Source organism: Streptomyces sp. KR80 (assembly GCF_052245555.1).
Classification (GTDB): domain Bacteria; phylum Actinomycetota; class Actinomycetes; order Streptomycetales; family Streptomycetaceae; genus Streptomyces.
The window spans coordinates 115344-230349 of record NZ_JBQQCD010000002.1; the positions used below are offsets into that span (position 1 = coordinate 115344).

Here is a 115006-nt window from a genome sequence, read left to right on the forward strand (position 1 = left end):
CGGCTGGATGTTCTCGGCGGCCGCGACACCGACCCAGGTGGCGGCGGCCAAGGCCGCGATCGAGGTGATGGAGGCCGCCCCGGCGCTCACCCGCGAGCTGCGGGTCAGGACGGCCCGGTACCGCGAGCAGCTGCGCGCCCTGGGCTTCGACACGCTCGCCAGTGAGACTCCGGTGGTGCCGATCATCTGCCGCAGCGCCGACCAGGCCAATGCGATGGCCCGCTTGTGTCAGCTCGACGGGCTGTTCGTACAGCCGATCGTCTATCCGGCGGTGCCGCGGACGCTGCCCCGGCTGCGGACCATCGTCAACCTCAGCCACTCCGACGCCGACCTGGACGTGGCGGTCGCGACGCTGGAGAAGGCCGGCCGCGCCTGCGGCCTCATTTCCTGAGCACGGACCGACGGGGAGCTCCATCGGCCGGACGCCACCGCACACCGACCGATCGCACAAAAACCAAGGGGGAACCAACATGACCGACATCGACACCGAGGCGTTCTTCGGGGCGGTACTGAAGACCATCGCCGCCACGCGCAACCACGGCACCGATCAGGGCGAGTACGCCTCCGGCGTGCTGGAGCCGGCCGCGCGGATACGCGCGTTCGAGGAGGAGGTCGGCGACCGGCGGCTCACCTCCACCGAGGCCGAGGAGGTGCTGGGCCTGCTGGAGGCGACCCTCCGTACCAAGCGCACCCCCGACGAGGAGCGGGAGTACTACCTCCAGTACATCGAGATGGTCTCCGGGATCACCCGCGCCTCGCTGGACGTGTCCGCCTAGTGAGCACCCCGAACCTCGCGTGGTACAGCCACGAGCTCTGCTTCTGGCACGACCCCGGTCCCGGATCGGGGTACGTGCCGGTGGGGCCGGGAGTCGAGCCGCTCCGCCAGTTCGCGGTGGACCCGGACCTCCGGCGGGCCGAGGGGCTGGTCAAGGCGTCGGGCGTGATGGACCGGTTCACCGGCGTCACGCCGGCGCCGGCCTCCGACGAGGACCTGCTGCTCGTGCACGTACCAGAGCACATCGAACGCATCGAGGCGACGTCGGCGATCGGCTCGGGAGACGTCGGCGTCTACGCACACGTCAACTACCACAGCGCGCAGGCCGCGAGGCTCGCCGTAGGGGCCTGCGTGCAAGCCACCACGAGCGTCCTGGAAGGGCGGTTCGACCGGGCCTACTGCCTGGTGCGGCCGCCCGGCCACCACGCGGAGCCCGACCGGGCGATGGCGCTGTGCCTGTACAACAACGTGGCCATCGCCGCCCGGGCGGCGCAACGCCATGGGGTGCACCGGGTGCTGATCCTGGACTGGGACGTGCACCACGGGAACGGCATCCAGCGGGCCTTCTACCAGGACCCCGACGTGCTGTACATCTCCATCCATCAGGAGGGGCTGTTCCCGGCTGCGTCCGGCCTGGTCATGGAGACCGGCGCGGGCACGGGGGCGGGTAGCACGCTCAACGTGCCGCTGCCCGCAGGCACGGGACACGAGGCCTATCTCGCCGTCATCAACCGCATCGTGGAACCCGCGGCACGTGCCTTCGGACCCGGTCTGATCCTGGTGGCGGCGGGCGTCGACGCGAGCGGCCACGATCCGATGGGCCGAATGATGTGCACCAGCCGCACGTTCCACGCCCTGACGTCGATGATGTGCCGCCTCGCGGACGAACTGACGGCGGGAAGGATCGTCTTCGCCCACGAAGGCGGTTACTCGGCGTGGTACCAACCGATGCTGGTGCTGGGCATAGCGAGCGCGATCGCCGGCCTTCCGGCCCCTCAGGACCCGTTCCTGCACTCGCTGGACCACCTTCCGGGCCAACGCCTGCAGCGCCACCAGAGCCGGGTGATCGAGCACCTGACGGCCCACCACCCGCTGCTGGCCCACCGGCCATCTGCTGTCGGCCCGAGGGCGGGAGCAGACGATGAGTAACTGGTTGATGAAGGTGGGGGCCGGTGCGCGCCGGGAACCCGGGGCCGGGCCGTGGAACGCGGCACGGCCACGCCCCCGCCCCCAGCGCCGCGTCGTGGCGCTCCCGCATGCCGGAGGGTGGCCTTCCGCCTTCCGGTCCTGGTGGCAGGTGCTGCCTGAGGACGTCGAGTTCCTCGTCGCTCAGTTGCCGGGACGCGGCGCGCGCATCAACGAGCCGCCGTTGACCCGCGTCGAGCCCATGGTCGAGTCCCTCGGGCGTGCCCTGGCGGATCTGGAGCCGCTGCCGTACGCGGTCATCGGGCACAGCTTCGGCAGCGTGCTGGGATACGAACTCACCAGAGCGATGGAACAGAAGGGCCTCGCGCCCACCCTGCTGGCCGTTTCGGCGCGCCAGCCCCCGTGTTTCCCCAGCGAGCCGCCGTTCGCCCACCTCAGGAGCGACGCGGAGCTACTGGAGCATCTGATGGACATCGGTGGCATGTCTCCCGGGCTGATGAACCGGGCCGACCTCGTCCAGCCGTCCCTGCGCGCGATCCGTGCCGACCTGGAAGCGATGGAACGGTACGAGCGGCCGCTGTCGGGCACCGGTGTCCCCATCCTGGCGCTCGGCGCGGTGGACGACCCGGTCGTCGTCGTCGAGCGGCTGCACCTGTGGTCACTGGAGACGTCGGGCGATTTCAGCCGACTGACGTTCACCGGTGGCCATTTCTACCTGTACGCACCCCCCAACGCGGCGGCCATCGCCAACCAGCTGATGGTCCGCCTCGATGGCGATGGCCCTTCGGCCGAGCGCAGCGCCACTCCCGTACCCCCTCGCCTGATGACCGTTTCGGGCGGCGATTCGACGCATCTCAGAAAGGAACCAGCTTGAGTACCATCACCGATTCCCCTTCCCAGGCCGGACCGCGCGAGTGGCTGGGCCTCGCCGTGCTGGCGCTGCCCACGCTGCTGCTGTCCATCGATGTGAGCGTGCTGCACCTGGCCGTACCGCACATCAGTGAGGGCCTGAACCCCTCCGCCTCCGAGATGCTGTGGATCATCGACATCTACGGCTTCCTGCTCGCGGGCTTCCTGGTGACCATGGGCACGATCGGCGACCGCATCGGCCGCCGGAAGCTGCTGCTGATCGGCTCCGCAGCCTTCGGCGTCGCCTCGGTGGCCGCCGCTTACGCCGACGACCCGGCCACGCTGATAGCGACGCGGGCGGCGCTGGGCATCGCCGGCGCCACGTTGATGCCCTCCACCCTCGCCCTGATCAGCAATATGTTCCGCGATCCGAGGCAGCGCGGGGTGGCGATCGCCATCTGGGTCACCATGTTCTCCGTAGGCATCGCGCTCGGCCCGGTGGTCGGCGGTGCCCTGCTGGAGTTCTTCTGGTGGGGTTCGGTCTTCCTGCTCGGCGTGCCCATCATGGCGCTGCTGCTGGTGGCCGGGCCGATGCTGCTGCCGGAGCACCGCGACGAGGAGGCCGGCCGACTCGACCTGACCAGTGTGGCGCTGTCCCTCGCCGCGATCCTGCCGGTGATCTACGGGTTGAAGGAGATCGCCAAGGACGGGGTGTCCCTGCTGCCCGTCGGGGCGCTCGCCGTGGGCCTGCTCGTCGGTGTGGTGTTCGTCCGCCGGCAGCGCACACTGGACAGCCCGCTGCTGGACTTCGGCCTCTTCGGCAACCCCACGTTCCGCACCGCGCTGGTGACGATGCTGCTCAGCATGGTGGTGGCGGGTGGCACGTACCTGTTCGTGACGCAGTACCTGCAGCTCGTCGGCGGGCTGTCCCCCATGAAGGCCGGCCTGTACCTGCTGCCTGCGGCCTTCGCACTGATCGTGACGTCCATCCTGTCCCCGATGGCGGCGAGCAAGATCCGTCCGGCGTACGTCGTCGCCGTCGGCCTGGGCGTGTCGGCGCTCGGCCACGTCATGCTGAGCCTGGCGGACAGCTCCTCGGGGATCGCGCAGGTGGTGACCGGCTTCGCGTTCGTGTTCGCCGGTGGTGGACCGCTCATCGCCCTGGGGACCGACATCGTGGTCGGATCGGCTCCGCCCGAGCAGGCCGGGTCCGCTTCGGCCATCTCGGAGACCAGCACCGAGCTCGGCATGGCGCTCGGGGTTGCCACGCTCGGTAGCGTCGGGACCGCCGTGTACCGCAGTGGGGTGGAGATCCCCGCAGGGGTTCCGGACGGCGCCGGCACGTCCGCCGGTGACACCCTCGCGGGGGCGCTCGAGACAGCGCAGGGCCTGTCTTCGGAGGTGGCGGCGGCACTCGTCGACTCCGCCCGGGCGGCGTTCACCGACGGCATGAACGTCATCGGCGGCATCGGGGCGCTCCTGGCGCTCGGCACCGCCGTCCTCGTGGCGGTGGTGATCAAGATTCCCGCCACGGGAGCCGGTGAGGACTCCGTCGACGGCGCCGTCCCGGCCGTCAATGCCGAGGGGCAGCCCGCCTCTTAGCCAAGGCAAGCCGTCCACCCATGCGGTCCCGCGCGTCGCGGTGCCACGTCGCCGAGGTGCGGCCCGCACACCGTGCGGGCCGCATGGGCCCTGCGTGACCGCGCCGCGGTGCCACTAGCTTTCGGGCCGGTGCGTGGAGGCGGTGGCGTACTCGGCCGTGGGGGCGATGGGCGTGATGATGTCGATCAGTACGCCGTCGGGGGCGGGCAGCCGACGGAACGCCTCTGATAGAAGCTGGTCACGGCAGAAGGCTTCATCACATCACCGTTCTGAGGCAGACGTACCGTCGACTCGAACGCAGGCGGCGTTCCCGTATCAACGAGGCACGCGTCTGTGCATCGCGTCTGACGGCCCGTCGGGGGCGCGCCCGGACGCGAAGCGGTGCCGCTTGGGGTCGACGCCGGAGCGGCTGCCTGACCGCAGGACCGTGGGTGGTCTGCACGGCGAGGCGGTCGTTGGCAGGTAGCGGCCAATATTGACATGCCGACGGTATGTCACTAGTTTCATCTCGCATACCGTCGGTACGTGAGCGGAGATGGCGCCCCATGCTGACCAGCTTCTGTCCGGTGATCTGCACTTCGCGCCTCGGGGAATCCCGCGACTTCTACACCAGGCTTTTCGGTTTCAAGGCCACCTACGAGACGGAGTGGTACGTCGGTCTGAGCCGGCCGGGGCTGCCGCCGCATGAGCTCGCTCTCCTCGACCACTCCCATCCCGCAGCGCCGGAGGCACACCGATCACCGGTGCGCGCGGTGCGGATCACGCTCGAAGTGGACGACGGGGAGGAGGAGTGGGAACGAATCGTCACGTGCGGGGCACCGAATGCGCAGCCCGCCCTCCGCGCCACGGACCCGGATGGGAAACACCTCGTCGTCACGGATCCCAACGGGGTCCGGATCGACGTCGTCACGCCGAAGCGACCAACCGGAGATCGCACGGACTGTTGGTCAAGGGGGGAAGGTGCGCCGTGCCCAGAAGAATCGATCCTGAGGTGGCGGTCGCGATAATGCGCGCCGCTGGTCTCGAACCACTGGAGCCCTATCCCGGGGCGAACGTGGCCTGGAACTGCCGCTGCGTGAAGAACGAGCACAAGGTCGCACCGACCTTCACCTCGGTGCGCATCGGTACGAGTTCGGGGTGCCGTCACTGCGGACGAGCCGCCTCCGGTGAGCGACGACGGGCTGCCGGCCGGGAGCGGGCCGAGGCGGACATGCGGGCCGCGGGCTTCGAGCCCCTGGAGCCCTACCCGGGCGCCGCGGTGCGGTGGCGCTGCCGCCACGTGGCCTGCGGACGCACGGTCCACCCGCGGCTGTTCAAGATCCGGGCCGGAGTGGGCGGCTGTCGCGCCTGCGCGGGGCGGGCCCCGGTGGATCCGGCGGTGGCCGAGGCGGAGATGCGCGCGATCGGCATGGAGCCGCTCGAACCCTTCCCGGGCCGCGTGCGCGACCCGTGGAAGTGCCGCTGCGCGAGGTGCGGTCACATCGGCACGCCGACCCTCAACAACATCCGCCGCGGGCAGGGCGGCTGCTACGCCTGCGCGCGGTGCGTCCGGTAGATCCGCACGGGGCCCACCGCAGGCCCCAGCCCCGAGGCCCGGCCTGCGTGACCTCGCCGCACGGCGCGCCCGTCCTCATGTGGTACGCAGCGCCTCCAGCATCCGCGCCAGCGCCTCCCTGGTGTCTGCCAGGTCGGTGGGGTTCGCCGACGACGCCAGCCACAGAACCGCCTCGTTCATCGCCCCCGACAGCAGGTGCATGAGCGGCGCGACCGGCTGCGCGGCGATCGTCCCCTCATCGATCAGGACGGTGAGGGCGTCCGCCAGGTGGCGGCCGGAGGTGGCTTCGTTCATCGCGCGCCATTCGCTCCAGCCGAGGACCGCGGGACCGTCGACGAGCATGATGCGCTGGATCGCCGGGTCGGTGGAGGCACTGAGGAACGCCTGGCAGCCGGCGGTGAGTTGGTCCCAGGCGTCCTCCCGCGCGTCCGCGGTCGCGGCGATGTGCTCGGCCACCTCCTGCTGCACCTGCTGCAGGACGGCACGGAACAACTCGGTCTTGCTGTCGAAGTGGTGGTACAGCGCGCCTTTGGTCACCCCGGCTGCGCGGACGATCTCCGACAGGCCCACAGCGCCGTATCCCAGTGTCGAGAACAGACGCCTGCTCTCGCGCAGCAAGGTCTGCCGCGTCTGCTCCCGCTGCTGCGCCCTGACTCCGTGCGTCATCGTTGCGGCCCCCGTCCTTGACATGCTGAAGGTACGCCAACACCGTACTTCGCCGCCCGGGGGATGGAGGATGGACCGGACCGCGCGGACTGACGTGGTCTACTCCATCAACCCGTGGATGGACCCGCGGAAGCCCGTCGACACTCCGCTGGCCATCGCCCAGTGGGAGCAGTTGCGCGAGGTCTACCTGAGCCTCGGCCACACCGTCGACACGATCGACCCGCTGCCCGGCCTGCCCGACATGGTCTTCGCCGCCAACGGCGCCACGGTCGTCGACGGACGCGCGCTCGTGGCGCGCTTCCGCAACACCGAGCGCGTCGACGAAGGCCCGGCCTACCACGACTGGTTGCGCGCTCACGGCTTCCCCGAGCTGCGCACCGCCGAGTTCGTCAACGAGGGCGAGGGGGACTACCTCATACTATCCGGGAGCCTTCTCCCCCGGCAGTCGCGCCGTTCTGCAGCGGCTGTTCCCGGACGCCCTCGTCGCCACCGACGCCGACGCCGCGGTCTTCGGACTCAACGCGACCTCCGACGGCTACAACGTCGTGCTGCCGCACAACGCGACGGACCTCGCGGCGAAGTTGAGCACCCGGGGCTTCAACCCGGTCGGCGTCGACCTGTCGGAACTGCTCAAGGCCGGCGGAAGCGTGAAGTGCTGCACGCTGGAGCTGCGTTCGGCCGGCTAGCCGCTCGGCGCCGATCGCATCGCACGTGGCGCCAGCGTGGCCTCGACCCGACACGAGGATGACCAGCGAGGTCATCCTCGTGTCGGCTGTCCATACGACCGCCTGGGCCCGCCGGGCTTGCTTCACCGGCCGCCGACAGGCGCATGCGACGGCACAGTGTGGGCGAGGCGTACTGACGCCGGTGGGCGCCGGGCATACCGGCGCGTGGTCTTCGTCTGCACCGAGAACGCCGGCCGCTCCCAACTGGCCGCAGCGCTCCTGCGGTGCAGCGCCGCACAGGCAAGACAGGTCCATAGCGCCGGCACGCACCCCAGCGACCGGATCGACCCCGTGGCCCGATCCGTCCGCAACGACCTCACGGAACGGATCGACAAGCTCGTACAGACCCGCTCAGGATCCTCGCGGCAGCAGTTGCGAGTCGCGACAAAACAGCCAGAGAGGCGACGAGAGATGGCGACCACCTTCGAGATTTAGTAAGGTAAGCCTTACCTAAGAGGGAGGGTGGATGTCTGCCGACAGCCGACGTACGGAACCGACCCCTGCCGAACGGGCCCGCTCGGTGCTCGCCGCAGCCGGATCGCTGACGGTCACCACGGAAGCGCACCGCACCGAACTGATCGGTCTGCACACCGTCGGCCACGCCGGGCAGTTGACGCTGGACGACCCGCCAGGCAGCCACCTGCGCGCCGAACTCGCCCACGCACCACGCGGTGACCTCGCCGCAGTCGTCGAGTTCACCGACATCGCGCCGACTGCCGTACGCGACCGGGTCCGCGCGCGCTTGACACTGGCTGGCTACCTCACCGCCATCGACGACGAGCCCGGAGCCCTGCGCTTCAATACCGCACGGGCCGCCCTCGCCGAAGCCGGCCAGGTAACCGCCATCGGCCTCGACGAGCTGGCCCTGGCCAGGCCCGACCCGCTGGCCACCTACGAAGCGGACCTCCTCACCCACCTCGACACCACCCGCACCGACACCGCCGCTCGGCTGAGCCGACTCGTCCCGGCGCGGCTCCTGCTCGGGGTCACCCGAGTCCGCCCGGTACGGCTCGACCGCTACGGCCTCGTTCTGCGCCTCGAACGCACCACCACGCACGACGACGCCCGTCTGGCGTTCCCCTCCCCAGTGAGCCACCCCGGGCAGGCGATGCGGCAGATGCGCTCGCTGCTCGCCCAAGCAGCCACCTGCCCCCGCCGTCGCCGACTCCCCAGCCGCCCATGACCGCGGACAGGCGCGCCACCCAAGGCGCCCGGGACGCCTCATGCACCGCGGACGGCGGCATCGTCGCCGCCATCATCCGCGCCGCCCCGACCGCCGCGGCCCTCTACACGCCTCCCCCACCGCCCCGCCCCACGAATGAAGGCCCGGTCAGCTCTCCGGCCACTCAATGACCTGCGCCGTCGCAGCGTTCGCCGAGCGCAGAGCCCGGCCGGACGATGGCCGAGGCCGATCACCCGGCCGGGCCGCGACGGACGCCTGGTTCGAGGCCGATTCCGAACGTCGGTGACGCCCCCGGGTGCCAACCTTCGGAGGCCAGGCTTCGGGGCGGCCTCGGCCAAGCCGTCGCTCCTGTCGAAGGGGTTGGGCGCTGCGGAGGCGACGGTTCCCTGGCGCAGCACGGAAGGTACGGGTGCGGGTTCGGCCGCCGGAACACCGATCCCGGGGGTCGGCACCCGGCCGCCTCCGGCTCCAGCACCGGCGGTCGGCCCACGGTCCGTCGTCGCGGTGGCGGGGCAGGAGTCGAGGAGGCCGCGGGTGTAGGGGGAGTCGACAGCGCTCACGCTGCCGGCCGGGGCATGGGACACCGGAGCGGCGCCTCTGCGGCGCGGACCCGCATCCGGGAGCTAGGCCCGTTGTGACCCCCTCCGGGCCTCGCCGGAACCACCGCTACACCCGCGGGCACGTGCCGTGGGAACTCGTCTCGGCGCCGCCCACCGGTTGCGGCGGGCCAGCAGCCGGTAGTGAACCTTCGCAACGAAACGTACATCTTATCGGGCACGAACAATCACTGGCGCCCGCGATTTTTCCGGTTCGCTCCATTCCCCTCTGGCAGCCACCCCCTCATAAGGAAAGGGTCCACACGATGAACCGCCGCGTCATACTTGCGCTTGGCGCCGCGTTCGCCCTCAGTGCGGCAGTCACCGTCGCCACGGTGAGCACCGCCGAGGCGGACGAGACGCTGACCGTGATGAGCCTCAACACCTGGCATGGCGGCTCCCAGGTCACGGACGGGGTCAACACGACCGTCCAGGAGATCGACGCCTCCGGCGCCGAGGTGGTCGCCCTGCAGGAGACCGACAAGGCCGTCACCCAACAGCTCGCAGAGAAGCTGGGATGGAAGTACTACACACAGAGCGGTTTGGACGTCGACATCATCAGCAGTCAGCCCATTGAGAAGGCCGACTCGATGTCGGACACCGCGGTGGCCGCGAAAATCAAGGGAGTCTGGGTGTACTCGATCCACCTGGGCCACACGAAGTACGGGCCATACAACGCCTGTTTCGACCATGACAGCAACGAGACGATCTACGCGGACGAGACCGAGCGCAAGGAGCAGACCGAGGCGATCGTCAAGTGGGCCGGTTCCTCACCGGCGATCATCGCCGGTGACCTCAACACCCCGTCCCACATGGACTGGACCGAGAAGACCAAGGCAAAGCACTGTGACTCGGTCGTGGAATGGCCCGCGACAAAGGCGTTCGCCAACGGGGGTTACCGGGACTCCTACCGTGAGGTCAACCCGGACGAGGCGGCTTCCCCCGGCGACACCTGGTCCCCGAAGTTCCCCACCAACAGCGACCACGGCGACAGGCCCGAGCCCCAGGACCGCATCGACTACATCCTGTACAAGGGCGGCTCGCTGGACGCCACCAGCTCGAAGGTCTACGGCGGTGACAAGCAGAACTGGCCGTCCGACCACCGGGCCGTCATCACCCAATTCAAACTCTGACGCAACCCGACGTCAGGGAGCGGGCCGGTCCACGGCGCTCCTCGCCGGGTGGACCGGCCCGCACCGTGGCCGGGGCGCCGCTCGCGCGCCTCGGGAATGGTGTGCTCGATTCCCTGGGTGTGGGGTGTGGCGGTCCCGCCGGGGGTGCCAGACTGAGCGTTCCCGCCACCGTGGGGCCCCGAACTGCACGCCCGGAGGCCCCACGTGTGCGTTTGCTTCCCCCTTTCACTCGGCTCGCCGTCGTCGCCCGTCAGGAGGTGGTGACCGTGATGTCGTCGACGACGAAGTCGGTTCGGAGGGTGGCGTCCTCGGTGCTGACCAGCTTGATCGTCACCGTCTTCCCTCGCCAGGCAGACAGGTTGTAGGAGCGGTAGGTGTAGCTGCCGACGGCGTTGAGGTTGGACAGGGTTCCCAGGGTGGAGGTGGTGGCGCCGTCGATGACCTGGACCTTGAGCGTGTCGTACGCCGACTGTTCGGTCTCGAAGGTGCCGATGCGGTTGTAGAACGCCATTGTCGCCGCGTTCACGTTGCTCGGGATGGTGACTTGCTCGGACAGGCTCTGCGTTGCTGCCTCCCCCATGCCGCCCAGCCAGGCGTACATGGAGCCGCTGCGGGCCGGGTACGTCGACCAGTTGCCGATGACCGACCCACTCGGCGACGCCGTCCAGTTCCAACCGGCCGTGCCGTTCTCGAAGCTGGAGTTCAGCAGGCTGGCCCGGTAGTCGATGGTGTGCCCGTACAGCAGGTTGCGGGCAGTGTTCGACGTGCTCAGGCTGACGGCGGGCCGGTCATCCTTGAAGTACTCGCCGAAGTTCGACTGCCCCTGCGTCCGCATCAGGTTGATCGTGCCCGACTGTCCATTGTCGGCCTGGTTCCACAGGTCGATCAGGGAGCCGGCCACCCGGCCTTCCACCGCGTCACCGTTGTGCCAGTTGGTGCTGGAGACCGGCTGGCTGGAGTTGAACCAGGTGGAGTTCATCAGGTTGATCTCGGAGCCGTTGGGCCAGACGAACTTGTTGTCGCCCTTGACGCTGCCGGCGAGAGCGTTGGCGAACCCCTCGGTCCAGGCGCATCCGGTGGAAGAAGCCGCATGGATCTGGTGACCGGCGCAGTTCACGTTGGGCCACCACCAGTTGTAGAGCATGTGCATCAGCGCATGTCCGGACTCGTGGATCACGAGGTGCTCGGAGTCGGGGTCGTTGTCCCGCAGCCTGATGTAGCTGGCGGCGGCGTTGGCCCCGGGGTTGTAGTACCCGCCGTCAGCGTTGCCGGGCCACCACTGGACCGTCATCTTGCTGCAGTTGGGTGCGCTCTCGAGGGAGGTCCAGCAGCTGGTGTTGGAGCTGCGCCACCACCAGGTCAGGTTGAGGGTGTCGAAGGCGTGCCAGGCGCGCATCTGAGCTGCCGCCGGCGCTGTCCAGCCGAAATTCTGGTTGGTGGAGACGTTGGACCTCGCGGACGTGGTGGTGGAGTACACCCACCCGTTGTTGCCGACCACCTGCCAGACCGAGCTCTCCGACCGGAACTCCACGTAGAGCGAGTACATCGAGGAGACCGGCGGGGTGAAGCAGAGGTTGAAGGCGCCGGTGTTGTTGGTCAGGCCGCTGGCGTAGACCTGCTGAGCGGCAGTCGAGGTGGTCTTCCCCCAGACCTTTACGGTGAGGTTGCGGCCGCCCAGCCACGTCCCCGCCTGATTGGTGAAGTGGAAGCCGCCGTTGACACAGATGGGCGTGATGCTGGCCGCGGAGGGGCTGCTGGCGGCGGTCCGGGTGGGCTTCGGGACCTTGGCGAACTTCTCACTCACCGAGGTCGACTTCGAGCGCCGGGCGCCCGAACGTCCCGGGAGTGAGGTGATGTCCACTCCCGATCGGGAGGAGCCGTGGCCCGCCGACGACGATTTCTTGCCGACGGTGAGCAGCACTGAATCGTGGGCTTCCCGCTCCGGCGAGGGCGCATCGGCGTCGGAGAGACCGGCCTCGATCTGGACGGGACCTGCCGCCGTGGCGCGGACGTGCAGGGTGAGACTCTGCTTGTGGGTGTTGAGGGCCATCACACCCTTGGCCTGCTGCCAGGGGCCGACCTGCCTGGGCGCACTGAGAGGGGAGCCCTCGGTGATGAGCTGGAGGGTGTCGGGCACCCGGACGGTCAGTTGGGCGTGGGGCACTGCGACCTGGGAACGGAGGCGGACCCGCAGGGCGGCCGTCTCACCCACGGCCGGGAGCTTGTCCAGCGTGAGATCGACCGCGACACAACTGGGCGGGGCCTCCGACCGGGGGCTGGCCGGGACGGTGAGCGTACATTTCGGGCGCTTGGTCTGGGGGAGGGCTGTCGCCGTCGATTCGAGCCCACCGGATATGAGGGCGGCCGCCGTGCCGATCGCGGCGGCCCATCGTCTGAGTCTGAGCTTAGGGATCATTCCGGTCCTCCGCTGCGAGGGGAGCTCCAGCTAGGGCTGGCCAGGAGTTCGACACAGCATGGAGGCAACGTAGTTGAGTGTGCAATATCACATGTCACGTAATTTTGCGTTGGTCGTCCAGCACATACCGTGAGGACGACCCTCGCTGGGTATCGGCGGGGAGGGGGTGAGTCGGGAACCCAGCCGCCAACAGGTCCGGGGCGATCTCACTGCGCGGTCGGTGGCCGCGTGCACGCTGCCACGACCTGGCAGTTGGCCCGCTGGCGGAGCGTCCCGCAGTACTGGCGGGCCACCCAACGAACTCCGCTAACTCACCCCGGAGCCGTTCCACCTCCCCAAGCCTCATGCCCGCCACCATGCCCCGACCACGCAAGATCGGCAGAGCCAACGACGCGCTAGTAGGCGCCCGTGAGTGGAGAAGAGGACAGCGTCGGGCGGGGCCGAGACCCGCGCCTGGTGCGCGATGCCCCGAGCGCGATCCGCCCACCTCTCGCCGTCGGGCGGTGTGCGAGGTGGGCGGAAGGCCCTGGCGGCGCACTAGGCGCAGTCCCATCCGGCCCGCCGGAATGGCCCGGCGGGCCGGTAGGAGGTTCTACTGGGTCCGGCGCAGCCGACGACGCAGGCCGAGCGCGCCGGCGATGACGGCCACGGCCCCGGCCGCCGCTCCCGTGATGGGCAGTGCCCCGCTGTCACGCTCCCCGTCGGCGAGCTGGTTCATCGGCGGGTGTCCGGCGGGTGCCTGGGGGGCGTCCTTGCCGTAGCCGCCGGCCTTGCCCGCGCGTGCGTAGGCCGAGCCGGGCAGCTTGTCGCCGTACGCTTGGTGCACCCGCTTGCGGTAGGCGTCGACGGAGGTGCCGCGCGCCCCGATCGCCCTGGTGGCATCGGCGTCGAGGGGAAGGATCCGCCCACCGCGCTGTACGTACCAGGCGTCGATCTGCGGCTCGCGGAAGACGGTGCCCCCGCGGAGCTTGCGTGCGCCCTGGGCGGCGTATCGGGTTTCGTCATCGCCGGTGGCGATGTTGACCACCCGCCACGTGTCCCCGGTGCGTGCGGCCCACACCGATGCCTTCTGTCCGTCGGAGGCGACGGCCTTGCCGGCGATGAACTCCAGCCGTGCGATGGGGACGCCCGGCTTCCCCGCCACGAAGGCCGGGTTCAGGTAGTAGACGGGCACGGTCTTGCCCACGATCCGCGGGTCGGCCGCGGCTCGTCTGATGGCTCCGTCGCGGGCGAAGAAGCGGGAGAGCGTGTCAAGGGTGGTGGGGGCGGCCACGGCCTCCTGGGCGGCGGTGATGCTTGCGTCGGCCGGGGCCTGCGGAGCGGCCGGGGGCTCGTCGGCGCGGGCCTGCGGGGCGAGGGCCAGCACGGCGGCGGCGAAGGCGCCGACGGCAAGGGCACGGGCGGTGTTCTTGCTGATCATCGCTGCCTCACGCCCCGATCTGGTAGAGCGAGTGGGTCCAGGAGAAATTGCTGTTGTCGACGTACCAGGCGTGGGACGCCCAGTTGTAGCGGTTACTGGACGGCCATGGGTCTCCCCAGTAGACCCAGCTGCTGGACGTGTCGTAGCCGTAGATGACGTGCATGTGGCCGCCGCCGGAGGACCACTGGATGCGGGTCTCGACCGGCCGGTCTGCGTCGACCTCCGCCTGCACGGTGGAGTACCGCAGCCAGCCGTTGACGTACGATCCCGGGCTTATGCCCGCCCAGTCGAGGGCGTTCTGGACATTGCCGAGAGTGGCCTGCCAGTTCGGGCAGTCAAAGCCCTGTTGACGATTGAAGGCGGCGTTGCAGATCTGGTTCTGGCTGTAGTTGTAGCCGTACCAGTCGGCGATGGTGTTCGCCGACGCCGCCCAGCACCAGTTGGTCTTCTGCTGCGCCTGCATCGTGATGTCGAGCTCGTAGGCCGCGGTGGCGGCTGCGGTCGAGGTCGCGGAGGGGGCCGCGGTCGCCGTCGCGGTGGGCACGGCGAGCAGGGCCGCGGCGATCAGGGCTGCGGTGGACAGTCGTCTTCTGCCCGGTTTTGGGACACGTTTCATGGTGTTCCTCATGCGTGGGGTGTGGAGGGTGGGAGAGCGCCGCCGGGGCGACGGCCTGGAGCATCGGGTGTTGTCGAGGGCAGGTCAACCCGGTTGAATACGGGACGACCCGGGGGGTGTGAACGGCACAACGTGGATGTGAACACTCCACCCCCCGCTCTGCAGGAGGGCTGCGGCTCAGCGCGCTCTCCCTCGAGCAACCGAATGTGAACGTTCACTTGACGGGGAGATGAGCAATGGAGCGGAGCATTGCGCAGCCGGCCCCGGAGGAGCTGGCGCGAGCGCTGCGGACCGGACCGTTCCATGTCGCGCTGCGGACGGCGCTGGCCGCGCGGGGGCTCGCCCTGCACCGGGTCCAGCACCGGCTGGCTCAGCGGGGCGTCAAGATCGGGGTGACGAGCCTCAGCTACTGGCAGCAGGGCGTGCGCCGGCCTCAGCGGGTGGAGTCGTTGCGCGCGGTGCGGGCGCTCGAAGAGGTCCTGGACCTGCCGACGGGTGTGCTGGTCCGGTTGCTGGAGCCCGCTGCACAGCCTGGCACCGAGCGACCGGCCGCTCGCTCGTACCGCTCGCTGCTCGAGATCTCCGAGGTCCTCGGGCGGCTGCTGGCCGACCTCGACGCGCCCGCCGATGGCGGCCTGCACTCCGTCGGCCACTTCGAGAGAGTGCGGATCGGGGGGCGACGCGAGCTGCTCGGCCGCGACTCCCAGCAGCTGGTGCGCGCGCACCGGGACGGCGTCGACCGCTACCTCGCCATTCACCTCGGAGAGGACGGCTGCGCGCCGGAGCGGGTGACCGTGCGGGCCACCGACAACTGCCGCGTGGGCCGAGTGCGCTGGCTCGACGGCGCGCCCGTCATGGTCGCTGAGCTGCTTTTCGACCTCCGCCTGCGGGCCGCGGACACGTATGTCTTCGGCTACGCCATCGAGGACGGCACCGGCGGACCGAGCGCCGAGTACGTGCGCTGCTTCCCCTTCGCGGGTGGGCAGTACGTGCTCCAAGTGCGGTTCGACGAGGCCGCACTTCCGGTGCGGTGCCACCGCTTCGCGCAGACGTCCGCGACCGCACTGCGTAGTGGACGGCAGGAACTGACCCTCAGCGGTCGGCACGGGGTGGCGCACCTCGCCGAGCAGAGCGTGCGGACCGGGATCCTCGGGATCGCCTGGGACTGGGACTAACGAGCCCCGCGACCGACCGGCCGGCACCCGGCCGGGGGAGCGGACGGCGTTCCCTCGGACGAGTTCTTCGATGGGCTGCGTGCGGGTGGGCGATGTCCGACCCAGTGCGACGGATCCGCCGCACCGTCAGCGACGGCTACCTGGCCACTTGCGCCGGCGTCCCGGTGTGCCCGCGATGCAGCGAACGGCACCCAGGGCCAGGGCAGTTGCCGCACTCAGCGTGAGTACTGATGCGAACCCGAGGAGCGGACCTTCATTTTGAGCCCGGTGCAACCTCGAGATGCAAAGGGCTTGCCAATGATATTTCACATTACTACGTTACGCATCACATGGCGTGCCCGGAGGCCGGGTCGGCCGTCGAGTATCGCCAGACGCAGGGCAGTTGGTGCCCTGCCGCACCGCTGCTCTACCCCCACAGGAATCACTTCCCCCCACACTGGAGTCATCGGTGTCCCATTTAGGAATCGTGTGCAGAGGGCTGCGTAGGCCGCTGCTGACCGTCGCGATAGCGGTGACGCTCTGCGCCGCCGCCCAGACCCGCTATGCAGCCCCGCTCTCTCCCGCGCCCGCAGCACCACATCGCGCCGTGCTTGCGCATCGCGCGGTGCCGGCGCAGAACCCCCACGACGAGGTCGACCGCCTCGCCGAGGCCCCCCGCAGGGTCACCCACTCGGCCTCCGGCCCCGGCGGTCTGTCGAACGGACGCGTTCCCGGTCCTCAGACACCCGAGCCGAGCGTCGAGGGCAGCCCGCCCCAAGCCACCATCAACGGCACCGCAGTGCCCTGCAACCTCGACAGCGTCACGGGCCTGCCCCCGGACCAGTTCGTCGCCTTCCTCGCCGACCCTGAGGTCACCGCCGACGACTGCCTGCGCGACATCCTGTGGAAATGGGATCAGCGGCTGGTCCCGATCATGTCGAAGGAACACGTCCAGGCCGTCTCCCGCCGCATCGCCGAGCTCGCCGCGGATCATGACGGCAAGAACGGCACCCACCTGCTGGAGATGTTCACCTATCTCCACGCCGTCGCCTACCAGGACTTCTCGCACGACGAGATCGACATCTCCGATCCGACCACTCTGAAGTCGATGCGTCAGGCCGTCGACGCCTTCGGGGCGGCCGCCCGCACCTTCGACGCCACCCGTGCCAACGGGGAGACCCTGCGAGAGGCACTCAACGCGGCCAGCACGTCAGGCCTGCGGCAGTACCAGCTTCCCCTCATCAAGCGGGTGTTGGCGACGATGGACGCCTCGCACCCCGACACCAACAAGGACGCCTCCTGGGGCGGAGCCGCGCTCGGTGCGCTCTCCGTCAACTACCTCGGCGTCTACCCGGGCAACGAGGACACGGCGTTCCGCGACGCCGTCGCCGCCGACGCCTCGTACCGCGCCGCCTTCAAGGCCTTCGCCGACTACACCCACCTCAAGGACACGGACAACGCCTGGGTGGTACGGGATGCGCTCGGCGAGTACGGGCGGTTCGGCCAGATCGACGCCGTGAAAAGCGAGATCGTGGACGCCCTCGGCGAGCTGCTCGAGACCACCGTCCGCAACTTCGGGGACGGCAGCCCGCCCTGGGGCAAAGTCGTCACCTGGCTGATCGAGTTCGACGCCTGCAAGCCGTACAAGGTGTGCAAGGAGGACATCGAGCGCCGCATCTTCCCGCACACCTACACGTACGACAAGGGCGGCATCAAGGTCCGCACCGCCCTCAAACGGGCCACCGTCGACCAGCTCTACTACGCGAGCAAACAGGTCAAGGCGCAGTTCCACCGGGTCCTCGGCACTGACAAGCCGCTGGCCGGCGACACCAACACCACGCTCCACACCGTGCTGTACGCGTCCCGCGCCGACTACGAGGTCTACCAGCCGATGCTCACGGGCCTGAGCACGGACAACGGCGGCATCTACATCGAGAAGGGCGCGACGTTCTACACCTACCAGCGCCGGGTCCCGGAAGACTCCACGCTCACGCTCGAGGAGCTGTTCCGCCACGAGTACACGCACTACCTCAACGGCCGCTGGGCGGTGCCCGGTCTCTTCGGCGAAGGACCGTGGTACGAGGGAGACCGGACCACTGCGATGGACGAGGGCACCGCCGAGTTCTTCGACGGCGGCACCCGCGACGACGGCATCAAGGTCCGCAAGTCACTGGTTCAGGGCATCATCAACGACACCCAGGGCGGCGGCCCGCGCATGACCGTGGACCAGCTGCTGCACGCCACCTACGACGGAGACGGCTTCCGCTTCTACAACTACGCGGGCACCTTCTTCGAGTTCCTGTGGACCGAACGTCCTTCGCTGATACGGGAGATGTACGGCCATCTGCGCGCCGACGACCCGGCCGACTTCGACGCCTGGCGGAGCCGGCTGAGCCAGGACGCCGGCCTGCAACGCGCGTACAACGCCTTCCTGGACGAGCAGATCGCGCACGTCGACGACCTGTTCGTGCCGGACACCAAGTACACGCCCATCGACCAACTGAAGGACTCGTCGGCCGACGAGGTCCGCTCGTCCTTCGCCAGCACCACCGGCCTGACCCCGGACTGCACCTCGCCCGGCGCTTCGGAGCGCCCGAGGTTCATCTGTACGGGCAAGATCACCGCGAAACTCACCAGCCCCGACAACGCCGACGTGGTCTTCAAGGACATGTCCGAGGCAGTCGATGGCTCCATCCTCGACCGAGCGGAGGAGGGCGACAACAACCTGGCTGACATGAACTGCTCCTTCGGCAAGGTCGAGATCTCCTCCGACGGGCGTACGGGCACGGCGGACTACAGCTGTGAGGGACCGCTGCGAGGCTGACGCAGGTGGGGCCGCGGGCTTCTCCGGCCAGGAGGGGCCCGCGGCCCCCACGCAGGGGGCATGGCCCAGTGTTCGCACTGGTCCAGTTCGTCGTCGTGAAAGGCTCGTTGGCAGTGACTCCACTGTGATGGAGCGCGTCGGCCCGCACGCCGGACCCGCAGCCGCCTCGGGGGGGCTTTGCCACGTTCTGGCGTATCGGGGGAGGTGAGTGCGGTCGCGGCCGCGAGGCCGGCTGGTGCGACATGGGGACAACCTCCTCTGACCGCAGCGGCACTTGCTCCGGCAGATTCCATGTGATGCATAGGCAGCAATGCCTATGCACTGCGCGCTCCTGTGCATCAGAATCGCCTGGGGTCAGGCGTCGGTCGCCGCATGCCCGGGGGTAGTCCTACCGGCCGGGCCGGAACGGCGCAGTGGAAGCGTCCGGCGCAGGGTTCGCCAGTTGCACAGCGGGCCGTCATGAACCGTTCGCCAGGCGTGACACCCGAGCACGTTGTCCTTTGGGCGCTCCCCACCGAACCCTTACTCGTCGGAGGTCAACTCACCCATGGCAGAACTCAACCGTCGCCGCTTCTTGCAGCTGGCCGGTGGCGCCGTCGCCCTCACCGCGTTGTCCGACAGCATCGCCCGGGCAGCCTCGATCCCCGCCCAGGGCACTACCCGTACCATCCAGGACGTCGAGCACATCGTCGTCCTGATGCAGGAGAACCGTTCCTTCGACCACTACTTCGGCGCGATGAAGGGCATACGGGGCTTCGGTGACCCCCGCCCCGTCACCCTGCCCAGCGGCAAGTCCGTCTGGAACCAGTGCGACGGCAAGAAGGTGACCCTGCCGTTCCGGCCGCCGAGCGACGAGCTCGGCATGGAGTTCCTCCAGGGCCTCAACCACGACTGGGCTGGCGGCCAACAGGCCTTTAACAAGGGCAAGTACGACCAGTGGGTGCCCGCCAAGAGCGCCACCACCATGGCGTACTTGACCCGCGAGGACATCCCCTTCCACTACGCGCTCGCCGACGCCTTCACCATCTGCGACGCGTACCACTGCTCCTTCATCGGCTCCACCGACCCGAACCGCTACTACATGTGGACGGGCTGCACCGGCAACGACGGCACGGGCGGGGGCCCGGTCCTCGACAATGCCGAGGCCGGTTACGGCTGGACCACCTACCCCGAGCGGCTCGAGGCTGCCGGCATCTCCTGGAAGATCTACCAGGACATCGGCGACGGCCTCGACGCCGCCGGCCGCTGGGGCTGGATCGACGACGCCTACCGCGGCAACTACGGCGACAACTCCCTGCTGTACTTCAACAAGTACCGCGGCGCCCAGCCCGGTGACCCGCTGTACGACAAGGCCCGCACGGGCACCGACGCCAAGAACGGCGACAGCTTCTTCGACATCCTCCGCGCAGACGTCCAGGCAGGGCGGCTCCCGCAGATTTCCTGGATCGCCGCCCCCGAGGCCTTCTCCGAGCACTCCAACTGGCCGTCCAACTACGGCGCCTGGTACATCGCGCAGGTCCTGGACGCCCTGACGTCGAACCCCGACGTGTGGGCCCGAACCGCCCTCTTCATCTCCTACGACGAGAACGACGGCTTCTTCGACCACGTCGTGCCGCCGTACGTGCCGTCCGGGCCCGACCAGGGCCTGTCCACGACCTCGACGGCGCTGGACTACTTCCCTGGCAAGAGAGGCTACGTTGCCGGGCCCTACGGCCTCGGTCCCCGCGTGCCCATGCTTGTCGTCTCCCCCTGGAGCACCGGCGGCTACACCTGCTCCGAGACGTTCGACCACACCTCGATCGTCCGCTTCATGGAGCGCCGCTTCGGGGTGCAGGAGCCGAACATTTCGCCCTGGCGGCGTGCCGTGTGCGGCGACCTGACGTCCGCCTTCGACTTCGCGCGTACGGAGACGACGCCGGCCGAGCTGCCGCCGACCGACGGCTACTTCCCGCCGGACCGCGAGCGCCACCCCGACTTCCTGGCTCCCGCCCCGGCCGTCGGCACGATGCCGCGGCAGGAGCCGGGCGCCAAGCCCACCCGCCCGCTCGCGTACGCGCCGTACGTGGATGGTTCCGCGGACATCAGCACCGGCAAGTACCGGCTCACCTTCAGCGGCGGCCCGGACGCCGGCGCCCAGTTCTACGTCACCGCGGCGAACCGCACCGACGCGCCCTGGACGTTCACGACCGAGGCGGGCAAGTCGATCGCGGACAGCTGGAACACGAAGTACTCGAAGGGCGTCACGGACCTGACCGTCCACGGCCCGAACGGCTTCCTGCGCCGCTTCCGCAACCCCGGCAAGACGGCTGGTCCCGAGGTCACCGCCCGCCACAACGCGGCCACCGGCAACCTCGACCTGACCTTCACCAACGCCGGTACCGCCGACGCAAGCCTCACCGTCACCAACGCCTACGGCGGCACCCCGCAGACCTTCACGGTCCGCAATGGCGCGACCGTCACGCACTCCGTCGACCTGCGCTCCTGCCGCCACTGGTACGACATGACGGTCACCTCCACCACCCCGGCCGACTTCCTCCGCCGCTTGGCAGGTCACGTCGAGTCCGGCGCCCCGGGCCTGTCCGACCCGGGCATCCTCACCTACTGACCCGGTTGGCCGACCGGCCCGGTCAGTCGGCGCCCTCCACGGGCAGCGTTCGCGACGTCCCGGCCCGGTCGGCTCACTATCGACCGAGTTTCGGACGGCGAAGCTCGGCTTCGGCTCCCGCGCACAGATCGCTGCCTGGGTCGCCGCGCGGAAGTCGGCCCCCGGCGGCGACAGCACATGATCAGGGGAGGACGCTGCCCTTCACCGAAGACCTCCCGAGGATGCCCCGGCCTTCAGGCGGCGCAGGCCGGTCCACCCGGCGAGGAGCGCCGTGGACCGGCCCGCCTTTGACGGCGCGTTCCGTTAGAGGTTGAACTCGGTGATGACGGCCCGGTGGTCGGACGGCCAGTTCTCCTTGTCACCGCCGTAGACCTTCGAGCTGGTGGCGTCCAGCGAGCCGCCCTTGTACAGGATGTAGTCGATGCGGTCCTGGGGCTCGGGCCTGTCGCCGTGGTCGCTGTTGGTGGGGAACTTCGGGGACCAGGTGTCGCCGGGGGAAGCCGCCTCGTCCGGGTTGACCTCACGGTAGGAGTCCCGGTAACCCCCGTTGGCGAACGCCTTTGTCGCGGGCCATTCCACGACCGAGTCACAGTGCTTTGCCTTGGTCTTCTCGGTCCAGTCCATGTGGGACGGGGTGTTGAGGTCACCGGCGATGATCGCCGGTGAGGAACCGGCCCACTTGACGATCGCCTCGGTCTGCTCCTTGCGCTCGGTCTCGTCCGCGTAGATCGTCTCGTTGCTGTCATGGTCGAAACAGGCGTTGTATGGCCCGTACTTCGTGTGGCCCAGGTGGATCGAGTACACCCAGACTCCCTTGATTTTCGCGGCCACCGCGGTGTCCGACATCGAGTCGGCCTTCTCAATGGGCTGACTGCTGATGATGTCGACGTCCAAACCGCTCTGTGTGTAGTACTTCCATCCCAGCTTCTCTGCGAGCTGTTGGGTGACGGCCTTGTCGGTCTCCTGCAGGGCGACCACCTCGGCGCCGGAGGCGTCGATCTCCTGGACGGTCGTGTTGACCCCGTCCGTGACCTGGGAGCCGCCATGCCAGGTGTTGAGGCTCATCACGGTCAGCGTCTCGTCCGCCTCGGCGGTGCTCGCCGTGGCGACGGTGACTGCCGCACTGAGGGCGAACGCGGCGCCAAGCGCCATTATGAGGCGTCGGTTCATCGTGTGGACTCCTTGGTCAGAGGGGCCGTCAACTTGATCTGAGGGCGTCAAGTGGCCAGATGGGTATGAAGTGGCCAATAACAGAGAATGAACAAAACTGAGGGCGGTGGAACAGCCAGGGCACAGGCCCCAGTAGATGACCCCGGCCTCGTCGATCGAGAAGCCGCGGTCGTCGGACGCGGTCAGGCAGGGCGCCTCGACGACCGCGCTGTCGCACGTGGAGCGCCTCATACACGGCTTCAAGAGAGACATGGTCTATGCGATCGCGCACGCCGGAGGCGATCGCCTCGATGTCGAGGGGTCACCGCGCAGCGCCGGATTGTCGCCGAGGTTCTCGACGGCGAGCACGGCCACCTCACCGCGAACGAGGTGCTCGCGACCGGCGTTCCGCGACTGGACCGCTAAGAGGACACAAGGAGGTTCTCGCGAATCGCGACTGCGGTTGCCTGGGTACGGTTCGGGCAGTTGAGCTTGGCCAGGATGTTGGCCACCAGTCGCTTGGCACCGTGCTCGGAGATCCTGAGCCGGTCAGCGATGAGTCGGTTGCTCAGGCCTTCGGCAAGCAGCGTCAGCGCTTCCTGCTCCCGGGGTGTGAGCTTGGGCATGCGGGGCAGGCCGCTGTCGCGCGGCCCGGCCGGGCGGTTGAGCAACGTGCGGGAGAACTGGGCGGGCATGGGGAAGCCGCCCTCCTCGATGTGCGCGAGGGCGAGACTGAGGCCGCGTGCGGACACCGCGTGCTTCAGGAGGACGCCGTCGGCCGGGACGCCCGAGATCGCATCGGGATCCGCGGCCGACATCTCGTCCATCAGCAGCAGTACTCGGGTACCCGTCGCGGCGGCCCGGTCGGCCGCCGCCCGGGCCCAGTCCGTCCGGGGGCAGGAGAGCAGCAGAAGGTCGGAGTCGACGAAGTCGACGTTCTCGGCGGCGCTCTGTTCATATGCGACGTCGTGGATTACCGCAATTTCCGGCAGTTGGCTCAGGATCGCCCGCATCCCTGCTCGGAGGACTTCGCTCCTGGTCAGCAAGGCGACCGTCATGGCGGGCTTGGACATGAAGCGGTAATCCCCCCTGGGCGTCGGGCGCTGCCGTTTCCCGGCAGTTGCCCGTCGACCGCGTACCTGCAGTGATTCGGATCCCGGCTACTTAAGTCGGCGGAACTCGTGACGCGATGGGAACGAGTCTGACCCGACCGGGGGAAATGGTGCAAGTTCCTTCTACTATATAAGACGTGAGGAAAAGTCAGCTATTGAGTCGGCCGTCCTCCTGTCGCGGCAGACCCAAGGGGTTGGAGTCCTGCAGCGCTTGGGGCAACAGCACATCGGGGACGGACTGGTAGCAGACAGGACGCAGAAAGCGAGCAATCGCACGCGCACCGACCGAGGTGTGTCCGGGAGCGGTGGTGGCAGGGTAGGGGCCACCGTGGTGGGTGGCCCAGCCCACCGTCACTCCCGTGGTGAAGCCGTTCCAGACGATCCGCCCGCAGGAGCGGCTGAGCTGCATCAGGAGCCGACGGGCGAGATCGGTCTCATCGTCCGCCGCGTGGACAGCAGCGGACAGCTGCCCGGTCAGGGAACCCGCGATGTCGAAGAGTTCGGAGGTGTTCTCGTACTCGGCGACCACGGCAAGCGGGCCGAAGCACTCGTCCAGCAGCTCGGAAGCCGTGGTGAGGAGCTCCTTGGCCGCGACGGTCAGCAGCACTGGGCGTACCGCGAGTTCATCTGTGGCGTCCGGGCCCTCGGCGAGTTTGCTCACCTGAGCGAGGGCGGACAGCCGATCCGATTCCTCAAGGAACATCCTGCGGATGCCGTCGTTGAGCAGCCAGCCGGGCGTCATCGCTCCGACCCCCTCGGCGAGGGCATCCCGGAGCGGGGCGCCGTCGGACCCGGCAGGAATCAGTAGCAGGCCCGGCTTCGTGCACACCTGCCCGTGCCCGAACGAGAAGGACTGCAGGAATCCCTGGGCGATGTGCTGGTGCTGGTCGCGTGCCGCACCCGGGGTCACGAAGACAGGGTTCGTGCTGCTCAGTTCGCCGTAGAACGGAATGGGCTCCGCGCGGCTTGCGGCCAGGTCATGCAGGTGGCGCCCGCCGGTGAGGGATCCGGTGAAGGCCACGGCCTTGATGCGTGGATCGCTGACCAGGAGGGCCCCGGCGTCGAACCCCCAGACGAGTCCGACCGAGCCCGCTGGTGCGCCGGCACGGGCGACGGCGCGCGTCACGGCTGTGAAGACCGCAAGGCAGGTGGCGGGATGGGACGGATGGGCCTTGATGACGACAGGGCACCCTGCGGCCAGAGCTGCCGCGGTGTCACCGCCGGCGACGCCGAACGCCAGCGGGAAGTTGCTGGACCCGAAGACCGCGACCGGGCCGAACGGGACCAGCATGCGACGCAGGTCCGGACCCGGCGAGTCCGCGGTGCCGGCTCCGTGGTCGATCACCGCGTCGACGTACGAGCCATCGCGCAGTACCTCCCCGAAGAACCGCAGCTGATCGCAGGTGCGGGCCAGCTCCCTGCGGAGCCGTTCGGTGCCCAGCGCGGTCTCGCGCTCGGCCGTCAGGACGATGCCGACGCCGTCCGCTTCGAGCTCCGATGCGATCAGCCGCAGGAGCTCTCTCCGGTGTTCCCGGTCCATCGCGGCCAGCGGCTCCGCCGCGTCGGCCGCGGCCTGGCACACGCGGGAGACGTCTTGGTCGTCCGATTCCTTGCCGACTAGCTCCACCGTCATGCCCGTGCGCGGATCCACGGAGTACACATCGCTCACGAGGACAGCCCCTTCCCATGTCGAATACCGGTTTCGTCATGCAGCTTCTCCTCGGGGTGCGTTGGTGGGGAGCCTCGCTCCGCCCGGTCTGATGGGGTAGCCGATCGGGCAGTAGCCGACCGATGTGCCTGGTCAGACTGGCCACTGAACCGCTCCGATCGCCCATTCACCGGGCCTTCCTGACGAGATGAGAATGCCGTCGCCCATAGGAACCCAACGTGAAGACGAGCGCTGGGTGGGTACGACCGGAGGACTCGATGGCGGATGGGACCCGGGCCACCAAGGGGTGCGGCAGCTGCCGACCGCTCGTCGAGGAACTGCTCAGCCTCGGAACCGACCTCTAGGGCGCCGGCCACAACGTGCGCGCGGGATCTCAGGTCGGCCGTCGTGCCAGGTGCGGATGGTGTTGCCGCCATCGCGCGTACACCGGGCTGGCGGCGCTGGTGGCCAGGTAGCCGTCGCGGACCCTGCGGAGGATCTCGTCGCCTCGTGCGGCGAGCGGACCATCGGGGTGCCAGGCCAGTACGTGGCGGTACCACAGCGGGTTCCCGGCCAGGGGGCGGACCACCACTCCGGGGACCTCGATGAAGGTGGCCTGGCAGAGGCTGACGGCCAGGCCCGCCCGGACGACTTCGATCAGTTGGCGGCCCTCGGCCTCATAAGGCGTGTGCGGGTGCTCGCCGGTCAGGGCGAAGATCGACGACCAGTACTCGCGGGTGCGGTCGCCTTCGGGGCGGGGTACCGCCCACTCCTCCTTCAGGAGCCGGGTGAGACTGACTTCCTCGTCTGCCGCCAGGGGGTGGGTCGCGGGGAGCAGGGCGAACACCGGCTCCATGACCAGCGGTTGCAGTATCACCCCGTCGCGGGGCTGGAGTTCGCGGCCGGGGTTGTCGCCGAGGATCGCCGCCTCGAGGCGGTCGGCGGCGAGGTCGTCGAGCAGCGGCAGGGGTGAGTACTGGCAGCGGGTGGTCACCTCGGCCTCCGGCAGCAGTTCCCGTACAGCCAGGATCAGATGCCCCAGCAAGGGCGCGCCCACCGAGCCGAGACGTATGCGGTTGGGTGCGGACTGGCTGCCGGCGGCGCGGGCGGTGTCAGCCAGCAGGCCGTCGATGCTGGGCAGGATGGCGCGCGACCGGGTGAGCACCAACTCGCCCAGAGCGGTCGGTGCGATACCGGCCCGCCTGCGCTCGAACAGCGCCCCGCCCAGCATCCTCTCGATGCGCCGCAACTGCGCGCTCACCCCTGGCTGGGTCATGCGCAGGGACGCGGCGGCACGGGTGAGGCTCCCGGACTCCGCGATCGCGCACACCACCCGCAGGTGCCGTACCTCGAGGTCCATGCCCGGATGTTATGGAACTCCGTGAGCTTCCCGGCAGAGTCGTGCAGGCATCAACCTCTATGTCAAATGTCACATGCCATTTGCCTGGAGGTTGTGAAGTCATGAGGCGAAAATTCATCTCCTCAAGGACGACGAAGCCCGCGATCGTGTCGGCCCTGCTTGCCGCCGTGCTCCTGCTGTTCCTCGGTACACCGCCCGCTCAGGCGGGTGACCCCGTCTCTTCGTGCAAGCTGTCCGGCACCACGGGCTGGACGGACGAAGGTCAGAACACCGACTACACCGTCTTCCAGCGGCCCACCGGAACGAAGAAGGTCGTCATGCTCTTCGTCGACTTCCCGGACGCGGCTGCCACCGAGACCACGTCAAGCGACGCCGCGCAGCTCACCCCGGTCGCGGACTGGCTTTGGAAGGCTTCGTACGGCAAGACATGGCTGTCCATCAGCCAGCACAACCACTGGCTGCGCATGCCGAAGAACTCCACCGAGTACGGATACGAGCGCGGTCTCACGCATGAGGAGCACGAGGCGTACATCAAGGACGCCGTGAACAAGGCGGACCCGCAGGTGGACTTCTCGCAGTACGACATGGTCTACGTCGTCGCGACCAAGAACGCGAAAGCCATCTCCTTCACCCCCACCTACGTCTACGAACCGGGCACGACCGGCATCCGCGCCGACAACACCACCGTCAAGTGGTCGGTCACCTTCGGCCAGGACATGTGGGACTTCGGCCCCAAGGTGGCGGCCCATGAGACGGGCCACACCTTCGGCCTGCCGGACCTGTACGCCTTCGACGCCGGCAGCGACATGCACCGCTTCGTCGGCGGCTGGGACGTGATGGGGTACGTCTCGGGCAAGGGGCCGCAGTTCTTCGCCTGGCACTCCTGGAAGCTGGGCTGGACCGCCGACGATCAGGTCCTCTGCCGGGCAACGGCGGGCAACGACACCGTGTATCTGAGCGCCGTCGAGTACGGCAGCTACAAGAAGATGGCCGTGGTCAAGACGAGCTCCACAACCGCGTACGTCGTCGAGTCCCGCAGGGCGGTCCACAACGACTCCGACGCCTGCTCGACAGGCGCGCTGGTCTACAAGGTGGACACATCCGTCAAGACCGGCGAGGGACCGATACGCGTGATGGACGCCAGGCCGGACGCCACCCCCGCGAGCGGCTGCCATGCGCTCGACGATGCGCCGTACTGGACCAACCAGTCGTTCACCGACAGCGCCGCAGGCGTGAAGATCGAGGTCACGGGCACCGACGGCTACGGGGAGACCGTCCGCGTCACCAAGTCGTGACGCACACGGTAGAACCCATGGTTGTGCCCTGGATCCCCCCTGTGGATCCAGGGCACAAACCGTTTCAGGCGGCCCCCGGGAAATGGCAGGCCACCTCCCGTGCCTCGCCCGGTGTCGCGATCCGCAACAGGGGCGCCTCGGTGCGGCAGATCTGCTGGGCCTTGGGGCAGCGGGGATGGAAGGTGCAGCCGGGCGGGGGCGCCGCCGGGCTCGGTGGGTCGCCGAGCAGGGTGATCCGCTCCCGGGTCCGCTCGGCTGCGGGGTCCGGCAGCGGTACGGCGGACAGCAGTGCCCGGGTGTAGGGGTGGGCGGGGGCCGCGTACACCCGTTCCTTGCGGCCGATTTCGACGATCCGGCCCAGGTACATCACGGCGACCCGGTCGCAGGCCCGCTTCACCACCGACAGGTCGTGGGCGATGAAGAGATAGGTGAGCGAGAGCTCCCGTTGCAGCCGCTGCATCAGATTGACGATCTGGGCCTGTACGGAGACGTCGAGGGCCGAGACCGGCTCGTCGGCGACGATCAGGCGGGGGCTGGTCGCCAGCGCACGGGCGATGCCGATGCGCTGTGCCTGGCCGCCGGAGAACTCGTGCGGATAGCGGTCGACGTGCTCGGGGATGAGCCCGACCAGCTCCATCAGCTCCGCGGCCCGCTTGCGGGCCTCCGCGACCGAAGCCCCCTGCACCAGGAGGGGGTCGGAGACGATCCGGGCCACGGTCTGGCGCGGGTTGAGGGAGGAGTGCGGATCCTGGAAGACCATCTGGAGGTCCCGGCGCAGGGGCCTGAGCTCACGCTGACCGAGGTGGCTGATGTCATGGCCGTCGTACGCGATGGACCCGGCGGTGGGCTCCAAGAGCCGTACGATCATGCGGCCGGTGGTGGACTTGCCACAGCCGGACTCCCCCACCAGGCCGAGGGTCTCCCCCGCGGCCACCTCGAAGCTGACGTCGTCGACGGCCCGCACCGGTGCCGCACGCCGCCGACGGCCCGGGAAGGTCATCGTCACGTTCCGTACGGAGAGCAGGGGCTCCGTGGTGGTGGTCATGGGGTGCCTCCGCGGGGCTGGATCTGGGTGGTGGCCGGTTGCAGGGGCAGATGGCAGGCCACCGCATGACCGTTCACGGCGGTGAGCCCGGGTCTGACCTCGGCGCAGCGCCTGCCTGCCTCCGCCCCGGCGGCCGCCGCCCGGCGGCAGCGCGGTGCGAAGGCGCACCCTGGTGTGGGGGTGAGGAGGGACGGGGGGCTGCCGGGGATGGCCCGCAGTGGTTCGTCGTCGGTGTCGTCCAGGCGGGGCAGGGAGTCGAGCAGTCCTCGGGTGTACGGATGGGCCGGTGCCGCGAACAGGTCGTCCACCGGGGCCTGTTCGGCCGCTCGGCCGCCGTACATCACCAGCACCTCATGGGCGACGCGGGCGACCACCCCGAGGTCGTGAGTGATCATGATGACGGCGAGTCCGCGCTCCTGCTGGAGACGTGCGATCAGCTCCAGGATCTGGGCCTGGACGGTGACATCGAGAGCGGTGGTCGGTTCGTCGGCGATGAGCAGTTCGGGCTCGCAGGCGAGGGCCATGGCGATCATCACGCGCTGCCGCATGCCTCCGGAGAACTGGTGCGGGTACTCCCCCGCCCGGCGCGCCGGTTCCGGGATGCCGACCTCGCCGAGCATGTCGACCGCCCGTTTGCGCGCCGCGGAGCGGCCGGATCCGAAGTGGACGCGGTGGTGTTCGGCGATCTGCTCGCCGACCGTGTAGTACGGGTGGAGGCTGGAGAGCGGATCCTGGAAGATCATCGCCATCCGGCGGCCACGCAGCCTGCTCAGCTCACTCTCAGCGAGCCCGGTCAGCTCCTGGCCGTCGAGGGTGAGGGAGCCGGTGACCTCCGCGCCCGTGTGGAGGCCCATGACGGCGAGGGAGGTGACGGACTTGCCCGAGCCGGACTCGCCGACGATGCCGAGGGTCCGGCCACGGTGCACGTCGAAGGAGAGGGAGTCGACGGCGCGTACCGGACCATCCTTCGTCGGGAACGTGACCGTCAAGTCCCTGACGGACAGGAGGGGTTCGGGACCGGTCATCAGAACCTCACTCGCGGGTCGACGACGGCGTACAGCAGGTCGACGGCCAGGTTGGCGACGACGATGAAGGTGGCGGCGAGGAGGGTGACGCCGAGGATGACCGGCTGGTCACCGGTGGAGAGCGCGCCGTAGAACAGTCGCCCGATGCCCGGCAGTCCGAAGATGGACTCGGTGATGACGGCGCCCGCGAGCAGCCCGCCCAGGTCCATGCCGAAGATGGTGAGGATCGGTGTCATACCGGACCGCAGCCCGTGCTTGACGACGACGGTGCGGCGCGGCAGGCCTTTGGCGCGGGCGGTGCGGATGAACGGCTCGACCATCGTCTCGATCATCGAACTGCGGCTCTGGCGGGCGTACATGGCCGCGTACAGGATGGCGAGCGCGAACCAGGGCAGCAGCAGGTTCGACGCCCAGTGGGCGGGGTCGTCGCCGAACGGTACGTACTGCGGATACGGGAGGAGACCGGCGACCCGGATCAGCCCGTAGATCAGCATCATCGAGGTGAAGTACACCGGCAGTGAGGCCGCTGCGACCGCGCCGACCATCACGACACGGTCGGTGAGGGTGTCCTTGCGCAGGGCGGCGGTGACTCCGGTGGTCAGGCCGAGCAGCAGCCAGAGCACGGCCGCGCCCAGCGCGAGCGACGCGGAGACCGGGAGGCGGTCCATCAGCAGGTCCCAGACGGCCTCGCTGTTCTCGTACGAGTAGCCGAAGCACGGGAAGTCGCAGTGCAGGCCGTACTGGCCGCTGCCCATGGTGCGGCCGGTGAAGATGCCGGTGACGAAGTCGGCGAACTGCCGCCACAGCGGTTGGTCGAGCCCCATGTGGGCCCGGATCGCCGCCAGGCGTTCGGCGCTGCACGACTTGCCGCAGGCCGCGGCCGCCGGGTCGGACGGCAGAACGTAGAAGATGGTGAAGGTGACGGCGGCGATGGCGATCAGGACGCCGATGACGCCGAGCAGCCTCCGGCCGATGTAGAGGGTCATGTGCGGCTTCCTCTCGGGTCGAGGATGTCGCGTAGCGCGTCGCCGAGCAGCGTGAACGCGAGCACCGTGAGGAAGAGGCAGGTGCTGGGGATGACGAAGTACATGGGGTCCGTGTCGTAGAAGGCGACGCTCTCGGCGATCATCTGGCCCCAGGACGGGGTGGGGGGACGAACGCCGACGCCGAGATAGCTCAACGCCGCCTCGGTGGCGATCATCCCGGGGATGATCAGGGTGGTGTAGGCGATGACCGGCCCGGAGACGCCGGGAAGGATGTCGCGGGTGAGGATCCGCCAGGCACCGGAACCGCTGACGCGGGCGGCGTCGACGTACTCGCGGTGCTTGAGCGAGAGGGCCTGACCCCGGACGACGCGGGCGATGCCGGGCCAGCCGAAGAGGCCGATGACGGCGGTCATCAGCAGGATCCGGTTGACGTCCTTCGCCACCGACATCATCGCGATCATGAAGATGAGGGAGGGGAAGGACATGGTGAGGTCCATCAGCCGGGAGAGCACGGCGTCGGTGCGGCCGCCGAAGTAGCCGGCCGCGATACCGGCCGCCGTGCCGACGATCACGACGATCGCGGTGGCGGCGAAGGCGATGAGCAGCGAGACCTGTGCGCCGTGCACGACGCGGGCGAACAGGTCGCGGCCGGTGACCGGTTCGACGCCGAGCCAGTGGTCGGCTGAGATGCCGCCGAGCGGACCGATCGGCTGGCCGCCGAGGTACGGATCGACGGCGGACTTGTCGAACTGCTCGGGTGACCAGCCGCCGAGCGCGCTCAGCAGCGGGGCACCCACCGCCATGAGCGCGAACAGCGCGACCACGACGAGGGAGATCTTCACCGAGGTGCGGCGGCGCAGCTCCCTGCGGGCGAGCTGCCAAGGGCTGCTGCCCGCAGGGGCCGCGGCGGCCACCGCTGCCGAAGGGATGAGGGAGGTCATGGCGAGTGGGCCTCAGCTCTGGCTCTTGGCGGGGTCCTTGAGCCCGACGGTGGCGTAGTCGAGTTGCCCGCCGAAGGAGGTCTGGCCGTACGCGCCGGCGATGTTGGTGCCGAGCACCAGCGGCCAGCGGCGCATCAGCACCGGGACGGCCGGGGCCTGCTGGAGGATCTCGCCGTCGAGCTGCTGCCAGGCCTTATCCGCCTCCTTGATGTCGGTCATCGCGGCGATCTCGTCCATCCGGTGCATGGTCGCCTTGTCGCGGAAGAGGGAGTGGTTGCCGGAGTTGCCCTTCTCCTTGATGTACCGGCCGTCGAAGACGAACGGCAGGAAGGTGGAGCCGGAGGGGTAGTCCGGGCACCAGCCGGTGTAGACCATGTCGGTGCGGTTCTTGGTGTCGCCGATGGTGGCGTAGAACGCGGACGGGTCGACGGTCTCGATGGTGACCTTGATGCCGACGCGGCTCAGGGACTGCTGGATCGCCTCGGCCCGTCCCTTGTCCCCGACCGATACGGTGATCTTGGTGGCGAAGCCGTCCGCCTTGCCCGCCTCCTTCAGCAGGCGCTTGGCCTTCTCGGCGTCACCCGTGGCGGGGATCTTCAGGGTGTCGGGCTGCTTGCCGTCGAAGAGGCTGGCCGGCATGTAGGCGGTGGACAGGTCGTTGAAGGCGGGGCCGCCGGAGGCCGTGAGGACGGCGTCCCGGTCGAGGGCGTACTGCACGGCCTGGCGGACCTTGACGTTGGTGAACGGTGCCCGGCCGGTGTGCATCTGGACCATGTCGGTGCAGTTGGTGGACTCGGCGAGCAGCCGCTTCTTCACCTCGGGGCGGGGCAGCACCTTGGCCGCGCTCTCGGGTCGCAGCGCGTACCAGGAGACGGCGGAGGCGTCCGCGCCCTGGCTGGCGATCATCCGGTCGTCGATCTGGTTGGGCTTCAGGCCCATCACCACGACCAGCTTGTCGGGGTAGGCCTCGCGCACCTCATCGGTTTCCGGGGACCAGTGGGTGTTGCGGACCAGGACGAGCTTCTTGCCTCGGGCGTACGACTCGATCTTGTAGGGGCCGGAGGAGAAGGGCCGGTTGTCGTACCGCGGGCCCTTGTCCTTGGCCTTCGGCACGGGCGCGAAGGTCGGCATGACGGTGGCGTTGGGGAACTCGGCGAACGGCTTGCGGAGGTGGAAGACGATCGTGCGGTCGTCCGGGGTCTTGATCGAGTCGAGGTGCTCGCCGTTCGCGGGGCCCTTGTAGCCCTTGGCGCCGGCCAGGTAGCGGGCAGCGTAGTCGGCGCCGCCGGGGAGGTCGGGTGAGAAGGAGCGCTCGACGTTGTACTTGATGTCCTTAGCGGTGACCGGTGTGCCGTCCTCGTACGTGATCCCCTTCTTGAGCTTGAAGGTCCAGGTCCTGGCGCCGTTGGAGGGGGTGCCGAGGTCGGTGGCGAGGTCGGGGACGAGCTCGCCGCCCGCGGTGCCGGGGGACGCCTTGTAGGTCACGAGGGTGCGGTAGATCAGCCGGGTCCCGAACAGCATGTCGCTCACGACCCAGTTCCGGGCCGGGTCGAGGTGGGTGAAGTCCTGTTGGGACAGCACCGTCAGGGTGCCGCCCTTCTTCGGGACGCCGCCGACCACATGTCCCTCGACGGCAGCGGCCGGGTTCTTGCCCGCGCCCGGCTGCTTTCCACCGGAACATCCAGCCGCTCCGAGTGCGAGGGTCGCGGCGAGCGCGACGGCGGTACAGGTGCGCTTGTTCATGGGTCACTCCGTGCTCAGTGGAACAGCCGAGCGGCTGAGATGTGAGATCCGTAACATAGTAATGTGACATTGCACTCTACAAGACATCGGAGCTCGGCGTTACGTACCCGTATCCATGGAGGAGCGCCGCATCGCGGCAGCCGGAGCCCACGCCTGCGTACTGCACTGGATACGCAACGATCGCCGCTGGACGCCGGTGAGTTGCTGCTGCTGGACGCGGGCGCGCCTCTACGGCGGGCTGTTGTCGGCGGCCTTGCCGCGCACGCCGGATGCCGTCGAGGCACGGATGGGTGCACTGCTCGACAGCTGATCAGCTGCTGGGCGGGGTGGCGCCTTGCTATGAGGAGTGCAATGTGAAATATTACTGCCGTGCCCACGAGAAGCTCTGCGGAACTCATCGTCGTCGGTGCGGGGGTGGTCGGTGCCGCGTGCGCCTACTACGCCGCCCGCGCCGGTCTCTCCGTCACCGTGATCGACCGTGGTCCCGTCGCAGGCGGGACCACGGGGGCCGGAGAGGGGAACCTGCTGGTCTCCGACAAGGAGCCGGGCCCCGAACTCGACCTGGCCCTGCTCTCCACGCAGTTGTGGCGGGAGCTGGCCGCACTGCTCCCTCCCCGGATCGAGTACGAGGCGAAGGGCGGCCTGGTCGTCGCCTCGGACGCGGCGAGGATGCGCGCCCTGCGGAACTTCGCCGCAGCGCAGCAGCAGGCGGGCGTCAAGGCGGAGGAGATTCCCGCGGACCGGCTGCGGGACTTCGAACCTCACCTCGCCCCCGAGCTGGCGGGCGGCTTTCGCTACCCCCAGGACGCCCAGGTCCAACCCGCACTCGCCGCCGCCCATCTGTTGCGCGCCTCCGGCGCCCGCCTCCGCCTCGGCGAGGAGGTCACCGAGGTCCTCACCGGCGCGAACGGTGAGGTGCGGGGCGTACGGACACCGGCCGGCGACATCCATGCCCCTTACGTCGTGAACGCGGCCGGCGCCTGGGCCAGCGAACTGGCCCGCCTCGCCGGCGTATACCTGCCCGTCCTCCCCCGCCGCGGCTTCGTCCTGGTCACCGAACCGCTGCCGCGCGTGGTGCGCCACAAGGTGTACGCGGCGGACTATGTCGCCGACGTGGCGAGCGGCTCGGCCACGCTGCAGACCTCGGCCGTGGTCGAGGGCACGCCGGCGGGTCCGGTCCTGATCGGCGCCAGCCGCGAGCGGGTCGGCTTCGACCGGAGGCTGTCGGTGGCGGTGATCCGGCGTCTGGCGGCCCAGGCCACGGCGCTGTTCCCGGTGCTGGCCGGGGTGCGGGCGATGCGGACGTACGCGGGTTTCCGCCCGTATCTGCCCGACCATCTGCCCGCGATCGGCCCCGATCCGGATGTCCCCGGGCTGTTGCACGCCTGCGGCCACGAGGGCGCGGGGATCGGGCTCGCCCCGGCTACCGGGCTGCTCATCGCCCAGCTGACGTCGGGCGGTGAACTGCCGCTCAATGTCGCCCCGTTCAGCCCAGGCCGCTTCATGATCACGTCCTGACCCCGAAGCGCGCTCTTCATGTCTCACGAGTCCCATGAGAGGAGGCCCGCCGTGGCCCGTACCCCCGCCGAACTGGTCGGCGCGCAGTCCGTCCCGCCGTTCGAGATCACCGTCGACGACCGTACGGTGACCGCCCTGCCCGGGCAGTCGATCGCCGCCGCGCTGTGGGGCGCGGGCATCCTCGCCTGGCGCACCACGCGCGTCGGCGGCCGCCCGCGCGGCGCCTTCTGCGGCATCGGACAGTGCTACGACTGCCTCGCCACGGTCAACGGCGAACCCAACCGCAGGGCCTGCCTGGTCCCCGCCCGCCCCGGCGACGTGATCACCACCCAGGAAGGACACGGCCATGCCGGACTCGGCGTCTGAACCGTACGACCTCGCCGTGATCGGTGCCGGCTGCGCCGGTCTGGCAGGTGCCGTCGCGGCCGCCGAACTCGGCCTGTCAGTCGCCCTGCTGGATGGCTCCGGGCAGGTCGGCGGGCAGTTCTACCGGCACCCGGCCCCGGACCTGGGAGCCGCGCGGCCGCAGGCCCTGCACCACGACTGGTCCTCCTTCGCCGAGCTGCGCAGCCGCCTGGAGGCGAGCAGCGTGGACCACCTCGCCGCTCACCACGTCTGGGCGGTGACGCGCGAGAGCGACAACCTGTGGGCGGTGCACACCGTCACCGGAGCCGATGGCAACGGGGAACGACCGGTGCGGGTGCGAGCCCGGGCGGTCCTGCTCGCGACCGGCGCGTACGAGCGGCAACTGCCCTTCGACGGGTGGACCCTGCCGGGTGTCGTCGGCGCCGGGGGTGCCCAGGCGATGCTCAAGTCCGGGCTGGTGCTGCCCGGCAGGCGGATCGTCGTCGCGGGCAGCGGGCCGCTGCTGCTCGCCGTCGCCTCCTCACTGGCCGCAGCCGGTGCGCGCGTGCCCGCAGTGGTCGAGGCGGGCGGATATCTCGGCTACGCCCGTCATCCGCGCGCCCTTGCCGCCAACCCGCACAAGGCGGTTGAGGCGCTGGTCCACGGCGCGGCACTGCTGCGTCGCCGGGTGCGGCTGCGTACGCGCAGTGCAGTGACGCAGGTGCACGGCTCAGACCGAGTGGAGGCTGTGACAGTCTCCCGGCTGGACCGGGACTGGCGGCCCGTACCGGGGACGGGCCGCCGGATCCCTTGTGACGCACTGGCCGTGGGGCACGGACTGGTTCCGCAGATCGAGCTGGCCACGGCGCTCGGCTGCGCGACCCGGCGTACCCCCGACGGGACGGACGCCCTCGCCCTGGACGACCTCCAGGAGACCTCGGTGCCCGGCATCTGGGCGGCAGGTGAGACCGGCGGTGTCGGCGGCACCCAACTCGCCCAGGTGGAAGGGGAACTGGCGGGCATCGCGGTGGCCGCCCGGCTGAGCGAGCAGCCCGAGCTCCTCGGCAGCGGCTACTTCCTGGGCCTCCGGGGCCGCCGTGCCCGCATGCGTGCCTTCGCCGACGCCATGGCCACCGCCCACGCGCCCGGCCCTGGCTGGACCGACTGGCTCGGCGACGGAACGGACGTCTGCCGCTGCGAGGAAGTGAGTGCGGGCCGCATCCGCGAGGCGGTCGCCGACTACGGCGCCCGCGATGCGCGCACCGTCAAGCTCCTCACCCGAGCGGGCATGGGCTGGTGCCAGGGCCGAATGTGCGGGGCGGCCGTGGCCTGCCTCGCGGCGGGCGCGGACGGCGGGGGCGCACCGCCGCCGGCCGAGCGCCGGCCATTCTCCGTGCCCGTCCGGCTCGCGACGCTGGCCTCGCTCGATGAGCCCGGCGGATCCGCAGGCGGGCCCGAGGACGAATCTCTGAGCGGATTCGAGGGCGCCGGTGGGCAGTCTTCGTAACAGAAGCAACGCAATCGACCGGCGCGGCAACTGACCATTGCACTGACCAGTGCGGCACCACTTGTGGGTTCCGCGCAGCGAAGAATAAAATGTCACACACCACAGAAGGGCTCTGACGGTATGACCGCCACCACCTGGACCACCGACCGTCCCTGGCGCGGGATCATGGTCGCCACCGCGCTCCCCCTCCGCGATGACCTCTCGGTCGACTACGACGCCTATGCCGAGCACGTCCGCTGGCTCATCGACAACGGGTGCGACGGGGTCGTGCCGAACGGCTCCCTGGGCGAGTACCAGACCCTCACCGACGAGGAGCGCGCCCGCGTGGTCCGTACCGCCGTCGAGGCGGCCGGCGACGGAGCGCGCGTGATGCCCGGAGTCGCCGCGTACGGCAGCGGCGAGGCCCGCCGCTGGGCCGAGCAGGCCGCCGAGGCGGGTTGCGGCTCCGTGCTGCTGCTGCCGCCGAACGCCTTCCGCGCGGGCGAGGCTGCCGTACGCGCCCACTACGCCGAGGTGGCGAAGGCCGGAGTGCCCGTCGTCGCGTACAACAACCCGATCGACACCAAGGTCGATCTGAGCCCGGCCCTGCTCGCCCAGCTCCACGCCGAGGGGCACGCGGTCGCGGTCAAGGAGTTCACGGGTGATGTCCGCCGCGCCTACGAGATCGCCGAACTCGCCCCGGAGCTCGATCTGCTCATCGGGGCGGACGATGTCCTCGTGGAGCTCGCCGTCGCCGGTGCCGTCGGCTGGATCGCCGGATACCCGAACGCCTTCCCCGCCACCTGCGCCGAGCTCTACCACGCCGCCGTCGACGGAGATCTCCAGAGCGCACTGCCGCTCTACCGGTCGCTGCACTCGCTGCTGCGTTGGGACTCCAAGATCGAGTTCGTCCAGGCCATCAAGCTGTCCATGGACATCGTCGGCCGCCGCGGCGGCCCCACCCGCCCGCCGCGCGTGCCGCTCACCGGAGAGATCGAGGCCGCGGTGCGGGCCGCCACCGAAAAGGCCGTCGCCGACGGCCATCACTGACCGCTGAAGGGGACGCCATGCGCACTCGTCATGTCTTCCATGCCGTCGACTCGCACACCGAGGGCATGCCCACCCGCGTCATCACCGGCGGCGTCGGGGTGATCCCCGGCGCCACCATGGCCGAGCGCAGACTCCACTTCACCGAGCACCTGGACCACATCCGTACGCTCCTGATGTACGAGCCGCGCGGCCACGCCGCCATGAGCGGAGCGATCCTCCAGCCGCCGACCCGGCCCGACGCCGACTACGGAGTCCTCTACATCGAGGTCTCCGGCTGTCTGCCGATGTGCGGGCACGGCACCATCGGCGTCGCCACCGTCCTCGTCGAGATCGGGATGGTCCAGGCCGTCGAGCCCGTCACCACAGTCCGGCTCGACACCCCGGCCGGCCTGGTCTCGGTCGACGTCCAGGTCGAGGACGGTGCGGCGAAGGCGGTCACCCTGACCAACGTGCCGGCGTTCTGCGTCGGCCTGGACCGCAAGGTGCACGTACCGGGCTACGGGGCAGTGACGTATGACCTTGCCTTCGGCGGCAACTTCTGCGCCTTCGTCGACGTGGACGCGCTGGGGCTGCCGTTCGAGCGGGAGCGCAAGCACGACCTCCTCGCGGCGGGGCTCGCCATCATGGACGCCGTCAACGCCTCGCCCGGTCGGCCGGTCCACCCGGACCGGCCGGAGATCGGCGGTATCAAGCACGTCTATCTCGCCTCACCCGACTCGAACGGCCGCCGTTCGCGTCACGCCATGGCCGTCCATCCGGGCTGGTTCGACCGCTCGCCGTGCGGCACCGGCACCTCCGCGCGGATGGCACAGCTGCACGCCCGCGGCGAACTGCCGCTGGGCCGCGACTTCGTCAACGAATCCTTCATCGGCACCCGGTTCACCGGCCGTCTGGTCGACAAGACACGGGTCGGTGGACTGCCCGCCGTGGTCCCCACCATCACCGGCCGCGCCTGGATCACCGGCACCGCCCAGTACTTCCTCGACCCGGACGACCCCTTCCCCGGAGGCTTCCTCCTGTGACCACAGCCCCGTCTCTCCTCGTCTCCCGCAACCCCGCCGACCCGTCGGAAGTCCTCGCAGAGGTCCCGGCGCCCGGCGCCTTCTCCACCGTCGACGCCGTCGAGCAGGCCCGCACAGCTCAGCCGGGCTGGCTTCTCGGCGGCGCGACCGCCCGCGCTTCCGCGCTCGGCGCGATCGCCGCCGCCATCGACTCCGCGGCCGACGAGCTGGCCGCTCTCGCCGTACGGGAGGTGGGCAAGCCGCTCACCGAAGCGCGGGCGGAGGTGGCCCGTACGGCCGCGATCTGGCGGTACTACGCCCAGGCCCCCTACGAGCCCGCCGGCGGGGTGCACGAAACGGCGGGCGGCCCGGGGCTGTTGCTGACCCGCCGCCGTCCGCACGGCGTCGCGGGGCTCATCACGCCCTGGAACTTTCCCTTCGCCATCCCGAGCTGGAAGGCCGCCCCGGCGCTGGCGGCCGGCAACGCGGTCGTCCTCAAGCCCGCACCCGAGGCCACCGCCTGCGCCCAGCGGCTCGCCGAGATCCTCCAACAGGAGCTTCCAGACGGGGTGTTCACTCTGATCCCCGGCGGCGCCACCGAGGGCAACGCTCTCGTCTCCTCCGCCGATGTCGTCTCCTTCACCGGCTCCACCGCCGTCGGAGGTGCGGTCGTCGGCACGGCCACCGGCCTCGGCGTGCCCGTCCAGGCCGAGATGGGCGGGCTCAACGCGGCGATCGTCCTGCCGGACGCCGACATCGAACAGGCCGCCGCGCACATCGCCGCCGCGATCGCCGGGTACGCGGGGCAGAAGTGCACGGCCACGAGCCGGGTGATCGCGGTCGGGGCGGCCCTGGGCCCGCTGCGCGAGGCCCTCGTCGCGGCCCTGCGCACTCTCCCCGTGGGCGACCCTGCCGATGCGGCGACGGTGTGCGGACCGCTCATCTCCGAGCAGGCACGGGACCGGCTGGAGCAGGCCCGGAAGGGCGCGCGCGTACTGGCCGGTGGCACCAGCCCGGACGTCCCCGGCTGGTACGCGGCCCCCACCTTGGTGGAGGACGTCCAGGCGAGCCACCCACTGCTGCGGGAAGAGGTCTTCGGCCCCATCGCCACCCTGCTGCCCGCGGCCGACCTGGCCCACGCCGTACGGATCACCAACTCCGTCCCGTACGGCCTGGTCACCTCGGTGCACACCGCCGACCTCGATGCGGCGCTATACGGGCTGGACCATGTCGACACCGGCATGATCCGCGTCAACGCCCCGTCCACCGGGGTCGACTTCCACCTGGCGTTCGGCGGCGCCAAGGCGTCCAGCTACGGGCCGCGGGAGCAGGGGCGCGCCGCCCTGGAGTTCTACACCTCGTCGCGCACGTACACCCTGGCACCTGCGAAAACAACGTGACATTGTACGCTGGTGATCCACCCGGCACGGAGGGAACACCATGGCGCACCTGAAGCAGCGCAACCTCGTCACCGCCAGGGAGCGGCTGCGCGACCAGGTCGCCCACGCCCTGCGGGCGGCACTGATCTCCGGCGAACTCCGCCCCGGCGAGGTCTATTCGGCGCCCGGCCTCGCGGAGGACTTCGGCATCTCGGCCACTCCGGTGCGCGAGGCGATGCTCGACCTGGCGCGCGAGGGCCTGGTCGAGCCGGTCCGCAACAAGGGCTTCCGGGTCACCGAGGTCAATGAGCGCGACCTCGACCAGTACACCGAGATCCGCACGCTGATCGAGGTCCCCATGGTCGGCCGGATCACCCGCACCGCGGCACGCGAGGACCTCGAAGCGCTGCGCCCGGTGGCCGAGGAGATCGTGCGCGCCGCGCGCGAGCACGACCTCATCGGCTACCTCGAGGCCGACCGTCAGTTCCACCTCTCCCTGCTCGCGCTCTCCGGCAACGAGCGGCTCGTCGAGACGGTCGGCGATCTGCGCAAGCGTTCGCGCCTGTACGGGCTGACCGCTCTGGACGAGCGCGACCAGCTGATCCCCTCGGCGGAGGAACACCTCGAACTCCTCGAGCTCATGCTGGCCGGCGACGCCAAGGGCGCCGAGAAGTGCACGGCGCGGCACCTCGGGCATGTGCGCTCGCTCTGGGCGAAGGGCAGGGAAGAGGAGCAGCCCAGGGCCAAGAAGACCCCGAGCCCCAAGAGGAAGCTGAGCGCCACCCGCTGAGCACGCCCAGCTGACCCTGACCGCAGCCAGCCGCCCCCAGGCGCTCCACTCAGCAGCGTCAGGGGCGAACCGCCTGCCGGCACGCACCCCCACATAACGCGGGGTTATGACCCCTTGAGAGCTGCCCCTGAAGGCCCGGGTGGCGGAAACTGTACAACGTCACACATCACATGGCTTTTGTGGCGGTGCGGCAGCCCCACCCAGCGTCCGTCACGAAGGGAAGTGCATGAACCCCGCATACGCCACCACCGACCACGTCTTCGACGTGCCTCTGGACCACGCCGCGCCAAGCGGGCCCCGCATCCAGGTGTTCGCCCGCGAGGTCGTCGACCCCGCGCGGGCGAGCGAGGCGCTGCCATGGCTGCTCTATCTGCAGGGCGGGCCGGGCGGCAAGTCGCCCCGCCCGTCATCCGGTTCCCCCGGGTGGTTGCCGTGCGCGCTGGAGACCCACCGGGTGCTGCTGCTCGACCAACGCGGCACCGGCCGTTCCACCCCGGTCACCGCCCGCACGGCCGCCCGCTTCGCGACCGCCGCCCAACTCGCCGCGTACCTCACCCACTTCCGGGCGAACTCGATCGTCGCGGATGCCGAGCTGATCCGCCGGGAGCTGTGCGGCGACGAGCCCTGGGAGACGCTCGGCCAGAGCTACGGCGGCTTCATCACGCTCACCTATCTCTCTCAGGCCCCTTGGGGGCTGCGGGCGTGCTACGTCGCGGGCGGCCTGCCCGGTCTCATCGCGACCGCCGACGACGTGTATGCCCGCGTCTACCCCCGCCTGGCGGATCGCGTCCTGGAGTACTACGACCGATACCCGGGCGACGCTCCCCTCCTGCGCCACATCGCCGACCTCCTTGCGACCACCGACGTCCGGCTGCCCAACGGAGACCGGCTGACCACGCGCCGACTGCGTACGCTCGGCCTCGCGCTCGGCATGGGCGACGGCTTCGAGCGGGTGCACTGGTTGCTCGACGAAGCTCTCGACGGGCAGGGCGAGTTGACCGACACCTTCCTGTACCAGGTGATGGGCCTGACCGGCTTCACGGACAACCCGCTGTTCGCCGTCATGCAGGAGAGCCTCTACGGCCAGGGCAACAAGCCCACGGGCTGGGCTGCAGCCCGGGCCCTGGTCGGCTTCCCCGAGTTCGCCGAAGACGCGGACCCCCTGATACTCACCGGCGAAATGATCTATCCCTGGATGTTCCACGACATAGCGGGGCTGCGACCCTTCGCCGAGGCCGCTGACCTGCTGGCCGAGTGGACCAACTGGCCCCGGCTGTACGACCCCCACCGCCTGGCCGCCAACCAAGTGCCTCTCGCAGCGGTCGTCTACCACGACGACATGTACGTGGACGCCGGGCTCTCCCTGCGCACCGCACAGGACGTCGGCGCCGTACGGACCTGGATCACCAACGAGTGGGAGCACGACGGGATCACCGCCTCGGGCGGGCAGGTGCTGTCCCGCCTGATGGACCTGGCGGCAGGCCGCGCGTAACCCGTGACGCTCCACCCGTCCACGAACCTCACACCCGACCACGTACCCGTACCGACGAACACCCACCGATGAATTCCCAATCCGAAGGGGTAGCCATGTCCACCATCCCGAGCCGCCTGCGCCCCCTCACGGCGTCCCTCATGACCGCATGCCTCGCCGCCGTCCCCACCACCGCGGCGCATGCGAACCCCAACCAGCCGTCCCCCGCCGCCGCCTGCGCCCTCCCCGGCAGAACGGGCTGGACCGACGAGGGCCATGACACCGACCGGACTCAATTCCAGCGCTCCACTGGCACACTGCGCGTCCTGACCCTGTTCGTGGACTTCCCCGACGCCCCGGCCACCGACTCCACCAAGCCCTACGCCGCCCACCTCGCCCCCGCCGCCGACTGGATACGCCGGGCCTCCTACGGCCGCGCGCGACTGAACATCACCCCAGTGCACCGCTGGATCCGTATGCCGGCGGACTCGACCTCGTACGGCTTTGAACGCGGCCTCACCTTCGAGGCGCACGAGCGGTACGTCCGCGACGCCATCACGGCCGCCGACCCGCACGCCGACTTCTCCCGCTACGACATGGTCTACGTCATCCCCACGAAGGCCGCGAAGGCCATCTCTTTCTCCCCCACCTATCTCTACGACCCGGCCACGTCCGGCGTCACCGCCGACGGCACCCGCATCAAATGGGGCGTCACCTTCGGCCAGGACCTATGGCGCTGGGGACACAAGGTCGCCGCCCACGAGACCGGCCACACCTTCGGCCTCCCCGATCTCTACGCCTTCACCGGTGAGACCCACCGGTACGTGGGCGGCTGGGACGTCATGGGGAACATCGCGGGCCATGCCCCGCAGTACCTCGGCTGGCACTCCTGGAAGCTCGGCTGGACCCGGGACCGCCAGGTCGCCTGCCTCGCCGAACCCGGCCGGCGAACAGTCCGGCTGACCCCGGTGGAGCGGCCCGGCGGCACCAAGATCGCCGTGATCCGCACCGGCGAGACCACGGCCTACGTGGCCGAATCCCGCCGGGCCCGCGGCAACGACCCCCATCCCTGCTCGACGGGCGTACTGATCTACAAGGTCGACTCCGCCACTCAGACCGGAGACGGCCCGATCAGAGTCATGCCGGCCACCCCGGCCACCACTCCCCCGGCGGGCTGCGGCCCCCTGGACGTGGGCGCATACGGCAAGGGTCAATCCTTCACCGACCCGGCCACCGGTGTCCGAATCGACGTGCTCGCAGGCAGCCGGTCCGGGGACACCGTGCGCATCACCAGGTCGTGACCCTGCTGCTGCGCTGCCCATGACCAGTCGACCTTCTCGTGGCCGCCAGAGATTCCACTGGAACGGACCGGACCCACGGTGGGATGCATGGCACGAAGTCCGTTTCATGCGAATGGCGCGCTGAGCCGGGAGAGCGGGGCGGCGGCGCCTCGGGGACCCGCTGGGTGGCGTGTGAGCCAACGCTGGGGCAAGGGGCGCACCGACGTCCGTGCGCTCTGTCGACACGACGGTATCCCCGGCTTGGTGCCCGCACCGACACAGCTCGGCGCGCAGCAATCTTCACAAACACAAAGGCACGAACATGCTCGTGACCACGTGGAGAGCTACGAGCATGCGCGTAGCCCTCTGGGCACCCACACCTACGCGGCTCCGACCTGAGTAGCCGTACTCATTGCTCCCCGACACCGCGCTCCAGCACGATGAGGCCTCCTGGACCAAGGAGCCCACCCATGCCCGAGCCCCTCCGCGCCTCGCTCACTCGTCACCCGGTATCCGAGAAACGCGTACGGCGGCGGCCGCTGCCGACCGCACTCGTCGTGGTCGTCGTCGCGGGTATGGCGCTCTCCGCCTGGCACCCGCACGACCCGACGACGTGGCTGCTGGAGACCGTGTGGGTGCTGGTCGGGCTGCCGTTGGTCGTGCTGAGCCGACGGCGGTTCCCGCTCACGAATCTGCTGTGCTGTCTGCTCGCGGCGCACGCGCTGGTGCTCGCCGTGGGCGGCCACTACACGTATGCGCAGGTCCCGTTGGGCGACTGGGTGCGGGACGGGCTCGGACTCGATCGCAATCCCTACGACCGGTTCGGACACCTCATGCAGGGCTTCGCGCCCGCCGTCCTGGTGCGGGAGCTGCTCAGCCGGACCTCACCGCTGCGCGGCAGTCGCTGGCTGGCGCCGCTGACCGTGTGCGCCTGCCTCGCCTTCAGCGCGGTCTTCGAGATGTTCGAGTGGGCGGCTGCGATGATCGGCGGACACGCTGCCGACGACTTCCTGGCCACCCAGGGCGATGTGTGGGACACCCAGTGGGACATGTTCTGCGCGCTGATCGGGGCGACTGTCTCAGTGCTGCTGCTGAGCCGCGTGCACGACCGTCAGCTCGACGCGCTCGCGGCGGCGGAGCAGCGGTAGTGCCGTAACAGAGGGCCGGCGCCGCACCCCCCGGGGTGCGGCTCGACGCGCTCACCCGGCAGGTGGGTGCCGGAGCCCATACGGCGGGCGATGACCTGCCCCATGCCGCCCACGCCGATGATCGCTATGACGTCCCGTGTCATGATCTCTGCTTTCGTTGTGCTGTTGCTTTGTCGGGGGTGGCGGCATGCGCCCCGCCGTGGGAGGCCAGGACGGGGTCGTGTTGTCGGGTTTGCCCCCGCACGTCCAGCACGTGCCGGTCGCCGGGGGCCGGGGCCGTCGTGCGGTGGACGGAACCAGTGAGGGTGATCTCGTAGGGGTCAGGTGAGCTGGAGCTCGGTGGGAGCGGTGATGCCGTGGGGGTCAGCGGCGTGCGAGGCGGCCTCGATCACGGCCGTCGGGGCGGCGAGGACGAAGCCGTCGGGCGTCCATCGCTGCAACGGCCGGATCGAGGCGGGCACCATGACCTGAGCCGAGGCACCGGCGGGGAGCTCGACGGCGGCGAAGCCGAGCAGTACCCGGGCGGGGAAGTCATCAGCGGCGGCGTCGATGCCGGTCGGCCGTCCATACAGCTGCACGACGTGCCGCCCGTCACGAGGGCCGGTGTTGGTCACGGTCACGGTGGCGGTGAAGGCATCGCCGTCGGGGGCGCCGAAGGTCAGGTCGGAGAGGGTGAAGCTGGTGTAGGACAGCCCGAACCCCAAGGGGAAGGCGGGGACGTGGCCGTCGCGCTCCAGCAGCCGCTGGCCGAACCACTTGTCGTAGGTGATGGCGGTGGCGTCGCGGTCGAAGGGCGGCAGATGCTCCTCCGAGGTGGGGATGGCATACGGCAGCCGTCCGGCGGCATCCGCGTCGCCGAGCAGCACGTCGGCCAGGGCCCGGCCGCCCTCGCAGCCGGAGTACCAGGCCAGCAGTACGGCGGGTACGGCCTGGCGCCATTCCTCGGTGATGACGGCCCCGGCGGTCACGATCGCCACGAGGGTGCGGGGGTTGGCCACGGCGACGGAGCGGATGATGTCCGCGTCGATGGGCCGCAGCCGCAGGCTGGCGCGGTCGCCGCCGCTGCTCGCACCCACGACGGCGTTCACCGGGATGTCTCCGGGGTTGGCCGTGACGGCGGCGAACTGCTGCCCGACCGGGTCGTCGCCGGCGGGCGGGAACAACTGCAGCAGGGCGGGGTCGGCCAGCGTGCCGCTGCCGAGGTACTCGCCCTCGTCGGCGGCGGTGTAGCCGGCGACGACGATGGCGACGTCGGCCTGGGCGGCCGCGGCGGCGGCCGCGGCAGGGTCGTCGTCGGCCACGTGGGTGATCCGGGTGTGCGGGAGCGCTTCGGTCATTCCCTGCAGCGCTGTGATCACTTCGGGGGCGCGCACATCGGAGGAACCGTGGTCGCCGGTGTTGGCCAGGTCGGCCAGGCGGCCGATCACCGCGAGGGAGGCGAGGCGGTCGCGCCGCAGCGGCAGCAGGGGAACCTCGCCGACCGGATCGTTCTTGAGCAGGACCATGCCGCGGGCGGCGACCTCGCGGGCCAGCGCGCGGTGCTCGGCGCTGAACACCACCTCAATCGGCGGCTCGGCCTGCTCGCGGGTGGCGTAGTGGCGCAGCTGGGTGCGCAGGATGCGGCGAGCCGCCCGATCGACGTCGTCCCAGCAGGCCCGGCCTTCTTCCAGGTCGGCGGGCAAGTGCTGGGCGCGCTGCTGACGAAAGGGCTCCTCCACATCCAGCCCTGCGCGCAGCGAGGCGGCGGCGTCGCGCAGGCCGAACAGGAAGTCGGAGACGGTGACGCCGTCGAAGCCCCACATCCGGCGCAGGATGCCCTCCATGAGGTGTTCGTTCTGTCCGGCCCAGTCGCCGTTGACGGAGTTGTAGGCGGTCATGATGCCCGCCACGCCCTCGTTCACCACCCGGCGGAAGTGCGCCAGGTACACCTCGTGCAGGGCGGCCTCATCAGCGGTGACGTCGACGGTGAAGCGGGCGTTCTCCATGGAGTTGAGCGCGTAGTGCTTGGCGACGGCCATCGCGTTGCGCTGCACCCCGCGGGTCAGCGCCGCGCCGAACTCGCCGAGCAGGATCGGGTCCTCGCCGTAGGTCTCCTGCACCCGTCCCCAGGCGGGGTGGCGGGGCAGGTTGATGCACACGCCGCCGAAGAAGTTGCCGCCCTGGGCGCGCACCTCCAGCCCGATCGCGACACCGACGCGCTCCTCCAACTGCACGTCCCAGGTGGCGCCGCGGGCCATGGAGACCGGGAAGGCGGTCGAGTGCCCCATCACCACCCCGCGCGGTCCGTCGGAGAACAGCAGGCCGGGGATGCCGAGCCGGTCGATCCGGCCCATCGGGAGGGGGGCGCGGTTGTAGCCGTTGGTCATCATGTCGGCCAGCCCCTGCCAGAACGGCAGATCCCCGTCCAGCAGCGCCAAGCGTTCCTTGCGGGTCAGCTGTGCCAGCAGCTTCTCGGCTGCCGCGTCTGCGTGCCGGCTGGCGCGTACGGCGGCCACGGCGGCTGAGAAGGCGGTCGGATGGGAGGCCGTCGACATGAGTACCACCTTCTGAACAGGCACAACACGGCTATCTACCAAATAGTAGATAAGGATAGATTGGTAACGTGATCGAATACAGCCCCCGGTCCTCAAGGAACACGAAACGTATGGCCCCTGCCCCTGGACGACGCCGGCGGCTGCCGCTCGCCGAACGCCACGAGGAGATCCTGCATGCGGCCACCGAGCTGATCGCCGCCCAGGGGTTCAAGGGCGTCACCCTGGAGGCGTTCGCCAAGACCTGCGGCATGACCAAGGCTGGGCTGCTGCATCACTTTCGCTCGCGCGAGGACCTGCTCATCGCGATCCTGCAACGCCGCGACGAGCTCGACCTCACCACCGTCATCGGCCACCTGCAGCCGACGCCCGATCCGGCCGCCGCCCGTGCCGCCCTGACCGGCCTCGTCCGGCGTAACCACTCCCAGCGCTCTCTCGTACAGCTCTACACCGTGCTGGCCGCCGAAGCCCTCGACCCCGCCCATCCCGCCCACACCTTTTTCCACACCCGGCTCCGCGGAAGCCGCGACGCACTCGAGCACTACCTGCTGGCCTGGCACCCCCGGCCCGGCCTGGCTGCGGTGGAACTGCTCGCCTTCCTCGACGGCCTGCAACTCAACTGGCTGCGCGACCCCGGCATCGACTACTTCGCCCAATGGGAGGCCTTCGCCGACCGGTTCTTCGCTGCCTGCTGACGGGCGTTCGCTCTGCTTCGTGACCGCGGAGGCGGTCGACTCCCAAGGCGTGGTCGTACCCGACGCCGAGCACCTGATCGCCTTCGAGGTCAACGACGGTTCTCTGGCCGGTGTCGACAACGGACGGCAGGACAGCGCCGAGCGCTACCAGGCGAGCACCCGGACCGCCTTCCATGGGAAGGCTCTTGCCGTCGTCCGCTCCGGCACCAAGCCCGGGACTTCGACGGTGACCGCGCGCTCCCAGGTAGTGCGTACGGCCATCACAAACCGTGTGCACCACTACTGCGCGCTCCACGTCGACCACCCGACCGCCGTCTTCAAGCGACCCGGGCCCTGGCTGCCCGAACTACCATGTGGCGGACGCCAGTTACTCGGGCCGTCCGGGGGCGGGCTCCGTTGAACGTGGGCAGCGGGTCCGTGCACCGTCGACGCGACCCACACTCTGCCCACGTCCGTCGAGGTCTCGGTGTGGGACGGCCAGCGGTACGTGCCCGTGAAGGGGGCGGCCGCTTGCAGTGAAGTTCGAGGTGTTGTTCCCGCACCTGGACGAGCGGCACCGGAGGCTGCTGATGGGGGCGGAGGCGCGGATTTCTGGGGCACGGCGGGATCCGCGCGCAGTGGCCCGGGCAGACACGGTCAGCGAAGATCACGCTCCGCAGGGGCGTGGACGATCTGGAGGCGGGCGAAGCCCCGTTGGGACGGGGGTCAAGCTAAGTACCCCGTTCGAGACCAACTGGGGAGCTTCGCCCGGCGGGCCTCGCACCCGCCGAGAGCGGCGACGGGTGAGGAGCCCCACCCGTACAGCCGTACCGCGCCCAGGCGATACCGGAGCGCGATACGGAGGTATGCGGTGGCCGTTGTCAGTTGACGCGTGCTGGAAGCACCTGCACCGTGTCCCCGACTGCGCGTTCACCGGTCGCGTCCGAGGGGTTGTTGACCAGGGTGCCGCGGACGGCCATCGCGGTGGAGCCGCCGCCATCGAGATTCAGCGCCTGCACGGCGCCGAGCGAGCGCATGAACTCGGCAGCCTCGTAGAGGGTGAAGCCCTCGCTGCCACCGGTCTGCCGCCCGTCGACCGTGGCCAGGATCAGCCGGCCCTTCCCGTCGACACCCGCCATGGTGCGCGGCTGGCGGGCGTTGGCCCAGGCGTATCCGAAGGACAGGTCCTGCGGGTCGACCACGCCCTCGGCGGCCGCGTCGATGTCGATGCGGCCGTCCTTCACCAGAGTGGGGGCGGCACTCACGATGGAGTCGTCACCATCGAGTTCGACGCGCCGGCCGCTGGTGTCGCGGATGACCTCGTCGATACGGATGCGGCTGCCGGACTCGGCGTTCGCGGTCAGCCAGTCGGCAGCACGGCCGATGCCCTGCAAGATGCGCCCGCCCGCCGGTACCCGCCGCCCGCCGCGCGCACCGACCGAGATCACCCGGCCGGACGCGTCCAGCACCGCCTGGACACCGGGTCCGGTGGGCAGGTCGGCGCCGAACTCGGGGGTGAACTGGACCAGATCGTCGGCCAGTCGACAGGTGACGTCCTGCCACGGCAGGTCACTGGGCGTGGCGCCGGGACGGCCGCAGTCGCGCACCAGTCCCGGCACCCGGTTGATGCCCTGGATCCGGTACAAGGAGTTCCCGGCCCGGGCGGTCACGGTGGTGGTCAGATCGGCCACACGGATGTGGCGGCCGCCGTCACCGAGGATCAGCGCAGCCCGCGAGCCGACCGCCATCGACCCCAACTGACCGTCGTCGGCGCCCAGGCCGGACATGGTGCCCTGTACGCCGTCGGCGTCAGAGGTCACAAAGAAGCCACCGTTGACGGCGACCAGCGAGTTCAGCTGGGCGGCGACCGACGAAGTGGTCTCACGCTGCGCCACATTGCCGTCGTGGGTGCCCTCGGCGCTTCCGTTGAAGACGCGCGGGTCGATCACCGCGACATGCACGTTCTCCCGGTCGGCCGGCTGCTGGACGTCGTACCCGGTCCAGGCGACTGAGGTGCGGAACCCGGCCGAGGTGATCGCCGCCGCCGCGGACTGGGCCGCGGCCTGGGTGGAGAAGAAGCCGACCCGTACCCGAAGCCCCATCACCCCGTGCGGGGTGTCGGAGTAGTCAGGCCACCTGACGCTCTCCACGCGCGGCCGGAAACCCGCGTCGCGCAGTTTCTGCGCCGTGGTATCGGCCCAGCTCTGGGTGCCGACCTCGGACCAGGTCGCGGCGCCGGTCAGCCGGCTGACGCCCGGGGACGGAACGGCGACCGTCCAGGTGTGCGTGACGTCGGGGTGCCGGATGGTTCCGGTGCGTACCTGTACGCCGGATGCGAGGGTCTGGGTCGACCACTGCGTGGTCGCCGCGGGGCTCGCGGGGTCGGCCTCCGCTGCTGTCGGCATCAGGGAGGGAATGGCGACGGCGAGTACGGCAGCGACGCCGAGGCCCGCGCGCACGCGTGCGGTACCTCGGGCGGGTCTGCCGGGGGCATTGTGGTCCATGGCTTCCTGACGGCTGGGGCGCGATGATGGCCGGCGGGGGCAATGTCTTGCGGACGTGTGCGCGACCATCCCAAACAACCGCTACGACTCCCGTGGCTCCGGCGCCTGAAGATCGGGAAAAGGGGCGGGGAACAACAGGCGGCGGCCTCGGCCCTGAACAGGGAGGCTTGTCAAAGCCTTTGATCACGAACAGAGGTCGCGCTGTTGACGCCCCACGCTCCTCCAGGACGTCCAGCGGTCAGGTCACATGGCAGCGCACGGGACGCAATGGTCTTGGCCAGAATGATATTTCACATTACTATGTTACGCATCACATGGCTCCACGATGCCGGTCGGCCGTCGACTGTCGCCAGACGCAGGGCAGTCGGCTCCCTGCCGCACCGCTGCTCTACCCCCACACGCACTTCTCCCCCACACAGGAGTCATCGGTGTCCCACTTAGCAATCGCGCACAGAAAGCTGCGCAACCCTCTGTCGACCGTCGCGACGACGGTGACACTCTGCGCCACCGCCACTCAGACCAGTTACGCAGCCCTGCCCTCCTCCGCTCCCGCGGCACCACATGGCGCCGCCCCTGCGCATCGCGCGGTGCCGGCGCAGACCCCCCACGACGAGGTCGAGCGGTGACCTGCCACCTGCGGGGCACGGCACGCGTACGGCCTCCAAGCGACAGCCGACCGGGTCCACCGGAACAAGCCCACCACGGCGATCCGTCGAGTTCCATTCAACGCCGCAGCCTGGGCCAACAAGGCCACCGGCCAGGACCTGGCCGCTCAGATCGACCCCGGCTTCGAGCACGGCCCGACAGCGCTCCGGAACGCGGACGCCTCTCAGCCCGCACGATCCGCAGCCTGATCAGAACCGACCACCACGCACAGTCACCCGCCCAGTTGGGCCGGCCCTACCTTCGCACGAGAGGAAACCGCGACGTGTCGCTGGACGTTTCACCGCAGCTCCTGGCCCAGGCGGAGCACGACGACATCCGGGAGGAAGACTTCGTAGCCACCGTTCGCGAGTCCCTGCCGTATGCCTACGGGCTCATCTCCGAATTGAGCGACAAGCTCCGGGCGAGTGACGCCGATTTCGTCGACAACCTCACCCCGCCGCCTTCGGAGGCCGACCGGGGTCAGCTGCTACGCGCCCTGGCCAGCAACGCCATCCGCGGCAGCCTGGAACGGCACTTCGGCATATCCCTGGCCTTCATGAACTGCCACCGGGTCGCCGCCTTCCGCCCCGAGGCACAAGACGGCGAGTCCTACGCGAAGTTCACCTCGCTGCGCGCGCAAATCCTCAACCAGTCCCCCGAGCTGCGCGACTGCTGAACCGACCTGCGTTCCCGCACCGGCGAGGGCCACGCCCCTCGCCGCAAACGGACACAGCCGGCGTCCACCACAGCACCACTCTCAACTCCCCCACGACGAGAGGCGATCACGTGAGCGACCAGCAGGGACACGCCCATCAGCGCGGCCGTCAACACGAGAGAGCCCACGAGCACGGCCACGACCACGACAGCGCGTCAGCCGGCCGTACGGCGCACTGGGTGCATCAACTACGGCATCCGGTCAAGCCGCATTCCCACGAGTCCGCGGACAAGATCGACCATGCACTGGAGTCCTCCGCCGAGGGCATGCGCGCCCTGTGGATCTCCCTTGCCGTACTGGGGGCCACCGCCGTGGCGCAGGCCATCATCTTCGCGGTGTCCGGAGCCATGGCGCTGCCGGGCGACACCGCCATGGCGCAGGCAATCGTCTTCACGCTGTCCGGGTCCGTGGCGCTGCTGGGCGACACCGTCCACCACATGGCCGACGTTCTGACCGCCCTGCCACTGGCAGTGGCGTTCGCGATCGGCCGTCGGGCGGCCACCCGCCGGTTCACCTACGGGTATGGGCGAGCCGAGGACCTGGCCGGAATCGCCATCGTGCTCACCATCGCAGCATCCGCGGTATTCGCCGCATGGACCGCGGTCGGACGGCTGCTCGACCCGCGCCCGATGGAGTCCATTCCGGCGGTCGCGATCGCGGCAGTGGTGGGCTTCGCCGGAAACGAGTGGGTAGCCCGCTACCGGATCCGCGTCGGAAGCAAGATCGGCTCGGCCGCGCTGATCGCCGACGGGCTGCACGCCCGTACCGACGGTTTCACCTCCCTGGCCGTCCTACTGGCGGCGGGTGGTGCGGCGCTGGACTGGCAGCTCGCCGACCCCATCGTGGGACTCGCCATCACCGCCGCCATCCTCCTGGTGCTACGGGACGCCGCCCGCGAAGTCTTTCGTCGGGTCATGGACGCCGTCGATCCCACACTGGTCAATGCCGCCGAGAATGCACTCAAGGAGGTCGCAGGCGTCCGAACAGTGGGCGACTTGCGCCTGCGCTGGATCGGCCACCGGCTGCGCGCAGAGGTAGCGGTCGTCGTCGACGGCGAGTTGAGCCTACGGGAGGCGCACCAAGTCGCCGTGGAAGCCGAGCGCGCCCTGCTGCATGCCGTGCCCCGCCTGACCGCGGCCCCGGTTCATGTCAACCCCGCCCCCGCACCCGGGACAGCGGATCATCGCTTGGTGCTGGTACATCACGGGAAATGACACCCTCGCGAGCTTATTGAGTTGCATCTCCCCCTGGAACGCGGCCAGGACGAAGAAGAGGCACCGGCGCGGATGCTGCTGACCGCCCCCTCCCTTCCGACTATGCGGACATGAATGTCGTGCGCCAGCTGCACCTGATCGACATCGGCAGCGCACGTGTGGGCATTGCGGTCCGCGACTGCATACGGGCGTTTACCCAACGATCACGATGGTCCTGGCCGTCCCTTAGGCAGTCGGCCTCTTGCACGGCAGATGGAGCAGGGGAACCTGCATGGCTTCACATCTGACTCCTGAGCGGGCGGCAGCCGGTACACGGCTGGCGGGTAGTGGTCCGGCGGGTTCTGGTCGGCCCACGGTGACTCGCGTGCGATACGGCTCTGTTCGCCGTTCATGACCGCACCGAGTGTGTGATGCCGTAGCGCGCAATGAGGACGTTGCACTCCGACACGCTGCTGTAGTCCCTGTCTTGCTCGGCCTGCTTGCGCTTGCCCTCGAGCTGCTCGCACTCGGTGCACTTGTGTGTCTTCATCGCGGGGGTGCTCATCCGAATGCCTCCGTGAGTAGTCGTCCAGCCCGAGCACGGCTCGTGGATCGGTGGAGAAGTGGGGCTGCCGCTGCTCACGACGGTAAGGAGAGGCGAACGCAGGCCGCCATGCATGTGCACTCGTTTGCAAGCGAGTTCTCTGGCGCAGTTACCGGAACCATCGCACTATTGACGGCTGGCTGCCTGGGCGAGACGGTGACGCAAACGGCTGCACACACTGACGCAGGAGGCCAGGCATGCCACTACGGTTCGTCGGGATCGACCCCGACACCGAGCAAGGGGACAGCCCCACCGTGTGGATCGACACCGACAAGCAAGAGCTCCTGCTTCAGGGCTGGACTGCGACACCGTACGAGGAGGCGCGCATCTACAAGGAGGCCGGGACCGCCCCGGGGCACGCGCCCGGAGTCCCGTCGCACGAGACCATCATCCGTATCCCCGCGCGCATGGCGAACATCATCAGGAAGGCATGCGATGACCTCCAACGTTCCGCCGATCGGTGAGCTGCTCAACACAGCACACCACTCCGCCGTGCACCTGGAGATGCGGGACGCCTACGCCGTCTCCAACGAGAACAGCCACTTCAAGCACTGGCGGGAAACCGGCGAGCGGCCCAACGATCCGGACTCGGACTACTGGAGGGACTGGACGACCGCGGTACGGCGCACTGTGGCCCGCGGTGTCGTGATGCGCCGGGCTCGCATCGTCTCGGAACCGGTCACCGAGTACATCCGCTACGAGCACGCCGGCACCCCGATCAACCTCGCCGTCGGTGAACAGGTCCGCTGGCTGCCCAGGCGCCTCGCCTCGGACATCGCGCTGCCCGGCAACGACTTCTGGGTGCTTGACGGGAGGCTGGTCCGCTTCGGGTTCTTCAGCGGCGACGGCGCCCTCGTCGGGCATGCGCTCGACCAGAATCCGGCCACGGTGAAGCTGTGCACGTCCGCGTTCGAGGCGGTATGGGAGCGGGCGATCCCGCACAACGAGTACCAGATCCACTCATAGAAAGCACCGGACCGGCCAGCTCATGCCCGCATCACCGTCATCCTCGGCGCAGGCCGCGCGAGAGGCTGTAGGAAGACGCCTAAAAGAGCTCCGGCAGGACGCCGGGCTGACGGGAGTTGAGCTGGCCGACCGATGCGGCTGGCACTACGCCAAGACGTCCCGCATCGAGAACGCCCGTACGGCGCCGTCGGTCGTCGACATCCGGGCCTGGTGCGAGGCGTGCGATGCTGGCGACGAGGCGGCGGACCTCGTTGCTGCCTCCCGCAACGCGGAGTCCATGTACACCGAGTGGCGGCGCAAGATGCGCACCGGTCTGCGTCAGCTGCAGGAGTCCTACGTCGAGTTGTTCCAGCAGACGCGCCTGTTCCGCATCTACTCGGCGAGGATCATCCCCGGCCTGGTGCAGACCGAGGGCTATGCCGCCGCGCTGCTGCACACCATCGCGACGTTTCACGGTGCACCGGACGACTCGGGCGCGGCCGCCGCCGCACGCATGCAGCGCTCCCGGGTCATCCACGAGCCCGGCCGACGCTTCGTTCTGCTCGTCGAAGAGGCTGCACTGCACTACCGGATGGGCGACTCGGAAGCGATGGCCGCGCAGCTCGGCCATCTCCTGACAGTGGGTGCGCTGCCAGCTGTGTCCTTGGGTGTCATCCCCGCAGACCTGCCGGAGCGCCCGATCCGGCCGCTGGAGGCGTTCCACGTCTACGACGACACGATGGTGGCGGTGGAGTTGCTGACGGCCCGGGTGACCGTCACCCAGCCGTCCGAGGTGGCCGAGTACCTCAAGGCGTTCGAGCAGCTGCGTGCCCTGGCCGTGTACGGCGCCGATGCGCGTGCGCTGATCGTGAAGGCCATCGACGCTCTGCACTGAGCTCGAGCACAGTGCTGTTCGGTCCGTGCTGGAGCGGTCGGGCACGGGCGCGAAGTCCATCGCGGACTCGGGTGCAGTTCGGTGGTCGACGTCACCCTGGCGGCCGTCGACATAGCGGCCGTCGTGTACGTGATGCGCGGCGCATTCCATCGGCGGCATCTACTCGCTGAAACCCGCGGCCACCTCGCCCAGGCTCTCCGCGGCCGCCGTCACGAGCCGGGCTTGGATCGTCGACTCAGGACTGCGCGAGCTCTGTGTGGAGGTCGCTCCACTACCCCCGCACTGCCGTCGGCTCGTCGAGGCGGGCGAGCAGGGGCAGTGGCGGGCGGCATCGCCAAGGTCAACATCGGCGCGGCGCTGAAAGACCGATCCGATCCGCCTACCTCGCCGCCCACCCGAAGGCGGTGGACTCCCGCGGTTATCTGACGGTGACGGGCAGGCGATGGCCAAGACCGTCACGCGCCTGATCGGGGTGCTTGACGCGAGCGCCTGAGCGGGCCTGGATCCGGCGGCATCCCGCAGTTCAGTCCTGGACCGAGGTCACGGACACCCGCACATGGTCCGCGCGGGCAGCAACACCATCACGTTCCACTACCCCGCATACACCCCGACCTCGACGCGGTCAACGTCGGCCGAGGGCTCGCTACGTCGCCGGTGTGGCCACGGAATGGTCCGTGGCCATATAACCGTGCCCGGGCTCAGCACGTGGGCGTGCTCCGGGAGGGCGCACGTCACGCCGGCCGCGACGCAGAGGGCTACTCGCTCGGCGTGACTGTGCCGTGCCGGTGGGGGGAGGCGGCGGGGTTGGGGGCCTCGCGGCCTCCCTGGCCCTCACTCATACGCGGCCCCCGGGTGATGCCCGCCACCCTTCCGTCGCGGACGCGGCACGGGAAGTCCAAGACCCCGTGCCCCGAAGTCCAAGCCGGGCGGCGAGCTTTCCGCGGGATGCCATGTCCCCAGGCGTGCGCGTCGACAAGCGCACCACTGCTGACGAGCCAGACTCCCCCTCGCCGGAGACGCGCCGCTGGATGCCACTCCCCTGCTGCCGCCCGGCTGCCTTGCCGCTGGCGGCCTGCGAAGCACGTGGCGCAGCACCGCAGGACACCTCAGACACACCTCACGAGGCATGCCGAGCAACTACGACGAGGACCATTCCCTGTCAGAAGCCCGGCACGATGTCGGGGCACGACCGGCTAACCGCCCCGTACGACGCCCGCGGCCAGGCCCAGGGTGCTGCCTTCCGCTGGGCACAACGCCTGGACCGGCACGACGCGCCCTTCTCCCCTGCCTGTGGACCCGTCTGCTGATGGAACCTCAAGAGACAGACGACAGGACGCCCTTCCCTTAACAGATTTGCGCGGCTCTGTTGAAAATTGCATCGGCAATGATCCTTGTCGCACTCATGGCCGTTGGACCAAAGTTCGATGCGCGGCGACGGACCCCACCCGCGCCGCCAGGCAGCACCCGCACCGGTGAAACACGCGAGAAACGCCCTTGTGGCCCTGCGTGCTTCACACCCCCCACTGCCCGGGTGCTTGCTCTGCGATCGGAAGGAATCACTGTGCGAACTCCACGGAAGTATCTCCTTGCCGCTACCGTCGGCGTCGTGCTTTCCCTATGCGTCGTGGCCGGTGCACAGGCTGGAGGTTCGACCACCGAATCCCCCCGCTATTCCCCGGAGATGGTGAAGGCGCTGGCCGCGTCACTCGGCGTGAGCGAGAAGGCGGCCATCGAACGCCTCGACCGGCAGGCCGAGCAGCAGACCGCGTTCGCCGAGCTGCGCAAGAACGGGGTCAAGACAGACGGCGCGTTCTTCACCAGCGCGGGGACGCTCATCGTCAACGCCGCCAACTCCACTGCGGCCACCGCGATCAAGAACGCGGGCCTGAGCGCTCGAATACCCGAGCGCGGCCAGTCTGCACTCGACCGCATCAAGGACGGCCTGGACGCCAAGGCCGTCACGAAAGTGCCCACAGGCGTCGTCGCGTGGTCGGCCGACCTGGCCTCCGACACCGTCACCGTCCAGGTGAACAACGACAAGAGCGCCGCAGCCCGCTCCTTCCTCAAGGCGGCCAAGCGGCACGGCGACGCGGTCCGGATCGTGAAGGACCAGAAGCGTCTGGAGACCCAGACCGAGGTACCGCCGGGCAAGCGCATGACCTTCAACGGGTACCTATGTTCGGTCGGCTACGGAGCCAAGGGCCAAAACGGTACGCAGTACCTGGTGACCGCGGGCCACTGCATCGAGGACCTGCCGGAACTCGCGTACCAAGGCGAGCGCTTCGCCAAGGGCGAGAACACACGGTTCGCCCTCGGCCAGGACAGCGTGGACATGGGCATCGCCAAGGTCGACCCCGAGGACTCCATCGGCACCACGGTCGACACCTACGGCAACGGACCCGCGCACGCGGTGAAGGGCAGCCAGCGGGCCGCGGTGGGCGCCGATATCTGCAAGGCCGGCCAGACCACCGGCTGGACCTGCGGCCAGATCAAGGCGTACAACGTCACCGTCACCTACTCCGACCCGAACGGCGGTCCCACCACAGTCGTCACCGGCCTCGGCAGCTCCTCCGTATGCACCCAGGGCGGCGACAGCGGCGGCGCCTACATCTCCGGCGACCAGGCCCAGGGTATGACGTCGGGCGGCCCGACAGGGCAGCAGTGCAACGGGGGGGTCAATTCGCCTGGTTCCTCCTACTTCCAGCCGCTTGACGACGCTCTCGCCCACTACCAGCTGACACTCAACTCCAACTAAGCACACAGCCAGTCCCGAACCTGGAGACGTCTGCCGCTCACCGAATACGGTGAGCGGCACCGTGCTGTACGGCGCAGGACATCGCGGCATCGTCTCAGGCCCGCGTCGTTGCCACGCGGCACCGTGTGAACCATCGGAGACAGCATGCCCCATCCGTCCGGTAAGTACGTCGCCCTCTATGCGCCCCTCAAGCATCGCAAGGAGGACGAGTGGCGCGACATCCCGGCAACCGACTTCCTCAAGCCACTCGTCGACCGACTGCCCATACGGAATCAAGCCGGAGGCATGCCCCTACCCAGACCTTCTCCGCAAGTCCTGGGATCGCGCCCTCAAGCGGCTCGGGCTGCCCGAATACAACCCGCATGACCTGCGGCACAAGTGGGCCACCGTGACCCTGAGCAACGGTGTCCCCACCCATGAGGTGTCCCGCTGGATGGGGCACAGCTCCATCAAGATCACGGTGGACCGGTACGGCCACCTCACTCTCGACGGCAGCGAGCGCTGCCGTCAGGTCGTCGACACGACCTTCGGCGAGCACAGGTTCAGCGGATGCCGAGCTCCCGCAGCACGCGCATCTGACGCGGAGTCGGCTGCGCCGGCCAGTAGAGGTAGCAGACTCCGCCCGTGCCGCTGCGGACCTTGCCGTTCGCGTCGTAGCGCTTGGTCCTGAGCCAGATGTTCTCGAGCTGCCGCCGCTTGTAGACGCGCCGGACCGCGTCGTTGCTGTCGCTCGCCGGATCGTTCGCGACCACGTCGCCGGATTTCGTGAAGCCCACCAGGCACATCAGGTGGCCCGCTGTGCCGTAGCCCGCACCGTCCAGTTCGTCCTTGCGGAAGGACTGGGACGTTATCACCGGGATCCCCGCGCCGATGAGCTTCTCGACGTCGTTCAAGGAGCCGAGGCGGGTGATGACGCCCTGCATGTCGCGGTAGGTGGCGGCGTACGCGGCGTTGAACGGCCAGTTGCCGCAGCCCTCGTACTGGTAGTCGTACGTGAAGCGGGCGGCGTGGCAGACCTGCGGGTCGGCGAAGTCCGGGTTGACCCAGGCGAGGTCCTCCTTCGTGGGCTTGCGCCCCCAGTACTCTATGACCATCTGCGAGGAGGTGGGGCTGCACCAGGCCTCGCCTCCGTTGTCGTACTCCGGGTACTGGCCGATGTGGGTGTTCTGCGAATAGCGCGGGACTTTCAGCTCCTCGCCCGCCTCCTCCCCCGGCGTCGAGGCGGGCACCTCGAAGCGGTCCGGGATGTCGGAGGCCATCGCGCCGAGCCGCCACACCTTCGGTGTGCGGCTGCTGCCGGGCTTGCGGTAGAGGGTCAGCCGCAGCTGATACGCGGCGAGGCGCAGCCCGCTCGCCGTGTCGTCGATGGAGACGGTGTCGGTCCACACCGTGCTCTTGCCGTCCGTCTGGTCGTCGACCGAGGTGCGCTTGATGTCCCCGTCGCCCGCCGCCCAGCGCCCGAGCACGTACCAAGGGCTCTTCGTGCCGTCGGTGTAGGCGCCCTGGAGTTCGGCCCGCAGCCAGGTGCCCGCCGGAGTGTGGGCGTTCCAGGAGGGGACGATCTCGCTCGCGGGCGTGGCAAGCCGGCGGACCGGGGACGTCCAGGTGGCGTACTCCCACGTGGATGTCTCGCCGGTGTGCGGGTCCCGGTACTCGGCCCAGCCGTCCATGGTCTCGATCACCAGGCCGGGCCGGCGGCCCGCGACGGCGCGGGTGCCGCGGGCGGTGCCGGAGCGCCAGTCGGTGTAGGTGGTCCAGCCGTGGTAGTCCACGCGGGCCACTCCCTTCTCGCCGCCACCACCCGCCGCGCCGGAGCCGAAGCCGGACCCGGAGCCGGAATCTAAGCCGGTGCCAGCGACGTTCCGGTGCGCGGACGCCTCGGCCGAGGTCGCGAGCAGCGGGGCTGCCGCGGCAGAGAGCGCGACGGCCAGCACAGTGCGCCGTGGGGTGGGTCTGTTCATGACGGAAGCTCCCAGTCGTCGTCGAGTGGGCCTGCACCTACGCGACACTTGTTCAACTATCGCCGGTCGGAACCGGCTTCGGCCAGAGCCTCTCCGCGCGTCGCCGAACCAATATTGGTAAAGACCACTGATGTGACCAGGGGCGTACCTCCAAGCGGCCGTAGGGTGAGCCCGTGGACCACTCGAGCCGGGCAGCTCCGGAGGCGCTCGATGCACTCGCCCGCCGGCTGCTCGCCCTGCCGCCGTCCTGCGGGCCGGTGCGGCTGATCGGCGTCGACGGCCACGCCGGCTCGGGCAAGAGCACCTTCGCCGCCCGACTGTCCCAAGCGCTCGGCGAGGCACCCGTACTGCATCTGGACGACCTTGCCACGCACGACGAGCTGTTCGAGTGGACCGGCCGGTTCCGCGAACAGGTCCTGACCCCGCTGGCCGCCGGCCGGACCGCCCGCTACGGCGTCTACGACTGGGTCCACCGCGCATTCACTCATAGGGAGGAACTTGCCCCGGCGCCCTTCGTGATCGTCGAAGGCGTCGGTGCGGGTCGGCGCTCCGTGCGCCCATTCCTCGCGTGTCTGCTGTGGATGGAGGTGCCGGAGCGCAGGTCGTGGCAGCGCGGACGGCGCCGCGACGGCCCTGGCCTGTCCGGATTCTGGGACGAGTGGATCCGGGCGGAGGAACGTCACTTTGCCGCCGACCCCTCGCGGCCGTTCGCCGATCACCTGGTACTCCCGGGGAATGAGGGGTACGTGGTGCTGACGGGTCCCCCTGCGACCGCGTGACGACTCGGAGTCATCACCGAGAGTGAGCAGTACGTGGCTGATCGGGCCCAGCCCTTCCAGGTGGGTCACGAGGGTGCCCTCCGTCGTCCGGACGAGTGGCTCAACTCGGCTTGACCTGGGGGCCGTACAGGACTTACGTTCTCAATGTGCGGCCTTACGAGGCCGCCCACAAGCGCGAAGCCCCCGGTTGTTCCCCCGTGATCGGGGGCTTCGTTCTGCCCGGGATCGGCACAGGTCCGCCGTTTCGGGCGCGGCGCGCCGCCGGGTCATCACTTTCGGTCACAGCCCGTGCCCCCGCCCGGCGTATCGACCGGATATCGTCACGCCCCCGCTGTCCTGCGCGCCACACCTCGGCCGACGGCGATGTCGCAGGTACGATGCGTAGCGGGAGCGGAGCAACTCCCGTCCGCGGTAAGGCAATTCGGCATCAGGCCGACTCGGCACGGTGACAGACAGGGCCGCCCGGCACAGGCCTGGCGGCACACCCCGGGGGCAGGGTTTGTGGGGGACGTGATGGACTTCGGCACGCAGGGCTCGGACGCCCCCGCCGATCTCGCCTGGCTGCGCGCCGTCGACGCCTACACGATGGGGGCGTACGCACAGGCTGAGGAGGAGTTCCGGTCTGCCGTGCGGCTGGATCCCGGGATGGCCGACGGCTGGCTCGGCCTCCATGCGCTGCGGGTGGACACCACGACCGCGCTGCTGCGCATGTACCGCCACCGGGACCGCTTCGGTGAGCAGCGCGCCCGCCACCACCGCCCGCTCAACTCCTGGTACTGGCTGGGCTGGTGGGTGCAGCCGGTCCTGGAGAGCCCGCGCGACCTGCTGCTCGCGCATGCCTCGCACTGGCTCGACGGCCGGCACGTCCCGGAGCTGGACCGGGCGCTGGCCGGTTGTCCGCCGGTGGACGCCGACCCCCAGGTCCGCTTTCTGCACGCCTGCCGGGCGTATCTCGTCAAGGACTGGGAGCAGCTCGTACGGCACACCGAACCGCTGCTCGGCGACCCGCTGCTGGGCATCGAGTCGGGGCTGTTCGGTGGCATGGCCCGGGTCCGGCTGGAGATGTACGGGCAGGCCGAGCCGCTGCTGTCGGCCGCTCTGATGCGGTGCCGCAGCGAGCAGCCGCAGCGCAAGGAGCTGCGCTACTGGCTGGCCCGGGCCCACGAGGGCACCGGCCGCAGCGCCGCCGCCCTGCCGCTCTACCGTGCCGTGCACCGGGTCGACCCGGCGTTCATGGATACCGCGGCCCGGCTGGCCGCGATCTCCGAGGGGGACGGCCTGGACGAGTCCGGGGACCTGGCGGCGGTATCCCTGGCGGGCATCGGCCAGGACACCCTCGATGCGACGGCGGACCCCGATCTGATGTCCTCCGACGCCCTCGGCGACAGCCGGGAACTGTCGGCCGCGGCCGTGCCGGACCCGGACGAGTTGCTGCCGGGTACGGCCCCGGTGGACGCGGACACCGCACGGGAGAAGGCCGTGATCCCCGTCCGTCCCTCGCCGCCGCAGCTGCCGCCCGGCCCGGCCGATCCCGTACTCCTCCAGCAGGCGCTCGCCGAGCTGGAGCGGATGGTCGGTCTTGAGCCGGTGAAGCGGCAGGTGCGGGCGCTGTCGGCGCAGCTGCACATGGCACGGCTGCGCGCCGGACAGGGCCTACCCGTCCAGCCGCCGAAACGACACTTCGTCTTCTCGGGCCCGTCCGGCACCGGCAAGACCACCGTGGCGCGCATCCTCGGCCGGGTGTTCTACGCGCTCGGGCTGCTCGGCGGGGACCATCTGGTCGAGGCCCAGCGCGCCGACCTCGTCGGTGAGTTCCTCGGGCAGACCGCGGTGAAGGCCAACGAGCTGATCGACTCGGCGCTGGGCGGGGTGCTCTTCGTCGACGAGGCGTACAGCCTCTCCAACACCGGATACAGCAAGGGCGACGCCTACGGCGACGAGGCCCTGCAGGTGCTGCTGAAGCGGGCCGAGGACAACCGCGACCGGCTCGTGGTGATCCTCGCGGGCTATCCGGAGGGCATGGACCGGCTGCTGACCACCAACCCGGGCCTGGGCTCCCGCTTCACCACCCGGGTGGACTTCCCCAGCTACCGTCCGCTGGAGCTGACCAGGATCGGCGAGGTGCTGGCCGCCGAGAACGGCGACTGCTGGGACGAGGAGGCCGTCGATGAGCTGCGCAGCATCAGCGGGCACGTCGTCGATCAGGGCTGGATCGACGAGCTGGGCAACGGCCGCTTTCTGCGCACGCTGTACGAGAAGAGCTGTGCGTACCGCGATCTGCGGCTGTCGGGGTACAGCGGCACCCCGACCCGTGACGACTTGTCCACCCTGCGGCTGCCGGATCTGATGCAGGCGTACGGCGAGGTCCTGTCGGGCCGCGGCCCGATGGACCGCGGCCCCCAGGACCCACCGCTCAGTTGACCGGGACCGGCACCGACTCCGTGGCGGGTGGCCCGGCGGGCTGCCGCTGGATCACGGCCACCGCCCGGTGGGCCGGGTCCCGCACCTCGCCGACCAGCATCTCCAGGACGTCCTCCAGCGCCACCAGACCCAGGACCCGGCCGGAGGCGTCCGCCACCTGTGCCAGGTGGGTGGCCGCCCGGCGCATCACGGAGAGTGCGTCGTCCAGCGGGAGTTCGGCCCGCAGCGTGGTCATGGGCCGCCATATGCGCTGCGGCACTGCACGGTCGGCCTCCTCCAGCTCGAGCACATCCTTCACATGGACATAGCCCATGAAGGCTCCGGAGGCGACCACCGGGAAGCGCGAGTAGCCGGTGCGCACGGTCAGCTCCTCGATCTGCCGCGGGGTCGCCGACGGGTCGACCGTCACGAGCCCTGCCCGGTCGAGCAGCACCTCGGTGACCGGACGGCTGCCCAGTTCCAGGGCGTCGGCGAGCCGCTCCTGCTCGCCCTTGCCGAGCAGGCCCGCCTGCCGGGAGTCCTCCAGCAGATGGGCGAGCTGCTCGATGGTGAACGCCGCCTCGACCTCGTCCTTGGGCTCCACCTCGAACAGTTTCAGGACGAGCCGGGCGCAGGCCCCGAAGAGGGCGGTCACCGGGCGGCACAGCCGCGCGAATGCGACCAGCCCGGGGCCGAGCCACAGGGCGGTCTTCTCCGGTGCGGCCATGGCGAGGTTCTTCGGCACCATCTCGCCGACCACGAGGTGGAGGAAGACCACCACGGCGAGGGCGATGGCGTATCCGAGCGGGTGGATCAGCTCGTCGGGCAGGTGCACGACGTGGAACACCGGCTCCAGGAGGCGGGCGACCGTGGGCTCGGCGACCGCTCCGAGGGTCAGCGAGCAGACGGTGATGCCGAACTGGGCGGCCGCCATCATCTGCGGCAGGTTCTCGAGCCCTTGCAGGACGGTGCGGGCGCGCCCCGAGCCTTCGGCGGCGAGCGGCTCGATCTGGCTGCGGCGCACGGAGACCAGCGCGAACTCGGCGCCGACGAAGAAGCCGTTGCCGAGGACCAGCAGGACGGCGAAGAGCAGCTGCAGGGCACTCATCGCAGGACCCTCTTCACGCTCTCGGTCCGGACGCTCTCGGCCCGGACGTTCTCCGTACGGACAATCCGCACCCGGTCCGCCCGGTGGTGCTCGACCATGCGGACCCGCAGCCGCCAGCCGGGCAGCTCGGCCGTGTCCCCCGGCGCCGGAATGCGCCCGAGCAGGTCGGCGACCAGCCCGGCCACCGTCTCGTACGGCCCCTCGGGCGCTTCCAGGCCGATCCGCCGGAGGGTGTCAACGCGGCAGCTGCCGTCGGCGTCCCAGGCGGTGCGGCCCTCCTCGGCCGGTATGGCGACGAGCTCGGGCAGGTCGTCCCCGTCGTGCTCGTCGCGGACCTCGCCGACGAGCTCCTCGACGATGTCCTCCAGGGTGACGACACCGGCGGTGCCGCCGTACTCGTCGACGACCACGGCGATCGGCTGCTCGCTGCGCAGCTGCTCCAGCAGCGGCTGCACGGGCAGCGTCTCCGGGACGAGCAGCGGGGCCACCGCGATCCGCCCGACGGGCGTACGGAGCCGCTCGGGCGCGGGCACCGCCAGGGCGGCCTTGAGGTGGACCATGCCGACGACCTCGTCGAGCCGCTCGTGATACACGGGGAAGCGCGACAGACCGGTGGCACGGGTGAGATTGAGGACGTCCTCCGCCGTCGCCGAGGACTGCAGGGCGCTGACCCGCACACGCGGGGTCATAACGTGCTGGGCGGTCAGCTCGCCCAGCGACAGGGTGCGGACGAACAGGTCGGCGGTGTCCTGCTCCAGCGCACCGGCCTGCGCGGAGTGCCGGGCGAGCGAGACGAGCTCGTCGGGGGTACGGGCCGAGGCCAGCACCTCGGTGGGCTCGACGCCCAGCGCCCGTACGAGCCGGTTCGCCACCGCGTTGAGCAGCGCGATGACCGGCCGGAAGAAGCGGGAGAAGGCGTGCTGGGGGCCCGCGACGAACCGCGCCACCTGAAGCGGCCGGGAGATCGCCCAGTTCTTCGGGACGAGCTCACCGATCACCATCTGGACGGCGGACGCGGTGAGCATCCCCACGACCACGGCAACGCCGGGCACCGCCGCCTCCGGGAGTCCGGTGGCGGCGAACGGCCCGGACAGCAGCTGGGCCAGGGCCGGTTCAGCGAGCATGCCCACCACCAGCGAGGTGATGGTGATGCCCAGCTGGGTGCCCGACAGCTGGAAGGACAGCTCGCTCAGGGCCTTCACCACGGTACGGGCGCGGCGGTCGCCCTCGGCGGCGGCCCGCTCGGCCTCGGGGCGCTCCACGGTGACGAGGCCGAACTCGGCGGCGACGAAGAAGCCGTTGGCGAGGATCAGCAGCAGGGCCGCGGCGAGCAGGAGCAGCGGGATGGTCATGATGCCGCCGCCTCGGGAGAGGGGGCGGCGCAGGTACTACAGGACGATCCGTCCATTGCCGGAGAGCGTCACTCCTCGGTTAGCAGGTGGGCCTGAAAGCGGGCGGCACGCGGCGCGACCGGTACGGGCCGACGGCGCCGACCGGCGCCGCCAGGGATACAGACTAATCACTCGGGTTTGCCCTGCGAAGACGCGTTACTCCCCCAGCTACCGCTGGGAGGTGCCCCCTGTGGGTGACCCGGTGCCGTACGCCTCGGCGAGTGCTCGCAGGGCGCGGGCGTCGCTAATCGCCCGGCTTCTGGCGACGCCCGGCTGGATCCCCATGGCGGCCAGGCTGGTGCCGTCGGCCAGGTCGAGATGGACCCAGGGGTCGCCGGGGCGGAGGTTGACGCCGAGGATCTGCGCCCACTCCAGTCGGCGCCTGGTGGTGAGATTGACGACAGTCACGCCCTCCGCGTCGGCGACGACCTTGGGGCGGCTGAGCAGCATCAGCACACCGAGGAAGAGCAGCCCGGTGACGATGAAGCTGAGCCGCTCCCCCGGGCCCAGCGACGGCAGCAGCAGGGCGATCGCCGTGAGGACGGCGAGGAGCGCGGCACCGACGCCGAGCAGCACGACCCGGGTACGGGTCGGCCTGAAGGTGACGGGCAGGGCCGGAAGCTCGGGCTGGGGCACGGGGGCGGACACAGGGCGGTCTTTCGGTGGTGGGTGGGCTGCGTCAGAGCCGGCAGGCGTGGATGCCGGTGGTGAGGATCGCGCGCGCCCCCAGGTCGTACAGGTCGTCCATGATGCGCTGGGCGTCCTTGCTCGGCACCATGGCCCGTACGGCCACCCAGCCCTCGTTGTGCAGCGGGGAGACCGTCGGGGACTCCAGGCCCGGGGTGACGGCGATGGCCTTCTCGACCTGTTCGACGCGGATGTCGTAGTCCATCATCACGTAGCGCCGGGCCACCAGGACGCCCTGCATACGGCGGAGGAACTGCTGGACCTTGGGGTCGTCGATGCCGACGCCGTTGCCGGAGGTCTCCCCGGGGGCGGCCGGGGAGGGAGTCCGGGGGAGGATGACGATGGCCTCGGACTCCAGGATCGGCTCGCCGATGATCTCCAGCCCTGCGTTGCGCAGAGTGGTGCCGGTCTCCACGACATCGGCGATGACCTCGGCGACTCCCAGCTGGATGGCCGTCTCGACGGCGCCGTCGAGACGGACGACCGAGGCGTCGATGCCGTGGTCGGCGAGGTGCTTGGTGACCAGGCCCGCGAAGGAGGTGGCGACGGTCATGCCACCGAACTCGCTGACGTCCTTGGCGGTGCCGGGCCGGGTGGCGTAGCGGAAGGTGGAGCCGGCGAAGCCGAGCTGCAGGATCTCCTCGGCGTCGGCACCCGAGTCGAGCAGCAGGTCTCGGCCGGTGATGCCGATGTCGAGCCGGCCGGAGCCGACGTAGAGCGCGATGTCACGCGGGCGGAGGAAGAAGAACTCCACGTCGTTGTCGGAGTCGACGAGGACGAGCTCACGACGGTCCTTGCGCTGCCGGTAGCCCGCCTCTTGGAGCATCGCCGACGCAGGCTCGGACAGTGAACCCTTGTTGGGGACGGCGATGCGCAGCATGGAGCGGTTCCTTCGCTTTTCGGGGGTTGATCTGGGGATGTGGGTGTTCGCGCCTCAGAGGTGAGCGTATACGTCGTCGAGGGAGATCCCGCGCGCGACCATCATCACTTGGAGGTGGTACAGCAGTTGGGAGATCTCCTCCGCGGCGCGGTCCTCGCCCTCGTGCTCGGCCGCCATCCAGACCTCGGCGGCCTCCTCGACGATCTTCTTGCCGATGGTGTGCACGCCGGCGGCCACGAGCTCGGCCGTGCGGGAGGTGCCGGGGTCGCCGGTGGCGGCCTTGTGCTGGAGCTCGGCGAAGAGCTCCTCGAATGTCTTGTTCGCCATGGTGCTCTTTAACCTACCGGGTCCGCTCAGCGCCACGGTTCGGCGACCGTGCGGAGCAGGAGGGCCGTGGCGACAGCGGCCGTGACGGCCTCGTCGCCCTTGTCCTCGCGGGAGCCCTCCAGACCCGCCCGGTCCACCGCCTGCTCCTCGGTGTCGCAGGTCAGGACCCCGAAGCCGATGGGCACGCCGGTGTCGACCGAGACCTGGGTGAGCCCCTGGGTGACGCCCTGGCACACGTAGTCGAAGTGCGGGGTGCCGCCGCGGATGACGACTCCGAGGGCGACGATCGCGTCGTAGCCGCGTCCGGCCAGGACCTTGGCGACGACGGGGAGCTCGAAGCTGCCGGGCACGCGCAGCAGCGTGGGCTCGTCGATGCCCAGCTGGTGCAGTGTGCGCAGGGCGCCGTCGACGAGGCCGTCCATCACCTTCTCGTGCCACTGCGCCGCGATGACGGCGACCCGCAGGTCACCGCAGTTCTTCACGGACAGTTCCGGTGCGCCCTTGCCGCTCACGTCTCTCCTCGTCGATGCTGATCTCGAGTGTCGGTCTTAAGTGGTGGTCTCAAAGAGATGTGCTCAGGTGTTCACATGCTCACTGGTTGCCGCAGGCGGACACGTGCTCGCCGTCCAGCCAGGGCAGGTCGTGTCCCATCCGGTCCCGCTTGGTGCGCAGATACCGGATGTTGTGCTCGCCGGCCTGGACGGGCATCGGCTCGCGGCCGGTGACGCGCAGCCCGTGCTGCACCAGGGCCTCGGTCTTCTCCGGATTGTTCGTCATCAGCCGGACGCTCCGCACGCCGAGGTCGGCGAGCATCTGGGCGCCGGCGGCGTAGTCGCGGGCATCGGCGGGCAGGCCGAGTTCGAGGTTGGCGTCGAGGGTGTCCCGGCCGCGCTCCTGGAGTTCGTACGCACGCAGTTTGGACAGCAGGCCGATGCCGCGGCCCTCGTGCCCGCGCAGATAGATCACCACGCCCCGCCCCTCCTCGGTGATCCGTGCCAGGGAGGCGTGCAGCTGCGGGCCGCAGTCGCAGCGCAGCGAGTGGAAGATATCGCCGGTGAGGCACTCGGAGTGGATGCGGACGAGGACGTCCTCGCCGGAACCGATCTCGCCCTGGACGAGGGCGATGTGCTCGACGCCGTCGATGGTGGAGCGGTAGCCGTATGCCTGGAAGTCGCCGAAGGCGGTGGGCAGCCGGGTCTCGGCCTCACGCCGTACGGTCGGCTCCGAGCTGCGCCGGTGGGCGATGAGGTGCTCGATGGAGATGATCGCCAGGCCGTGCTTGCGGGCGAAGGGGATCAACTCGGGAAGGCGCATCATCGTGCCGTCCTCGGCCGCGATCTCGACGATCGCAGCGGCCGGGCGCAGGCCGGCAAGCCGGGCGAGGTCGACCCCGGCCTCGGTGTGACCGGCGCGGACCAGGACTCCTCCGGGGCGGGCCCGCAGCGGGAAGATGTGGCCGGGGCGGACGAAGTCCTCGGCCGTGCTCGCCCCGTCGGCGAGCAGGCGCAGCGTGGTAGCCCGGTCGGCGGCGGAGATGCCGGTGGAGACGCCGTGCTCGGCCGAGGCGTCTACGGACACGGTGAAGGCGGTGCGCATCGACTCGGTGTTCTGATCGACCATCTGGGGCAGGTCGAGGCGGTCGAGATCGGGGCCCTCCATGGGCGCGCAGATCAGGCCGCGGCACTCGCTCATCATGAAGGCGACGATCTCGGGAGTGGCCTTCTCGGCGGCGATGACGAGGTCGCCCTCGTTCTCCCGGTTCTCGTCGTCCACGACGACGACGGGCCGCCCGGCGGCGATCTCGGCGATCGCCCGCTCGACGGGATCGAGCCGCAGCTCCTCCTCGTCGTACCAGTTCTCCATGGCGATCGCGGTCACAGCAGGGCTCCTTCCGGGACGGGCCCGGCATCGCTGCGGGTGCGCAGCCACCAGTCGCGCATGCCCCACAGGACGAGGACGAAGTAGACGACGTAGACGAGGCCGGAGAAGGCGAGACCGCTGCTGAACGCGAGCGGTACGCCCACCAGGTCGACCAGGATCCAGGCGAACCAGAACTCGACCAGCCCGCGGGCCTGGGCGACCATCGCCGCCAGCGTGCCGACGAAGAGGTACGCGTCCGGCCAGGGGTTCCAGGACAGTTCGGGGACGGCGGTGAACAGGGCGCCGACGGCGAGCGTGCCGGCGGCCGTACCGGCGGCGAGCACCCCGCGCTCGCGCCACGTGGCGAACCGTACGGGGATCTCCCCGCCGGTGGTGCGGCGGCCGCGCTGCCACTGCGTCCAGCCCCAGACGGCGATGCCGATCACCAGCAGCTGCTTGCCGACGCCTCCGGTGAGCTCCGCGGACGCGTAGGCGACGACCAGGATGAGGCCGGAGAGAAGCTGGGCGGGCCAGGTCCAGATGGAGCGGCGCCAGCCCAGGGCGAGGGCGATCAGGCCGATGGCGTTGCCGATCAGGTCGGACCAGATGATGTGCTGGCCGAAGACGGTGAAGGCATGGCTCGACAACCAGTGGCCCAAGGGAGCCAACGTGGCCTCGGTCGCCTCCTTCAGCACTGTGCGGCCGACGAAGTCGGCGCTGGTGTCCGCGAGACTCACTGGGCCGCCTCCGCCGGTTCCGCACCCGCGCCCAGCATCCGCTCGACGTACTTGGCGACGACGTCCACTTCGAGGTTGACCGGATCGCCCGGCTCCTTGATGCCGAGCGTGGTGAGCGCCAGCGTGGTCGGGATGAGGCTGACGGTGAAGTGGTCGGGCCCGGCGTCGACCACCGTGAGGCTGATGCCGTCGACGGTGATGGACCCCTTCTCGACGACATAGCGGGTCAGGTCCTGGGGCAGCGAGATCTTCACGATCTCCCAGTGCTCGGCGCGCTTGCGCTCGAGGACCGTGCCGGTGCCGTCGACATGGCCCTGTACGAGGTGGCCGCCGAGCCGTCCGCCGAGCGCCATCGGACGTTCCAGGTTGACGCGGGAGCCGGGCGCCAGCGCCCCGAGGCTGGAGCGCTTCAGGGTCTCGGCCATCACATCGGCGGTGAACTCGCCGTCCTGGACGTCGACGACGGTGAGGCAGACGCCGTTGACGGCGATCGAGTCGCCGTGCCCGGCGTCCTCGGTGACGATCGGGCCGCGCAGTCGGAAGCGGGCGGAGCGATCGTCACCATCGCCGAGGTCCTCCACGGCGACGACTTCACCCAGTTCTTCGACGATTCCGGTGAACACGTCAGCTCTCCTGAGAGGTGATGGGAACGGCGGTGATGCGCAGATCGGGGCCGAGCCGCGCGGTGTCGGTGATGTCGAGCCGCAACGCCCGCGCGATGGTGCCGATTCCGGCGTCGCCGAGGGCGGCGGGGCCCGCGCCGAGCAGTGCGGGGGCGAGATAGCCGACGACCTGGTCGACGGCTCCCTCCGCGACGAAGGCACCGGCGAGGGTGGGGCCGCCCTCCAGCAGGACGGAGCGCACATCGCGCTCGTACAGGGCGTGGAGCAGGGCGGAGATGCTCAGGCCCGGGCCCCCGCGAGAGGCGCGCGGCAGCCGTACGGTCTCGGCCAGGCCCTCGAGGTGGGCGGTGTCGGCGTCCTCGGCGACGGCGACCAGCGTGGGCGCGGTCCCGTCGAGGACGCGGGCGCCCGGCTTGACGGCGGTGGCGTCGCTGTCGACCACCACTCGCAGCGGCTGGGTGAACTCGGAATTCAGCGGCTCGGCGTCCTGGACGCGAGCGCCGAGCTGGGGGTCGTCCGTTCGCGCGGTGCCGGAGCCGACGACCACGGCGTCGGCCCGGGCGCGCAGCCGGTGCACGTCGGCGCGGGACTCGGCTGAGGAGATCCAGCGGCTGGTGCCGTCCGCGGCGGCGATCCGCCCGTCGAGGGTGGCGGCGTACTTCCACCGGACGAAGGGGCGGCCGCGGCGTACGGAGGTGAGCCAGGCGAGGTTGCCGGCCTCGGCCTCGTCGGCGAGCAGTCCGCCTTCGACCTCGACCCCAGCCGCGGCGAGCCTGGCGGCGCCTCCGGCGGCCGTCGGGTCGGGGTCGGCGACCGCATGGACGACACGCGCGACGCCGGCGTCGATGAGGGCCTGGGAGCAGGGGCCGGTACGGCCGGTGTGGTCGCAGGGCTCCAAGGTGACCAGGGCGGTGCCTCCGCGGGCGCGCTCCCCCGCCGCGCGCAGGGCGTGGACCTCGGCGTGCGGGCCGCCGGCGCGCTGGTGCCAGCCCTCCCCGGCGACCTCTCCGGAGGCGTCGAGGATCACACAGCCGACGACCGGGTTGGGGCTGGTGGAACCGAGGCCCCGGGCAGCGAGCTCGATGGCGCGGCGCATGGCCGCGGCCTCGACCGGTTCTGCGGTGGCCACCGGGTCCTCCTGCCTCTTCGGGCGCGGACTCCGGGGCTGTCGAGATGACAGAAGCGGGAACAGCGCATCGGGACGCCGAGGCCTGGAAACGGCGATCGCCCTGCGAGGTGCGAGGACGAACCGCGGGGCAGCGGCGCACCGGTGCTCGCCCGCCGCGCACTGCCTCCCATCCGGACTTTCACCGTCGGTCCAGGAATTTCACCTGGTCAACCGGCCGCTGGATGCGGACGGGTCGCGGACTGTAACCGCCGGTTCGGACTTTCACCGACCCCGGAGTGCGCTGACGTCACTGGTACGGCCTCCAGTGTGCCATGGGCGGCGACCCGAGGTGCTGTGGGTTGCCTCACTCGGCCGGGCACCGTCGCACGAGGCCGTGGGCGAATCCGAGCGAATTCGACCGAACTCGCCGCTGTTCAGGGCCGATCGAGGGGCTGCGTCCACCGCGGCGCCCCCAGGGGTCCGGACGGTCGGCCGGGTCGATCCGCTGCGCCGACGAGGCGCCCATTGATGGGCGGCGACCCGGCCGATTGCCCGGTTCTGCCCGTCAGATGCCGATTGCCGCAGAGAGACCGGGCGTTGATATTGGTTCAGACCTATTGACCAGTTGGTCTAGTCCTTTTACCGTCCTGGCCACCCAGACCAGTCCGCATGCCCCCACCGGAGGCCTCCTGTGCCCCAGCGCACCAGAGCGAGATCCGTTCTCGCCGCGTGTACCGCCGCCCTCGCCGGGCTCGTGGCGGCCGCCGTCGTCGCGACTCCCTCGCACGCCGAGGATCACGCGGCGTGCCGCCCCGACGGGTTGTACGCCACCCCGGGCGTCGACATCCCGTACTGCTCGGTCTACGACTCCGCCGGTCGCGAGAAGTTGGGCGACGACCACCAGCGCCGGGTGATCGGATACTTCACCGGCTGGCGCACGGGGAAGGACGGCACGCCCGCCTACCTCGCCTCGGACATCCCGTGGGGCAAGGTCACTCACCTCAACTACGCCTTTGCGCACGTCGGTTCCGACCACAAGATCTCGGTCGGCGCGGACGGCGAGAAGAACCCCGCCACCGGAATGACCTGGCCGGGCGTCGAGGGCGCCGAGATGGACCCCGACTACTCGTACAAGGGGCACTTCAATCTGCTGAGCAAGTTCAAGAAGCAGCATCCGGACGTCAAGACGCTGATCTCGGTGGGCGGCTGGGCCGAGACGGGCGGCTATTTCGACGACAGCGGCGACCGGGTGGCCTCCGGCGGCTTCTACACGATGGCCACCAACGCCGACGGGTCGGTGAACCAGGCGGGCATCGACACCTTCGCGGACTCCGCCGTCGCCTTCATCAAGAAGTACGGATTCAACGGCGTCGACATCGACTACGAGTACCCCACCAGCATGAAGGACGCCGGTAATCCGCTGGACTGGTCCATCGCCAACGGCCGCCGCGCGGGGCTCGTCAAGGGCTACGCGGTGCTGATGAAGACGCTGCGCGAGAAGCTCGACCGCGCGGGCGCCGCCGACGGCAAGCACTACCTGCTCACCGTGGCCGCCCCCTCCTCCGGCTACCTGCTGCGCGGCATGGAGACGTTCCAGGTCCAGAAGTACCTGGACTACGTCAACGTCATGTCCTACGACCTGCACGGGGCGTGGAACGAGTACGTCGGCCCCAACGCCTCGCTCTACGACGACGGCAAGGACGGCGAGCTGGCCGCCGCGGGCGTCTACGGCACCGCCCAGTACGGCGGCGTCGGCTATCTCAACACCGACTGGGCGTACCACTACTTCCGGGGGTCGATGCCGGCCGGCCGGATCAACATCGGCCTGCCGTACTACACCCGGGGCTGGAAGAACGTCACCGGCGGCACGGACGGCCTGTGGGGCAAGGCGTCCTCGACCGACTGCCCGGCCGGCTCGGGGCTGACCAAGTGCGGGGACGGCGCCGTCGGGATCGACAACCTCTGGCACGACAAGGACACGGCGGGCAAGGAGTCCCCCGCCGGTTCCAACCCGATGTGGCACGCCAAGAATCTGGAGAAGGGCGTGGTCGGCGACTATCTGACGCGGTACGGCTTCCCGGCCGACACCAAGCTGACCGGCAGCTACGCCCGCAAGTACGACGCCACGCTCACCGCGCCGTGGCTGTGGAACGCCGAGAAGAACGTCTTCCTGTCCACCGAGGACGAGCAGTCGGTGAAGGCCAAGGCCGACTACGTGGTCGATCAGGGCATCGGCGGCACCATGGTCTGGGAGCTGGCTGGCGACTACGACTGGAACGCGGCCGAGGGCCAGTACGAGCCCGGGGACACGCTGACCACGGCGATGTACGAGAGGTTCAAGTCGGCCGCTCCGTACGGGGCCAAGCGCGCCACGATCACCATGCCGGCCGAAACCCTGGACATCGACGTCGACTTCGGGCAGTTCCCGCTGGGCGACTCCAACTACCCGATCAGCCCGAAGCTGAAGATCACCAACAACTCGAAGACCACCCTGCCGGGCGGCACCGAGTTCCAGTTCGACTACGCCACCTCCGCGCCCGGCAATGCCAAGGACCAGTCCGGTTTCGGGGCGAAGGTGATCCGCAGCGACCACACGGCGCCGAACAACATCGGCGGGCTGAAGGGCGACTATCACCGCGTCTCGCTCAAGCTCCCGAGCTGGCAGTCGCTCGCCCCGGGCGCGTCCGTGGACATCGACTTCGTCTACTACCTGCCGACCTCGACCCCGTCCAACTGGACGGTGACGGTGGGCGGCAAGGAGTACGGCCTCGCGGGCGACCTGGCCCGCGGCGCAAAACCGGGCGACCCCGGCGGCGGCTCGACGGGAGGCACGACGAGCGGCGGCACGACCGGCGAAACCACGGGAGGCACCACCGGCGGCGATGGCGGCACGTGCACCGCGCCCGCCTGGAACAGCACCACCGCCTACACCGGCGGCACTCAGGTCTCCCATCGGGGCAAGAACTGGAAGGCCAAGTGGTGGACGCAGGGCGAGGAGCCCGGCACCACCGGCGAGGAGGGCGTCTGGCAGGACCTCGGCACCTGCTGAGACCCACAGTCGGCCCTGGTGGGCGCGCGAATCCGGCGGCCGCGCCCACCAGGGTCTTCCACCCTTGGTCGGCTACGGCGTGCCTCATGGGCACCTCCGCCCGCCCGCAGGCCGGCGGATCACCGGGCCCGTACGGAAGCGGGGCGCACCCCGGCGGGCTGCCGTCGCGCGCCTCGGAGGTCACCCGCGAGGAGTGAAGAGCGCGTCCTGTGCCGCGTCCATCGCCGTGAGGACTGCGCCGCGCAACACCGCGCCGCCACCCACCGTTCCGGCGCGCACCTCGGTGTGCAGCGGGGACATGCGCGCGAGCCGCTCCCCCACCCGCCGTGCGAGAGGTTCGCCGCCCGCGCGGCCGACCTCGCCGCCGAGCACGACGCATCCCGGGTCGAGCACCGCGGTGACCGCGGCCGCGCCCATACAGACACGGTCGGCGAGCGCGTCCAGAAAGGCCGCGCCACGGTCCGTCGGGGCGGACCGTACGGCCGCCTCCGCCGCCGGGGCATCGTCCGCCGTGCCCGGCACTGCGATGCCGTACTCGCGGGCCAGCGCGCAGACCGCCGCGCTCCCGGCCAGGGAATGGAAGCCTCCGTCGCACCCGGTGGCCGTCGGCAGCACCGACGTGCCGGGCACGGGCAGGAAGCCGATCTCGCCGGTGCCGCCCGAGGCGCCGCGGCGCAGGGCGCCGTCGAGCACCACGGCCGCGCCGACGCCGTGGCCCAGCCAGAGCAGGACGAAGGTGTCGCGGTCGCGCGCGGCCCCGAGCCGCTGCTCGGCGACGGCCGCGAGATTGACCTCGTTCTCCAGCAGCACAGGTACGCCGAGCCGGTGCCGCAGTTCGGTGACGAGCTCGCCGTGCCACGCGGGCAGCGCGCCCGTGCCGCGCAGCCCGCCGGTCGCGGGGTCCACCAGGCCCGGTGCGCCGACGCCGACCGTGTGGAGCGCGGCGGCTCCGGCCTGCGCGGCGGTGCTCTCCAGCAGCGCGACGGCTGCTTCGACCACCGGCCCGCTGGCGTCCGCGGGGTCGACGGGCAGGGACGATTCGGCGAGGGGGCGGCCGAGCAGGTCGGCCACGGAGACGGCCACTCCGTCTGTGCGGACGTCGATGCCGGCCAGATGGGCGCGGTCGGCCACGATCCCGTACAACCGGGCGTTCGGCCCCCGCCGCTCGGCGCCGGCCTCGCCCACCACCGCGATCAGCCCGGCCCCTTGGAGGCGTTCGACGAGGTCGGCGACGGTCGGCCGGGACAGGCCGGTCATCGTCTTGAGCTGACCAGCCGTCAGCGGGCCTTCCTGCTGCAACAGCCGCAGAGCGAGCCGGTCGTTGATGGCCCTGGCTGTGCTCGGCGAGGCGGTGCGGCCGGCCGGGGTCACACGAGTTGAGGTCACGCCGGGATCATCCCTCCAAGCTATTTATCAGGTTGCCTTCCTGATAATTTACCGGGAGGCTGCTGAAGGACGCGACGGGGAGGCTGGGCTGTATGGAGAGCATCGGCGCGCCAGCCGGCCAGGGCGGGGAAGGGTTCGCTCAGCGGCGGCTTCGCGGATCCCGCGTGGCCGTCGCCGCCGTGTTCGCCGTGCACGGCGCGGTCACCGGCAACTTCGCCACCCGCATCCCGTGGATCCAGGACCATACGGGCATCAGCGCAGGCCAGCTCGGCCTCGCCCTCGCCTTCCCCGCGATCGGCGCCTCCGTCGCGATGCCCTTGGCGGGCCGGGTCAGCCACCGCTTCGGCGCCCGGGCGGCCCTGCGCGGCCTGCTCGCGCTGTGGACCGCGTCCCTCGTTCTTCCCGCACTGGCGCCCGGACTTCCGGCGCTCTGCTGTGCACTGTTCGTCTTCGGCGCAACCGCCGGGATGGCGGACGTCGCGATGAACGCCCTGGGTGTCGAGATCGAGGACCGGCTCGGCAGGCCGATCATGTCCGGGCTGCACGGCATGTGGAGCGCGGGCGCGCTGGCGGGCTCGGCCATGGGCACCGTCGCCGCCCACGTCGATCTGGACGCCCGCGCTCACCTCGCGTTCGCGGCCACCGCTCTCACTGCGCTCGGAGCACTCGCCTGCCGGGGCGTCCTCGACCTACGCAGCGCCCCTGACGAGCACCCTCCGCCACGCTTCGCGCTGCCCCCCAAGTCGGCCCTGGTCATCGGCGCCGTCGGCTTCTGTGCGGTGTTCGCGGAGGGCGCGAGCCTGGACTGGTCCGCGGTCTACCTGCGCGATGCCCTGGGCACCTCGGCCGGTACCGCGGCGGCGTCCACCACCGCGTTCGCCTGCACGATGGCGGCTGCCCGGCTGGCCGGGGACGCCGTGGTCGGACGCTTCGGTGCCGTACGGACGGTCCGGGTTGGTGGGGTCCTGGCTACGGCGGGGGGCGCGCTGGTCGTGGCGGCCGGACTCCCCCTGCCATCGGCGCTGGGGCAGCTGGTGCTGGCCATGGGCGGTTTCGCGCTGATCGGCCTGGGTGTGGCGGTCGTCGTGCCCCTGGCCTTCGCCGCGGCCGGGCGCAACGGCCCCGCGCCGAGCCAGTCGATCGCGGGCGTCGCGACGATCACCTACACCTCCGGTCTCGTCGCCCCGTCGGCCATGGGGTCGATCGCCGACGCGACATCACTGACGGCGTCTTTCGGCCTGGTCACGGTGCTGGCGTTCGGGCTGGTGCTGGGCGCCGGCGTGCTCCGGCCGACCGGCCGGCGCGCGCAGGCCGCGGAACTGCGGGGCGCGCCCGCCGAACAGACGCGGCAATCGGCCGGAAGTCCCGGCGATTCCTAACCGCGCTGAGACTCCTTCGGCCCGTCCTCGGGCAGGCCGTCGCCATCCTGTTCGCCGGGCGGTTCCTCGTGCGCCGGGCACTCCGGGTTCCCGCACGGTCCCGGCTCCCAGACCGGGACGTACGCGCCGAACACCTTGCGCCGCCTCGTCGCGACCGCCGGCACCGGCTCCTTGCACACGGGGCAGGAGAACTTCGCGGCACTCCAGCCGTCGGGCTCCTCGTTACGGGCCATATCTCCACGGTAGACGCGGCCGCGGGGCACGGCCAGGGACCTTCCCTCGTCAGTTCCCTCGGCCATTAGGCCGTTCCGGTCAACCCGACGCCGCACGGCCCGTGTCTCCCCGGACCGCCCTGTCACCCTGTGCACATGACGACGACCGACCCCCTCCGGGCGCCGAACCTGCAGCAGGTCGCCGAGCGGATGCGCACGCTCGACGCGGCGCTGCCGGCGCGGGACGGCGTCTCCGTCTTCAACCGGGTTTATCTGTCGGTGACGGAGGAGATCGGCCGCCGCTCGGAGGAAGGTTTCTTTCGGTACCCGTCGGCCGCTTCGGAGCTCGGGACGCGCTTCGCCGGGCGATATCTCCACGCGGTCGACGCCGCCGCGGCGGGGCTGCGGCCCCCGGCGTGCTGGCGGCCGCTGTTCCAGCAGCGCCGCCACCCGGGCGTACGACCGCTGCAGTTCGCGCTCGCCGGGATCAACGCCCATGTCGGACACGACCTGGCACTTGCCGTGGTCGACACCTGCAGGGGGCTCGAGTGCGAACCCGAGTGCCTGGAGACCGACTTCGAACGAGTCGGCGATGTGCTGACCGCACTGGAGGACCGGATCCGGGAGGACCTGATGCCGGGTCCCGACGTCCTGGACCTCGCCGATCCGCTGACGCATCTGGCGGGGGCGTGGAGTCTGGGCCGGGCCCGGGACGCCGCGTGGGCGGCGTCCCGCGTGCTGTGGGGACTGCGGCACACTGACGAGCTGTCCGCGCAGTTCGTGACGCAGCTGGCCGAAGGGGTCGGACTGATCGGCCGTTTCCTGCTCACTCCCCTGGACTGACGCCCTCCCGGCGGAGAAGCCTCACCCCCGTGGTGCCACCGGTCAGTCCTCCGACAGCTCCACCGGTGCGATGGCGTCGTAGACGTCGCCGGGCCCCGGGTTGGCCTCGTCGGTCCGCCCGCCGAAGCGCTTCATGACCCCCCATACGGCGTTGAGCGCGGTCTGCACGGCGCCCTCCGCCCATCCGGCGGTCCAGGAGATGTCGTCGCCGGCGAGGAAGATGCCTCGCTTGTCCTCGGGCAGCCGGTCCTGCATGAAGTGGGTGAACAGGCGCCGCTGATAGCGGTAGTGACCGGGCAGGTTCGCCTTGAAGGCGCCCATGAAGTAGGGCTCGTTCTCCCAGGAGACGGTGACCGGATTGCCGATGACGTGCTTGCGGATGTCGACCTTCGGATAGATCTCCGACAGCGACTTGAGCATGACCTCCATCCGCTCGTTCGCGTTCAGCGGCAACCACTTGAGGCTGTCGTCGCACCACGTGTACGAGAGGCAGATGACGGCGGGCCGATCCGGCCCGTCGTCCAGGAGGTACGTGCCCCGGGTCATCCGGTCGGTGAGCGTCATGCTCATCACGTCCCGCCCGGTCGGCTCCCCCTTGTCGTCGACGGCCTCGTCCAGCCAGAACGGCCGGTCGACGGGCACGAAGAGCTTGGACGACTCCATGTAGTGGGTGCGCTCGATCGCCGTCCAGTGGTCGATGGGGAAGAGCTCGTCATCGCACTCGATCTTGGACAGCAGCATCCAGCTCTGCGCCGTGAAAATGGCCGCCTGGTACGTGCGGATGTCGCCGGTCGCGTCGGTGACGGTGATGCGGTTGCCCGCCGTACGGCGCAGCCGGGTCACCGCGGGGCGGGGCTCGCCGCCGTGCAGCGACTTCAGCGACGTGCCGTACGGCCAGTGGACGATCTTCTCCGGCTCGCGCGCCCAGAGCCGCAGCGGAAGGTGCTGGCTGCCGCCGACGATGCCGCGGTGGTCGTCGTCCGCGCCCGTGTAGACGACGCGCAGGATCTCGAGGATGGAGTTGGGGAAGTCGGTGTCCCAGCCGCCCGTGCCGAAGCCGACCTGGCCGAAGATCTCCCGGTGCCGGAAGGATGCGAAGGCCGGGGAGTCACAGAGGAAGCCGTAGAAGGTCTGGTTGTCCAGCTTCTCCACCAGCCGCGCCCAGATCTCGCGGATCGTCGGGACGTCGCGCTCGCGCAGAGCGCGCTGCATCCGGGAGAAGTCGGCGCCCTCCTCCAGGCAGGCGTTCCAGGCGTTCATGACCTGGGTGTACACCTCGGGGAGGTCCTCGAGCGTGCGGGCGTAGTGGGACTCGCCCTTGAGGTCGACGACGGTGGACGGCGTGTCGGCCGCAAGGGGGTTGGGGAACGGCTTGGTCTCCAGGCCCACCAGGTCGACGTAGTGCTGGAAGGCGGTGGAAGAGGGCGGGAAGCGCATGGCGCCCATCTCCGCCGTGAGCTGCTCGTCGCAGCCCTCGAAGCCGACCGTCCGCAGCCGCCCGCCGATCTGGTCGGCCTCGTAGACGACGGGCTTGAGGCCCATCTTCATCAGCTCGTAGGCGGCGACGATGCCGGAGAGACCGCCGCCGATGACCGCGACCTCGGTGCCGTGCTCGGTCGCGGGGATCGAGCCGAGGCCCGCCGGGTGGGCGAGGTAGTCGTCGTAGGCGTACGGGAAGTCCGGGCCGAACATGGTGATCGGCGGCTGCTTCTGCGCCTCGGCGTGCTGCTCGTCGTGGACGGCGGTGGGCACGGACGTCATCGGCTTGGCTCTCCTGGTGAAAACGGGGCGGCGGCGGGGATGGAGGCTCAGACGAGGGAGCCGTACAGCTCGGGCCTGCGGTCGTCGAGGTAGCTGTTCTCGGCCCGGGACTCCTTGAGGGCGTCGGGGTCGACGTCGGCGAGGATCAGATCCTCGGCCGTGCCCGCCCGGGCCCGTACGGTCCCGTCGGGCGCGGCGAGACAGCTCAGCCCGGCGAAGTGGAAGTCGCCCTCGGGGCCGCAGCGGTTGGCGTACGCGATGTACAGCTGGCTCTCCCAGGCGCGGACCGGGAGGACGGACTGCGTGACGATCTCGTACGGGCGCATCAGGGCGGTAGGGGCGAGCAGCAGCTCGGTGCCGGCCAGGGCGTGGGCCCGTACGCTCTCCGGGAACTCGACGTCGTAGCAGATCAGCAGGCCGATCCGGACGCCGTCGAGGTCCGCTTGGACGACCGGCTCGTCGCCGGGCGTGAAGTGGCTGGTCTCGAACGCGCCGAAGAGGTGGGTCTTGCGGTAGTTGGCCAGGCGCGTGCCGTCGGTGCCGATCAGCTGGGCCGCGTTGTACCGGACGCCACCGGCGCGCTCGGGATAGCCGTAGGCGATGGCGAGACCGTGCTCGGCGGCGATCCGGGCGACGCGCCGGGCGCCGGGGCCGTCGGCGGGCTCGGCGAGATCGGGCAGTGCATCGCCGACGGCGTAGCCGGTGAGGTACAGCTCGGAGGTGACCAGCAGACGGGCGCCGGCGTCGGCGGCCCTGCGGGCGGCATGCTCCAGCGCGGCGAGGCTGTCCTCGCTGCGGCGGGGAACGCCGGCGGGGCCTTGGAACAGCGCGGTGCGCAGCGGCGCCATGGAACCTCTTCGCGGGAGCTCGCCCAGCCTGCCTGACGGCACCCACAGCGATAGCTGAGGAAGGTGGCTGGAGGGTGTCGGGATGTCCCCACGACGGTACGTTTCCCGCTCAATGGCGGACAAGGCTCGTCTGTTGCGCATCTGCGCACGATTCATTGCGCGATGACGGCGCCTCGCGGCGAATCGTTGTTCAGATCTGGCGGAGCCGGGCGACGACCTCCCGCAGCAGCTCCGGGTCCGGCTGCTCGGGGGCGGCCGGAGGGCTGCCAATCCTGGCGAGTCCGGCGTCGACCAGGTCGCCGACCAACACCCGTACGACCGTGAGCGGGAGATCGGCGTCCGCGGCGAGCTCGGCGAGGGGCCGCGGGCCGCGGCGGATCAGGGCGAGGAGCGAGGCGCGGGCGTGGTCCAGCGCCTGCCGGGGGTCCATGCCATCGGCTTCGGTGTCTACGGCTGTGACCTGGGCCATCATGTCGTAGTGGCGCTTCGTGGCGGGGCGGGTACGGCCCCGGGTCACGGTGTAGGGGCGCACCATGGGCCCGGCCTCGCCCTCGTACCAGTGCGCCTCGTCGTGCGGTCTTTCCGTCATCCGTCGGGGCCTTTAAGTGACCGAGCGGGCCGAGGAGGCCATGTGCCGGCCGGCGCGCTTGACGAGCAGCGACATCTCGTAGGCCAGCTGACCGATGTCCGTGTCCATGCCGGCGAGCACCGCCAGGCAGCTGCTCTCGCCCGCCTGGGTGATGATGAGGTACGCGTCGTCGAGCATGACCATCGTCTGGCGCACGGATCCGACGTCGAACCGGTCGCCGACGCCCTTGGCGAGGCTGTGGAAGCCCGAGCTGACGGCGGCGAGGTGGTCGATGTCCTCTTTGCGCATCCCCTCGGACGCGCTGGTGGCCAGGCCGTCCGAGGACAGCAGCACCGCCTGCCGTACGTCATCGGTGCGGGCGACCAGGTCGTCCAGCAGCCAGTCGAAGCCGCCCGCCCGGACCTCGGCGGCGTCCCGGTCGTCGCGTGTCGTCTCGTCGTGGGTCATCGCCCGCTCCCTCGGTCGTGCTCGGTGTCCGGCTCCTGCGGTTCATCGCCGCCGCCGCGCCCGCGCTCCAGTCCGCGCTGGAACGCCCCGAAGATCGCGCCCATGCGCTCGGGGGTCACCTCGTCGTCCCGGTCCTCGGTCTCCGACCGCTCGAGGCGGAGCTGCGGGGCGATGCTCGCCTGGCGTACCCGGGTCGGGAGGGGCGGGACCTTCGTGGCTGCGGGTGGCGGGGCGGCCGCAGCGTCCGCGGAGGGCGGCGGAACGGCCCGGGCCGGGGCGGGGTCCAAGGCCCGAACAGGGCGAGGGCCCGTCGTCGCAGCGCGGGCGGTGGCCGAGGCACGACCCGGCTCAGGGGCGGGCTCGGCCTTTCTGCGCAGGGCACGCCCGGCCCAGGCACGGGCCCGGTCCGCGGCAGCACGGTCCCCGACAACGATGTCCGTAGCGGCGGGCGCCTCGGGCGCGGGCGTGACCTCCGCCAGGACGGCGCCCGGCAACAGGACCACGGCCGTGGTGCCGCCATAAGGGGACCGGGTGAGTGTCACCCCGATCCCGTGGCGCTCGGCGAGCCGCCCGACGACGTACAGGCCCAGTCGTTCGGTCTGCGTGGGGTCGAAGTCGCCTGCTCGGCTGAGGGTGCGGTTGGCCTCCTCCAGCTCGTCGGTGTCCATGCCCAGGCCACGGTCGTCGATCTCCAGGACGAAGCCGCGGCGCGCGTCCCCCAGCCGCATGGTCACCTGGGTGTGGGGCGGGGAGAAGGCCGTGGCGTTCTCGACGAGTTCGGCGATGAGGTGGACGACGTCCGCGACCGCCTCGCCAATGACGCCGATGGGAGGCATCGGCGGCACGACCACGCGCGCGTACTCCTCGATCTCGCCGACCGCGGAGCCGACCACGTCGACCACCGGCACCGGGTTGCGCCACCTGCGGCCCGGAGTGGAACCGGAGAGGATGATCAGTCCCTCGGCGTGGCGGCGCATCCGGGTGGTGAGATGGTCGATGCGGAAGAGGTCGTCCAGGACGTCGGGGTCGTTGGTGCGGCGCTCCAGGGTGTCCACCAGCTTCAGCTGCCGGTGCACCAACGCCTGGTTGCGACGGGCGATGTTGAGCAGGACGGCGAACATGCCCCGGCGCAGGCCGGCCTGCTGCACCGCCGCCTCGACCGCGGCGCGGCGCGCGGTGTTCAGCGCCTGCCCGACCTGTCCGATCTCGTCCTGGCCCGCCGCCTCGTCCCCGTACGACAGCGGTGGTGCCGCCGCAGCGGGATCGACCTGCTCGCCCGCGCTCAGCCGGTCCATCACATCGGGAAGCTGACGGGTGGCCAGCACGTCGGCGGCGTCGCGCAGGTCTTCCAGGCGGCGGGAGATGCGGCGGCCGGCGCGGACCGAGAGCCAGACGGACAGGCCCACGGCCAGCAGCCCGAGTCCGCCGGCGACACCCGCCCGGATCAGCTCCTCGGTGGCGAACGCCCGTCCGCGGGCGGCGGAGTTCTTGGCTGCCTCGGTGCACAGCAGCATGTAGCGCTCGACAGCCCGGTCCATGGTGGTGCGCCAGGAGTCCTCGGCGACCGCCTTGCCCGCGCCTCGCTGACCGGCCTTCACCAGCGCGTCCTCGCCGTCGGTGAGGGCCTTGTACTCCGATCCGCGCTGGAACCTCTCGAAAAGCTCCCGGGAGTCGGCGGGGAGGGCGGGCACGTACGTGCGCTGGAAGACCCGGCGGTCCTCGATCGTCGCGGCGAGGGTGCGGAACTGGCCCGGGTCGAATTTGCCGGCCGCACGGGCCCCGGCCACGAGCGCGTCCTCCCGGGAGACGAACTCCCGGACCCGTACGAGTTCGATGACGACCTGGGCCTCCGTGGCCAGTTGCCCCGCCTGGAGCGCGGTGAGGGCGGACTGGACAGCGAAAGTCGGCTGCACGACGGCCGTGTAGTCGTCGACGGCGCGACTCCAGCTGATCTCGCGGGAGATGACCTTGTCGCGCAGCTCGGGCAGCCGGTCGGCGGCCGCGAGCATGGCGTCGAGGGCGGCGCGCTGCTGGTCGGTGAGGTCGCCCTGCCGGGCGGGGTCGGCGGCCGCCGTGCGCATGGCCTGGACGGCCTGGTCCGTGGAACGCTGCTGTTTGGTCAGCGCGGCGATCCGGGAGGTGCTGTTCTCGGAGGCCAGGAAGGCGGCGGCCATGCGCCGTTCGATCTGGATCTGCCCGACGGCCGTGTCCACGGGCGAGCCGAAGTGCTCGTACACGCTCTGCAGCCGGATCAGGGCCCGCAGGTCGCCGGTCATCGACACCACGGCGAAGGCCCAGAGCGCGAGCAGTGCGGCGATCGGGATCAGGGTGAGGGCGACGATCCGGGTGCGGATCGTGGTGCGGCGACGCCGGCGCATGGTCTCCCCGGGGTCAGAGGACTGGCTGAGCCAGCACGGTAGCGCCCCGGCGGACCGAGGTTACTCAGGCGTACGCAAGAGATGACATTCATCACTCCGGTTCGGGTCAACAAGCGCTCTCCGCCCGGGGGTTTATATCGGGATGTGTCGCTCGCCGGGTCTCCGTCGCCGGACAGGTCCTAGCCGGGTGCGCCCGAGCTGAAGCGGCGCAGCAGCGGCGAGAGAACCAGCACCGACTTCGTCCGCTCGACGAACGGCTCGCCCGCGATGCGTTCCAGCACCCGCTCGAAGTGCCGCATGTCGGAGGCGAAGATCTGGACGATGGCGTCCGCGTCGCCGGTCACGGTCGACGCGGACACCACCTCCGGGTAGCGCGAGAGGCCGCGGTGGATCGCCTCGGGCGAGGTGTTCCGTCGGCAGTACATCTCGATGAACCCTTCCGTCTCCCAGCCCAGCGCCGCCGGATCGACCCGGACGGTGAAGCCGATGATGGCTCCCTCCGCCCGCAGCCGGTCCACGCGCCGTTTGACGGCGGGCGCGGACAGGCCGACCTCGGCGCCGATGTCGGCGTAGGAGCGGCGGGCGTCCTCGGCGAGGGCGTGGACGATGCGTTCGTCGAGCTCGTTCAGTCGCACTACGGGGAAATCACTTCTCTACGGAGGCCAATCGCGAGCGGCGGATGCCGTATCCGAAGTACAGCACGATCCCGGCGAGCATCCAGCCACCGAACACGGCCCAGGTGATGCCGGGCAGCTCCAGCATCAGGTAGCCGCAGAGCAGGAAGCCGACGATCGGGGTGCCCGGGAAGAGCGCCACGCGGAAGGTGCGCGGCATGTCGGGCCGGGTGTACCGCAGAATGACCACGGCCACGTTGACCAGGGCGAATGCGAAGAGGGTGCCGATGCTGGTGGCGTTGGCCAGCTCGCCAAGCGGGATGGCCGCGGCGAGGACACCGCAGAAGAGCGAGACGATCACGGTGTTGGCACGCGGCGTTCCGGTCCGCGCGTTCACCTTGGCGAAGACCTTGGGCACCAGTCCGTCGCGGGACATCGCGAAGAGGATCCGGGTCTGGCCGTAGAGGACGGCGAAGACCACGCTGGCGATGGCGACGACCGCACCGACCGAGAGCACGACGCCCCAGAACGGCTGGCCGGTGACGTCCTTCATGATCTGGGCGAGAGCTGCCTCGGTGCCGTCGAAGTCCTGCCACGGCATGGCTCCGACCGCGACCAGGGCCACCAGGCAGTACAGCACCGTGACGATCAGCAGCGAGAGCATGATCGCGCGCGGCAGGTCGCGCTGCGGGTTCTTGGCCTCTTCGCCCGCCGTGGAGGCGGCGTCGAAGCCGATGTAGGAGAAGAACAGCGTGGCGGCCGCGGCGCTGATGCCGGTGATGCCAAGTGGCGCGAGCGGAGCGTAGTTGCCCGCCTTGATGCCCAGGAAGCCGACGACGCAGAAGAGCAGCAGGGTGGCGACCTTCACGACGACCATGATCGTGTTGACCCGGGCGCTCTCGCGGGCGCCACCGAGCAGGAAGACCATGGCGAGCAGGACGACCGCCAGCGCCGGGAGGTTGACGATGCCGCCCTCGCCGGGTCCGGCGGTGAGCGCGTCCGGGATGGTGATGCCGAGCGTGCCGCCGAGCAGTTCGTTGAGGTACTCACCCCAACCGACCGCGACGGCGGCGACGGAGACCCCGTACTCCAGGATCAGACACCAGCCGCAGATCCAGGCGACGATCTCGCCCATGGTGGCGTAGGAGTACGAGTACGAGGAGCCGGAGACCGGGATGGTGCCGGCCAGTTCGGCGTAGGACAGGGCGGAGAACAGTGCCGCCAGGCCGGCTATCACGAAGGAGACGGCGACGGCGGGTCCGGCGACCGGAACCGCCTCGCCGAGCACCACGAAGATTCCGGTGCCCAGCGTCGCGCCGATGCTGATCATGGTCAGCTGCCACACGCCGAGGGAGCGCCGTAGCGTGCCGCCCTCGCCCTGGCCGCCCTCCGCCACGAGCCGTTCGACGGGCTTGCGCCGCATAAGCCGGGCACCGAGGCCCGCGGCGGACGGTCGGGGGGAGCGCGGCTGACTGTCTGCGGCCGGTGGGGCTGCGCCGTGGTCCAACACTGGGGTGGCTCCTTCATCGCTGCCGGTCGAGGGCGGGTACCGACGGCGGCCCCGGGCGGGCAGGGCAGGACAGCCCAGAGCGAGGGGACCGCCGAGCAGGCGGTCTCCGCCACTCCACGTACAGCGCACGACCTTACGAGCTGGGCAGATGCCCCGTAATGCACGAACCTTGCGCATCCACGCACAATCGTTGCGCAATAGGTCGCGCGCACAGGGAATCGTTGCAGGTCACCGCATGGATCAGCAAATTGGGCAGGAGGCGGCGAGGGGCGCTCCCATACGTTCGCCCCACCCGGCGGGGCCGGATGGGGCGACGTGCGACCACGGAGCCGCGATCGGTGCGATCGGTGCGATCACCAAGGCCGGGACAGGCCGGACCCTCAGTCCCAGCTGACGTGCAGCGGCTGGCCTTCGGCGTAGCCCGCGGCGCTCTGGACACCGATGACGGCGCGCTCGTGGAACTCCGCCAGCGAGGCCGCGCCCGCGTAGGTGCAGGAGCTGCGCACGCCCGCGATGATCGAGTCGATCAGGTCCTCGACGCCCGGACGGTCCGGATCGAGGAACATCCGCGAGGTGGAGATGCCCTCCTCGAACAGGCCCTTGCGCGCCCGGTCGTACGCCGACTCTTCGGAGGTACGGCTCAGCACGGCACGCGCTGAGGCCATGCCGAAGCTCTCCTTGTACGGCCGCCCGTCGGGGGTGTGCTGAAGGTCGCCGGGGGACTCGTAGGTGCCGGCGAACCAGGAGCCGATCATGACGTTGGACGCACCGGCGGCCAGCGCCATGGCCACGTCGCGCGGGTGCCGGACGCCGCCGTCGGCCCACACGTGCTTCCCGAACTTCCGCGCCTCCTCGGCGCATTCGAGGACGGCGGAGAACTGCGGTCGACCGACGCCGGTCATCATCCGGGTGGTGCACATGGCGCCCGGACCTACGCCGACCTTGACGATGTCGGCACCGGCCCCGATGAGGTCGCGCACGCCCTCGGCGGCGACGACGTTGCCCGCGACGACCGGTACCTGCGGGTCGATGCCGCGCACCGCGCGCAGCGCGGTGATCATCGACTCCTGGTGGCCGTGTGCGGTGTCCACCACGAGGGTGTCCACACCGGCGTCGAGCAGCGCCTTGGACCGGCCCGCGACATCGCCGTTGATGCCGACGGCCGCGGCGATGCGCAGCTTGCCGTCGGCGTCGGTCGCCGGGGTGTAGAGGGTGGCCCGCAGGGCGCCCTTGCGGGTGAGGATGCCGGCCAGCTTGCCGTCCTGGTCCACCGCTGGGGCGAGCTTGCGGTGGGCGGCGTCGAGCCGGTTGAAGGCCTCGCGGGGGTCGATGTCCGCGTCCAGGACCAGCAGGTCCCGGGACATGACCTCGGACAGCTGGGTGAAGCGGTCCACGCCGGTCAGATCGTGCTCGGTGACGACGCCGACGGGGCGGCCCTCCTCGACCACGACGCCCGCGCCGTGCGCCCGCTTGGGCAGCAGGGACAGCGCGTCGGCGACGGTCGCGTGGGGGGTGAGCACGATCGGTGTGTCGAGGACGAGGTGCCGTTCCTTGACCCAGCCGACGACGTCGGCGACGACGTCCAGCGGGATGTCCTGGGGGATGACGACCAGGCCGCCGCGGCGGGCGATCGTCTCGGCCATGCGGCGGCCGGCGATTGCCGTCATGTTGGCCACCACGAGCGGAATGGTCGTGCCGGTCCCGTCGTGGGAGGACAGGTCCACACCGTGCCGCGAGCCCACCGCTGAGCGGCTCGGCACCATGAACACGTCGTCGTACGTCAGGTCGTACGGCGGCTTCTGGTCATTGACGAATCGCATACTAACTCTCTCACCTGCGATTTTACCTGGGGAGCGGGCGGGGAGTCAGCACAGAACCAGCACCGGGTCGGTCTGCGGCTCCTAGTTCATCATCCACGATTTCGCCACGTCAGGGCGAACCCCACGCAGGACTCTGTACCTTCGGCCGAGGCGCGCTCCTCGGCTCCGTACCTTCGACCAAGGACTGCACGCACTGCACTCGGCACGCACGGGCCCCACCGTGCGTGGTCCCCGTCACCGCCTTCGGGGCGCCCTCCGCGTAACATGGCCACGCTGGCGCGCACCTCGCTGCGAGGGCGCGACCCTCGTCTCTCAGGAGCGTGACGCTGTGCTGCGCACCATGTTCAAGTCCAAGATCCACAGGGCCACGGTGACCGAGGCCGATCTGCACTACGTGGGGTCGGTCACGATCGACGCCGCCCTGATGGAGGCCGCCGACCTGCTGCCCGGCGAACTCGTCCACATCGTCGACATCGACAACGGGGCCCGCCTGGAGACCTACGTCATCGAAGGCGAGCGCGGCTCGGGCGTCATCGGCATCAACGGCGCGGCCGCACATCTGGTCCACCCCGGTGACCTGGTCATCCTGATCAGCTACGCGCAGGTGGACGACGCCGAGGCACGTGCGCTGCGGCCGAAGGTCGTGCACGTCGACGCGGACAACCGGATCGTCGCGCTGGGCGCCGACGCCTCTGAGCCGGTACCCGGCAGCCGTACGTCACGCAGCCCGAACGCGCGGACGGCAGCGGCGTCGCTCTGACGCGCGGGGAGCGGCAGCGCGGGGTCGGTGGCGCTGTTGCACGTTCTGGGGTCGCGGCGGGTTGCGGGCCGCGAACGCCGACTCGATCGCCCCTCGCGGGACGGGACCCGTTTGGGCTGCGGATTACCGCACAGTACCTTCACTTCCCGTGACCGGATCCGTGACATGCGGTGGGTACGGTGAGCCGCCATCGTGCAACGTCGGGTCTCCAAGGGTGGTGCGGGTGGACGAGCTGGCAGCAGGGCGGTATCGGCTGCTGGAGGTGCTGGGCCGCGGCAGCATGGGCGAGGTCTGGCGCGCCGAGGACACCACGCTCGGCCGCCAGGTCGCGGTGAAGCTGCTGCTGGAGACGATGGGGGTACCCGACGCCACCGAGCGGTTCCGGCAGGAGGCACGGACCACAGCCGGACTGAACCACCCGAACCTGCTGGCGGTCTACGACTTCGGTGAGGAGCAGGGCCGCTGCTACCTCGTCATGGAACTGGTGGCCGGACACAGCCTCCGCGCCGAACTGGCCGCCCGAAGCGGGCCCTTGGACGTTGAGGAGGCATGCCGGCTGGTCGGGCACGTCGCATCCGGGCTGGCGGCGGCCCACGAGGCCGGGATCGTGCACCGGGACATCAAGCCCGGCAACCTGCTGCTCGCCGACGGCAGTGTGAAGGTCGCAGACTTCGGGATCGCCCGCATCCAGGGTGCGGCCGCCACCGCCCTGACCACCACCGGCGAGGTATTGGGCACCAGCGCCTATCTGGCACCGGAGCGCGGCATGGGCCGCGCCGCAGGGCCGGAGGCGGATGTGTACGCGCTGGGCTGTGTGCTGTACGAACTGGTCTGCGGCCGCCCGCCGTTCACCGGGGACGCTGTGGCAGCCGTGGTGTACCAGCACGTCGACGCCGCACCCGTACCACCCCGGGAGGTCCGCCCCGAGATTCCGGCGGCGGTGGAGTCGCTGCTGCTGCGGATGCTGTCCAAGGACCCCGCCGCCCGCCCCGCGGCCGCACAGGTCGCCAGCTGGCTTCGCACCGCACCCGCGGCTGACCTTCCTGTGTCCCTCGCCGAGCCGAAGGCCGGGGCTGCCGTGGCGTTGCGGCAGGAGGGCCGGATCCGCCTCCCGCGCCGGGGCACCGTCCTCAGCGGGACCGCGGTCGCCGCGGTGTTCGCCGCCTCGGTCGTCGCCGGCCACCACCTCAGCACCAGCGGCGACACCGACGCCGCCACCCCGCCACGCACCACCGGGCCCGCCGCGCCCGCACGCCCGTCCCCATCGCCCACCACCGCCTGGCCCGCACGTACCGGCAACCCCGAACCTGCTCTGCCCGTGCAGCAGGAGCACACCGGGCCCGCCGCACCGGCGACACCATCGCGGGGGGAGGCCGCCCAGCAGACCGCGGAGGCGGACAAGCAGGCCGCCGAAGAGGCCCGCGAGACGGCGGAGGAGCAGCGCAATCGACTGGAAGAAGAACGGAAGAAGGCAACTGAAGACGCCAGGAAACGGATCGAGGACGCTGCCAGGGCTGGCGGGTAACCGCGACGGACCGCTGCCGCTCGAACCCGAGGGTATCCCCGCATGTTGGCAGCGTCTCAGTTCGGCATCGGCAAGGTCGTGCCGCTCCCGGTCCCCTGCGGGTGACGGTGGGTGGCCTACGCCTCGGACAGCCACCCATCCCTGACGGCTTTCGCACCTGCGGCGAAGCGGGTCCGCACGCCGAGTACGGCCAGGATGTTCGACGTATGGCGGCGCACGGTCCGCACACTGACGCCCAGCTTTCTGGCGATCGCGGCGTCCTTGTGCCCACAGGCCTGCAGTTGGAGGATTTCGAGCTCGAGCGAGGTCAGTCGCAACGCAGGTGGTCGTGATCCCAAAGGTGCCGCCTTGTCCCACACCAGCTCGAACCACTGCCGCAGCAGTACGACCAGCGGGCGCGATCGCACCAGAAGTGCCCGTCGACGGCTGTCGGCGTCCAACGGCACCAGCGCGGCGTCGTCATCGGCGATGCGCAGACTGGTCAGCCAGCGCGAGGAGATCCGCTGTTCCTCGCCGGCTTCCCGGCCCAGCCGCAGGAGTTCCCGGCCGAGGTCGCTGTCCAGGCATGTGCCGGAGTACACGGCCCGGTGCCTCACCCCTGGGGCCACGGCCGGTTCGAGCGGGAGCTCGATGTGCCGGAGGCCAGAGCTGTGCATGGATACGGAGAGCTCCAGCGCTTCCTGGCGGGCACTGTGCATCAGTTCCTTGGCGGTGCGCCCGATGACCTCCCGGTCGGTGAGTATCTCCACGGCTGCCCCTGCGAGCCGCTCACCCGACTGAATCCGGGCGAATTCCCGTTGCAGCCCGATGATGTCGTTCAAGGCCGCACCCAGCAGCTCATGCCGTCGCGCGATCTCGTGTTGAACGGACCCCAGCAACCGCTCGCAGGCGACCTCCGGCCGCACCGCCAGCACCGCACCGGGGAAGCAGGGACTGCGGTAGCTCAGTCCGATGTCGTCCAGCTCGGCGAGTTCGGGGTCGTCCGGGGACACCGCGCCCGGCTCGCTGCCGAGCTGCACCGGCCCTTCCGCCACCAGCCGCCGGTACAGCGCGATGGCCTGCTGTGACAGCAGGCTGTCCGGGCTCACGGCAGCCACCCCCGACGCGCCACCTCGGCGCCCGTGGCGAGCCGGGTGCGCGTCCCGAGCGTGGACATGATCGCCGCGATGTGAGCCCGAACGGTGCGGACACTCTTTCCCGTTGCCGCGGCGACCTCGGCGTCGTCCATCCCGGTTGCCATGAGCTGGAGAACCTGCCATCGGGCCGGGGTCAACGCGGCCGGTGTCTCATGGCCGTCGGCCGGAACGGCCCGCTCCCAGGCCAGCTCGAAAAGCTCTCGCAGGGCGGTCGCCAACCACGAGGACCGAATCAACAGGGCCCCCTCACCCCTCCCGGCGACCAGCGCCGCGCGGCCGTCAGCTATGCGTAGAAACGCCGGCACCGACGTGACGGCCCGGATCTTCGGCTTCGGATCCAGAGGCAGCTGCACGCCGTGCGGTCCCAGCACCCGGTGCCCCGGCGCCGCTCCGGAGACCTGGACGAACGAGGCGGTCCAGGGATCTGCCAGCCTCATCGAGGGGACCAGATCGAGCAGTTCCTCAAGGGCGGTCGCGTGCAGTTCTGTTGCGGCGTGGTGAACGCCGGCTTCGAGGAGCACGCTGACGACGTCCTCGCCCGCGCCCTGATGCCCAGGGCAGCCCGCCTGGTCACGGAGGACTTGGAGGTCGGCGAAGGCGGACCGGACAGCCTGCTGCCGCTGCGTGATCCACCGGTACTCGTCGGCCAGTACGCGCCCGAGGACGTCTATGGGCGCCATCGCCTGCAGCCGGCCGCCGGCCTTCGACGCCACCCCCGACCGCATCAAGCGCTCCGCTACGGGATCGTCCTCGTCGAGATCCCTCCCTCCGGTTTCCACCAATCGGCGATACAGGACGGCTACACCGTCCGGAAGTAAGTCGTCCAACACGTCGTCCCCCGACTCGGAACCGATGTGCAGCAAGTGGTCAGTGTCCTCAATTGCCCTTGCCTGGTGAGCAATCACTTCAACAGTCTGAAGCCAACTCATTTGTCTGGACCAGTGCGCGCGCGCCATTGACGGATCGTCAGAGAGGACGCCATGCACGCGATGAGACAAGCAGTGGCCGGGGCGGCGGCGCTCGCCCTGGCCCTGGGCCTGACGAGCTCAGGCCCGGCGCAGGCGACGAACCAGCCTGCGGGCCCACCGAAACGACCAATCGCCACCAGCGAACTCACTCTGGTCACCGGTGACCGGGTGCAGGTGAGCACACTGCCCGACGGCACCTCCACCTACGGGGTTCGTCCCGCGAAGGGCCGCGAGGACGTCGGGTTCTTCCACGGCACCCGGAAGACCGGCGGCGGCGCGGAGCACCTGATCGTCCCGACCGACGCGGCACCGCTGCTGGCCAAGGGCCGCCTGGACAAGGACCTGTTCAACGTCACCAAACTGCACCGGGACGGCTTCACCAACCAGCGCAGTCTGCCGCTGATCCTGACCTACGACGGCGACGTGGACGCCGTCTCGCAGCCGCTCGTGGGTACCGAGCGCACCCGGAAACTGCGCAGCATCAACGGTCTCGCGGTGGCCGGGAACACCAACCGGATCGGACAGTTCTGGAAGTCCCTGACCACCGGCGGCCTGCAACCCAACTCCGGGGCAAAGCTCGAGAAGGTCTGGCTGGACCAGGTCTACCGTCCGGTGCTGGACGAGAGCGCGGCTCAGGTGGGCGCGCCCGAGGCCTGGAAGGCCGGCTTCACCGGCAAGGACGTGGTGATCGCCGACATCGACACCGGCTACGACCCCGCCCACCCCGACCTGGCCGACCGGGTCGTGGAGGCCGTCGACTTCACCAAGGAGGGCGGCAACGCGATCGACGACCACGGGCACGGGACGCACACCGCGGGCACCATTGCCGGCACCGGCGCCGCCTCCGCCGGGAAGTACCAGGGCATCGCCCCCGACGCCAAGCTGCTCATCGGCAAGGTCTGCGACAAGAACGGCGAATGCTCGGAGAGCGCGGTCATCGCCGCGATGGAGTGGGCCGCGAACAAGGGGGCCAAGGCCGCCAACCTGAGCCTGGGCGGCGAGGCCAGCGACGGCACCGACCCGATCGACCAGGCGCTGAACAAGCTCACCGAGACCAAGGGCACCCTGTTCGTCTGCGCGGCGGGCAACGACGGCGTCTCGGTCGCCTCACCGGGCGCTGCCGACAAGGCCCTGACCGTGGGCAGCGTCAACAAGCAGGACGCGCTCAGCAAGTTCTCCGGCCGGGGTCCCCGCAAGGGCGACAGGGCGATCAAGCCCGACCTGGTCGCCCCCGGCGAGGAGATCGCCGCCGCCCGGGCCAAGGGCACGTCCATGGGGAAGCCAGTCGACGACTCCTACACCCGCGCGTCCGGCACCTCCATGTCCACCCCGCACGTCACCGGCGCGGTGGCCGTCCTGGCCCAAAAGCACCCCGACTGGAGTGCGGACGAGCTCAAGGCAGCCCTCATGGGCGGTGCCGCCCAGCTCCCCAACCTGACCGTCCACGAACAGGGCAGCGGACGCCTCGAGCTGCGCAAACTGCTGGACAAGCCAGTACACGCCACCACCCACAGTCTCAGCTTCGGCCAGTTCACCGACCCCCCGAACCAGAAGCCGGTGACCGCCAAGGTCAACTACCGCAACACCAGCGACACCGACGTCACCCTCGACCTGGCCCTGGCCAACAGCGGACCGGCCGCCCCCGACGGCCTGTTCACCCTCGGCGCGCAGCAGCTCACCGTACCGGCCAAGGGCAACGCCGCGGTTACCGTCACCGCCACCCCCTCCCACCTGGTACCGGGCGACCACGGCGCGATCCTCACCGCCACCGCCGGCGACCACGTGGTACGCACCCCCATGGCCGCCTCAGCGGAGAAGTCGCCCAACCTGACGGTGAAGGGCATCGACCCGCACGGTAACCCGTCGCTCGGCGGTCTGGCCTTCGCGGTCAACACCGAAACCGGTTGGGCTGACTTCATAGGCATCGGCTCCGACGGCAAGACCGTGGACGCCGGCACCTACGACATCACCGCTCTGCTCGTCTCTCGCGGGCCGGACGGGAAGGGGCGGACCGAGTCCACCGCTGTGAGCAAGTTGGCAGTGCCGGTCTCCAAGGAGGGCACCGAGATAACCCTCGACGGCCGGGGAGCCGAGCCGGTGACGGCACGGGTCGACCGGCCCGGCGCCAGCATCCGGCACGCGGCGATCGCCATCGACCGCGCAACGACACCCGGAGATGGGATCGGGATCGAGTGGCTCGGTTCCTTCGCCCTGGCCTACGCGGTACCCATCGATGAGCCGACCCCCAAACACCGGTGGTCCTTCCGGCCTGTCGTCGAGGGCAAGGCCGCCGACGGCAGACCATACCGATATCACCTGGGCTACTGGAGGCCCAGCGCATTGCCCGAACCCACGACCTTCTACACTCCGGACCGCGAACTGGCGCGGTTCGACACCACGTATTCCGCACAGGGAATGACCGGCACCACGGGACTCGAGGGCAACAACGGCAAACACCCCGACTGGCCCGACCAGGTCATATACGCGTACTACGACATGGACGTGCCCAGCGAGCGCATCGAGTACTTCACGGCGGAACCGGTGAACTGGTGGCGGTTGCGGGTCCTGTTCGGTCCGGACGGCGGCGGCACCGACGCGGTCGTAACCGCGCGCGAGTCTGCCGGCGTCACCCGCACCAGTTACCACCGGCCACCGGTCGGCCCGGCCTGGGGCGATGGCTCGAGGTGGCCGGGAATCACCAGGACCGGCAACGAGCTCCAGCTCGGCATCCAGCCCTATGCGCCACAGGACGGCAAGCGGTACTGGATCCACTACGGTACCGGCAGCGAAGGTAAGACGACGCTGTCCAAGGACGGCACGGTCATCGGCACCGACAACACGGTCGGGTGGAGCACCTTCACCTTGCCCGAGGAGAAGGGCACGTACACCCTGACCACCTCCGGGACCCGCGACGACGCTGGGTACTCCAACCTCCACACCACCACCACCGCCGAGTGGACCTTCGAATCGGCGGCGACCACGGAGGCCACCCGACTCCCGCTGTCCCTGCTCCGGCTGGCGATCGGCAAGGACAGGGACGGTCGGGATCCGCAGAACGAGCTGGGCCAGCTACGGGCCGGCAGCCGCCACGCGCTGAACATCACTGCCGACCACCAACTCGGCTCCACCGGCGCCAGCACACGGGATGTGTCGCTGGAGGTCTCGTACGACGAGGGCAAGACCTGGAAGCCGGTACGGGTGGTCTGGATCCCGGATCTGCAGCGGGGCGCCGCGGCGATCGCCGAACCGGACACCCCCGGATTCGTCTCGCTCCGCTCCAAGGCCACCAACGCCGACGGCAGCACGGTGACCCAAACCATCAACCGCGCCTACGAGCTCATCAAGTAGGCCCGACCTGAACAAGGTGGGGGACGAGGTACTCCTCGTCCCCCACCTTCCGTTTGCCCGGTCCTTCCGCTCCCCTGCCGCGATGGGAAGCCACCGGGGCGACCGGACTCCCACCGCTCGCAGCACGGCCACATCGCCGACGCACGCGAGCCGGTGTCGATCACCTCGGAGTAAAGTGCGCATAACGCGCTTTCCGGACGAGGGGACGAGAGACGATGCCCAGGCGCCACCGCTCTCTGCACGCCGCTGGAGCCGTGGTGCTCGCCGGAGTGCTGGTCGTGAGCTGCGCGGACGGCGACGACACCGCACCGGGCGGGAAGACCAAGATCACCATCGGCCTCTTCGGTGACTTCGGCTACCGCGACCTGTTCGCCGCGTACGAGAAGCAGCACCCGGACATCGACATCGTCGAGCGGGTCACCTCCTTCGAGGACCACCACGCCTCCCTCACCGCCCACCTCGCCACCGGGAGCGGCGCCAGCGACGTCGAGGCCATCGAGACCGGCTTCATCGCCCGGTTCAAGGCGCGGCCCCAGCACTTCGTCAACTTCCTCGACCACGGCCTGGCCGACCGGCGGGGCCAGTGGCTGCCCTGGAAGTGGGACCAGTCCCTCTCCGCCGACGGAAAGACCCAAATCGGCCTGGGCACCGACGTCGGAGGACTCGCCATGTGCTACCGCACCGATCTGTTCAAGGCCGCGGGACTGCCCACCGACCGGAACGCCGTCGGCAAGCTCTGGCCCGACTGGGACGCCTTCTTCGAGGCCGGAGAGCGCTACACCGAGAACGCCCCCTCCGGCACGAGCTGGTTCGACGGTTCCGGCAACGTGTTCAACGCGCTGATCGGTCAGGCCCGCGAGGGGTTCTACAACGCCTCCGACGAGGTCGTGGTCGCGTCCAACCCCGTCGTGAAGCAGGCCTGGGACGAGGTCACCGCGGCCGTGGAGGACGGCCAGTCCGCCGAGCTGGCCCCGTTCACCAGCGACTGGAACGTGGCCCTCCAGCAGGGCCGGTTCGCCACCATCACCTGCCCCGCGTGGATGCTCACGCAGATCGAGCAGCAGGCGAAGTCAACGGCGGGAAAGTGGGATGTGGCCACCGTGCCCGGCGCCGCCGGCAACTGGGGCGGCTCGTTCCTCACCGTCCCCCGTCAGGGCAAGCACATCGACGAGGCCGTCGCCCTGGCGAGCTGGCTCACCGCCCCCGAACAGCAGGCCGCCGTCTTCAAGAAGACCGGCATCCTGCCGTCGCAGCCGAAGCTCTACAAAGACCCCTCCATCACCGGCCAGACCAAGCCGTTCTTCAACAACGCCCCCGTCGGCCGGATCTTCACCGACTCCGCCCTCCGGTTGCAGCCGCAGCCCCAGGGGCCCGCGACCGGCGAGATCCAGCTGATCATCGGCCGGGGCCTGACCCGGGTGGAGCAGGGCCGGCAGAGTCCGGACGACTCATGGCGGCAAGTGCTCACTGAGGTCGACCGCGCGGCGCGGTCCGACTGATCCGGGGGCACGGTCAGCAGCACGGCACGGCGTTGGCCGCGATCACATCGCGGTACCACAGGCCGCTGTCCTTGGGCGAGCGCAGCTGGCTCGCGAAGTCGACCTGGACGAGGCCGAATCGCTTGGCGTAGCCGAAGGTCCACTCGAAGTTGTCGAGGAGCGACCAGACGAAGTAGCCGCGCAGGTCCACCCCGGCGGCGATCGCGGCGTGCGCCATGGCCAGGTGGTCGTGCAGGAAGAAGGCCCGCTCCGGGTCGCGCACCCGGCCCGTGGCATCGACCGTGTCGTCGTACGCGGCACCGTTCTCGCTGATGAACAGGGGGATCGGCGGGTAGTCCGTGTGCAGCCGCCGCAGGATGTCGAAGAGCCCTCGCGGCGAGACCGCCCAGCCCATGGCGGTCACGGGAAGCCCTTCCGGCACCCGGAACGCCACGGCCTCCGCGCCCGGCCAGGGGCTCGGCGCGCTCGACGGTGCCGCGGCGGTCACCGTGGTGGGGGCGTAGTAGTTGACGCCGAGCAGATCGAGAGGCGAGGCGATCACCTTCGCGTCCTCGCCGCGTACGAAGTTCCAGTCGGTGAGATGACGGGTGTCGATCTGGACGTCCACCGGATACCGGCCGAGCAGCAGCGGCTCGACGAACAGGCGGTTGAGCAGACCGTCGATCCTGCGGGCCGCGTCATGGTCGGCCTCGCGGTCCGTCACGGCGGTCACCGGCGACAGGTTCAGGACGGCCGAGATGCGGGCCGTGTCGCCGACCGCCGAGCGCAGCGCCTGCACCGCGAAACCGTGGCCGAGCAGCAGATGGTGCGCGCAGCGCAGGGCCAGCGCCGGGTCGGTGAGTCCCGGTGCGTGCTCGCCCGCTGCGTACCCGAGGAAGGCCGAGCACCAGGGTTCGTTCACGGTCGTCCAGGCCGCGACCCGGTCGCCCAGCCTGCTGCCGACCGCCTCGGCGTAGTCGGCGAAGCGCGCGGCCGTGTCGCGAGCGCCCCAGCCGCCCCGGTCCTGCAGGGCTTGCGGGAGGTCCCAGTGGTAGAGGGTCAGCACGGGGGCGATGCCACAGCGCAGCAGCGCGTCGACCAGCCGCTCGTAGAAGTCGAGTCCGCTCGGGTTCACCGGCCCCTGCCCGTCCGGCTGGATGCGCGGCCAGGAGGTGGAGAACCGGTACGCGCCGAGGCCGAGCCGCCGCATCAGCTCCACGTCGTCGGCGTAACGGTGGTAGTGATCGGCCGCGATCTCGCCGGTGTCCCCGCCCTGCACGATGCCCGGCCTCGCACAGAAGGTGTCCCAGATGGACGGACCGCGCCCGTCCTCCGCTGCGGCCCCCTCGACCTGATACGCGGAGGTGCCCGCGCCCCACAGGAAGCGCTCGGGAAAGGCCAGCCGCTTGCACGGTCCGCTGGTGGTGGCGCAGTCCGCCGCCGGTGTGCTCACGTCGTCACCCCTCATGTGTCGGATGGGCTGTGGCCGGGGTCAGGCAGCGCTCCCTGCCACACTCGGGGCCAGGTCCTCCCACCGCACCGCGGCCCACCCGCCGGTCCACGGCAGTCGTGGTGGCGGGACGTCGGCCGGGACCTCGACCCATACGGTCTTCCCGCCGGTCCCGTGCCACTCGATCGTGATCGCACCTCCAAGCTCCGCGACGAGGTGGTCCGCGATCGCCATGCCTCGGCCGCCCTCGGCGTCCCTGGGAGCGTATTGCGCCTCGGGCGCACCAGGGTGCTCGTCGCCGATGCCGAACCCCAGCGCACCGTCCGGATGGACTTCGATGCTCACGGTGATGGGCGCGGTGAGGCCGCCCGCGTGGCGTACGGCGTTGGTGATCAGCTCGGAGGCGACCAGCTCCATGGCGGCGAGGGCATCGCAGCCCGGAGGCAGACCCCAGTTGGCAAGGGCGTCCCGCACCGCGTGGCGCACCGCCGGGACGACCGCCTCGCACCCACGAACGGAGACGCTGTACCGGCGTCCGTGATGGCCGGGCAGCGCGGTGGCAGCAGAGATGAGCCGTTCTGCCTGGTCGCTGGTGTCGCACATGGGGCTCCGTCTCCTTGCCACGTCCCGGGCGGGCCGGACCTGGACCCGGGACATCTCCCACGGTGCCTCCTTCCGCCGGTGAAGACATCGGCCTCTCCGCCGGTCTGCCGGTGCTCGGAGCACGCTCCCGGGGCGGGTACGACCGCCTCCCGCGCAGAAACATCGGCCACCGTGCAGCGGAGCCACGTCAGGCACCCGCTGCAACGGCAAAGAGGCCGGCGCAACCCGCCTTCCCTCTCCCCCGTCCCCGACCGCCGGTCCGGAACCTCCGAACGGGAACGGGAACGGGAACGGGACGAAAGGAGGCGTTATGGGCAAGCGGGATATCATTGACCAGGTCATGGGCCGGGAACGGGTCCCACACCCGACGGGCCTTCCCCGCGGTGATCACCGCCTTCGACCGCTGCCGCATCGCACCGCTGATCGACGTGAGAGGCGCTGATGGGCCTGCTGCCTCCGTCAGATGTCGTGCTTCCTCCGTCGGACGTGTTCGTGGGGCGCGAACCCGAAGTGGGTCGGCTGAGGGAGCTGCTGCGCGGCGTCGCGGCCGGCCGCGGCCGGGCGGTATGGGTCGAGGGCGAGCCGGGGATCGGTAAGTCGTCGCTGGTGGCCACGGGCCTGGCGGACGCGGACGAGCTGGGGTGCCGGAGCGCGTGGGCGACCGCCGACGAACTCAGCCAGCGCTCCCCGCTGCGCGTGCTGCTGGACTGCCTGGATGTCGATCATCGGGCCCCCGACCACAGACGCGCGGCGATCGCCGAGGTGCTGCTCAGAACGCCGACGACGGCCGTGGTCGGCGTGACCCATCCGGTACTTCTCGCCATGGAGGGACTGGTCGCGCTCGTCGAGGAGCTGGCCGGCGCCGAGCCACTGATCATGGTGATCGACGACATGCAGTGGGCGGACGAGGCCAGCCTGTACGCCTGGCACCGCCTGGTGCAGCTGGTGGAACAGCTACCGCTGCTGCTGGTCGCCGTCTCCCGCCCCGTGCCGCAGCGCGAGGAGGTCGAAGAGCTCAGGCGCAGCGTACTGGCGCGGGACGGAACGCTGCTCACCGTCCCACCGCTGACCGAGGCCGAGGTCGCCGAGCTGACCGAACGGCTCGCCCCTGCCCCCGGAGGCAAGGAGCTGCAGCGGCTCGCCGCGAATGCGGCGGGGAACCCGCTGTACGTACGGGAGCTGGTGCACGCGTTCTTCTCCGCGGAGCAGTCGCCGGCCGGGGCCGCCGGCCAGGCTGCCGTGCCCGGTGCCCCCGCCTCGCTGGCCGCGTTGATCACCCGCCATCTCGGCTTCTTCCCTCCCGAGTCGCTCGAAGTGCTGGGTGTGGCCTCCCTGCTGGGGCCGGAGTTCGCCGTGACGGATCTTGCCGAGGTCCTGGAACGGCAGCCGTCCGGGCTCCTGGCCGATCTGCGCAATGCCCTGGCCGCGGGCGTCGTGGTCGAGTCGGGGCCGCGGCTGGCGTTCCGGCACCCGCTGATCCGCCAGGCGCTCCGCGAGAGCCTGCCGTCGGCGCTGCGCGGCGCCTGGCACCGCCGGGCTGCCGAGGTGCTGGCGACGAGCGGGGCCGCGATCGAGCGCACGGCCGAGCAGTTGCTCGCGGCCTCGCCGCTGGCCGACGCATGGGTGATCTCCTGGCTGGCCGACCACGCCATCACGCTGACCTACCACGAACCGGCGGTCGCGGCAGAGCTGCTGGAGCGGGTGGTGGACCACGCGGGCGGGGAGCGGGAGGGAGAGATCCTCGCCGCTCTGGCGAAGGCGGCCTTCCGGCTGGGCCGCGACGGGGACGGCGAGACGTACGCGCGGCGGATGCTCGAGCGCGTCCGGGACCCGGACCGGGCCGCGGAGATGCGCTGGGTGCTGGCCGGAGGCCTGTTCAGCGCCGGACGTGACGAGCCGGCGTTCATGGTTGCCCGCCAAGCCCTCCGGCACGACCCGCCCGCGGTGTGGCGGGCGCGCCTGCAGGGGCTGCTCGCCATGTTCCTGCGGGCGAGCGATCTCGAGGCGGCGGAGACCGAGGCACGCAGCGCGCTGGCCGGCGCGGAGGCCGCCGGGGACCGCTTCGGAACCGGCTACGCGCTCTCCGTGCTGTGGCTGGTCGACTCCGTACGGCGGGACCACAACGGCGCATTGGCATCGGCCGACCGGGCACTGGAGGTCCTGCGCGACGAACCGGGGTTCGGGGAACTGCGCTGGTCGGCGCTGGACAACCGGATCTTCACGCTGCACAACCTCGACCGGCTGCGCGAGGCCGAGGCCACGCTGCGGGCCGCCGTGGCCGAGGCGGAGCACGGCGGGGACCCCGGCCGGGCCACGCTGCACATCGGCGCCGGTGTGCACTACTTCTGGGTCGGGCGGTGGGACGACGCGCAGGCGGCGCTCGACTCGGTGGACACCGAGGGACCGGAGGCCACGTACTACGGCCTCCGGGAGCACGGCCCGCTGCTGCTCTACCACGGGGTCCATGCGCTGATCGCCGGGCACCGCGACGACCGGGCGAGTGCACACCGGCACCTGGAGGCCGTCGACGCCCATGCCTTCGGGACGCTGGCCGCCTGGGAGAACACCGATTTCCTGATCGCAGCGCGGGCGCTCGACGCGGAGCGCGACGGCGACACCGAAGGCGCCCGGGACCTGCTCGCCACGCTCCTCGACGTCAGGCCGGGGCAGATGACGCTGGTCCACCAGTGGATGCCCGATCTGGTCCGGCTCGCACTCGCGCTCGGCGACGAGGAGACGGCCCGTGCGGCGCTCGCCGTCTGCGAGGCGGAGGCGGCCCGCGAGTCCGTCCCCGCCCGTGCCGCCTCGGCGGTGGACAGGTGCCGGGGGCTGCTGGCCTCCGACCCGGACGCGCTGTTGCGGACCGCGGAGCACTATCGCGCCGTGGGCCGGACGTTCGAGCTGGCCCAGTGCCTCGAGGACGCCGCGTATCTGCTGGGGCTGGGCGGCAGGACGGCTGCCGCCCGGGCGGCGTTCGGCGAAGCCACGGAGGTGTACGCGGGCCTGGGCGCGGAGTGGGACGTCCGCCGGGCCAGCACGCGGCTGCGCCCGTACGGCATCCGCCGCGGGGTCCGCGGTTCGCGTCGACGGCCCTCCCAGGGCTGGGATGCGCTCACCCCCACGGAATTGAAGGTCGCTCACCTGGTCGCCGAGGGCAAATCCAACCCCGACATCGCCGCCGACCTGTTCCTGTCGCGCCGTACGGTTCAGACCCATGTCTCGCACATCCTCAAGAAGCTCGGGGTCCGTTCTCGTACCGAGATCGCCACGAACGCGCTGCAGCACGCGGGATAGGGAGAACGGCCTTCCGCCGGGCGTGGCCGGGCGCGTTGTGACAGTTCGTCAAGGTTTGCGCGGATAAAGTACGGCGACAGCGCTCTGCGGCTGCGGAGGTGGAGCATGGCGTCTTTCACTCGGCCCGCCGGCGGTCGCCGGAGCCCGGACGCCGTGCGGAAGGGTTTCCCGCCGGATCCCGAGCATGGCGCCCGGTGAGCCGGAGCGGCCGGGGACGCGGTTGCGGGCGGAGTCCCGCCGGGCCGGGCGCCGGGTCGACACCGGGTCTCTCGCGCCGTACGCGTACGTCCTGCCGTTCTTCCTGCTGTTCACCGTGTTCGGCCTGTTCCCCACAGCGGCGATGGCGTATGTCTCGCTGACCGACTGGAACCTGCTCGATGCCCCCACCGCGGGGCTGGGCGGCGGGGAGCGCTGGGTCGGCCTGGACAACTACCTGCGCCTCGTACGGGACCCGTTCTTCTGGAACGCGCTCGGCAACAGTACGAGCCTGCTGGTGCTGACCACCGTTCCCCAGCTCACCGCGGCGCTCGTCATCGCTCAGCTGCTCGACTGGACGCTGCGGGGCCGCACCCTGCTCGGGATGGGCGTGCTGCTCCCGTACTTCACCTCCGTCGTGGCGGTCACCCTGGTCTTCACGGTGTTGTTCAGCCGTGACTTCGGGGTGATCAACGAGTTCCTGCGGCTGCTGGGCGCCGGACGCGTCAACTGGCAGGCGGACCGGCTGTCCTCGCATCTCGCGGTCTCGACGATCGTCAACTGGCGGTGGACGGGGTTCAACGCGATGATCTACCTCGCCGCCATCCAGGCCATCCCGCGCGACCTCTACGACGCCGCGGACATCGACGGAGCCGGACGATGGCGGCGGTTCCAGCACATCACCGTCCCGATGCTGCGGCCCACCATCATCTTCACGGTGATCGTCTCCACGATCGGCAACCTCCAGCTCTTCACCGAGCCGCTGCTCTTCGACACCAGCTCCCCGGGCGGCGCGACCGGCGGCTCGAACCGGCAGTTCCAGACGCTCGCTCTGTACCTCTACGAAGAGGGGTTCCGGTCGTTCGAGTTCGGCTATGCCTCGGCGATCGCGGGGACGCTCTTCCTGCTCACCGCTGTCGCCGTGCTCGTCAACTTCCTGATCGTCCGGCGGATCCGGGCGGCCGACTGATGCGCCGCACCGCCAGCTGGACGACCTACGGCGCGCTCCTCGCCGTCGGGCTCGGCTCGGCGTTTCCGCTGTGCTGGTCGTTCCTGCTCGCCACGCAGGACAACGAGGACATCGGGCGCACGCCCCCGACGCTCGTGCCGGGCGGCCAGCTGTGGAGCAATGTGCACAGGGTCTTCGGGCAGGTCGAGTTCGCCAAGGCCATCGTCAACTCACTGGTCGTCTCCGGCTCCGTCACCGTGTCCGTGGTGGTCTCCTCGACCCTGGCGGGTTTCGCCTTCGCGAAGCTGCGCTTCCGTGGTCGTCGGACCCTCATGCTCGTGGTGGTCGCGACCATGCTCATCCCGACCCAACTGGGCATCGTCCCGCTGTACATCCTGATGTCCGAGCTGGGGTGGACGGGCCGGCTCCAGGCCGTCATCGTGCCCATGATGGTGACGGCGTTCGGCGTCTTCTTCATGCGGCAGTACCTCAGCCGGGCGGTGTCCGACGAGCTGCTGGAGGCGGCGCGGATCGACGGGTGCTCCACGACGGCGACGGTGCGTCATGTGGTGGTTCCGGCGGCCCGGCCCGCGGCGGCCGTGCTCGGCCTGTTCACGTTCGTCCAGGCCTGGAACGACTTCCTCTGGCCCCTGGTGGTGCTGACCCCGGAGGACCCCACTGTGCCGGTGGCGCTCTCCTCGCTGGCCAGTGGCTACGTCGAGGACTACTCGTTGGTGCTGGCCGGCACGGCGCTGGGCACACTGCCGACCCTTGTCGTCTTCGCACTGCTCGGACGGCAGATCGTCGGGGAGTTCATGCGCGGGGTGCTGAAGTGACGCGGTCGCTCGGCCTTCCGTATCCGGCCCGCCGGGGGATCAGCCGAAGGCTGCGGGCAGATGGATCCAGACGGTCTTGGTGGCGTCGGCGTTGCGCTGGGTGGTGATCAGCCCGCCCAGCTCGAGCAGGAGGGTGCGGATCAGGGCGAGGCCGCGGCCGTAGGTGTCCTCGGGGGCCACCTGGCGAACGCGCGGACGGTCGTGGTGGTGGTCGGTGACGCCGATCCTGAGGTGGCGGCGGCTGTCCGCCTGGACGGTGACGGCGATGTGCGGAGTGATATGGGCCGTGTGCTGTACGGCGTTGGTGACGAGCTCGGAGACGGCCACGCGGAGGACGTGGGCCAGCTCGCTCTCCTGCGACAGGCCCCACCCGGTGAGGATCTCCGCGACGGTGCGGCGCGCGGCGGGCACCCCGGCGGGCGTGGCGGGGACGGTGAACCGGTTGTCCAGCGTCATGGTGACGGCGTGGCCTGATGAGGGGGATGTCGCAGGCCCTTCGCGTTCGCGGGAGGCGCCGACGATCTGACGGTTCGCAGCTCGGGCGAGCTGGCGGGGAGCGGCCGACGCTGCGCGGGGCGGGTCCGGATCTGGGGCATGGTGGTCACTTCCTGGTGAGGTGGTCACTTCCTGGTGAGGTGGTCACTTCCTGGCGGGACGGTCTGGTCCATGCGATGTGTCTCCACGGTCCACGGTGCGGCCGCCCGGCACCGAAGACATCCGCCATGCCGCTGCAGCGTTGTGTACCGTTCGTTGCGAGATGCACCGCTTTGGAACCGCCACGGAGGCACCGGCGGACCGAGACAGAGCGCCCCGGGGACGTCGCACCGCCTGGACCGGGCGGCGACAGCTCTTCGATCGCTCCCACCGGCGCCCGGGCGGGAACGGCACGGGCCCTCCCCCGACCGGGAGAGCCGCGGGAGGCCATCGTGAGCGCTGACCTGCAGGAGAGGCCACCGCCGGTCGACCTCATCGGCCGGGCCGGCGAGGTGGCGCGGCTCCTGGAACTGGTCGCGGCAACCGCCTCGGGCCGCGGAGCGGTGGTCGTGGTCGAGGGAGAGCCGGGGATCGGCAAGACGGCGCTGCTGGATGTGCTGGTGACCGAGTGCGAGGGCGTGGGCCTGCGGGTGCTCCGCGGTGCGGGCACCGAGCTGGAGCAGAAGATCCCGTTCCAGACGATCCTCTCGTGCCTGGCCTCCGGGACCGGGGCGCACCGTCCGGACGTCTCCGCCGTCATGGCGCGGGTGCGGGACGCGCGCGGCGAGGGCGCGTCGGACTGGGAGTTCTCGGTCACCGAAGTGGTCATCCAGGTCCTGGACCAGTGGTGCGCCCAGGGGCCGGGGGCCCTCGTGGTCGACGATCTGCACTGGGCCGACCCCGCGACCCTGCTGGTCCTCCACCGCCTGCAGCGCGCGCTCGGCACGCTCCCCCTGCTGATCGCCCTGGCGATCCAGCCGCTTCCGTCCCGGGGCGACGCGGCCGCGCTGCTGCGGGTGCTGAAGGCACGCGGTGCCGACACGCTCAAGCCGGCGCCCCTCGGTGATCGGGACGTCGCGCTCCTGGCCGAGCGGCTGCGGGGGGCGCGACCGCCGGGTGCGCTGCTCGCCGGCCTGTCGGCGACGGCGGGCAATCCGCTGTACGTGCACGAGATGGTCGCCGCGTACGAGCAGCGCGGCGCCTCAGGCGCCTTCACGGCCATGGGCGCGCCTCCGGCCACGGACCCCGCCCGCCGCCTCGCCCCGGTCGGCGGTACGGCGCTGCCGGACTCGCTGACCGCCACCGTCCTGGCGGGGTTGAAGCCGCTGCCGCGCCGGACGAGGGATGTCCTGGAGGTGGCCGCGGTGCTCGGCCCGCGGGTGTACGTGCACGAGCTGGCCTCGGTGCTCGGCGTGTCCGTGAGGGAGCTGTGGGAGGCCTTGAGCGAGGCGGTCGAAGTCGGGCTGCTGCGGAGCGTGGACGACCGTCTGGCGTTCCGGCACGACCTCGTGCGCCAGGGGCTCGCCGGAAGCGTTCCCGAGGCGGTGCGTACCGCCCTCCAGGTGCAGGCGTGGCAGACTCTCGCGGCCTCGGGGGCTCCGGTGGAACGGGCCGCCGAGTACCTGGTGCCCGCGGACTCCTATGTGACCGCCCGCGTGGTGGACTGGCTGGTCCGGGACGTGGACCGGCTGGTGGCCCGAGCACCGGCCATGGCCGTCGAGCTGCTGGAACGCTCCCTGCCGACCCTGGACCCCGACGACCCACGGGCCGAGCCACTGCGGCGGCAGCTGGCGCGTGCCCTGCTGCGCGCCGGGGAACCGGCCGCCGCGGAGCGGACGGCCGCTCAGGCGCTCACAGCGGGGGACGTCGGCCCGGCGGCCGAGGGGGAGCTGCGCTGGCTGGTGGCGCAGAGCGTGTTCCAGCAGGGCCGGGTGGCGGAGTCCGTTGCCGTGGCCGAAACCGCGCTAGCCTCTCCCGGCATCCGCGGTGCCCAGGCGGCACGCTTTCAGGCGCTCGCCGCTCAGGGGCACTACCTGCTCGGCCGTCTGGACACCTGCGAGGAGGCCGCCCGGCGCACCGTGGCAGCGGGCGAGAGCAGCGGAGATGCCTATACGACCGCGTTCGGCCTGTGCCTGCTGGCGAGCCTGCGCCTCGCGGCGCTGCGCATGGTGGAGGCCCTCGAGCTGGTCGACCGGTCCCTCACCGTACTGGGCGGCCAGGAGATCAGGCCCGATCTGCAGATGGCCCCGCACTTCGTGCGTGGGCTGGTGCTGATGAACCTGGAGCGCGGCCCCGAGGCGCACCAGGAGCTCGACGCCGGCCTGCACGACTGCGAGCGCGGCGGCAACATCTTCCTGACCTGGTATCACCTCGGTAAGGCCTCCCTCTGGTACTACGAGGGCCGCTGGGACGATGCCCTGGCGGAAATCCAGGCCGGTCTGGAGATCTTCGACCGGCTCGGCCTCAGCCAAGGGCTGCAGAGCCAGGCCGCGTTGATCGCCGTGCACCGCGGGGACAGCCGCAGCTACGCGGATCTCGTCCAGCGGCAGGACGACACGCCGAGCGGCCAGAACCTGGAGTTCCTGCGGCGCTGGGCGCGGGCGCTGACCTGGGAGGCGAACGGTGCCCCCGACCGCGCGCTGGACCTGCTCTTCGAGTCCTGGACGCACGGCGTACGGGCCATGTCGCAGGCGTACCTGTACAAGCTCTGCCCGGACATCGCCCGGCTGGCGGCGATGGCGGGCGACACCGAGCGGCTGCGGCTCGTCGGTGACGCACTCGAGGAGCTGGCGGCCACGAAGACGGTGCTCAGCGTGCGCGCGACGGCCCTGTTGTGCCGGGGCGCGTATGACCACGCACCCGAGGTGCTGGTGACGGCGGCCGAGACGTACCACCACGCCGGGCAGCGACTCTACGCGGGGTACGCCCGGGAGCAGGAGGCAGTGGTCCTCGCCGGTCTCGGCAGGGGCGAGGAGGCCCGGACGGCGCTGAACGCCGCGCTCGACCTGTACGGCGGTCTGGGGGCGGTGTGGGACGCGCGGCGTGCGGAGACCCGGCTGGCCGCGGCAGGCGTGAGCCCGGGGCGGCGGTCCCGGCGCTCGCCGGTCACCGGGTGGGACGCGCTGACCGGTACAGAGCGCGAGATCGTCGCGTTCGTCGCCCAGGGGTGCTCGAACCCCGACATCGGAGCGCGGATGTTCCTCTCCCACCGCACGGTCCAGTCGCATCTGTCGAACATCTTCAGCAAGCTGGGCGTCGCCTCGCGCGTCGAGCTCGCCGTCGTCGCCCACCAGCGCGGGGCCGAGGGGCCGGAATCACCGGACTGAATCCGTACCGTCCGGTGTGGTGCGTCCTGGACGTCCGGCCGAACTCCGGCTAGACGTCCGGGTCCGCGCGGTCGAGGGCCGGGCGCAGACCGGGGCTGGACTCGTACAGCAGGTAGTCCGCTGCCGCGGTGTCCGTGACCAGGCTGGTGACCAGGCCCGAGCGGAGGACGGCGCCGATCGCGGCGGCCTTGCGGTGACCGCCCGCGATCGCCACGACCTCCGGAATCCTGCGCAGCCGGTCCGCCTCGACGGTGATGCAGCGCTCCCCCAGGTCGCGGCCGATGCGGCGGCCGTCCGCGTCGAAGAGGTGCGCGGACATCTCGGCCGCGGCACCCAGCGAGGCGTAGTGCTGCCGCTCCTCCTCGGTGAGCATGTCGTACACGGTGGAGATGCCCGCGGCCCAGGAGCCGATGGACACACAGGCGACGGTGACCTTGTCGAAGTACTCGAAGGCCCGGGCGATGCCGGTCTGGCCGCGCAGTGCGTCCGCGGTGGCCGTGTCGGGCAGCAGCATCGGGGCGTAGATGGGGTGGGCCTCACCGCCGGCGACCTGGGCGGCGCGGCGTACCGCCTCGACCGAGCCGCGCTCGGCGGTGCCCGCGTCGTACACGCCCGTCAGCTGGACCACCGTGCAGGGCGGCAGCCGGTCGAGGGCCGCGGCCATGTGGATGGTGGACCGGCCCCAGGCCAGCCCCAGCACATCCCCCTCGGTGACCAGCTCGCCGAGCAGCTCCGCGGCGACCTCGCCGAGATTCTCCGGATCGGCCGTATCGGCCTCGGCGTCGGCCGGGGACTCGACGACGACCGCGTGGCGCAGGCCGTAGCGGGCGCGCAGCGCGTCGGAGCGCTCCGCGTCGAGCTCGGCCGGGACCCGGATCTCGATCCGTACGAGGTCGCGCTCGAGCGCCGTCTCCAGCACCCGGGCGACCTTGAAGCGGCTGACGCCGAACTCCTCGGCGATCTGGATCTTGGACTTGCCCTCGAGGTAGAAGCGGCGGGCCATGGCCGCCGCCTGCACCAGCTCAGCGGGTCCCATCCGCGTGGCTGATCGGCCCGTCGACACCGCGATCTCCTCACTGCTGCAATTGCCGGCTCTCCCCCACCACCCGCCGGGTGGAGGGCGCCCCTGCTCATCCTGTCAGAAGCGGCGGTTGTCGATCAGCCCTTGGGCCCGGCAGTTCACCGAGCCGACGCTCAGTGGTCGCACGCCCAGGCGGCCGTGGCGATACGTTCCTCCGCCCGGGTCCGCAGGGCGGCCACGGCGGCGGCCGGGTCGTTCGCGCCGTAGACCGCCGATCCGGCGACAAAGACGTCGGCGCCGGCCTCGGCACACTGCTCGATGGTCGCCGCCGACACCCCGCCGTCCACCTGCAGCCAGACCTCCAGCCCGTGCTTGGCGATCAGCTCACGGGTGCGGCGGATCTTCGGCAGCATGATGTCGAGGAACGCCTGCCCCCCGAAACCGGGCTCCACCGTCATGATCAGCACCATGTCGAGCTCGGGCAGCAGATCCTCGTACGGCTCAATCGGAGTAGCGGGCTTGAGCGCCATCGAGGCGCGGGCGCCCTTCGCCCGGAGCTCGCGGGCCAGCCGTACGGGAGCGGCGGCGGCCTCGACATGGAAGGTGACCGAGGAGGCCCCGGCCTCCACGTACGCGGGTGCCCAGCGGTCCGGGTCCTCGATCATCAGATGGCAGTCCAGCGGGGTGCCGGTCGCCCGGGCGAGCGACTCGACCACGGGCACGCCGAGGGTCAGGTTCGGGACGAAGTGGTTGTCCATGACATCGACATGGAGCCAGTCGGCTCCCTCGACGGCCCTCGCCTCCTCCGCCAGGCGAGAGAAGTCGGCGGAGAGGATACTGGGGCTGATCTGAACGGCCATGGTCCAAGCCTGCCATGGCCCGCGACCCACGACGGACGCGGTACTGCCGCACATCGGACCAGTGCGGTCGAACCCGCCCCGGATCACATGTGGGCGCGGGGTTCCGGCCGCCCGCAGACGATTGGGGTGCTATGTCGGACGGACGACCGCAGGGCGTGGCATGGCTGGTCTGTGGCCGCCGGACCAAGTGGCTGGTCCTTCTGCTGTGGCTGATCGTCATCTTCGGCCTCGCCCCGTTGGCCCAGAAGCTCGACGACGCCCAGGACAACGACGCCATGTCCTGGCTCCCCGGGAGCGCGGAATCCACCCAGGTGCTGATGCTCTCCGAGGAGTTCCGGCCGGAGACCATGCCCGGTGTCGTGCTCTATGTCCGGGACAGCGGTCTCACGGCCGAGGACCGGAAGACGATCTCCGCGGACGCGGCGGAGCTGAGGCGGCTGAGCGAGAACGGGATCCGGGGCGACGAGACGCGGGCCCCGGTCTTCGACCGCCCGATCAACCCCCGTGCGGCGCAGATCCATGTGCCGATCACCGTCGACGAGGAGGGCTGGGAGCGCCTGACCCCGGCCGTCGACGCCATCAAGGGGAAAGTCGGCGGGGGCGGGGGCGGTCTGGCGGTGTACGTCACGGGCCCGGCCGGCACCAACGCCGACTTCGCAGCGGTCTACGAAGGCATCGACTCGACGCTGCTCCTGACCGCGCTCGGCGTCGTCGTCGTGGCGCTGCTCCTCACCTATCGCAGCCCCAGCCTCCTGCTGGTGCCGGTGATCTCGGCCGTCGCGTCCCTGCTGACCGCCCAGGCGATCATCTATCTGCTCGCCGTCCATGCCGATCTGACCGTGAACGGGCAGAGCGCCGGCATCCTCACCGTCCTCGTCTTCGGGGCCGGAACGGACTACGCCCTGTTGCTGGTCGCCCGTTACCGCGAGGAGCTGCGCCGGCACGAGGACCGTCATGAGGCGATGGCCCTGGCCCTGCACCGCGCGGGCCCCGCGGTCATCGCGAGCGGCTCCACGGTGTGCGCGGGCATGCTGGTCCTGCTGGTCGCCGAGATGAACTCCACCAGCGGGCTCGGCCCCGTCTGCGCCATCGGGGTGCTGATCGCGGTGCTCGCGATGCTGACGCTCTTCCCCGCCCTGCTGGTGATCGTCGGGCGCTGGATCTTCTGGCCGGTGATCCCGCACCACGGGTCGCCCGAGCCGGCCGAGCGGGGGTTCTGGGCCCGGCTGGGCCGCCGCATCTCCGGTCGGCCGCGGGCCGTCTGGGGGATCACCGCCGTGGCCCTGGCCGCGCTGTCCTTCGGCATTCTCGGGCTGCGCGCCGAAGGCATCAGCAACGCCGACGCCTTCACCGACAAGCAGGAGTCCATCACCGGTCAGGAGGTCTCCGCGAGGTACTTCCCGGCGGGCAGCGGCGACCCGCTGATGATCGTCGCGAATGCCCCGCAGGCCGAGGCGGTCGGACGGGCGGTGGCACGGACGCCGGGGGTCGTACCCCAGTCGATCATGGGTCCGCCAGGCGCGGCTCCCGTGCTCGAGGGCCGGGTCCTGCTCGAGGCGACCATGACCGCTCCGGCGGACAGCTCCGCGGCGAAGGACACGGTCGAGCGGGTACGGGACGTGGTGCACGCCGTTCCGGGCGCCGACGCGAAGGTGGGCGGCGGCACGGCCGCGCTGCTGGACGCCGATTCGGCCGCCATGCGCGACAACACGGTGGTGATCCCGCTGGTGCTGGTGGTCGTCCTGATCATCCTGGCGCTGTTGCTGCGTGCGCTGGTCGCGTCTCTGGTCCTGATCGCCACCGTGGTGCTCTCCTTCGCGGCCGCCCTCGGCATCAGCGCGCTCGCCTTCCGGTACCTGTTCGACTACGCGGGCGAGGACGCCGCCTTCCCACTGTTCGTCTTCGTCTTCCTGGTCGCCCTGGGCATCGACTACAACATCTTCCTGTCGACGCGGGTGCGCGAGGAGGCCCGTCGGCAGGGCACCCGGCCGGGAGCGCTCACCGCGCTCGCCGCCACAGGTGCAGTCATCACCTCGGCCGGTCTGGTCCTCGCGGGCACGTTCGCCGCCCTGGGCACCCTGCCGCTCGTGGCCTTCTCCGAGGTCGGCTTCGCCGTGGCGCTTGGCGTGCTGCTGGACACCTTCGTCGTACGGTCCGTGCTGGTCACCGCGCTGTTCCTGGACGTCGGGTCGGCTATGTGGTGGCCCCACGCACTCGCCCGCGAGGACGGCCCGACGCCTTCCGCACCGTCGCCCGTGCCGCAGGTCAGGAAGTCGTAATCCGCTCAGGCGGTGCGGCGCAGGAGGGCCAGGTACATCGCATCGGTGCCGTGCAGATGCGGCCACAGCTGAACGTCCGGTCCTTCGCCCAGTTCGGGCACCCCCACCATCAGCGGCCGCGCGTCGACCCACTCCGCCGCGGCCCCCGGCCCGGCCCGCCCCTTCAGCACGTCCTCGACGACGGCCCGCGTCTCGGCCAGGTGCGGCGAGCAGGTCGCGTATCCGACCACGCCGCCGACCCGTACGGCTCCGAACGCCTCCCGCAGCAGGGCACGCTGCAGCGGAGCGAAGCCGTCCAGGTCCTCCGGGCGGCGGCGCCACCGGGCCTCCGGCCGCCGGCGGAGCGCGCCGAGACCGGTGCAGGGAACGTCCACCAGCACCCGGTCGAAGCTCGCCGCACGCCACGGCGGCCGGGTGCTGTCCGCGGCGACCACCTGGTACGGGCCGGGGTTCCCCGCCAGCGCACGGGCGACGAGCCGCGCCCGGTGCGGCTGCTGCTCGGCGGCGAGCAGGGCGGCGCCACGCTGCGCCGCCAGCGCGCCCAGCAGGGCCGCCTTGCCGCCCGGGCCGGCGCAGCCGTCGAGCCAGCGGGCGTCCGGACCGTCCAGCGGTGCGTTCGCCAGCGCGAGGGCGACCAGCTGGCTGCCCTCGTCCTGGACCCCGGCGCGCCCGTCGCGGACCGCGTCGAGGGCGCCCGGCTCTCCGCCCTCGGCCAGCCGCACGGCGTACGGCGACCAGCGCCCGGGCAGGCCGCCCTCCTCGCCCAGGGTCTCCATCAGCTCGTCGACGGTGGCCCGCCCGGGACGGGCGACGAGCGTCACCTCGGGCCGCTCGTTGTCGGCCTCCAGCAGATTCTCGATCCCGGCCGGGCCACCTCCGAGAGCGTCCCAGAGCGCGGAGACGATCCACCGCGGATGCGAGTGGACGACGGCCAGATGCTCCTCCGGGTCCTCCTCGTACGGCGGGGCGACCCGCTCCAGCCAGCCGTCGAGGTCGTCGGCGGCGATCCGGCGCAGTACGGCGTTGACGAACTTCGCCCGCCCGTCACCGAGCACCACACGCGCCAGTTCGACGCTGGCCGAGACGGCTGCGTGCGTGGGGATCCGGGTCCCCAGCAGCTGGTGGGCGCCTAGGGTGAGCACATCCAGCACGGGCGGGTCCACCTCGCGTAGCGGCCGGTCCACGCACACCGCGATGATCGCGTCGTACGTCCCCTGCCGGCGCAGTGTGCCGTAGACCAGCTCGGTCGCGAGCGCCGCGTCCCGGGTGTCGAAGTCGCCGCCCTCGCGGGCCTTGCGCAGCAACGGGG

General features: G+C 70.4%; 95 protein-coding genes, 6 pseudogenes and 1 riboswitch (2 of these 102 only partly in view). Of the genes and pseudogenes, 54 read left to right on the forward strand and 47 right to left on the reverse strand.

Annotated elements, in window-relative coordinates; all coding sequences use genetic code 11:
• From ACTWQI_RS03495 to ACTWQI_RS03525, 7 genes are all read left to right on the forward strand, one after another.
• Nucleotides 1-391: the 3' end of an aminotransferase class I/II-fold pyridoxal phosphate-dependent enzyme gene (locus ACTWQI_RS03495; protein ID WP_443267307.1), read on the forward strand. It extends 3497 nt beyond the left edge of the window; only the last 391 of its 3888 coding nucleotides appear in the window; its start codon lies beyond the left edge, outside the window; it ends in the stop codon at nucleotides 389-391.
• Between the two features lie 79 nt (nucleotides 392-470).
• Nucleotides 471-776 carry a hypothetical protein gene (locus ACTWQI_RS03500; protein ID WP_443267309.1) on the forward strand — a complete coding sequence of 102 codons (306 nt, stop codon included), beginning with the start codon at nucleotides 471-473 and terminating at the stop codon, nucleotides 774-776.
• Nucleotides 776-1924, forward strand: coding sequence for a class II histone deacetylase (locus tag ACTWQI_RS03505; RefSeq protein ID WP_443267310.1), 1149 nt, complete (start codon nucleotides 776-778; stop codon nucleotides 1922-1924). The genes ACTWQI_RS03500 and ACTWQI_RS03505 overlap by 1 nt, the downstream gene beginning before the upstream one ends.
• Nucleotides 1917-2795, forward strand: a complete 879-nt coding sequence (locus tag ACTWQI_RS03510; protein ID WP_443267312.1) for a thioesterase II family protein — start codon at nucleotides 1917-1919, stop codon at nucleotides 2793-2795. Before ACTWQI_RS03505 ends, ACTWQI_RS03510 begins: the two co-directional genes overlap by 8 nt.
• On the forward strand, nucleotides 2792-4372 hold the full coding sequence (locus ACTWQI_RS03515) for an MFS transporter (protein WP_443267314.1): 1581 nt from the start codon (nucleotides 2792-2794) through the stop codon (nucleotides 4370-4372). The genes ACTWQI_RS03510 and ACTWQI_RS03515 overlap by 4 nt, the downstream gene beginning before the upstream one ends.
• A 545-nt stretch (nucleotides 4373-4917) precedes the next feature.
• A complete protein-coding gene (locus ACTWQI_RS03520) occupies nucleotides 4918-5379 on the forward strand; it encodes a VOC family protein (RefSeq protein WP_443267316.1) in 462 nt (153 codons plus the stop codon).
• Complete coding sequence (locus ACTWQI_RS03525; protein WP_443267318.1) at nucleotides 5340-5927, forward strand: hypothetical protein; 588 nt, start codon at nucleotides 5340-5342, stop codon at nucleotides 5925-5927. The genes ACTWQI_RS03520 and ACTWQI_RS03525 overlap by 40 nt, the downstream gene beginning before the upstream one ends.
• A 75-nt stretch (nucleotides 5928-6002) precedes the next feature.
• On the opposite strand, the gene ACTWQI_RS03530 is transcribed toward ACTWQI_RS03525, so the two are convergent.
• Nucleotides 6003-6593, reverse strand: a complete 591-nt coding sequence (locus tag ACTWQI_RS03530; protein WP_443267320.1) for a TetR/AcrR family transcriptional regulator — start codon at nucleotides 6591-6593, stop codon at nucleotides 6003-6005.
• Between the two features lie 22 nt (nucleotides 6594-6615).
• Here ACTWQI_RS03530 and ACTWQI_RS03535 point away from each other — a divergent pair.
• From ACTWQI_RS03535 to ACTWQI_RS03555, 5 genes and pseudogenes are all read left to right on the forward strand, one after another.
• Nucleotides 6616-7279 (forward strand): annotated as a pseudogene (locus tag ACTWQI_RS03535) (dimethylarginine dimethylaminohydrolase family protein).
• Nucleotides 7280-7483: 204 nt separating this feature from the next.
• Complete coding sequence (locus ACTWQI_RS03540) at nucleotides 7484-7753, forward strand: arsenate-mycothiol transferase ArsC (RefSeq protein WP_443267322.1); 270 nt, start codon at nucleotides 7484-7486, stop codon at nucleotides 7751-7753.
• A gap of 31 nt (nucleotides 7754-7784) precedes the next feature.
• Nucleotides 7785-8501: a DUF2470 domain-containing protein gene (locus ACTWQI_RS03545; RefSeq protein WP_443267324.1), complete on the forward strand. Its 717-nt coding sequence runs from the start codon at nucleotides 7785-7787 to the stop codon at nucleotides 8499-8501.
• Entirely contained in the window at nucleotides 8498-8671 is a 174-nt protein-coding gene (locus ACTWQI_RS03550) for a hypothetical protein (RefSeq protein ID WP_443267325.1), read from the forward strand. The genes ACTWQI_RS03545 and ACTWQI_RS03550 overlap by 4 nt, the downstream gene beginning before the upstream one ends.
• 692 nt (nucleotides 8672-9363) lie before the next feature.
• Complete coding sequence (locus ACTWQI_RS03555; protein WP_443267327.1) at nucleotides 9364-10230, forward strand: endonuclease/exonuclease/phosphatase family protein; 867 nt, start codon at nucleotides 9364-9366, stop codon at nucleotides 10228-10230.
• A 250-nt stretch (nucleotides 10231-10480) separates the two neighbouring features.
• Here ACTWQI_RS03555 and ACTWQI_RS03560 read toward each other — a convergent pair whose 3' ends face one another.
• From ACTWQI_RS03560 to ACTWQI_RS03570, 3 genes are all read right to left on the reverse strand, one after another.
• Entirely contained in the window at nucleotides 10481-12646 is a 2166-nt protein-coding gene (locus ACTWQI_RS03560; protein ID WP_443267328.1) for a mycolysin, read from the reverse strand.
• Between the two features lie 592 nt (nucleotides 12647-13238).
• Complete coding sequence (locus ACTWQI_RS03565) at nucleotides 13239-14066, reverse strand: hypothetical protein (protein WP_443267330.1); 828 nt, start codon at nucleotides 14064-14066, stop codon at nucleotides 13239-13241.
• 7 nt (nucleotides 14067-14073) lie between these two features.
• A complete protein-coding gene (locus tag ACTWQI_RS03570) occupies nucleotides 14074-14694 on the reverse strand; it encodes a papain-like cysteine protease family protein (protein WP_443267332.1) in 621 nt (206 codons plus the stop codon).
• Nucleotides 14695-14918: 224 nt separating this feature from the next.
• Between ACTWQI_RS03570 and ACTWQI_RS03575 the strand changes: the two genes are divergently transcribed.
• From ACTWQI_RS03575 to ACTWQI_RS03585, 3 genes are all read left to right on the forward strand, one after another.
• Entirely contained in the window at nucleotides 14919-15857 is a 939-nt protein-coding gene (locus tag ACTWQI_RS03575; RefSeq protein WP_443267334.1) for a hypothetical protein, read from the forward strand.
• Nucleotides 15858-16323: 466 nt separating this feature from the next.
• The gene (locus tag ACTWQI_RS03580; RefSeq protein WP_443267335.1) at nucleotides 16324-18660 is read left to right on the forward strand and encodes a collagenase; all 2337 of its coding nucleotides are present in this window, start codon (nucleotides 16324-16326) and stop codon (nucleotides 18658-18660) included.
• 547 nt (nucleotides 18661-19207) lie between these two features.
• Nucleotides 19208-21265 (forward strand): phosphocholine-specific phospholipase C, encoded by a 2058-nt coding sequence (locus tag ACTWQI_RS03585; RefSeq protein WP_443267337.1) that lies wholly within the window; start codon nucleotides 19208-19210, stop codon nucleotides 21263-21265.
• Nucleotides 21266-21568: 303 nt separating this feature from the next.
• Here the strand turns inward: ACTWQI_RS03585 and ACTWQI_RS03590 are convergent, their stop codons facing one another.
• Nucleotides 21569-22435: an endonuclease/exonuclease/phosphatase family protein gene (locus ACTWQI_RS03590; protein WP_443267339.1), complete on the reverse strand. Its 867-nt coding sequence runs from the start codon at nucleotides 22433-22435 to the stop codon at nucleotides 21569-21571.
• A gap of 96 nt (nucleotides 22436-22531) precedes the next feature.
• Nucleotides 22532-22727, reverse strand: a pseudogene (locus tag ACTWQI_RS03595) (transcriptional repressor); the annotation flags it as partial.
• Nucleotides 22728-22735: 8 nt separating this feature from the next.
• On the opposite strand from ACTWQI_RS03595, the pseudogene ACTWQI_RS03600 reads away from it, so the two are divergent.
• A pseudogene (locus tag ACTWQI_RS03600) lies at nucleotides 22736-22831 on the forward strand (transcriptional repressor); the annotation flags it as partial.
• A 5-nt stretch (nucleotides 22832-22836) separates the two neighbouring features.
• On the opposite strand, the gene ACTWQI_RS03605 reads toward ACTWQI_RS03600, so the two are convergent.
• Both ACTWQI_RS03605 and ACTWQI_RS03610 read right to left on the reverse strand, forming a co-directional pair.
• On the reverse strand, nucleotides 22837-23487 hold the full coding sequence (locus ACTWQI_RS03605) for a response regulator transcription factor (RefSeq protein WP_443267340.1): 651 nt from the start codon (nucleotides 23485-23487) through the stop codon (nucleotides 22837-22839).
• 187 nt (nucleotides 23488-23674) lie between these two features.
• Entirely contained in the window at nucleotides 23675-25195 is a 1521-nt protein-coding gene (locus ACTWQI_RS03610) for an aldehyde dehydrogenase (NADP(+)) (protein ID WP_443267341.1), read from the reverse strand.
• Nucleotides 25196-25413: 218 nt separating this feature from the next.
• On the opposite strand from ACTWQI_RS03610, the gene ACTWQI_RS03615 reads away from it, so the two are divergent.
• Nucleotides 25414-25539, forward strand: a complete 126-nt coding sequence (locus tag ACTWQI_RS03615) for a hypothetical protein (protein ID WP_443267343.1) — start codon at nucleotides 25414-25416, stop codon at nucleotides 25537-25539.
• A gap of 29 nt (nucleotides 25540-25568) precedes the next feature.
• Here the strand turns inward: ACTWQI_RS03615 and ACTWQI_RS03620 are convergent, their stop codons facing one another.
• Nucleotides 25569-26534: a LysR family transcriptional regulator gene (locus ACTWQI_RS03620; RefSeq protein WP_443267344.1), complete on the reverse strand. Its 966-nt coding sequence runs from the start codon at nucleotides 26532-26534 to the stop codon at nucleotides 25569-25571.
• Nucleotides 26535-26635: 101 nt separating this feature from the next.
• Between ACTWQI_RS03620 and ACTWQI_RS03625 the strand changes: the two genes are divergently transcribed.
• Nucleotides 26636-27829: a M6 family metalloprotease domain-containing protein gene (locus ACTWQI_RS03625; RefSeq protein WP_443267347.1), complete on the forward strand. Its 1194-nt coding sequence runs from the start codon at nucleotides 26636-26638 to the stop codon at nucleotides 27827-27829.
• 64 nt (nucleotides 27830-27893) lie between these two features.
• Here the strand turns inward: ACTWQI_RS03625 and ACTWQI_RS03630 are convergent, their stop codons facing one another.
• From ACTWQI_RS03630 to ACTWQI_RS03650, 5 genes are read right to left on the reverse strand one after another with little or no spacing between them, the layout of a single operon-like run.
• Nucleotides 27894-28874, reverse strand: coding sequence for an ABC transporter ATP-binding protein (locus ACTWQI_RS03630; RefSeq protein WP_443267349.1), 981 nt, complete (start codon nucleotides 28872-28874; stop codon nucleotides 27894-27896).
• Entirely contained in the window at nucleotides 28871-29899 is a 1029-nt protein-coding gene (locus ACTWQI_RS03635) for an ABC transporter ATP-binding protein (protein ID WP_443267351.1), read from the reverse strand. The genes ACTWQI_RS03630 and ACTWQI_RS03635 overlap by 4 nt, the downstream gene beginning before the upstream one ends.
• On the reverse strand, nucleotides 29899-30885 hold the full coding sequence (locus tag ACTWQI_RS03640) for an ABC transporter permease (RefSeq protein WP_443267352.1): 987 nt from the start codon (nucleotides 30883-30885) through the stop codon (nucleotides 29899-29901). The genes ACTWQI_RS03635 and ACTWQI_RS03640 overlap by 1 nt, the downstream gene beginning before the upstream one ends.
• Nucleotides 30882-31826: an ABC transporter permease gene (locus ACTWQI_RS03645; RefSeq protein ID WP_443267354.1), complete on the reverse strand. Its 945-nt coding sequence runs from the start codon at nucleotides 31824-31826 to the stop codon at nucleotides 30882-30884. The genes ACTWQI_RS03640 and ACTWQI_RS03645 overlap by 4 nt, the downstream gene beginning before the upstream one ends.
• A gap of 12 nt (nucleotides 31827-31838) precedes the next feature.
• Complete coding sequence (locus tag ACTWQI_RS03650; protein ID WP_443267357.1) at nucleotides 31839-33569, reverse strand: ABC transporter substrate-binding protein; 1731 nt, start codon at nucleotides 33567-33569, stop codon at nucleotides 31839-31841.
• Nucleotides 33570-33684: 115 nt separating this feature from the next.
• On the opposite strand from ACTWQI_RS03650, the gene ACTWQI_RS03655 reads away from it, so the two are divergent.
• From ACTWQI_RS03655 to ACTWQI_RS03705, 11 genes are all read left to right on the forward strand, one after another.
• Entirely contained in the window at nucleotides 33685-33879 is a 195-nt protein-coding gene (locus tag ACTWQI_RS03655; protein WP_443267941.1) for a hypothetical protein, read from the forward strand.
• A 59-nt stretch (nucleotides 33880-33938) separates the two neighbouring features.
• On the forward strand, nucleotides 33939-35087 hold the full coding sequence (locus tag ACTWQI_RS03660; protein WP_443267359.1) for an NAD(P)/FAD-dependent oxidoreductase: 1149 nt from the start codon (nucleotides 33939-33941) through the stop codon (nucleotides 35085-35087).
• A 51-nt stretch (nucleotides 35088-35138) separates the two neighbouring features.
• Nucleotides 35139-35453: a (2Fe-2S)-binding protein gene (locus ACTWQI_RS03665; protein WP_443267361.1), complete on the forward strand. Its 315-nt coding sequence runs from the start codon at nucleotides 35139-35141 to the stop codon at nucleotides 35451-35453.
• Nucleotides 35434-36939 carry an FAD-dependent oxidoreductase gene (locus tag ACTWQI_RS03670; protein WP_443267363.1) on the forward strand — a complete coding sequence of 502 codons (1506 nt, stop codon included), beginning with the start codon at nucleotides 35434-35436 and terminating at the stop codon, nucleotides 36937-36939. The genes ACTWQI_RS03665 and ACTWQI_RS03670 overlap by 20 nt, the downstream gene beginning before the upstream one ends.
• Before the next feature lie 120 nt (nucleotides 36940-37059).
• Complete coding sequence (locus ACTWQI_RS03675) at nucleotides 37060-37968, forward strand: dihydrodipicolinate synthase family protein (protein WP_443267365.1); 909 nt, start codon at nucleotides 37060-37062, stop codon at nucleotides 37966-37968.
• A 17-nt stretch (nucleotides 37969-37985) separates the two neighbouring features.
• Nucleotides 37986-38990 carry a proline racemase family protein gene (locus tag ACTWQI_RS03680; protein ID WP_443267367.1) on the forward strand — a complete coding sequence of 335 codons (1005 nt, stop codon included), beginning with the start codon at nucleotides 37986-37988 and terminating at the stop codon, nucleotides 38988-38990.
• On the forward strand, nucleotides 38987-40369 hold the full coding sequence (locus ACTWQI_RS03685; RefSeq protein ID WP_443267369.1) for an aldehyde dehydrogenase family protein: 1383 nt from the start codon (nucleotides 38987-38989) through the stop codon (nucleotides 40367-40369). The genes ACTWQI_RS03680 and ACTWQI_RS03685 overlap by 4 nt, the downstream gene beginning before the upstream one ends.
• Before the next feature lie 40 nt (nucleotides 40370-40409).
• Nucleotides 40410-41138, forward strand: a complete 729-nt coding sequence (locus tag ACTWQI_RS03690) for a GntR family transcriptional regulator (protein WP_443267372.1) — start codon at nucleotides 40410-40412, stop codon at nucleotides 41136-41138.
• Between the two features lie 226 nt (nucleotides 41139-41364).
• A complete protein-coding gene (locus ACTWQI_RS03695) occupies nucleotides 41365-42630 on the forward strand; it encodes an alpha/beta fold hydrolase (RefSeq protein WP_443267374.1) in 1266 nt (421 codons plus the stop codon).
• Between the two features lie 95 nt (nucleotides 42631-42725).
• A complete protein-coding gene (locus tag ACTWQI_RS03700; RefSeq protein WP_443267375.1) occupies nucleotides 42726-43910 on the forward strand; it encodes a M6 family metalloprotease domain-containing protein in 1185 nt (394 codons plus the stop codon).
• 449 nt (nucleotides 43911-44359) lie between these two features.
• Nucleotides 44360-45037, forward strand: a complete 678-nt coding sequence (locus ACTWQI_RS03705; protein WP_443267376.1) for a DUF2238 domain-containing protein — start codon at nucleotides 44360-44362, stop codon at nucleotides 45035-45037.
• Here ACTWQI_RS03705 and ACTWQI_RS03710 read toward each other — a convergent pair.
• Both ACTWQI_RS03710 and ACTWQI_RS03715 read right to left on the reverse strand, forming a co-directional pair.
• The gene (locus ACTWQI_RS03710) at nucleotides 45001-45180 is read right to left on the reverse strand and encodes a hypothetical protein (RefSeq protein WP_443267379.1); all 180 of its coding nucleotides are present in this window, start codon (nucleotides 45178-45180) and stop codon (nucleotides 45001-45003) included. The two genes, ACTWQI_RS03705 and ACTWQI_RS03710, sit on opposite strands and share 37 nt — an antisense overlap.
• A gap of 177 nt (nucleotides 45181-45357) precedes the next feature.
• Nucleotides 45358-47571: a glycoside hydrolase family 3 C-terminal domain-containing protein gene (locus ACTWQI_RS03715; protein ID WP_443267381.1), complete on the reverse strand. Its 2214-nt coding sequence runs from the start codon at nucleotides 47569-47571 to the stop codon at nucleotides 45358-45360.
• A 110-nt stretch (nucleotides 47572-47681) separates the two neighbouring features.
• Here ACTWQI_RS03715 and ACTWQI_RS03720 point away from each other — a divergent pair, with 110 nt between their 5' ends.
• The 3 genes and pseudogenes from ACTWQI_RS03720 to ACTWQI_RS03730 form a co-directional block, all read left to right on the forward strand.
• Nucleotides 47682-48263: a TetR/AcrR family transcriptional regulator gene (locus ACTWQI_RS03720; RefSeq protein WP_443267382.1), complete on the forward strand. Its 582-nt coding sequence runs from the start codon at nucleotides 47682-47684 to the stop codon at nucleotides 48261-48263.
• A pseudogene (locus ACTWQI_RS03725) lies at nucleotides 48250-48768 on the forward strand (glycoside hydrolase family 2 TIM barrel-domain containing protein); the annotation flags it as partial. The gene ACTWQI_RS03720 and the pseudogene ACTWQI_RS03725, both read left to right, overlap by 14 nt.
• Before the next feature lie 10 nt (nucleotides 48769-48778).
• A pseudogene (locus ACTWQI_RS03730) lies at nucleotides 48779-48965 on the forward strand (ISAzo13 family transposase); the annotation flags it as partial.
• Between the two features lie 158 nt (nucleotides 48966-49123).
• On the opposite strand, the gene ACTWQI_RS03735 reads toward ACTWQI_RS03730, so the two are convergent.
• Nucleotides 49124-50701, reverse strand: a complete 1578-nt coding sequence (locus tag ACTWQI_RS03735; protein ID WP_443267384.1) for a phosphodiester glycosidase family protein — start codon at nucleotides 50699-50701, stop codon at nucleotides 49124-49126.
• 473 nt (nucleotides 50702-51174) lie between these two features.
• On the opposite strand from ACTWQI_RS03735, the gene ACTWQI_RS03740 reads away from it, so the two are divergent.
• From ACTWQI_RS03740 to ACTWQI_RS03750, 3 genes are all read left to right on the forward strand, one after another.
• Entirely contained in the window at nucleotides 51175-51372 is a 198-nt protein-coding gene (locus ACTWQI_RS03740; RefSeq protein ID WP_443267386.1) for a hypothetical protein, read from the forward strand.
• A gap of 302 nt (nucleotides 51373-51674) precedes the next feature.
• Entirely contained in the window at nucleotides 51675-52067 is a 393-nt protein-coding gene (locus tag ACTWQI_RS03745) for an SCO5389 family protein (RefSeq protein ID WP_443267387.1), read from the forward strand.
• Between the two features lie 110 nt (nucleotides 52068-52177).
• Nucleotides 52178-53320, forward strand: a complete 1143-nt coding sequence (locus tag ACTWQI_RS03750) for a cation diffusion facilitator family transporter (RefSeq protein ID WP_443267389.1) — start codon at nucleotides 52178-52180, stop codon at nucleotides 53318-53320.
• A gap of 388 nt (nucleotides 53321-53708) precedes the next feature.
• Here ACTWQI_RS03750 and ACTWQI_RS03755 read toward each other — a convergent pair whose 3' ends face one another.
• Nucleotides 53709-53864 carry a hypothetical protein gene (locus ACTWQI_RS03755; RefSeq protein WP_443267390.1) on the reverse strand — a complete coding sequence of 52 codons (156 nt, stop codon included), beginning with the start codon at nucleotides 53862-53864 and terminating at the stop codon, nucleotides 53709-53711.
• A 236-nt stretch (nucleotides 53865-54100) separates the two neighbouring features.
• On the opposite strand from ACTWQI_RS03755, the gene ACTWQI_RS03760 reads away from it, so the two are divergent.
• The 5 genes and pseudogenes from ACTWQI_RS03760 to ACTWQI_RS03780 form a co-directional block, all read left to right on the forward strand.
• Nucleotides 54101-54367 carry a hypothetical protein gene (locus ACTWQI_RS03760; RefSeq protein WP_443267392.1) on the forward strand — a complete coding sequence of 89 codons (267 nt, stop codon included), beginning with the start codon at nucleotides 54101-54103 and terminating at the stop codon, nucleotides 54365-54367.
• The gene (locus tag ACTWQI_RS03765) at nucleotides 54339-54869 is read left to right on the forward strand and encodes a DUF6879 family protein (protein ID WP_443267393.1); all 531 of its coding nucleotides are present in this window, start codon (nucleotides 54339-54341) and stop codon (nucleotides 54867-54869) included. The genes ACTWQI_RS03760 and ACTWQI_RS03765 overlap by 29 nt, the downstream gene beginning before the upstream one ends.
• Before the next feature lie 22 nt (nucleotides 54870-54891).
• Nucleotides 54892-55743 (forward strand): helix-turn-helix domain-containing protein, encoded by an 852-nt coding sequence (locus ACTWQI_RS03770; protein WP_443267394.1) that lies wholly within the window; start codon nucleotides 54892-54894, stop codon nucleotides 55741-55743.
• Nucleotides 55744-57304: 1561 nt separating this feature from the next.
• Complete coding sequence (locus ACTWQI_RS03775; RefSeq protein ID WP_443267396.1) at nucleotides 57305-58498, forward strand: S1 family peptidase; 1194 nt, start codon at nucleotides 57305-57307, stop codon at nucleotides 58496-58498.
• Nucleotides 58499-58676: 178 nt separating this feature from the next.
• Nucleotides 58677-58970: pseudogene (locus ACTWQI_RS03780) on the forward strand (tyrosine-type recombinase/integrase); the annotation flags it as partial.
• A gap of 70 nt (nucleotides 58971-59040) precedes the next feature.
• Here ACTWQI_RS03780 and ACTWQI_RS03785 read toward each other — a convergent pair.
• On the reverse strand, nucleotides 59041-60459 hold the full coding sequence (locus tag ACTWQI_RS03785) for a peptidase C39 family protein (protein ID WP_443267398.1): 1419 nt from the start codon (nucleotides 60457-60459) through the stop codon (nucleotides 59041-59043).
• A 173-nt stretch (nucleotides 60460-60632) separates the two neighbouring features.
• On the opposite strand from ACTWQI_RS03785, the gene ACTWQI_RS03790 reads away from it, so the two are divergent.
• Together ACTWQI_RS03790 and ACTWQI_RS03795 are read left to right on the forward strand one after the other, a co-directional pair.
• Complete coding sequence (locus ACTWQI_RS03790) at nucleotides 60633-61238, forward strand: uridine kinase family protein (RefSeq protein WP_443267400.1); 606 nt, start codon at nucleotides 60633-60635, stop codon at nucleotides 61236-61238.
• A 513-nt stretch (nucleotides 61239-61751) separates the two neighbouring features.
• Nucleotides 61752-63659 carry an AAA family ATPase gene (locus ACTWQI_RS03795; RefSeq protein WP_443267402.1) on the forward strand — a complete coding sequence of 636 codons (1908 nt, stop codon included), beginning with the start codon at nucleotides 61752-61754 and terminating at the stop codon, nucleotides 63657-63659.
• On the opposite strand, the gene ACTWQI_RS03800 is transcribed toward ACTWQI_RS03795, so the two are convergent.
• The 10 genes from ACTWQI_RS03800 to ribD all read right to left on the reverse strand — a co-directional run bounded on the left by ACTWQI_RS03800 (nucleotide 63652) and on the right by ribD (nucleotide 72347).
• Nucleotides 63652-64746, reverse strand: a complete 1095-nt coding sequence (locus ACTWQI_RS03800) for a hemolysin family protein (RefSeq protein WP_443267404.1) — start codon at nucleotides 64744-64746, stop codon at nucleotides 63652-63654. The two genes, ACTWQI_RS03795 and ACTWQI_RS03800, sit on opposite strands and share 8 nt — an antisense overlap.
• Complete coding sequence (locus tag ACTWQI_RS03805) at nucleotides 64743-66098, reverse strand: hemolysin family protein (RefSeq protein WP_443267406.1); 1356 nt, start codon at nucleotides 66096-66098, stop codon at nucleotides 64743-64745. The genes ACTWQI_RS03800 and ACTWQI_RS03805 overlap by 4 nt, the downstream gene beginning before the upstream one ends.
• 207 nt (nucleotides 66099-66305) lie before the next feature.
• Nucleotides 66306-66785, reverse strand: coding sequence for a PH domain-containing protein (locus ACTWQI_RS03810; RefSeq protein WP_443267408.1), 480 nt, complete (start codon nucleotides 66783-66785; stop codon nucleotides 66306-66308).
• 31 nt (nucleotides 66786-66816) lie between these two features.
• Nucleotides 66817-67704, reverse strand: a complete 888-nt coding sequence (hisG, locus tag ACTWQI_RS03815) for an ATP phosphoribosyltransferase (RefSeq protein WP_443267410.1) — start codon at nucleotides 67702-67704, stop codon at nucleotides 66817-66819.
• A gap of 54 nt (nucleotides 67705-67758) precedes the next feature.
• Nucleotides 67759-68031 carry a phosphoribosyl-ATP diphosphatase gene (locus ACTWQI_RS03820; RefSeq protein ID WP_443267412.1) on the reverse strand — a complete coding sequence of 91 codons (273 nt, stop codon included), beginning with the start codon at nucleotides 68029-68031 and terminating at the stop codon, nucleotides 67759-67761.
• Nucleotides 68032-68057: 26 nt separating this feature from the next.
• Nucleotides 68058-68543, reverse strand: a complete 486-nt coding sequence (gene ribH, locus ACTWQI_RS03825) for a 6,7-dimethyl-8-ribityllumazine synthase (RefSeq protein ID WP_443267414.1) — start codon at nucleotides 68541-68543, stop codon at nucleotides 68058-68060.
• A gap of 79 nt (nucleotides 68544-68622) precedes the next feature.
• Nucleotides 68623-69894, reverse strand: coding sequence for a bifunctional 3,4-dihydroxy-2-butanone-4-phosphate synthase/GTP cyclohydrolase II (locus ACTWQI_RS03830; protein ID WP_443267901.1), 1272 nt, complete (start codon nucleotides 69892-69894; stop codon nucleotides 68623-68625).
• Between the two features lie 11 nt (nucleotides 69895-69905).
• Nucleotides 69906-70550, reverse strand: coding sequence for a nicotinamide mononucleotide transporter family protein (locus ACTWQI_RS03835; RefSeq protein WP_443267904.1), 645 nt, complete (start codon nucleotides 70548-70550; stop codon nucleotides 69906-69908).
• Nucleotides 70551-70624: 74 nt separating this feature from the next.
• A complete protein-coding gene (locus tag ACTWQI_RS03840; RefSeq protein ID WP_443267416.1) occupies nucleotides 70625-71251 on the reverse strand; it encodes a riboflavin synthase in 627 nt (208 codons plus the stop codon).
• A 1-nt stretch (nucleotide 71252) separates the two neighbouring features.
• On the reverse strand, nucleotides 71253-72347 hold the full coding sequence (ribD, locus tag ACTWQI_RS03845) for a bifunctional diaminohydroxyphosphoribosylaminopyrimidine deaminase/5-amino-6-(5-phosphoribosylamino)uracil reductase RibD (RefSeq protein WP_443267906.1): 1095 nt from the start codon (nucleotides 72345-72347) through the stop codon (nucleotides 71253-71255).
• A 185-nt stretch (nucleotides 72348-72532) separates the two neighbouring features.
• Nucleotides 72533-72663, reverse strand: a riboswitch (FMN riboswitch).
• A gap of 387 nt (nucleotides 72664-73050) precedes the next feature.
• Here ribD and ACTWQI_RS03850 point away from each other — a divergent pair.
• Nucleotides 73051-75408, forward strand: a complete 2358-nt coding sequence (locus tag ACTWQI_RS03850) for a chitinase C-terminal domain-containing protein (protein WP_443267417.1) — start codon at nucleotides 73051-73053, stop codon at nucleotides 75406-75408.
• Nucleotides 75409-75588: 180 nt separating this feature from the next.
• On the opposite strand, the gene ACTWQI_RS03855 is transcribed toward ACTWQI_RS03850, so the two are convergent.
• The gene (locus ACTWQI_RS03855; RefSeq protein WP_443267419.1) at nucleotides 75589-76794 is read right to left on the reverse strand and encodes an ROK family transcriptional regulator; all 1206 of its coding nucleotides are present in this window, start codon (nucleotides 76792-76794) and stop codon (nucleotides 75589-75591) included.
• Between the two features lie 92 nt (nucleotides 76795-76886).
• Here ACTWQI_RS03855 and ACTWQI_RS03860 point away from each other — a divergent pair, with 92 nt between their 5' ends.
• Nucleotides 76887-78173, forward strand: coding sequence for an MFS transporter (locus tag ACTWQI_RS03860; protein WP_443267421.1), 1287 nt, complete (start codon nucleotides 76887-76889; stop codon nucleotides 78171-78173).
• On the opposite strand, the gene ACTWQI_RS03865 is transcribed toward ACTWQI_RS03860, so the two are convergent.
• A complete protein-coding gene (locus ACTWQI_RS03865) occupies nucleotides 78170-78406 on the reverse strand; it encodes a hypothetical protein (RefSeq protein WP_443267423.1) in 237 nt (78 codons plus the stop codon). The genes ACTWQI_RS03860 and ACTWQI_RS03865 overlap by 4 nt on opposite strands.
• A gap of 135 nt (nucleotides 78407-78541) precedes the next feature.
• Between ACTWQI_RS03865 and ACTWQI_RS03870 the strand changes: the two genes are divergently transcribed.
• On the forward strand, nucleotides 78542-79228 hold the full coding sequence (locus ACTWQI_RS03870) for a DUF5995 family protein (protein WP_443267424.1): 687 nt from the start codon (nucleotides 78542-78544) through the stop codon (nucleotides 79226-79228).
• 42 nt (nucleotides 79229-79270) lie between these two features.
• Here the strand turns inward: ACTWQI_RS03870 and ACTWQI_RS03875 are convergent, their stop codons facing one another.
• The 8 genes from ACTWQI_RS03875 to ACTWQI_RS03910 all read right to left on the reverse strand — a co-directional run bounded on the left by ACTWQI_RS03875 (nucleotide 79271) and on the right by ACTWQI_RS03910 (nucleotide 89195).
• Complete coding sequence (locus ACTWQI_RS03875) at nucleotides 79271-80989, reverse strand: flavin monoamine oxidase family protein (RefSeq protein WP_443267426.1); 1719 nt, start codon at nucleotides 80987-80989, stop codon at nucleotides 79271-79273.
• Nucleotides 80990-81036: 47 nt separating this feature from the next.
• Nucleotides 81037-81837, reverse strand: coding sequence for a carbon-nitrogen hydrolase family protein (locus tag ACTWQI_RS03880; RefSeq protein WP_443267428.1), 801 nt, complete (start codon nucleotides 81835-81837; stop codon nucleotides 81037-81039).
• Nucleotides 81838-82027: 190 nt separating this feature from the next.
• Complete coding sequence (locus tag ACTWQI_RS03885; protein ID WP_443267430.1) at nucleotides 82028-82426, reverse strand: DUF742 domain-containing protein; 399 nt, start codon at nucleotides 82424-82426, stop codon at nucleotides 82028-82030.
• 12 nt (nucleotides 82427-82438) lie between these two features.
• Complete coding sequence (locus tag ACTWQI_RS03890; protein WP_443267432.1) at nucleotides 82439-82873, reverse strand: roadblock/LC7 domain-containing protein; 435 nt, start codon at nucleotides 82871-82873, stop codon at nucleotides 82439-82441.
• Complete coding sequence (locus ACTWQI_RS03895; RefSeq protein WP_443267434.1) at nucleotides 82870-85251, reverse strand: sensor histidine kinase; 2382 nt, start codon at nucleotides 85249-85251, stop codon at nucleotides 82870-82872. The genes ACTWQI_RS03890 and ACTWQI_RS03895 overlap by 4 nt, the downstream gene beginning before the upstream one ends.
• Before the next feature lie 179 nt (nucleotides 85252-85430).
• Nucleotides 85431-85886 (reverse strand): Lrp/AsnC family transcriptional regulator, encoded by a 456-nt coding sequence (locus ACTWQI_RS03900; RefSeq protein WP_443267436.1) that lies wholly within the window; start codon nucleotides 85884-85886, stop codon nucleotides 85431-85433.
• 10 nt (nucleotides 85887-85896) lie between these two features.
• The gene (locus tag ACTWQI_RS03905; protein WP_443267438.1) at nucleotides 85897-87375 is read right to left on the reverse strand and encodes an amino acid permease; all 1479 of its coding nucleotides are present in this window, start codon (nucleotides 87373-87375) and stop codon (nucleotides 85897-85899) included.
• Between the two features lie 380 nt (nucleotides 87376-87755).
• On the reverse strand, nucleotides 87756-89195 hold the full coding sequence (locus ACTWQI_RS03910) for a GuaB1 family IMP dehydrogenase-related protein (protein WP_443267440.1): 1440 nt from the start codon (nucleotides 89193-89195) through the stop codon (nucleotides 87756-87758).
• 328 nt (nucleotides 89196-89523) lie between these two features.
• On the opposite strand from ACTWQI_RS03910, the gene panD reads away from it, so the two are divergent.
• Both panD and ACTWQI_RS03920 read left to right on the forward strand, forming a co-directional pair.
• The gene (panD, locus tag ACTWQI_RS03915) at nucleotides 89524-89955 is read left to right on the forward strand and encodes an aspartate 1-decarboxylase (protein WP_443267442.1); all 432 of its coding nucleotides are present in this window, start codon (nucleotides 89524-89526) and stop codon (nucleotides 89953-89955) included.
• A gap of 223 nt (nucleotides 89956-90178) precedes the next feature.
• Nucleotides 90179-91480, forward strand: a complete 1302-nt coding sequence (locus tag ACTWQI_RS03920) for a serine/threonine-protein kinase (RefSeq protein ID WP_443267443.1) — start codon at nucleotides 90179-90181, stop codon at nucleotides 91478-91480.
• 116 nt (nucleotides 91481-91596) lie between these two features.
• Here the strand turns inward: ACTWQI_RS03920 and ACTWQI_RS03925 are convergent, their stop codons facing one another.
• Both ACTWQI_RS03925 and ACTWQI_RS03930 read right to left on the reverse strand, forming a co-directional pair.
• Nucleotides 91597-92568: a LuxR C-terminal-related transcriptional regulator gene (locus ACTWQI_RS03925; RefSeq protein WP_443267445.1), complete on the reverse strand. Its 972-nt coding sequence runs from the start codon at nucleotides 92566-92568 to the stop codon at nucleotides 91597-91599.
• The gene (locus tag ACTWQI_RS03930; RefSeq protein ID WP_443267446.1) at nucleotides 92565-93602 is read right to left on the reverse strand and encodes a LuxR C-terminal-related transcriptional regulator; all 1038 of its coding nucleotides are present in this window, start codon (nucleotides 93600-93602) and stop codon (nucleotides 92565-92567) included. The genes ACTWQI_RS03925 and ACTWQI_RS03930 overlap by 4 nt, the downstream gene beginning before the upstream one ends.
• Before the next feature lie 3 nt (nucleotides 93603-93605).
• On the opposite strand from ACTWQI_RS03930, the gene ACTWQI_RS03935 reads away from it, so the two are divergent.
• Together ACTWQI_RS03935 and ACTWQI_RS03940 are read left to right on the forward strand one after the other, a co-directional pair.
• Nucleotides 93606-96932 (forward strand): S8 family serine peptidase, encoded by a 3327-nt coding sequence (locus ACTWQI_RS03935; RefSeq protein WP_443267448.1) that lies wholly within the window; start codon nucleotides 93606-93608, stop codon nucleotides 96930-96932.
• Between the two features lie 215 nt (nucleotides 96933-97147).
• The gene (locus ACTWQI_RS03940; protein WP_443267450.1) at nucleotides 97148-98431 is read left to right on the forward strand and encodes an ABC transporter substrate-binding protein; all 1284 of its coding nucleotides are present in this window, start codon (nucleotides 97148-97150) and stop codon (nucleotides 98429-98431) included.
• A gap of 13 nt (nucleotides 98432-98444) precedes the next feature.
• Here the strand turns inward: ACTWQI_RS03940 and ACTWQI_RS03945 are convergent, their stop codons facing one another.
• Nucleotides 98445-99878: a GH1 family beta-glucosidase gene (locus ACTWQI_RS03945; protein WP_443267452.1), complete on the reverse strand. Its 1434-nt coding sequence runs from the start codon at nucleotides 99876-99878 to the stop codon at nucleotides 98445-98447.
• Between the two features lie 24 nt (nucleotides 99879-99902).
• On the reverse strand, nucleotides 99903-100463 hold the full coding sequence (locus tag ACTWQI_RS03950; protein ID WP_443267454.1) for an ATP-binding protein: 561 nt from the start codon (nucleotides 100461-100463) through the stop codon (nucleotides 99903-99905).
• A gap of 492 nt (nucleotides 100464-100955) precedes the next feature.
• On the opposite strand from ACTWQI_RS03950, the gene ACTWQI_RS03955 reads away from it, so the two are divergent.
• The 3 genes from ACTWQI_RS03955 to ACTWQI_RS03965 all read left to right on the forward strand — a co-directional run bounded on the left by ACTWQI_RS03955 (nucleotide 100956) and on the right by ACTWQI_RS03965 (nucleotide 105737).
• Nucleotides 100956-103757: a helix-turn-helix transcriptional regulator gene (locus tag ACTWQI_RS03955; RefSeq protein ID WP_443267456.1), complete on the forward strand. Its 2802-nt coding sequence runs from the start codon at nucleotides 100956-100958 to the stop codon at nucleotides 103755-103757.
• 184 nt (nucleotides 103758-103941) lie between these two features.
• The gene (locus tag ACTWQI_RS03960) at nucleotides 103942-104922 is read left to right on the forward strand and encodes a carbohydrate ABC transporter permease (RefSeq protein ID WP_443267457.1); all 981 of its coding nucleotides are present in this window, start codon (nucleotides 103942-103944) and stop codon (nucleotides 104920-104922) included.
• A complete protein-coding gene (locus tag ACTWQI_RS03965) occupies nucleotides 104922-105737 on the forward strand; it encodes a carbohydrate ABC transporter permease (protein WP_443267460.1) in 816 nt (271 codons plus the stop codon). The genes ACTWQI_RS03960 and ACTWQI_RS03965 overlap by 1 nt, the downstream gene beginning before the upstream one ends.
• A 39-nt stretch (nucleotides 105738-105776) precedes the next feature.
• Here the strand turns inward: ACTWQI_RS03965 and ACTWQI_RS03970 are convergent, their stop codons facing one another.
• Complete coding sequence (locus ACTWQI_RS03970; RefSeq protein WP_443267462.1) at nucleotides 105777-106193, reverse strand: ATP-binding protein; 417 nt, start codon at nucleotides 106191-106193, stop codon at nucleotides 105777-105779.
• Between the two features lie 470 nt (nucleotides 106194-106663).
• On the opposite strand from ACTWQI_RS03970, the gene ACTWQI_RS03975 reads away from it, so the two are divergent.
• On the forward strand, nucleotides 106664-109537 hold the full coding sequence (locus ACTWQI_RS03975) for a helix-turn-helix transcriptional regulator (protein WP_443267464.1): 2874 nt from the start codon (nucleotides 106664-106666) through the stop codon (nucleotides 109535-109537).
• Between the two features lie 49 nt (nucleotides 109538-109586).
• Here the strand turns inward: ACTWQI_RS03975 and ACTWQI_RS03980 are convergent, their stop codons facing one another.
• Both ACTWQI_RS03980 and rpe read right to left on the reverse strand, forming a co-directional pair.
• Nucleotides 109587-110573, reverse strand: a complete 987-nt coding sequence (locus tag ACTWQI_RS03980) for a sugar-binding transcriptional regulator (protein ID WP_443267908.1) — start codon at nucleotides 110571-110573, stop codon at nucleotides 109587-109589.
• 158 nt (nucleotides 110574-110731) lie between these two features.
• Entirely contained in the window at nucleotides 110732-111418 is a 687-nt protein-coding gene (gene rpe, locus ACTWQI_RS03985; protein WP_443267466.1) for a ribulose-phosphate 3-epimerase, read from the reverse strand.
• A gap of 131 nt (nucleotides 111419-111549) precedes the next feature.
• On the opposite strand from rpe, the gene ACTWQI_RS03990 reads away from it, so the two are divergent.
• A complete protein-coding gene (locus ACTWQI_RS03990; RefSeq protein ID WP_443267468.1) occupies nucleotides 111550-113697 on the forward strand; it encodes an MMPL family transporter in 2148 nt (715 codons plus the stop codon).
• Between the two features lie 5 nt (nucleotides 113698-113702).
• Here ACTWQI_RS03990 and ACTWQI_RS03995 read toward each other — a convergent pair whose 3' ends face one another.
• On the reverse strand, nucleotides 113703-115006 hold the 3' portion of the coding sequence (locus ACTWQI_RS03995; RefSeq protein WP_443267470.1) for an RsmB/NOP family class I SAM-dependent RNA methyltransferase. Its footprint extends 130 nt past the window's final position; 1304 of the gene's 1434 nt are visible here — the last part of the coding sequence; its start codon lies beyond the right edge, outside the window; the stop codon is at nucleotides 113703-113705.

Excerpts from the sequence above, each read along its gene's own strand:
- ACTWQI_RS03765 (WP_443267393.1), top strand. The coding sequence starts at position 54,339 with ATGACCTCCAACGTTCCGCCGATCGGTGAGCTGCTCAACACAGCACAC.
- ACTWQI_RS03530 (WP_443267320.1), bottom strand. The coding sequence starts at position 6,593 with ATGACGCACGGAGTCAGGGCGCAGCAGCGGGAGCAGACGCGGCAGACC.
- ACTWQI_RS03620 (WP_443267344.1), bottom strand. The coding sequence starts at position 26,534 with ATGGACCTCGAGGTACGGCACCTGCGGGTGGTGTGCGCGATCGCGGAG.
- ACTWQI_RS03910 (WP_443267440.1), bottom strand. The coding sequence starts at position 89,195 with ATGCGATTCGTCAATGACCAGAAGCCGCCGTACGACCTGACGTACGAC.
- ACTWQI_RS03630 (WP_443267349.1), bottom strand. The coding sequence starts at position 28,874 with ATGACCACCACCACGGAGCCCCTGCTCTCCGTACGGAACGTGACGATG.
- ACTWQI_RS03550 (WP_443267325.1), top strand. The coding sequence starts at position 8,498 with ATGACCGCGGACAGGCGCGCCACCCAAGGCGCCCGGGACGCCTCATGC.
- ACTWQI_RS03655 (WP_443267941.1), top strand. The coding sequence starts at position 33,685 with ATGGAGGAGCGCCGCATCGCGGCAGCCGGAGCCCACGCCTGCGTACTG.
- rpe (WP_443267466.1), bottom strand. The coding sequence starts at position 111,418 with ATGGCCGTTCAGATCAGCCCCAGTATCCTCTCCGCCGACTTCTCTCGC.
- ACTWQI_RS03520 (WP_443267316.1), top strand. The coding sequence starts at position 4,918 with ATGCTGACCAGCTTCTGTCCGGTGATCTGCACTTCGCGCCTCGGGGAA.
- ACTWQI_RS03860 (WP_443267421.1), top strand. The coding sequence starts at position 76,887 with ATGGAGAGCATCGGCGCGCCAGCCGGCCAGGGCGGGGAAGGGTTCGCT.
- ACTWQI_RS03650 (WP_443267357.1), bottom strand. The coding sequence starts at position 33,569 with ATGAACAAGCGCACCTGTACCGCCGTCGCGCTCGCCGCGACCCTCGCA.
- ACTWQI_RS03500 (WP_443267309.1), top strand. The coding sequence starts at position 471 with ATGACCGACATCGACACCGAGGCGTTCTTCGGGGCGGTACTGAAGACC.
- ACTWQI_RS03635 (WP_443267351.1), bottom strand. The coding sequence starts at position 29,899 with ATGACCGGTCCCGAACCCCTCCTGTCCGTCAGGGACTTGACGGTCACG.
- ACTWQI_RS03960 (WP_443267457.1), top strand. The coding sequence starts at position 103,942 with ATGGCGCCCGGTGAGCCGGAGCGGCCGGGGACGCGGTTGCGGGCGGAG.
- ACTWQI_RS03770 (WP_443267394.1), top strand. The coding sequence starts at position 54,892 with ATGCCCGCATCACCGTCATCCTCGGCGCAGGCCGCGCGAGAGGCTGTA.
- ACTWQI_RS03720 (WP_443267382.1), top strand. The coding sequence starts at position 47,682 with ATGGCCCCTGCCCCTGGACGACGCCGGCGGCTGCCGCTCGCCGAACGC.
- ACTWQI_RS03965 (WP_443267460.1), top strand. The coding sequence starts at position 104,922 with ATGCGCCGCACCGCCAGCTGGACGACCTACGGCGCGCTCCTCGCCGTC.
- ACTWQI_RS03625 (WP_443267347.1), top strand. The coding sequence starts at position 26,636 with ATGAGGCGAAAATTCATCTCCTCAAGGACGACGAAGCCCGCGATCGTG.
- ACTWQI_RS03755 (WP_443267390.1), bottom strand. The coding sequence starts at position 53,864 with ATGAGCACCCCCGCGATGAAGACACACAAGTGCACCGAGTGCGAGCAG.
- ACTWQI_RS03875 (WP_443267426.1), bottom strand. The coding sequence starts at position 80,989 with ATGACGTCCGTGCCCACCGCCGTCCACGACGAGCAGCACGCCGAGGCG.
- ACTWQI_RS03890 (WP_443267432.1), bottom strand. The coding sequence starts at position 82,873 with ATGACCCACGACGAGACGACACGCGACGACCGGGACGCCGCCGAGGTC.
- ACTWQI_RS03935 (WP_443267448.1), top strand. The coding sequence starts at position 93,606 with ATGAGACAAGCAGTGGCCGGGGCGGCGGCGCTCGCCCTGGCCCTGGGC.
- ACTWQI_RS03895 (WP_443267434.1), bottom strand. The coding sequence starts at position 85,251 with ATGCGCCGGCGTCGCCGCACCACGATCCGCACCCGGATCGTCGCCCTC.
- ACTWQI_RS03710 (WP_443267379.1), bottom strand. The coding sequence starts at position 45,180 with ATGACACGGGACGTCATAGCGATCATCGGCGTGGGCGGCATGGGGCAG.
- ACTWQI_RS03950 (WP_443267454.1), bottom strand. The coding sequence starts at position 100,463 with ATGTGCGACACCAGCGACCAGGCAGAACGGCTCATCTCTGCTGCCACC.
- ACTWQI_RS03795 (WP_443267402.1), top strand. The coding sequence starts at position 61,752 with ATGGACTTCGGCACGCAGGGCTCGGACGCCCCCGCCGATCTCGCCTGG.
- ACTWQI_RS03940 (WP_443267450.1), top strand. The coding sequence starts at position 97,148 with ATGCCCAGGCGCCACCGCTCTCTGCACGCCGCTGGAGCCGTGGTGCTC.
- ACTWQI_RS03820 (WP_443267412.1), bottom strand. The coding sequence starts at position 68,031 with ATGGCGAACAAGACATTCGAGGAGCTCTTCGCCGAGCTCCAGCACAAG.
- ACTWQI_RS03705 (WP_443267376.1), top strand. The coding sequence starts at position 44,360 with ATGCCCGAGCCCCTCCGCGCCTCGCTCACTCGTCACCCGGTATCCGAG.
- ACTWQI_RS03680 (WP_443267367.1), top strand. The coding sequence starts at position 37,986 with ATGCGCACTCGTCATGTCTTCCATGCCGTCGACTCGCACACCGAGGGC.
- ACTWQI_RS03590 (WP_443267339.1), bottom strand. The coding sequence starts at position 22,435 with ATGAACCGACGCCTCATAATGGCGCTTGGCGCCGCGTTCGCCCTCAGT.
- ACTWQI_RS03690 (WP_443267372.1), top strand. The coding sequence starts at position 40,410 with ATGGCGCACCTGAAGCAGCGCAACCTCGTCACCGCCAGGGAGCGGCTG.
- ACTWQI_RS03510 (WP_443267312.1), top strand. The coding sequence starts at position 1,917 with ATGAGTAACTGGTTGATGAAGGTGGGGGCCGGTGCGCGCCGGGAACCC.
- ribD (WP_443267906.1), bottom strand. The coding sequence starts at position 72,347 with ATGCGCCGCGCCATCGAGCTCGCTGCCCGGGGCCTCGGTTCCACCAGC.
- ACTWQI_RS03865 (WP_443267423.1), bottom strand. The coding sequence starts at position 78,406 with ATGGCCCGTAACGAGGAGCCCGACGGCTGGAGTGCCGCGAAGTTCTCC.
- ACTWQI_RS03605 (WP_443267340.1), bottom strand. The coding sequence starts at position 23,487 with ATGTCCAAGCCCGCCATGACGGTCGCCTTGCTGACCAGGAGCGAAGTC.
- ACTWQI_RS03760 (WP_443267392.1), top strand. The coding sequence starts at position 54,101 with ATGCCACTACGGTTCGTCGGGATCGACCCCGACACCGAGCAAGGGGAC.
- ACTWQI_RS03670 (WP_443267363.1), top strand. The coding sequence starts at position 35,434 with ATGCCGGACTCGGCGTCTGAACCGTACGACCTCGCCGTGATCGGTGCC.
- ACTWQI_RS03830 (WP_443267901.1), bottom strand. The coding sequence starts at position 69,894 with ATGGAGAACTGGTACGACGAGGAGGAGCTGCGGCTCGATCCCGTCGAG.
- ACTWQI_RS03785 (WP_443267398.1), bottom strand. The coding sequence starts at position 60,459 with ATGAACAGACCCACCCCACGGCGCACTGTGCTGGCCGTCGCGCTCTCT.
- ACTWQI_RS03545 (WP_443267324.1), top strand. The coding sequence starts at position 7,785 with ATGTCTGCCGACAGCCGACGTACGGAACCGACCCCTGCCGAACGGGCC.
- ACTWQI_RS03885 (WP_443267430.1), bottom strand. The coding sequence starts at position 82,426 with ATGACGGAAAGACCGCACGACGAGGCGCACTGGTACGAGGGCGAGGCC.
- ACTWQI_RS03700 (WP_443267375.1), top strand. The coding sequence starts at position 42,726 with ATGTCCACCATCCCGAGCCGCCTGCGCCCCCTCACGGCGTCCCTCATG.
- ACTWQI_RS03870 (WP_443267424.1), top strand. The coding sequence starts at position 78,542 with ATGACGACGACCGACCCCCTCCGGGCGCCGAACCTGCAGCAGGTCGCC.
- ACTWQI_RS03555 (WP_443267327.1), top strand. The coding sequence starts at position 9,364 with ATGAACCGCCGCGTCATACTTGCGCTTGGCGCCGCGTTCGCCCTCAGT.
- ACTWQI_RS03980 (WP_443267908.1), bottom strand. The coding sequence starts at position 110,573 with ATGGGACCCGCTGAGCTGGTGCAGGCGGCGGCCATGGCCCGCCGCTTC.
- ACTWQI_RS03560 (WP_443267328.1), bottom strand. The coding sequence starts at position 12,646 with ATGATCCCTAAGCTCAGACTCAGACGATGGGCCGCCGCGATCGGCACG.
- ACTWQI_RS03570 (WP_443267332.1), bottom strand. The coding sequence starts at position 14,694 with ATGAGGAACACCATGAAACGTGTCCCAAAACCGGGCAGAAGACGACTG.
- ACTWQI_RS03990 (WP_443267468.1), top strand. The coding sequence starts at position 111,550 with ATGTCGGACGGACGACCGCAGGGCGTGGCATGGCTGGTCTGTGGCCGC.
- ACTWQI_RS03800 (WP_443267404.1), bottom strand. The coding sequence starts at position 64,746 with ATGAGTGCCCTGCAGCTGCTCTTCGCCGTCCTGCTGGTCCTCGGCAAC.
- ACTWQI_RS03880 (WP_443267428.1), bottom strand. The coding sequence starts at position 81,837 with ATGGCGCCGCTGCGCACCGCGCTGTTCCAAGGCCCCGCCGGCGTTCCC.
- ACTWQI_RS03640 (WP_443267352.1), bottom strand. The coding sequence starts at position 30,885 with ATGACCCTCTACATCGGCCGGAGGCTGCTCGGCGTCATCGGCGTCCTG.
- ACTWQI_RS03945 (WP_443267452.1), bottom strand. The coding sequence starts at position 99,878 with ATGAGGGGTGACGACGTGAGCACACCGGCGGCGGACTGCGCCACCACC.
- ACTWQI_RS03675 (WP_443267365.1), top strand. The coding sequence starts at position 37,060 with ATGACCGCCACCACCTGGACCACCGACCGTCCCTGGCGCGGGATCATG.
- ACTWQI_RS03565 (WP_443267330.1), bottom strand. The coding sequence starts at position 14,066 with ATGATCAGCAAGAACACCGCCCGTGCCCTTGCCGTCGGCGCCTTCGCC.
- ACTWQI_RS03575 (WP_443267334.1), top strand. The coding sequence starts at position 14,919 with ATGGAGCGGAGCATTGCGCAGCCGGCCCCGGAGGAGCTGGCGCGAGCG.
- hisG (WP_443267410.1), bottom strand. The coding sequence starts at position 67,704 with ATGCTGCGCATCGCCGTCCCCAACAAGGGTTCACTGTCCGAGCCTGCG.
- ACTWQI_RS03715 (WP_443267381.1), bottom strand. The coding sequence starts at position 47,571 with ATGTCGACGGCCTCCCATCCGACCGCCTTCTCAGCCGCCGTGGCCGCC.
- ACTWQI_RS03585 (WP_443267337.1), top strand. The coding sequence starts at position 19,208 with ATGGCAGAACTCAACCGTCGCCGCTTCTTGCAGCTGGCCGGTGGCGCC.
- ACTWQI_RS03645 (WP_443267354.1), bottom strand. The coding sequence starts at position 31,826 with ATGACCTCCCTCATCCCTTCGGCAGCGGTGGCCGCCGCGGCCCCTGCG.
- ACTWQI_RS03695 (WP_443267374.1), top strand. The coding sequence starts at position 41,365 with ATGAACCCCGCATACGCCACCACCGACCACGTCTTCGACGTGCCTCTG.
- ACTWQI_RS03970 (WP_443267462.1), bottom strand. The coding sequence starts at position 106,193 with ATGACGCTGGACAACCGGTTCACCGTCCCCGCCACGCCCGCCGGGGTG.
- ACTWQI_RS03805 (WP_443267406.1), bottom strand. The coding sequence starts at position 66,098 with ATGACCATCCCGCTGCTCCTGCTCGCCGCGGCCCTGCTGCTGATCCTC.